Below are 108,756 nucleotides of genomic sequence, written 5' to 3' on the forward strand. Positions count from 1 at the left end.
GAGATGCAGGAGGCCGAACCGCGCATCACCGACGCGGTCTACGCCGTGCTCGGGGTCGCGAACTCGGTGGCGAGCCGGACCAGCTACGGCGGCACCGCACCCGACAACGTGCGCGCGCAGGCGCAGGGCTGGATCGCGCGGCTGGGCTGACCGGTCCGCGGCGGTTCCGTGCGGACCGGTCCGGGCGGTCGCCAGACGGTCGCTCCGGATCGGGCCGCCGCCGACTTACCCACAGGCGTCCACCGGAATTGTGCGTTGCAACCATCGTCCGGCCCGCGCGTTCAGGGTCTGGCTAAGTCCGCCCAGCTACAAGCTTCGCCGTTTGGATCGGAGTTCGCAGGATGCTTGTCGAGAGTTGGCTGAATCCGGACGCGGTGCCCGATTTCGCGGCGCACGCCACGGCGATGATCGATGCGGCTTTGACCGGGTCGGGCCTGACGCGCGAGTCCTACTGGGCCGCCGTCCGCAAGGGCTACAACACGCCCTACAACGATCCGCCGCGCAAGGAGGCCGCCCCCACGCGCCACGCTCCGGCCCAGCCGAACGCGATCACGTCGCCCGCCGGCCCCCCGGGCGGGCCCATCGCGGTGCCCGCAGGGGTCATCGCGTCCCTGGCCGCCGAAGCCCGGGCGCTCTGACAGAGCCCGTCCACCCCGTATAGGGGCGTAACGCCCGCCGCCATCTTGCCGACGTTTTACGCAAGCTTCACTATTCCTGAAATCCGGTGCGGTGCCTGAGGGTGTCGCCCGTCGTCAGGAAGTGAAGATGGTCTGCGTCACCCGCCTGCTCCCGGTCGGAGCCCTTGCCCTGCTCGCATCCGGGCTCGCGACAGGTCTCGTCGGGGGGCTCGGCGGCGCCGTCCTGTCCGTGACGGTTGCGTCGGCCCAGGAGGCTGCTCCGGCCGCCGAAGACGCCGGTCCGGTCCGCCGCGGGCGCCGGCACGGCCGCGAGCGGGCGAAGCCGGCCGCACGGAAGGCGGCGACGCCGCCGGGGATGCAGCAGGCCACGCCGGTGGCGATCTTCGGCGACTGGAACGTGTTCGTGAACGGCGATGGCCGGAACAAGCTCTGCTACGCCATCGCGCAGCCGCAGGCCCGCTCGCCCAAGACCCTCAAGCGCGACACCGCCTACCTGTTCGTAAGCGTGCGCAAGAGCGAGAACGTGCAGAACGAGGTTGCGGTGATGCTGGGCTTCCCGTCGAAGCCCGCGGCGTCCCAGCTCAAGCCGGGCTCGGCCGCCGCGCCCACCGACCCGAGCCTCAACCTCGGCGCCAGCCGCTACGGCCTCGTGGTCAAGGACGGGAATGCCTGGCTGCAGAACCCCGCCGAGGAAGCACGGGTCGTCTCGGAAATGAGCGGGCGCAACCCCAAGCTCGTCATCAAGACCACCTCGCTGCGCGGGAACCCGACGAGCGACGAATACGCGCTCGGCGGGTTCGCGGAGGCGATGAAGCGCACCCGCGACGAGTGCGGCAAGTAGCGCGCCGGTCAGGCGCGGGCCCGGGCCCGGGCGTTCACCCGCTGCCGGGCCGCGCGGGCCGCCTCCTCGGCGGTGCGGAACACGACCCCGTCGAGGTCGTCGAAATCGCGCGCCGATGAGAAGAACCGCACGCCGCGCCCCTCGGGCACGGTGATCCCGGCGGTGATCTCGCCGATCTCGATGACGCGCGCCGGTTCGGTGCGCACCGTCGACACGGCGCCGGCGGAGGCCGGCTCGACCGCGTCGAGACGGCGTTCGGGCGTGAACTCTGCGTAGAGGCTGTGCATGGGGCTCGGAACTCCCTCGGCAGGCGAGAAGCCATGCCGGATCACGATGACTGCTGCGTGATGGTCGGCGGGCTGGAGCCGTGTCCGGTCGCGTGGCGATCCCGAACGGCCCTCAGCCACCGTCTTGACGCGCGCTCCCTCGCCGAAGCGGTGCTCCCGTCGGCGGCGGGCGCTCTAGCGTCGACAGCGCCAGCGATGGGCGGGGGACCGGGGAGCGGTCAGCGGCCGGTGTTCACGAGAGTGCATTCGGCTCGACATCGGATGTCCTCCAGACCGAAGGACCGCGCGGCACGGGGCCGTCGCAGTGCTTTAGCGTTTGATGACGCGGCGCAAGCTACGCTTCTCAAATCACCGCGGCCGGGACGGGCACGAACAGGCGTTCGTCCGCTCCGGCGTCCCTGAAGATGGAGGCGCATCCGCGGGCCGTCAACGGAACGGATTTCCGATTTTCAGGCCGCCCTTGGCAGGACGCCCCTCCCATCCGAGGCCCGGAGAGGCGGGACCGCTCAGGCCCCGGCGAGCACGGCCGCGAGGTCGGAGAAGTCCGAGAAGATCCGGGCCGCGCCGGCCCGCAGGAGGTCGGCGCCGGCGGGATCGTGGCCCCAATGCCCGCCGCCGGTGAAGCCCGCGACCCGCATGCCGGCGCTCCGCGCCGCCGTGACGCCCGGCACGCTGTCCTCGATCACCAGGCATCGGGCGGGCGCGACGGCCATGCGGTCGGCGGCGAACAGGAACAGGTCGGGAAAGGGCTTGCCCCGCGCCACCTGCGCCGAGGAGAAGACGTGGTCGCCGAACAGGGGCAGCAGCCCGGTCAGGGTCAGGGAATGGCGCAGCCGCACCGGATCGCTGCTCGACGCCACGCAGACCGGCAGGCTCACCGCCGCCACCGCCTCGGCGACACCGCGCATCGCCCGCAGTTCCGCATCGAACAGCGCCAGGGTCTCGGCCTTGACCGCCTCCACGAAGCCCGGCGGGGCCGTGACGCCGTAATCGCGGGCGATATGCGCCATGATCGACGCCATGGAGGTGCCGGTGAAGCGCGCCCGCACGGTGGCGAGGTCGATCGCGACGCCGATGCGTTTCAGGCCGGCGGTGAGGCAGGCAAGGCTCAAGGGTTCGCTGTCGACCAGCACGCCGTCGCAATCGAAGATCACGAGGCCGAGTTCCGTCACGCGCGCGTCCAAGATCGACCGTTCCCGCACGGCCCGCCGCCGCCGGGCGACCCTGTGGCACGGGCTCATCGCACCGGCAATCGCGCGTTGCGGCGCAGGCTGCCGGTGCTTGCACCGGGCGGCCCGGGCCCATACTCCCTGTCGGGCGCCGATCGGCGCGCAGGCGACGCCCCCACGGCAAGGCTCAGAAGATCCCGCGATGTTCCGCTTTCTGGCCCGTGTCCTGGGATTCCTGCTGACGGCCGCCGGCTTCGTCGCACTGGTCTATGACGGCGCCCGCTCGATCGCCAACAACGGCCTGCGGGTGACGCCGCTCTCCGACGTGATCGCCACCCTGTTCAAGGACAAGGCCGGGGCCCTGCAGGGCAGCGTGGAGGGGGCGGCGCCCTGGCTCTGGCACATCCTGGGGCTGCCGCTCACCCTGGCGCCGGCCTCTCTGATCGGACTCGGCCTCGGCGCGGTGCTGCTCTGGCTCGGCCAGCCCGGGCGGGAGCCGATCGGCTTCCTGACGAAGCCCTGATCCGGGGCGGACCGCCCTCCGATCCTGCGCGGACGGCGAGCGCGGCCCGCGGTTCGACGCGCGCTTCGGGGGAGGGCGCTCTAGCGGTCGCCCTCCTCGGCCCGGGCTCCGGCGAGTTCGCGCTTCAGCCGCGTGATCTCGGCGGACATCGCGTAGTGCTCGCTGACGTCGAGCTGCGAGGCGAAGAAGTAGATGACCCGGCCGGCCGCGTCCCGCACCGGCCCGACATACAGGGCGTTGTAGAAGGTCGAGCCGTCCTTGCGGTAATTGAGGAGATCCACTCTGACGTCGACCTCCTGCCGGATCGCCTCCCGAAGCCGGTCGATGGCCTCCGGATCGGTGTCAGGCCCCTGGAGGAAGCGGCAGTTGCGCCCCGTCACCTCCATCCGCGTGTAGCCGGTGAGCTTCAGGAAGGAGTCGTTGGCGAAGACGATCGGGTTGTCGAAATGACGCGGGTCGGTGATGATCATCGGCATCCGCGTCGCCCGCACAGCGGCGGCGAACGGATCGCCCGGATAGGAATCCGCCTTCAGGTTGTCGAGCACGTGGCTCGTGGCGCTCCAGCCCCTCTCCATGCCGTGTCGGCTCCTCCCCGGGGACGCATCGGTCGCCATCGCTCCGGTATTACAAGCCGGAAATTGTGTGCAAGGTCCAGTCCCCACCTATAGGTTTCATCTCCGCCGCGGCGCTTTGGAGCGGCCGTTCGGGCCTGCGGCTTTCTCGGGGGCGGCGGGATCCCCATATTGCGGAGACGCTGAGAGACCGGAAGGCAAGCCGATGTTCCTGTTCCGCAAGCGCCCCGAGATGCCGAGCCCCGCCGATGCCCTGCCGGGCCGTCCGACGCCGCTTCCCACGGCCGAGACGCACTTCGTCAACGGCAATCCGCTCAAGGGGCCGTATCCGCCTGGCACCGAGACGATCGTCCTCGGACTGGGATGCTTCTGGGGCGCGGAGCGCCGCTTCTGGCAGTTGCCCGAGGGCGTGTTCGTGACCGCGGTGGGCTATGCCGGCGGCCACACGCCGAACCCGACCTACGAGGAGGTCTGCACCGGCCAGACAGGCCACAACGAGGTGGTGCTGGTCGCCTTCGACCCGGCGGTGCTGCCGCTAGAGTCGGTGCTGCGGACCTTCTTCGAGAGCCATGACCCGACGCAGGGCATGCGCCAGGGCAACGACGTCGGCACGCAGTACCGCTCGGGGATCTACACCAACGGTCCGGCGCAGGAGGCGACCGCTCAGGCGGTGCGGACGGCCTATGCCGGGGCACTGCGGGAGCGCGGCCTCCCGGACGTGACCACCGAGATCAAGCCGCTGGAGCACTTCTACTTCGCAGAGAACTACCACCAGCAGTACCTCGCCAAGAACCCGAGCGGCTATTGCGGCCTGGGCGGCACCGGCGTCAGCTGCCCGGTGGGAACCGGCGTCGCCGCCTGATCCTCACGGCCTGCCGCCGGGCTGCGGCGGCGGGCCTTCGGCGGCGGGCGTAAGAGCGCCGCCCCGGAGCGGCGGCGTGCTGTTCGGGCTGCGCAGCACGATCAGCACGCTGCCCAGCACCGAGAGGGCGACGGCGGCGGCGAGGATGAGGAAGAGCCAGCGGGGCATCCCGGGGCGTTAGCACATCGGGGCGGCGGGTCGAACAGCCCGCGCCGACGGGCCGCGGGCCAGCGGCGGGGCGACGGCGCCCGGGAGACCGGGATCCGCCCGGCGGCTTCGGCAGGGGGCCAGGAACGATCCCGCGCCCAATGCGATGCCGTAGTGCGCACGTCGCGCCACGGAGCCCCCGCATGTTCATGAAACTCGATCGTCTGCAGGCCGAACTGCCGCAGCCGAAGAAGCCCAACCCCAACGCGGCAGCGGCACTCCAGGAACTGCTCGGCGGCAAATACGGCGAGATGTCGACGTTGGGCAACTACATGTTCCAGAGCTTCAATTTCCGCAACAAGTCGAAGCTCAGGCCGTTCTACAGCCTGGTCTCCAGCATCTTCGCCGAGGAACTCGGGCACATCGAGCTCGTCTCGACGGGCGTCGCCATGCTCAACAACGGGCCGGGCGACGACACCGAAGAGGTCGACGTCTCGAAGGCCCCGTTCCACGACATGCAGGATATCCGGCTCGCCGGCAGCTTCCTCAGCAACGGCGGCGGCGCGACGCCGATCAACTCCAATGCCCAGTCGTGGAACGTCGACATGGTGACGACGACGGGCAACATCATCGTCGACCTGCTGCACAACTTCCACCTGGAATGCGGCGCGCGCCTGCACAAGTTGCGCGTCTACGAGACCCTGCGGGATCCGACCGGCCGGGAGGTCTGCGGATACCTGCTGGTGCGCGGCTCGGTCCATGCGCACGCCTATGCGCTTGCGCTCAAGAAGCTCACCGGCGTCGAGATCGAGAAGATGCTGCCGACCCCCAACATCGTTCTCGACAAGATCCCGGAATGCCAGAAGTATCTGCAGGAGGGCTCGCACCGGCGCCTCTACAGCTTCAGCCCCGACGACTACAAGGAGGCGGCGGGCGTCTGGTCGAACGACGAGGTGGCGCTGCCCGGCGATCCGCCCGGTAACCTGGAGGTCGTCGATGGACTGCCCGAGGGTGGCAAGATCCCGGAGCTCGACGGCAATTACGGGGCCTTCGCACCGGACTACGCGCCGCAGGAGATCTTCGAGATCGCCAGCAAGCTCTACAAGAAGGGGCGCTGAACCCAGAAGCGGATGAGGCCGGCGTCCGACACGGTACGCCCGGCCGAACGTAAAGAGGTCCCGCGGGGCGCCGATGCGGCGCCCCGGTCCCGGCCGGACCCGACCTACGGCGCCTTCAGCACCGCACGGCAGGCGGACGGCAGGGCCGCCATGGTCATGGCGGGCTTGGGCTTCGGCGGCACCTTCGGGGGCCTCGGATGGAGCACCGCGTCCGAGAACCAGTAGCCGAGGTCGTCGCAGCCGTCGCCCGGCGGCGGCGGGGCCTGGGCCTGGCAATCGTCCTGGCCGGCCGGGCAGGCGAGCCGGATATGGTAGTGATAGTTGTGCCCGTACATCGGGCGCACCTTGGTCATCCAGCGGCTGCCCGCGGCGTCGCGGCAGAGCGCCTTCTTGATCGCCGCGTTGACGAAGATGCGCTCCACCTCCGGCTGCTCGGCCGTGAGCTTGATCAACTGCAGATGCGTCGGCGTCCAGACCTGCGGGTCGATGTCGAGACGGTCGGGGCGGACCATGTCGGTGGCCGAGGTCTCCTCGCGCTCGGCCCGGCTCAAGCGGTGGTCGGGCATCGGCGTCAGCCAGACGTCGGCGTCGATGCCGATCTGGTGCGAGGCGTGGCCGGTGATCATCGGGCCGCCCCGGGGCTGGGCCATGTCGCCCACGAGCAGCCCCGGCCAGCCGACCCGCTCGGCCTTCCGCGACAGGCGCTCGATGAAGTCGACGAGGTGGGGCGTGCCCCACATCCGGTTGCGCGACGGGCGCATGACCTGCCAGTTCGGCCCGTCGAGCGGCAGCGCCTCGCCGCCGGCGTAGCAGCCCTTCGCGTAGAACCCGTAGATGTGGGCCGGGCCCGTGGAGGCCCGGGTGACGCGCCCGAACAGGGCCTTGGCGGGTGTCGCGGGCGCGTCGGGGTGTTCCAGCGGCGGCAGCGGCTTCGGGTTGACGCTGCCGCGGTCCTGGGCCTGCGCGGCGGCGGGCAGGAGCAGGGCGGCGAGCGCGAGGCTCGGGGCAAGGCGCGGAATCGGCATGCGGGGGCTGTTCGTCCGTCTGGAAGGGGGCGGGCCGGAACGTGCTCCGCGGCCGGGGCGTTTTTCGGGCATCGGCTGAGGATGTCGGACCGGACGGCGCCGGTCCGACGCGGCAACCTGCCGAACGACGTGACGGCGTGGTCGGGCGGCTCACCCGTCCGAGGGACCGCACCAGCCGGGGAGGTAGGCGGCCTCCTTGGACTTGGCCAGCGCCATGGCCTTCTCCATCGCGGCCGAGAAGTCCTGCTCGACGCGCTTCTCCTTGACGTTGCGCCGGAGGAAGTCCGCCCACAGGAACTCGCTGAACGGCGTCGTGTCCTTGGCGAAGCCGCCGGCCCGGCGCAATTCGCCCGCGAGGCTGCGGAAGGGATCGTCCGCCAGGTCGGCGATCGCCTTCGGAAGGTCCTTGAAATCGCGGCGCACCCCCTCGGCGTCGTAGGGATAGACCCACGACTTGTGGTCGCACACCGTCCAGAAGGCATCCTTCTCCAGATGGTGCAGGTCGGCGATCACCGTCACCAGCACATCCTTGACGCCCTCCTCCTGCAGGGCGCGGGAGAGATGGTGATGGTCGACGACGTAGTGGCGCTTCTTGGGGCCGAGCACCGTCGGGATCTGGTGCGCACCGAGGAATTCCCGCTTCTTGTCGCCGTCATAGGCGCGCCAGCGGCGGCGCTTCTCCGCCACCTCCCGGTAGCCCACGGTCATCTGAGTCGGCCGCAACTCGGCGATCGGGACGGGCTTGAGCAGCGGTTCGCGCGTCGTCATGGATCGGCCTTCCTGCGTGGTTCTGTCACGGAGATGTCACACGACGCCGCGGCCGGAAAGGGCGCGCCGGCGAGCGGCCGCTCACGTTTGCTGGATCGGCGCCCCGCGCACGGCCTCCAGCACGAACACCCGGATCGCCGAGGACAGGTTCTGGCCGCCGCGTCCGGCATCGATCGCTCCGACGAGCGCCTGGACCGACTGTCCCCGCGCCTCCGCGACCTCCCGCAGCGCCGCCCAGAACGCATCCTCCAGGGACACGCTGGTGCGGTGTCCGGCGATCATCACGGAGCGCTTGGTGACGCCGGCGTTCATGCCGATGGCCGTGCGGGCTCCGCGCCCCGTCATCGCGTCGCTCCGCTCTCATTCCGCGGGATCGGACTCGTCCCGTTCGAGGCGATGGCCCTCGTGGCGCTCGATCTCCAGGGACTTGCGCCGCTGCTGGAGGGTCTTGGCCTTCTTCGGCTGGCCGAAGGCGATCCGGTTCGCCTCGGCCTTCGCGTCATCGGCCGCGCGGGCCTTCGCCTTGCGGACCTGACGCAGGTTGATGATCTCGGCCATGGATCGCCTCCCGGCAGTGGCGGCCGGCCCCGGTGTCCCGCGCCGGCCGGATGGCGAACGAATCAGTCGGCGCTCGGCGCCAGCATGGTCTCCGGCCGGACCACGCGCTCGAACTCCGCCTCGGTCACGTAGCCGAGGCGCAGCGCCTCCTGCTTGAGGGTGGTGCCGTTCTTGTGCGCGGTCTTGGCGATCTCGGCGGCCTTGTCGTAGCCGATCGAGGGGGCGAGCGCGGTCACCAGCATGAGCGAGCGGCTCATCAGGTCGGCGATCTTGTCCTCGTTGGCCTTGATGCCGACCACGCAATTGTCGGTGAAGCTCACCGCCGCGTCGGCGAGCAGGCGCACCGATTGCAGCACCGCGTTGGCGATCACCGGCTTGAACACGTTGAGCTCGAAATTGCCCTGGCTGCCGGCGAAGCTCACCGTCGTGCCGTTGCCGATCACCTGGGCGCAGACCATGGTCAGGGCCTCGCACTGGGTCGGGTTGACCTTGCCGGGCATGATCGAGGAGCCGGGCTCGTTCTCGGGGAGCGACAGCTCGCCGAGGCCGGAGCGCGGGCCCGAGCCGAGGAAGCGGATGTCCTGGGCGATCTTGAACAGGCCGGCGGCGAGGGCGGCGAGCGCGCCCTGCGTGAACACGAGGGCGTCGTGGGTGGCGAGCGCCTCGAACTTGTTCTCGGCCGAGGTGAAGGGCAGCCCGGTCAGCTCGGCGACCTTGGCGGCGAAGCGCGCCGCGAATTCCGGATGGGCGTTGAGGCCGGTGCCGACCGCGGTGCCGCCCTGGGCGAGCGCCAGGACCCCCGGCAGGGTCGCGGCGACGCGCGAGCCGCCCAGCGCCACCTGCGCGGCGTAGCCGGAGAATTCCTGGCCGAGGGAGACCGGCGTCGCGTCCTGCAGGTGGGTCCGGCCGATCTTGACGATCGATTCGAACGCCTGGGCCTTGGCGTCCAGGGCCGTGTGGAGGTGGCGGAGCGCCGGCATCAGCCGGCCGCTGATCTCGCGGGCCACCGCGATGTGCATGGCGGTGGGGAAGGTGTCGTTGGAGGACTGGCCGCGGTTGCAATGGTCGTTGGGATGCACCGGAGACTTGCCGCCGCGCTGGCCGCCGAGGCGCTCGTTGGCCAGGCTGGCGATCACCTCGTTGGCGTTCATGTTGGACTGCGTGCCCGACCCGGTCTGCCAGACCACCAGGGGGAACTCGTCGTCGTAGCGGCCCTCCACCACCTCGGCGGCCGAGGCCGCGATGGCGTCGGCGAGCCTGGGCTCCAGGGCGCCGAGATCCTTGTTCACCAGCGCCGCGGCCTGCTTCACGAGGCCGAGCGCGTGCACCAGCGGCGCCGGCATGTGCTCGGTGCCGATCTTGAAGTTCTGGATCGAGCGCTGGGTCTGCGCCCCCCAGTAGCGATGGGCCGGGACCTCGATCGGCCCGAACGTGTCGGACTCGGTGCGGGTGGCGGTCTCGGTGGGCGACATCGTGGCCTCTACGTCTGGTGCAGTGCGGTGCCTACTTAAATGAGGCGCGGGGGAATCGCGATGTCGGTTTTCCCCGGCGCACCGACAAGGGCGGGGCTCTGTTCCCGCCGGACAAGGAGCCGATGAGCGCGACGATCGATCTCTCCGAGCCCGCCCCGCGGTTCCGCCCTGCCGTGCCGCCGCCGCTGCGCGAGCCGCTGGGCCTGTTCGAGTTCCTGCGGGCGGCGCGGAAGAATCCGATCACCACCTGGATGGACGCGCATTTCAAGCTGCCCGTCGTGGCGGCCGAGGGCGCGATGGGCCGGATCACCGTGGTCAGCGACCCGGCGCTGATCCGCTACCTGCTGATCGAGAACGTCGACGGCTATCGCAAGGACGACCTGCAGCGGCGCGTGCTCGCCCCCGGGCTCGGCAACGGTCTCCTCAGCGCCGAGGGCGACGAGTGGCGGCTCCAGCGCCGGACCCTGGCGCCGATCTTCAACGCCCGCACCGTCCAGGGCTTCTCCGACGCGATGAACGCGGCCGGCGCGAAGCTCGGGCGCCGTCTCGCCCGCCGGGCCGGCAAGCAGGTCGACGTGGCCCTGGAGATGACCCGCGTCACGCTGGACGTGCTGGAGCGGACGATCTTCACGCACGGGCTGCCGAGCGATCCGGACGCCCTCGGCCGCGCCATCACGCGCTTCCTGGAGGCGGTGGGGCCGATCGACCCCCTCGACGTGTTCGGCGTTCCGGACTTCGTGCCCCGGATCGGCCGGCTGCGCGCGCGCCCGGCCGGGCGCTTCTTCGCCGAGGTGGTCGACGCGCTGATCGCCCGGCGCAAGGCGCTGATGGCCGGCGGGGACGCCCCCCGGGATCTCCTCACCCTCCTGCTGGCCGCGCACGATCCCGAGACCGGCAACGGACTCTCGGACCTCGCCGTGAAGGCGAACATCGTCACGTTCATCGCGGCCGGCCACGAGACCACGGCCAATTCCCTGACCTGGACGCTCTACTGCCTGTCGCAGGATCCCGCCGCCCAGGCGCGGATCGAGGCCGAGGTCGACGCGGCGGGGCCGGGGGATTTCGCCGCGGAGCGCCTGCCGTTCACCCGGGCGGCGATCGAGGAGGCGATGCGCCTGTTCCCGCCGGTTCCGTTCCTGAGCCGCCAGGCGGTCCGCGACGACCGGCTCGGCCGGATCAAGGTGCCGCGCGGCTCGCTGGTCCTGGTGGCGCCCTGGGTGCTCCACCGCCACCACCTGCTGTGGCGCGACCCGGACGCCTTCATGCCGGAACGGTTCCTGCCCGAGAACCGGGATGCGATCCCGCGCTTCGCCTACCTGCCCTTCGGCGCCGGTCCGCGGGTCTGCATCGGCCAGAGCTTCTCGATCCAGGAGGCGGTGATCGTGCTGGCCCACGTGGTCCGGGCGGTGCGGTTCCGGCTGCCGGAGGATCACCCGCCGGTCACGCCGCTCCACCGGGTGACGCTTCGGCCGGAGCACGGGCTGCGCATGGAGGCGGAGGCGCGGGACTGACAGCCTCGCCGGGGGCTCGGCGGCCGGATCTCCCGAGCCGCGATCCTATCGGCGAAGGTGCCCTATTCGCCGTGATGGCCGTCGAGTCGGCGCGTCGTGCGATCGTAGATGCGGCTCGCGATCCAGACGCCGACGAAGATCGCGGCCGACAGCGCGAGGGCGATGCCGAGGATCTGATTGGCGTAAGCCTGGGTCATCCGATCACTCCTCCGGACGCAGGAATCTGATCACGATCTGACCCATCGCATGTAGGATGAAAGCCGCGACCAGCAAAGTCCAACCGCCGTCGGCGAGGAGATCGAGGCGCCGCTGCGCGAGGGGGTTGATGACCGCGATGCCGATCGTGGCGATGGCCAACGAGTTCAGCAGGGTCGCGGCCAGCTTGAGACCTTCGTTGAAGCGCCTCGCGCGGTGCTTGCGCTCCGCTGCCGACGGGATCGGCTGCGCGATGGTCTCGCCCATCTGACAATCCCCGGGCCGTCGATTCGGCCCGCGAAATTCAGCTCTTCTTGCGGAACGCGTCCAGGCTCACGACCTCGGCGCTGCCCTCCTCGCCGTCCTTCTTGGCGGCGGGGCGGGGGGCCTTCTCGTCCGGCTTGCCGTCGGGCTTCTCGCCCTGGACGGCCGGGGCCGGAAGACCCTTCGGCGCGCCCGCCCCGATCGTGGCGAGCCCGGCCCCCTTGGGGCGGACCTCGCCGGGCTCGGAACCCGCGCCCCGCGGGCCGGCCTTGGCCGGCGCGGCATTCGCCTCCTCGGGCGTCTCGCCGGCCTCGCTGAGATCGAACTTCAGGCCGAACTGCACGGAGGGGTCGAAGAAGCCCGAAAGGGCATCGAACGGCACCAGCAGGCGCTCCGGCACCCCAGAGAAGGAGAGGCCGACCTCGAAGGTGTGCTCGGTGACGTTGAGATCCCAGAACTGGTGCTGCAGGACGATGGTCATGTCCTGCGGATACTTCTCGCGCAGGGCCTGCGACATCCGTACGCCGGGCGCCTCCGTCCGGAACGAGACGTAGAAATGGTGCTCGCCCATCAGTCCCTCGCGGGCTGCGTCGGTCAGCACCTTGCGCACCACGCCGCGCAGGGCGTCCTGCACCAGAAGGTCGTAGCGGATCAGGTCGTCTGCCATCTGCGGTCGCGCTTTCGCCCGGTCTGCCCGGCGCCCCGCCGCGGATGGCCGGACCGAGAAATTGAACTGGAGGCTTCTGTTGCCAGGTGCCTCCGAACCTCGCCCGTGCAGTGCGGCCCGCTCGGACGTCGGGTCGGTCTTGAGGACCGCTTACGCGGCCATCGCCACCGAAGCCTGGGCTCCGGCCACGTGCCTTGCGGCAGCATGTCCTGGGCTCAGGGGGAAGCGCCGGGTACCGCCCCCGGGTCCGATAGGTTTATTGCGAAGATCGTTTGTCGCCATAGCCGGCCTCGCGACCGGCTCCCGAGATATAGAGGGGATCGGTCCGGTTTTGAAGCCCGATCGTGTCGCGCCGCCGCCGCATGTGGAGTCGCCGGACGAGGCTGTTGCCGGAAGCGCGCAGTCGCGCCCCCCGGGGCCGGAGGACCGGGTCCGTCTCGGTGTCTGGTCGACGGCGGGGCGCCTCGGCGTCCTGGTCGGTCTCGTCGTCCTCTACCTCGGCGCCGCGAGCCTGCTCTCCCTCGTCAGCGTGCGGGTCGGCTTCGACCTCTGGAGCGGCATCGATCCGTTCCTGCCGCCGGAGCGGCGGCCGTTCCTCGGCGCGGTGGAGCTCGCCCACCGGGCCTTCGCCATCGACGCCCTGCGGCAGGTGTTCCTCGCCGCCCTGGTGATCGGGGGGGCGTGGTGGCAGGACCGGTCCGGGTGGCGCCGCCGCCTCGCCCTCGACCGGGAACGCCCCAACGGCATGCGGCCCGTGGCGCTGCTGGCGATCCTGCTCGTCTGGCCGGTGCTGCACATCACCTGGGTCACCGGCACGGCCGAGCTGTTCGGGGCGAGCTTCGGCCAGCACGTGCGGCTATCGCCGTTCATGAGCCAGGCTGCCATCGCCGCGTGGCTCGCCTACCTGGCGATCCTCGCCCCCGTGGCCGAGGAGCTGCTCCTGCGCGGCGAGGCCTACGCCCGCGCCGAGGCCGCCATCGGGCCCGGGGCGGCGATCCTGGTCACCGCCCTCATCTTCGCGGCGGCCCATGTCTCGTCCTGGGGGCTGGCCCGCCCGGTCTCGCTCCTGCCCCTGGCGCTGGCGCTCGGCTGGCTGCGCAGGCGCACCGGACGGCTCTGGCCCGGCATCGCCCTGCACGGCTGGTCGAACCTCGCCTTGGTGACCTACCTGCTCTGGCCGTCCTGACGGCTTCTTGGCCTGCGAGGCGTCCCCGGCGGCCGGAGGCAGCGGATCTCCGGCTCCCGACCGGTCCCGGGGCTGCCGTCGGGCCCCTCGGCGGCCCCTCGACGGCCCCCTCGGCATGAGGGCGCGGCTCGCACGGCGGGCGTCCGACAGGCTCCCGGTTCGACGGCGGTGCAAATGTCGCCGGCGCGCTTGCCGCGCGGCGCGCCGGCGCGCAGGAATGGCCGATGGACGCTTACCAGGACCTGCTCCGGCGCATCCTCGAGCAGGGGACCGCCAAGGATGACCGCACCGGCACCGGGACGCTCTCGGTGTTCGGCCACCAGATGCGCTTCGACCTGTCGGCCGGGTTCCCGCTGGTCACCACGAAGCGGCTGCACCTGCGCTCGATCATCCACGAGCTGCTCTGGTTCCTCGCGGGCGACACCAACGTGGCCGCCCTCCGGGCGAACGGGGTGACGATCTGGGACGAGTGGGCCGACGCGGATGGCGACCTCGGCCCGGTCTACGGCCGGCAGTGGCGCTCCTGGCAGAAGCCCGGCGGCGGCACCGTCGACCAGATCGCCTGGGTGCTCGACGAGATCCGGCGCAACCCGGATTCCCGCCGCCTGATCGTCTCCGCCTGGAACCCGGCGGACCTCGACCGGATGGCGCTCGCCCCCTGCCACTGCCTGTTCCAATTCTACGTGAGCGAGGGGCGGCTCTCCTGCCAGCTCTACCAGCGCTCGGCGGACGCCTTCCTGGGCGTGCCGTTCAACATCGCGAGCTACGCGCTCCTGACCCACATGATCGCCCAGGTGACCGGGCTCGGGGTCGGCGATTTCGTCCACACCTTCGGCGACGCGCATCTCTACCGGAACCACCTGGAGCAGACCCGCACCCTGCTCGCCCGGGAGCCACGCCCCCTGCCGCGGCTGCGGCTCAACCCGGCGGTGCGCGATCTGTTCGCCTTCCGGTACGAGGACTTCGCCGTCGAGGGCTACGATCCCCATCCCGCCATCGCGGCGCCGGTGGCGGTATGAGTCCGATCGTCTCGCTGGTGGCGGCCGTCGCCCGCAACGGCGTGATCGGCCGCGACAACGGGCTCGCCTGGCACCTGTCCAGCGACCTGAGGCGGTTCAAGGCCCTGACCATGGGCAAGCCGATGCTGATGGGTCGCAGGACCTGGGACTCGATCGGCCGGCCGCTGCCGGGGCGGCGCACGCTGGTGCTCACCCGGGACCGCGGCTTCCGGGCCGAAGGCGCCGAGGCCGTCCACGACTGGGAGACCGCGCTGGCCGCCGCCGCCGGGGCGGAGCTGATGGTGGTGGGGGGCGCCGAGATCTACGCGCTCGCGCTTGCGCGGGCCGATCGCCTCCACCTCACCGAGGTCGACGCCGAGCCGGCGGGCGACGTGCGATTTCCGGACTTCGACCGGGCGCAGTTCCGGGAGACGTTCCGCGAACCGCATCCCGCCGGCCCGCGCGACGAGCACGCCTTCGCGTTCGTCGACTGGGAGCGCGTCCGCTGAGGCGCGCCGCCGCGGTTGCCTTCCACGCCCCGCGTGCCCACCTGCCAGCCTTGACAGCATGGGGCGTGCGCCCGCAGGTGCCTGTCGGGTGTGCGCCCGGACCGGGCGCGGGTCGGGCGGGAAGCTGCGCGGACGCAGGCGCTTAGGCCTTCGACCCGACGGGTTCGCGCAGCGGCCGGCCCGGCGCGTCGGGGCTCGGCGGGCGGGCGTGGCCGTTGGGGCAGGGGGCGCGGGTCGGTGTAGGGCCGGGCGCGGACAGGCGGGAGACGACGGCTAGGATGCCTTGGAGCAATCAGAGCGGCGGCGGAGGTCCCTGGGGCCGGCCCGGCGGCAACGGCGGCGGTGGCGGCCCGTGGGGCGGCGGCGGCAAGACCCCGCCGAACCTCGAAGACCTGCTCCGGCGCGGGCAGGACCGGCTGCGCAACCTGATTCCGGGCGGCGGCGGCACCGGCGGCTACGGCGGCGGCTCGACGGGCTTCGGCGGCGGCCGCAGCGCGGCGGTGGTCGCGGCGCTCGCCGTCGCGGTCTGGCTCGCCACGGGCTTCTACACCGTCTACCCGCGGCAGGTCGGCATCGAGACGATCTTCGGCCGCTACGTCGGCACCAAGGGCGAGGGCCTGCGCTACAACTTTCCCTACCCGATCGGCGGCGTCGTCAAGCCGGATGTCGGCTCGCAGAACTCCATCCAGATCGGGTTCCGCTCCGGTCCGGGCGGCCAGGGCCGGAACAGCGACCGGCCGGACGAGAGCCTGATGCTCACCGGCGACGAGAACATCGTCGACCTCGACTTCGAGGTGCAGTGGCGCGTCAATCCGCTCAAGGCCTCCGACTTCGTGTTCAACCTCCAGAACCCGGAGGGCACCATCAAGGCGATCTCCGAGAGCGCGATGCGCGAGGTGATCGGCCGCCGCAACATCCAGGCGATCCTGACCAACGAGCAGTCGAGCATCGCCCAGGAGGTCAAGGAGATGGTCCAGAAGGCGCTGGACGAGTACGGCGCCGGCGTGCGCATCGAGGTGGTGCAGCTCGTCTCGGTCAACCCGCCGCCGGAGGTGCGCCCCGCCTTCATCGACGTCAACGCCGCCCAGCAGGACGCCGATACGGCGCAGAACGAGGCCAAGACCTACGCCAGCCGCGAGGTGCCGCAGGCCCGGGGCAAGGCGTCGCAGATCGTCCAGCAGGCCGAGGCCTACCGGACCAAGGCGACGGCCGACGCCACCGGCCAGGCCGCGCGCTTCAGCGAGGTCTACGCCTCCTACAAGGCCGCCCCGGCGATCAGCCGCGAGCGGATCTTCCTGGAGACGATGGAGAAGGTCCTGGGCTCCGTGAACAAGGTGATCATCGACCAGAACGGGACGCAGCCCGGGGCGGCGACCGCCGCCGGTGTGCTGCCGGTACTGCCGCTCTCGGAGTTCGGCGCCCGGGCCCCGACCCAGACGGGAGCCGCCCGATGAAACAGGCCCTCCGCACCGGCCTGATCGCGGTCGCCGCGATCGTCGCGATCGGGCTCTACGCCTCGATCTTCACCGTCGGCCAGATGCAGCAGGCGCTGGTCCTGCAGTTCGGCCGGGTCCGGGCCGTCCTCAACCCCACCGGCGAGGAGAAGCCCGGGCTCTACTTCAAGATTCCGTTCGTCGAGAACGTGGTGATCTTCGACAAGCGGGTGCTCGACCTCGACCTGCCGGTCCAGACGGTGCTCACCGCCGACCGGCAGAACCTGGAGGTGGACGCCTTCGCGCGCTACCGCATCCTCGATCCCCTGCGCTTTTATCAGGCGGTGGGCAATGTCGGGCTCGCCAACCAGCGGCTCGCCAGCTTCACCAATTCGAGCCTGCGCAACGTGCTCGCCCGCTCGACCCGCGACGCCATCGTCAAGACCGAGCGCGGCCAGCTGATGCACAACATCCAGGAGGACGTGAACCGGCAGGCGAAGGCGCTGGGCGTCGAGATCGTCGACCTGCGTATGACCCGCGTCGACCTGCCGGCGCAGAACTCGGCCGCCGTCTACAAGCGGATGAAGACCGAGCGCGAGCGCGAGGCCGCCGACATCCGCGCCAACGGCGACCAGATCGCCGCCACGATCCGCGCCAAGGCCGACCGCGAGGTCACGGTGATCCTGGCTGACGCGACCCAGACCTCCGAGCAGCTGCGCGGCCAGGGCGACGCCGACAAGAACCGGATCCTCGCGGACGCGTTCGGGAAGGATCCGGATTTCTTCAGCTTCTACCGCTCGATGCAGGCCTACGAGACCGGGCTGAAGGGCTCCGACACGCGGCTGGTGATCAGCCCGAACTCGGATTTCTTCCGCTACTTCAGCGACCCGCAGGGTCGGGCGGCGGCTTCTGCGGCCCCCCGGGGCCCGCGCGGACCCGCCGATCCGAGCGCCACCACGGGATCGACGACCGGGGCGGCGCGCTGATCGACCGCGTGTTGGCGCCATGGCGCCCGGGGACTACTTTGCGAGACACTCAGGCGGGCCCCGATCTCGGATCGCGGGCCCGCACAGCCGGAAACGCGTTCTTGAAGAGGTCGATGATGCACCCCGTCGCGAGCGCCCCCGAGGCGCCCTTCGGCCGCGCGAAGGCGCAGCCCCGTTCCCGCGCCCGCGCGCTGATGGCCGCGATCCTGGTCGGCGCCTCCGTGGGGGTCTCCCTGGCGGGCGCCGCCCTTCCGATCCCGGCCTTCGCCAAGGGGCCGGCCTCCCTGGCCGACCTCGCCGATCAGGTCACCGACGCGGTGGTGAACATCTCCGCCTCCACCACCGTGGAGGCCCGGGGCGGCCGCGCCATGCCGCAGGTGCCCCCGGGCACGCCCTTCGAAGACCTGTTCGAGGAATTCTTCAACCGCCGCGGCGGCAAGGGCGGCGAGCGCGGGGACAACGACGCGCCGCGCCAGCAGCGCAAGTCCAACTCCCTGGGCTCGGGCTTCATCATCGACGCCTCCGGCATCGTGGTGACCAACAACCACGTCATCGGCGACGCCAACGACATCCAGGTCATCCTGCACGACGGCACCAAGCTGAAGGCAGAGATCGTCGGCAAGGATTCGAAGATCGACCTCGCGGTGCTGCGGGTGAAGCCCACCGCCGACCGCCCGCTGAAGGCGGTGCCGTTCGGCGATTCCGACAAGATGCGGCCGGGTGACTGGGTCATCGCCATCGGCAACCCGTTCGGGCTGGGCGGCTCGGTCTCGGCCGGCATCGTCTCGGCCCGGGGCCGGAACATCGAGTCCGGACCCTACGACAACTACATCCAGACCGACGCGGCCATCAACAAGGGCAATTCGGGCGGTCCGCTGTTCAACATGGACGGCGAGGTGATCGGCATCAACACGGCGATCCTGTCGCCCACCGGAGGCTCGGTGGGCATCGGCTTCGCGGTGCCCTCCGACACGGCCAAGCCGGTGATCGACCAGCTGCGCGACTTCGGCGAGGTCCGGCGTGGCTGGCTCGGCGTGCGCATCCAGAACGTCGACGACGCCACCGCGGAGGCCCTCAACCTCAAGGGCGGGGCGCGGGGTGCCCTGGTGGCCGGCGTCGACGAGAAGGGCCCGGCCAAGATCGCCGGCATCGAGGTCGGCGACGTGATCCTGAAGTTCAACGGCGCCCCGGTGAAGGCCTCGGGCGACCTGCCGCGCATCGTCGCCTCGACGCCCGTCGGCCAGAAGGTCGACGTGGTGGTCATGCGCAAGGGCGAGGAGGTGACGAAGCCCGTCACCCTCGGCCGGCTCGAGGACACCGACAAGCCGCAGCTCGCCAACCTGCGCCAGCCCGAGCCCGAGAGCGCGACCCGTCAGGCGCTCGGCCTCAACCTCTCCGGCATGACCGACGATCTGCGTAAGAAGTACTCTATCAAGGACACCGTGAAGGGCGTCGTCGTCACCCGCGTCGATCCGAACTCGACCGCGGCCGACAAGCGGATCCAGCCGGGCGAGGTGATCGTCGAGGTCGGCCAGGAAGCGGTGAACACCCCCGCCGACGTGACCAAGCGGGTCGACGCCCTGAAGAAGGACGGGCGCAAGTCGGTGCTGCTGCTGGTGGCGAGCGCCACGGGCGACGTGCGCTTCGTGGCGGTCGGCCTGGACTGAGCGGCATCCCGCCATCCCGAGGTCGAAGGCTGTCGCCTTTCCGAGGCGGCAGCCTTCGCGCGTTCGGGAGGCTGCCTTGACGCGATGGCTCGCTGACGCACACTGCCGCGGCGAGTCGGTACGGCTCGACCGAGCTCGAACCCCATGACGGCCGTTGCCTTCGACACCCTGAAGTTCGCCCGCGCCCTGCGCGAGAAGGCAAACCTGACGCCGGAGCAGGCCGAGGGCCTCGCCGATGCGCTGGTCGACGTCTTCGACGGGAACCTCGCCACGAAGGCCGACATCCGCGACGTTCAAGCCGATATCCAGATCGTTCGAACCGACATCGAAACGCTGCGTCTCACGACTCGAGCGGATATCGCGTCTGCGAAGGTCGAGACCGTGCGCTGGCTGGTCGGCGCGGTCGGCTTTCAGACGCTGGCCGTGCTGGGCGCCGTCGGCGCCCTGACCCGGACCATCCACTGAACGCTCACCCCACGAACTCCGCCGCCGCGTAGCCCTGCAGGTAGAGCAGCGCGGTGAGGTCCCCGTGCTCGACGCGGACATGGGCCGCGGCGGCGACCGCGGGCTTGGCCCGAAACGCCACGCCGAGACCGGCCTCGGCCAGCATGTCGAGGTCGTTGGCGCCATCGCCGACCGCGAGCGTCTCCGTCGGGCCGAGGCCGAGCGTCTCGCGCAGTTCGATCAGCGTGGCGCGCTTCTCGGCCTTGCCGACGATCGGATCCTTCACGGTGCCGGTGAGCCGCCCGTCCGCCACGCCCAGCAGGTTGGACCGGTGCTCGTGGAACCCGATCGTCGCCGCGATGGGCCCGGTGAACAGGGTGAAGCCCCCCGAGACCAGGCAGGTCCGGGCGCCGTGGGCCCGCATCGTCTGCACCAGGGTGCGGCCGCCGGGCGTGAGGCTCAGGCGCTCGGCGATCAGACCGTCGACCGCCGCCACCGGGATGTCCTTCAGGAGCGCCACGCGCTCGCGCAGCGCCGGCTCGAACGCGATCTCGCCGCGCATCGCCCGCTCGGTGATCGCCGCGACGTGGTCCTTGAGGCCCAGCGTCCCGGCGAGCTCGTCGATGCATTCCTGCTCGATCATGGTCGAATCCATGTCGGCCAGGAACAGGCGCTTGCGCCGATGCGCGTCGGCGGGCAGCACGGCGAGGTCGATCGGCTCCCCGCCGAGCGCCGTGCGCAGCCTCTCCGTGAGCGAAGCCGCCGACGCGGGCGCGCCGGGGACCAGGATCTCGGCGGCGACCGACCCGTGCAGGATCCGGGGCTGGTGCTCCGTCCGCAGCACGGCGCGGGTCTCGGCCAGGACCGCGTCGGTGATGGACGGCCGATCCGGGTTTGCTATCAGGACCGCGACCAGCATCGTGGAGGCTCGCCTTGCCAGACCGGGAGGAGGCCGGGGGCCGCCCGGCGGCGATCCTCATCGCAGGGCCCACCGCGTCGGGCAAGTCGGCGCTCGCCGTCCGGCTGGCGCAACGCCACGGCGGCGTGGTGATCAACACCGATTCCATGCAGGTCTACGCGGATCTGCGCCGCCTGACCGCCCGGCCCGATCCCGACGAGGAAGCCCGGGTCCCGCACCGGCTCTACGGCCATGTCGATGGCGCCGTGAATTATTCCGTGGGGCATTTCTCACGGGATGCGGCGGCGCTGCTCCGGAGCCTCGACGGGCGGTTGCCGGTCTTCGTCGGCGGGACAGGCCTGTATTTCCGGGCGCTGGAGCAGGGGTTTTCGGAGCTGCCGCCGGTGCCCAAGGCGGTGCGGGCGCAGGTGCGGGACGAGGCCGCGGGACGCCCCACCCAGGCGCTGCATGCCGATCTCGCCCGGCACGACCCCGCGGGCGCCGCCCGCCTGCGCCCGAGCGACCGGATGCGGGTGATGCGCGCCCTGGAGATCTTTCTCGCCACAGGCCGGCCGATCGCGAGTTTCTACGGCGATCCGGTGCCCGGCCCGCTGGCCGGCTGGGATCTCCAAAAGATCTTCCTGGCCCCCGACCGCGACGTGCTGCGCGCCCGGATCGACGCCCGGTTCCGCACCATGATCGCCGGGGGCGCACTGGACGAAGTCGCCCGCCTGCGGTTGCGGAAGCTCGATCCGATGCTGCCGGTGATGCGCGCCCACGGGGTGCCGGGGCTGATCGCCCATCTCGACGGGACGATCGACCTGGAGGCGGCGATCGTGCGGGGCCAGGCGGATACGCGCGCCTACGCCAAGCGCCAGTTCACGTGGTTTCGCCACCAGATGGGGACGGACTGGCGCTGGATGGATCCGGAGGTGGCCGTGGCTGAGCTGTGAGGCCGCCGCGGGATCCCTCCCCCCTTGCCGGGGAGGGTGGCCCCTGCGTCAGCAGGGATCGGGGAGGGAAGCGCGGCTTCAGGAAAAGGAGAGGCCGTCATGAAGGCTGGAGCCCCATCCTGCACCGGCGCTCCCCTCTCCCGACCCCCTTCGGGCGCCACCCTCTCCCGCAGAGGGGAGAGGGAGAGCACCTGGGGCCGTTTCCGCCTGATTCTGACCGCGAGCAGAAACCGCCGACCCTCAGCGCTCCAGCCGCGCCACCAGGCTCGACGTGTCCCAGCGGTTGCCGCCCATGGCCTGCACCTCGGCGTAGAACTGGTCGACCAGGGCCGAGACCGGCAGCTTGGCGCCGTTGCGGCGGGCCTCGTCGAGCAGGATGCCCAGGTCCTTGCGCATCCAGTCGACCGCGAAGCCGAAGTCGAACTTGCCCTGGTTCATGGTCTTGCCGCGGTTCTCCATCTGCCAGGAGCCGGCGGCCCCCTTGGAGATCACGTCGAGCACCGCCTCGACGTCGAGGCCGGCGCGCTTGGCGAAGTGGACGCCCTCCGACAGGCCCTGGACCAGCCCGGCGATGCAGATCTGGTTGACCATCTTGGTGAGCTGGCCGGCGCCCACGGGGCCCATCAGCCGGCAGGCCCGGGCGAAGGATCCGATCGCCCCCTCGACCTTGGCGTAGGTCGCGGGCTCGCCGCCGCACATCACGGTGAGCACGCCGTTCTCGGCGCCGGCCTGGCCGCCGGAGACCGGGGCGTCGATGAAGCCCACCCCCTTGGCCTCAGCGGCAGTGGCGAGTTCCCGGGCGACCTCGGCCGACGCGGTGGTATGATCGACGAAGATCGCGCCGGGCTTCATGCCGGCCAGCGCCCCATCCTCGCCCAGCACGACGCTGCGCAGGTCGTCGTCGTTGCCCACGCAGGCGAACACGATCTCGGCCCCCTCGACGGCCTGCCGGGGCGTGGCCGCGGAGGCGCCGCCGTAGGTCTTCACCCAGGCCTCCGCCTTGGGGGTGGTGCGGTTGTAGACGGTGACGTCGTGGCCTCCCTTCTTGGCGAGGTGGCCCGCCATCGGGCCGCCCATCACGCCGAGACCCAGGAATGCGACCTTCGCCATTATGCTCTCCTCATGAGCGCCGGGGCGCCCCGGCGCGGTCTCAAACAGTGGTTCAGCGGCCCGCCGCGACGGCCGGGTTCCGGCGGCCGAGGGACAGCGCGGCGTTCACGACCACCGCCACGACGATGTTCACGGCGAGCGCCAGGAGCCCGGTATAGAGGGTGAGCTTCGCGTCGCCGAAGGTCAGGGTGTGCAGGGGCTTCAACCCGTCCGACCACGCGATCAGGCTCCCGGCGACGAAGCCCACGGCCCAGCCGGCGAGCAGGGCCGGCGCCCGGAACCACGACATGTAGAGGCCGAAGACCAGGGCCGGCAGGGTCTGGAGGATCCACAGGCCGCCGAGCAGCTGCAGATCCAGGGCGAACTGCGTCGGCAGGACCAGGATCGCCACCAGCGCGCCGACCTTGACCAGCATCGAGGTGATCTTGGCCACCTGCGCCTCGCCGGCCGAGGTGACGTTCGGGTTGACGTAGGCCTTCCAGACGTTGCGCGAGAACAGGTTGGCGGCGCCGATCGACATCACCGCCGCCGGCACCAGGGCGCCGATGGCGATCGCCGCGAAGGCGAAGCCCGCGAACCAGCTCGGGAACAGCGTCTTGAACAGCGCCGGGACGACGTCGTTGTTGCTCGTCACCTTCAGGCCCGCCGCGTGGCCCATGTAGCCGAGCATCGCCAGCAGCCCGAGGAGCAGCGTGTAGGCCGGCAGCAGCACCGCGTTCTTGCGGATCGTGTTGCCGCCCGACGAGGCGAAGATGCCGGTGAGCGTGTGCGGGTACATGAAGGCCGCCAGCGCCGAGCCCAGCGCCAGGGACGCGTAGGGCAGGATCTGCGCAGGGCTCAGCAGCGTGCCGCCGGAGCCCTTCGCCTTGAACGCCGCGTCGGCGGCGTCGAACACCGCGCCGTAGCCGCCGAGCTTCGACGGCACGATCGCCACCGCCACCAGCACCACGACGTAGATCATGATGTCCTTGACGAAGGCGATCAGCGCCGGCGCCCGCAGGCCCGACGAGTACGTGTAGAAGGCCAGCACCAGGAAGGCGACGATCAGCGGGATCTCGCCGTGCAGCCCCAGCGCCTTGATCGCCACCTCCATGCCGATGAGCTGGAGCGCGATGTAGGGCATGGTGGCGATCACGCCCGTGACGGCGACCGCGAGTTCGAGCGCCCGCGAGCCGTAGGTGCCGTACACGACGTCGCCCGCCGTGACGTAGCCCTTGTCCTTGGCGGCCTGCCACAGGACCGGCATCACCGCGAACACGAACGGGTAGACGATGATCGTGTAGGGCAGGGCGAAGAACCCGTAGGCGCCCACCGCGTAGACCAGCGCCGGCACGGCGATGACCGTATAGGCGGTGTAGAAGTCGCCGCCGATCAGGAACCACGTGATCCAGGTGCCGAACTTGCGCCCGCCGAGGCCCCATTCGTCGAGGTGGGCCAGCGTCTCGGGCCGGCGCCAGCGGGCGGCGACGAAGCCCATCACGGTCACGAGCAGGAAGAAGAAGACGAAGACCGACAGCGCCGGGATATCGAGATCAGCGGTCATCGCGCACGGCCCGGTAGACGACGTAGAGGATGAGGGAAGTGAGCGGCACCCAGGCCAGCTGATACCAGTAGAAGAACGGGAAGCCGAACAGGATCGGGTCGCGCTGATTGTAGAACGGCACCCACAGCAGCCCCAGGAAGGGCAGCAGGAGAAGCCACATCAGCGGCGAACGGCGTCGGGATTCCATGGTCCGGCCCGGATTCGTGAAGACAGGTCCGCGCCGAAGGTCTGGTGTGACACAGCGCTGAAGAGGCAGTCCGATGCGCTGCATCACAGCTCGGATCGCTTGCGTCAACGGCAGGTCGATAGGATAACCTCGCGCTGTCGCACGAGATCCACGAATCTCGGCCGGAGGCTCTCGCGGGCCGCCCGAGCCAGAGGCGGCGTCCGGGAGGGACCAGATGGGCACGGCGCTCGGCAGGCATGGGCCATGGGCCCTGGTGGGGGCGCTCGGCGCCGCGGCTCTGGCGATCGTGGCGACCCAGAGGGGCGAGACGATCAACGCCCTCTGGATCGTGGTCGCGGCGGTCTGCGTCTACCTGATCGCCTACCGCTACTATTCCCAGTTCATCGCCGACAAGGTGATGCGCCTCGACCCGAAGCGCGTGACGCCGGCGGTGCGCCACAATGACGGGCTCGACTATGTGCCCACCAACCGCGGCGTCCTGTTCGGCCACCACTTCGCGGCGATCGCGGGGGCGGGCCCGCTGGTCGGCCCGGTGCTGGCCGCCCAGATGGGCTACCTGCCGGGCATGCTGTGGATCCTGGCCGGCGTCGTGCTGGCCGGCGCGGTGCAGGACTTCATGGTCCTGTTCGTGTCGATGCGCCGCGACGGGCGGTCGCTCGGCGAGCTGATCCGGGCCGAGCTCGGCACCGTGCCGGGCATCATCGCGCTGTTCGGCACCTTCCTGATCATGGTGATCCTGCTCGCCGTGCTGGCGCTGATCGTCGTCAAGGCGCTGGCCGAGAGTCCCTGGGGCACCTTCACGGTGATGTCGACGATCCCGATCGCCATGCTGATGGGCGTCTATTCCCGCTATATCCGGCCGGGCAAGATCGGCGAGGTCTCGATCCTCGGCTTCGTCCTCCTGATGCTGGCGATCCTCGCCGGCGGCTCGGTGGCGGCGAGCCCGGTCTGGGGACCGGCCTTCACCTTCACGGGCCCGCAGCTCTGCTGGATGCTGATCGGCTACGGCTTCGTGGCGTCGATCCTGCCGGTCTGGCTGCTGCTCGCCCCGCGCGACTACCTGTCGACCTTCCTCAAGATCGGCACCATCGTGGGTCTGGCGCTCGGCATCGCCGTCGTGGCGCCGCACGTGCAGATGCCGGCGGTGACCAAGTTCGTGGACGGCACCGGCCCGGTCTGGGCGGGCAGCCTGTTCCCGTTCCTGTTCATCACCATCGCGTGCGGCTCGGTCTCGGGCTTCCACGCCCTGATCTCGTCGGGCACCACGCCGAAGCTGATCGCCAGCGAGGCCGACGCCCGCTTCATCGGCTACGGCGGCATGCTGATGGAATCCTTCGTGGCGATCATGGCCCTGGTCTCGGCCTGCGTGATCGACCCGGGCGTCTACTTCACCATGAACGCGCCCGCCGCTCTGGTCGGCACCAGCCCCGAGACCGCCGCCGCGGCCGTGACCAAGCTCGGCTTCGCCACGACGCCGGAGGTGATCACCCAGACCGCCGCGGACGTCGGCGAGCGCACGATCATCTCCCGCGCCGGCGGCGCGCCGACGCTGGCGGTGGGCATGGCCCACATCATCTCCTCGGCCATCGGCGGCAAGGCGATGATGGCCTTCTGGTACCACTTCGCGATCCTGTTCGAGGCCCTGTTCATCCTCACCGCGGTGGATGCCGGCACCCGGGCCTGCCGGTTCATGGTGCAGGATCTGGTGGCGCTGGCGGTGCCGTCGTTCAAGAACACCACCTCGTGGGGGCCGAGCATCGCGGCCACGGCCATCTCGGTGGGCGCCTGGGGCTACTTCCTGTACCAGGGCGTCACCGACCCGCTCGGGGGCATCAACACCCTGTGGCCGCTGTTCGGCATCTCCAACCAGATGCTGGCCGCGGTGGCGCTGACGCTGTGCACGGTGGTGATCTTCAAGATGAAGCGCGAGCGCTACGCGTTCGTGACCATCCTGCCGACCGCGTGGCTGTGCCTCTGCACCCTCACGGCGGGCTGGCAGAAGATCATGTCCGCCGACCCGAAGATCGGGTTCCTGGCCCACGCCGATCGCTACGCGGCCGCCGCCGCGGAGGGCAAGATCCTGGCGCCGGCCAAGACTGCCGACCAGATGAGCCAGATCATCCTCAACGACCGGATCGACGCGGTGCTGGCGGCGCTGTTCATCGGCCTCGTCGTCGCCATCGCGGGCTTCGGCATCGCCGCCTGCCTGAAGGCGTGGCGGGCGGATCGCTGGACCGCGCTGGAGACCGAGCCGGGCCTGGTCGCGGCGGAGTAGGGCGCGCCATGCTGCAGCCCCCGAACCTGCGGGACCGGCTCCGGACGCTGTCCAAATGCGTCTGCGACGGCGCCCGGCTGATGGTGGGCCAGGGGGACTACGCGGCCTATGCCGCGCATGTCCGCCGCACCCATCCCGACCGGGCGCCGATGACCGAGGTGGAGTTTTTTCGCAATCGCGAGAACGCCCGGTTCGGGGTCGGCAACACCTCGGGCTTCCGCTGCTGCTGAGGGGCGGCAGGCGGCGATCGTCCGATGCGCAATCGCAAATCGTATCTACAATCTGATTGACCGATTGCGGTCCGGATTGTAGGCACAGACCTGCGCGTGGTCTGGGATGAGCCGAAGCGGGCGCTCAACCGAGCCAAGCACGGCCTCAATTTCGCGGATGCCCGCGACCGCTTCCTGTTCGAGGACTCTGTGGTCGTGCCATCCGATCCCGGACCGGACGGCCGGGCGCGCTTCCCGGCGATCGGCGTGCTCGACGGGCTCCTCGTCACGGCGGTGATCACCCCGCTGGGATCGGAGGCGCCGTCGCTCGTCAGCCTGCGTCCGGCGAGCCGCGCGGAACGGAGGATCTACGAGAATGCCTAAGCTCGACCTGCCGCCGATCACCGATGCGGACGAGGCCTGGATCCAAGCCGGCATCGCGGCCGACCCGGACAACCCCGAGGTCACCGCCGAACAGGCGCGTGACGTGCGGCCCTTCGCCGAGGCGTTCCCCGAACTGGACGCCACGCTGCGCCGGTCCCGCGGGCCGCAGAAGGCGCCGACCAAGCAGCTCGTGAGCCTGCGGCTCGATGTCGAGATCGTCGAGGCCTTCAAGGCCACGGGACCCGGCTGGCAGACCCGGATGAACGATGCATTGCGGGCAGCCGCGCGGACGCTGACACCGGCATGATCGACGGCGCCCCGGCCGCAACCCGAATCTTCGAAACGCGCGTCTGCCGCTGCCCGGACCCGATCCGGCCCGCCCGGCGTTCCCCACGCCGGAGGGCCGTCCGGCCCTCGCCAGACGCGGAGGGCCGATGACCGACGAGCGCACGCAGGATCCCATCGAGCCCCGGGCCGTGAACGTCGCCCATGCCTGGGAGCGGGCCTATTGGGCGCGCCGGTTCATGGTGCCGGTGGAGCAGGTCGAGGCCGCGGTGGCGGCGGTGGGCGACGCGCCGGCCCGCGTGGCGGCGCATCTCGGGCGGGACTGGCCCGGCCACGAACCCGCCACCTGAGGGCGGCATCCCGGGCTTAAGCTCGGCCGGACCTTGACTCGGCCGCCACAATGTCCGCCATCTCCGACCTGACAGGAGGTGGGCATGAGCATTTTCCAGGACGCCATCCTTCGTTTCGGCCGCACGATCATGTCGTATGCGGGCGACGCGGTCTTCCTGCAGGCGGCGGTCTCATCGGCGGCCAACGTCATCGTGGCGGACGGGGACGTGGCCGAGGAGGAGATCGAGTCGGCGATCAGCGGCATCCGCGCCAACCCGATCCTCGAGAAATCCTACGACACCCTGCGGGTCGAGCAGGAGCTCTACGAGGCCATCGCCCGGGCCAAGACCCGGGCCGGGCGGCTGGAGAACCTGCGCCTCGTCGGCGCCATCGCGGAGCGGCCGATCGACCAGCGCCAGGACGTGTTCCTGATCGGCGCCGACGTGGCCGATATCGACGGCATCAGCGAAGTCGAGCACAAGGCGCTGGACGAGATCGCCGGCGCCCTGCTGGTCGACAAGTCCGCGCTGCTGCGCTGATCCGGCGGCATCCTGCTCCGGCGGGCGCAGCGCCCCCGTGCTGAGATCCGTAGCACCCGCGCCGTCATCCTGAGCTGTCCGCGCCAGCGGGCCTCCGAGCAGCCCTGCGGCGTCGCGGCCCGTCCCTTGCCTGCCCGGACGTGATAGCGAAACATTCCGGGTGTCCGGTGGGCCGGTACACAACGCGGAGTTGCCGGCCCGGCGCCGGCCGGCGGAGACCGCATGGGCCTCGTCCTCTACGCCCTCAAGTTCCGGATCACGACCTACGTGCTCGCGGTGCTGATGATGCTCGGCGGCGTCGGCGCAATCCTCGTCACGCCCAAGGACGTGCTGCCGGTCGTCGACATCCCGGTCGTCGTGGTGGTCTGGACCTATACCGGCCTGTCCGCGCCGGAGATGGAACAGCGCATCACCACCTATGCCGAATACGGCATCTCCAACAACGTCAACAACATCCGCCGCATGGAGTCGACGACGCTCCAGGGCACCGCGGTGCAGCGGATCTACTTCGACCCGACGGTCAGCATCGATCTCGCCATCGCGCAGGTGGTCTCCTCGACCAACTCGATCCGCGCGGTGATGCCCACCGGCACGCAGCCGCCGGTGATCGTGCGCTACTCCGCCTCGTCGGTGCCGGTGATCCAGCTCGCCCTGACCTCGGCCAAGCAGAGCCTCAACGAGGTCTACGATTACGCCCAGTACCGGATCCGCCAGACCCTGGCGCAGGTCCCGGGCTCGACCCTGCCGTCGCCGTTCGGCGGCGCGCCCCGGCAGATCATGGTCGATCTGGACCTCAACGCCCTCCAGGCGCTCGGCCTGACGCCGCTCGACGTCACCAACGCCATGACGGCCCAGAACCTCACGGTGCCGTCCGGGCTCGCGAAGATCGGCGAGCAGCAATACCCGGTCCAGCTCAACGCCACCCCGCCCTCGATCGAGACCCTCAACCTCGCGCCGATCAAGGTGGTGGCCGGCCAGCCCGTGCTGATGCGCGACGTCGCCTATGTCCGCGACGGCGGGCCGCCGCAGATCAACGTCGTCAGCGCGGACGGCAACCAGGCCGTGCTGATGCAGATCATCAAGAACGGCAACGCCTCGACGCTCAACGTCGTCAACAACGTCAAGGCGGCGATGCCGACCATCCGCGCCGCCGCGCCGGAGGGGCTCTCGATCAAGCAGCTGTTCGACCAGTCGGTCTTCGTCTCGAACGCCATCGAGGGCGTGCTCCACGAGGCCCTGACGGCGGCGGCGCTCACGGGTCTGGCGATCCTGCTGTTCCTCGGCTCGTGGCGCTCGACGATCATCGTGCTGATCTCGATCCCGCTCTGCGTGATGACCTCGCTGGCCGTGCTGGCGGCCCTCGGCGAGACCGTCAACGTCATGACGCTGGGCGGCCTCGCCCTGGCGGTGGGCATCCTGGTGGACGACGCCACGGTGGCGATCGAGAACACCTACCGGCTGTTCGAGGAGGGCGAGGAGTTCCGCGAGAGCGTGGTCCACGGCGCCGCCGGCATCGCCAAGCCGGCGCTGATCTCGACGCTGGCGATCTGCGCGGCCTTCACGGCGGTGTTCGCGCTGACCGACACGCCGAAATACCTGTTCACCCCGCAGGCGCTCGCGGTCGTGTTCGCGATGCTGACCTCCTACCTGCTGTCGCGCACCCTGGTGCCGCTGCTGATCGACGTGATCGTGGCGCCGGAATACCGCCGGAAGCACGCCAAGAACCGGGACGAGCACCGGGACGAGCACCGGGACGAGGACCGGGCTGCCGGCGCCCCCCGCCGGGGCCGCATCGCCCGGGCCGTCGGCCTCGTCGGCGGACCGCTCCTGCGGCTGGCCGGGCGCCTCCATGGCGGCTTCGAGCGCGGCTTCACCCGGTTCCACCGGGGCTATGTGGGCCTCCTGCACGCGGTGCTCCGCCACCGGATCGTCACCCTGGGCGTGGTCGGGGGCGTGCTCGGCATGACCGGCGCGCTGTTCGTCTTCGTCGGCCAGGATTACTTCCCGCAGATCGAGGCGAGCCAGATGACCATGCATCTGCGCACGCGCACCGGCATGCGGATCGAGACCACCCGGCAGGTCTTCGCGCAGGTCGAGGATACGGTGCGCGAGGTGATCCCGCGTGACGAGATCGATCAGATCCTCCAGAACATCGGCCTGCCGTCAAACAACTACAACTTCGCGTTCTCGGACGGATCGTTCGTCTCCTACAACGACGGCCAGATGCTGATCAGCCTCAAGGAGGGGCACGGCTCTGTGGCGGGCTACATGAAGCGGCTGCGCGCGGTGCTGATGAAGCGCTTCCCCGACATGACCGTCTATTTCCAGCCCGCCGACATGATCACCCAGATCCTGAACTTCGGCGTCATCACGCCGATCGACGTGCAGGTCTCCGGCCGGCACAAGGAGAAGGATCTGGAGGTCGCCCAGCGCATCGTCCAGCGGCTGAAGCACACCAAGGGCCTCGTCGACGTCCACCTGCAGCAGATCGTCAACGAGCCGCAATTCTACGTCGACGTCGACCGGCGCCTCGCCTCGGAGCTCGGGCTCACCGAGCAGCAGGTGGCGCAGAACATGAACATCTCGCTGTCGGGCAGCTATCAGGTGACGCCGAACTTCTGGCCCGATCCGAAGACCGGCATCCCCTATCAGCTCTGGGTGCAGACGCCCGAATACCGCAACAGCTCGCTCACCGACCTGCGCAACACGCCGATGTTCGTGCGCGCCGCCGCGACCTCGGGCTCCGGCCCCGGCGTGCTGACCCTGCTCTCCAGCCTCGCGGATCTCCGCCGGACGCCGACGCAGACCATGATCAGCCACGTCAACATCCAGCCGACCTTCGACATCTACGCCGCGGTGCAGGACCGGGATCTCGGCGCGGTGGCGCGCGACATCGACGCGATCGTCCAGGACGAGCAGAAGAACCTGGAGGCGCCCGACAAGATCGTGGTGCGCGGCCAGATCGAGAACATGCGCTCGGCCTTCTTCCGCCTGGAGATCGGCCTCGGCATCGCGCTGATCGCCGTCTACCTGCTGATGGCGGTGAACTATCAGACCTGGGGCGACCCGTTCGTGGTGATCGCCGCCCTGCCGATGGCGTTCTGCGGCATCACCTTCGCGCTGTTCGTGACCGGCACCACCTTCTCGATCCCGTCGATCTTCGGGGCGATCATGTCGGTGGGCATCGCGTCGGCGAACTCGATCCTGCTGGTCACCTTCGCCAAGGAGCACCGGGAGGCCACGGGCTGCGGCGCCCTGGAGGCGGCGATCACCGCGGGCGAGACCCGGCTGCGGCCGGTGCTGATGACCGCCTCGGCGATGTTTTTGGGCCTCATCCCAATGGCCCTCGGCACCGGCGAGGGCGGCGAGCAGAACGCCGCGCTGGCCCGCGCCGTGATGGGCGGCATCGCCTTCGCGACGCCGGCGACGCTGCTGCTGGTGCCGTTCCTCTACGTGCTGATGCGCAATGGCCCGGCCCAGCCGGTGGCGGATTACTTGGATACGGAGGGCCAGCCGGCTGCGGCCTAGGGCGCTGCGGCATCCGCCGCGTCTCCCTCCCCCGCGGAGGGGAGGGAAGCGTCTTCGGCGGCTCACCCCTCCTTGAACCCGTACTCCGGCGTGGCGTCGTCGTTGCCGTAGTACTTGTACGGCAGGAACTTGCCCGACATCGTCAGCTTCACCCGGTCGCCCTTGTTGTTGGCCTCGCGGGCCATGTCCATGTTGAAGTCGATCGCCGACATGATGCCGTCGCCGAACTCCTCCTGGATCAGTTCCTTGAAGGTCGTGCCGTAGACCATGACCAGCTCGTAGAACCGGTAGATCAGCGGGTCGCTGGGCGGCATCGTGGGGATCGAGCCCCGGTAGGGCGCCTCGTTGAGCATCCGCTCCTCGGCGGCGGCGAGGCCGAACAGCTCCGCCGCGCGCTTCGCCTGCGCCTTCGGCAGCTTCATCTGGCCCAGGCAGGCGGCCGTGATCAGGAAGGGCGAGAGCCCGCCGATCTCCGCGTGGATGTGCTTCCACGTCCAGCCCTTCTCGCGCTTGATGTCGAGCAACTTCTCGGTGAGGTCTTCGCGCTTCATCCTTCACTCCCTGTCGATCGTTGTGCCGGTTCCGGTCGGGCCGGCGCCCGGGCGGCCCGGGCGGCCCGGGCGGCCGCGCCCGCTCGGCAAGCGGTGTGCCAAGCGCCCCGCCGGGACGGCGGTCGGCGACGGATGCCCGGGAGCGTGGTTTCGATGCACCGGGCAGGCGGGAAGCGCACGGCCATGGGCGGAAACGCTTGCATCCGTGGCGTGTTTCCCGACCATGCGCCCTCTGGTCTCGGAGGCGGGTTTTGGACGGAGACGATCGGGACGGGCGGAATGCCGGCGGGGAGGGGGGCGCATCCGCGCCGCCCGCGCCCTGGGAATTCGTGCTGCCGGAGGAGACCGCCACCGAGGATCTCGGCCTGTTCCTCTCCGAGTTCCTGCTCCCGGGCGACATCGTGGCGCTCTCCGGAGGCCTGGGCGGCGGCAAGACGACGCTCGCCCGCGCGGTGATCCGGGAACTCACCGGCGACCCGCGGCTGGAGGTGCCGAGCCCGACCTTCACGCTGATCCAGCCCTACGCGGGCCGGGACGGCCGCGCCATCGTCCACGCCGACCTCTACCGGCTGCGCGACCCCGACGAACTGGTCGAGCTCGGCTTCGACGAGATGGCCGAGGACGCCGTCACCCTGGTCGAGTGGCCCGACCGGATGCCGCCCCGCGCCGGCCCGGTGCTCACCGTGGACCTGTCCCTGCGGGCGGAATTCGGCCCCGGGGCGCGACTGGCGCGGATCGACGGCACCGGCGGCATGCGCGCCCGCCTCGACCGGGCCCGGGCGGTGCGGCGGCTCCTCGACCGCAGCGGCTGGGACATCGCCGAGCGCGCGCTGATGCAGGGCGACGCCTCGTCCCGGGCCTACGAGCGCCTGACCAAGCCCGACGGCGGCAGCGCGGTGCTGATGATCGCCCCGCCCCGCCCCGACGGGCCGCCGGTCCGCGACGGCAAGCCCTACAGCGCGATCGTGCATCTCGCCGAGAGCGTCCACGCCTTCGTGGCCCTGGACCGGGGGCTGCGCGCGCTCGGCTTCTCGGCCCCGAAGATCTACGGCGAGGACCTCGCCGAGGGCCTGCTGATCCTGGAGGATCTCGGCAGCGAGCCGATGATCGAGGCCGGCGCCCCGCGGCCCGAGCGCTACGCCGAGGCGGTGCGCCTGCTCGCCAAGCTCCACGCCACGCCGCTGCCCGCGGTCCTGCCGGTGGCGGACGGGATCGACCACGTGCTGCCCGCCTACGACACGGAGGCGCTGCTGTTCGAGGCGGAGCTGATGCCCGACTGGTACGCGCCCGCGATCCGGGACGTCACCCTGCCGGCGGCGGCGCGGGCGGCGTTCGTGGACCTGTGGCGCGAGGCCCTGGCGGGCGCGATCCCGGACCGGCCGACCTGGACGCTGCGCGACTACCACTCCCCCAACCTGATCTGGCTGCCCGAGCGCGAAGGGCTGGAGCGGGTCGGGGTGATCGACTTCCAGGATGCCGTGATGGGCCATCCGGCCTACGACGTGGCCTCGCTGCTTCAGGATGCCCGGGTCGACGCCAGCGCGGAGTTCGAGTTGCGGCTGCTGGGCCTCTATGCCCGCGAGCGCCGGGGCCGGGACGCGGCCTTCGACGTCGGCGCGTTCGCCACCGCCTACGCGCTGCTGGCCGCGCAGCGCGCCACCAAGATCCTCGGCATCTTCGCCCGGCTCGACCGGCGCGACGGCAAGCCCGGCTACCTCGCGCACCTGCCGCGGATCGAGGGCTACCTCGTCCGCAACCTCGCGCACCCGGCGCTGGCGCCGCTGCGGGCCTGGCACGCGGAACACCTGCCGGGCCTCGTCGCTCCTGCTCCCGAACCCTGACCACCGGATCCGTGACCGCATGAGCGAGCCCAGCCCCGCCGTCAGCCGCGCCTTCGTCCTGGCCGCGGGCCTGGGCAAGCGCATGCGGCCGGTGACCGCCACGGTGCCGAAGCCCCTGGTGGAGGTGGCCGGCAAGACGCTCCTGGACCATGCCCTGGACCGGATCGCCGAGGCCGGGATCGGGACCGCGGTCGTCAACGTCCACTACCTCGCCGACCTGATCGAGGGGCACCTCGCCCGCCGGACCGGCGCGCCGGACACGCGCGTGTCCGACGAGCGCGCGGCGCTTCTGGAGACGGGCGGCGGCATCCGCAAGGCGCTGCCGGTCCTCGGCGCCGCGCCCTTCGTGGTGCTGAATTCGGACTCGTTCTGGCTCGAGGGGCCGACCTCCAACCTGCGCCGGCTGGTCGACGCCTGGGACGGGGCGCGCATGGACGGCCTCCTGCTGGTGGCGCCCACCGCCACGAGCCTCGGCTACGAGGGGGCCGGGGATTTCGTGATGGACCCGGACGGCCGCCTGGAGCGGCGCGGCGAGCGCGAGGTGGCACCCTTCATCTACGCGGGCGTGGCGATCCTGGATCCGGCCCTGTTCACCGGCACGCCGGAGGGGGCGTTCTCGCTCAACCTGCTGTTCGACCGGGCGATCGCGACGGGCCGGCTGTTCGGGATGCGCCTCGACGGCCAGTGGCTGCATGTCGGCACCCCGGAGGCGATCCGGGCCGCGGAGGAGCGGGTGAAGGCGAGCGCCCGGACGCCGTAGCGCCGGCGCCCGGCACCGGCGCGGCGATGGCGGTTTCGCGGGAGGCCGACTTCCCGCCAAGTGTCTTGCCAAGCCCGATCCGAGCCTCTAGAAGCCCCCTCACACCGGCGGTCCGAGGGGCCGCCGCCGTGTCAGGCGCCCGTAGCTCAGCTGGATAGAGCACCAGACTACGAATCTGGGGGTCAGAGGTTCGAATCCTTTCGGGCGCGCCATCTCCTACATTTCACTCCCCGACATGGCCGGCGTGACGCTGCGGATCGCGGCGGGACTGCGTCTGTCGCGCCCTCCGGATCCGCGCGAGGCGAACCGATTAACCTGTCGACAGCTTCGGCGCGCCGGAACCGCTCAGCCGCGCGGGCGTCCTCTTGATGGCGTTGACCGACGGGGAGGCCATCATGATGTCGCTGGGCGTGTACTGCGGCGTGGCGGGCATCGGCATGGCGGCCGGATCGCTCTGGTATCCACGCTATCGCGCCATCCTCGAGGTGATGGGCGGCAGTCTGTTTCTGGCGGGTCTCGGCTTCGCGGGCGCGAACTTCGCGCTGGCGTCCTGATCGCCTTCGGCAACCGATTGCCACGCTCAGCCAAACCGTCCTGCTTCCACGGCTTCTGACTGCAAGGTCCCCGACGGCCTGGGTCCTTGGCCGATCGCCGCCGCGTCCGCGCGGCATGGGTGGCGACGGAACTCGCCCCCCACGAGCCGCCGCGCCGAGGGACGCTTCGGTCAGGCCTTTGGTCATGCCCCTCGGGATCGATCCGGCCCGGTCGGGCCATCCCGGCGGAACACCGCCAATGGGGTGCCGACCGGTGCGGGTGCGCGGTTCCTGCGCGGCCGTGGCGGGGGCGTTCGTGTCCGGCCCCGCACGTAGCCCCGTTCCGCCCGCTCGGATCGTCGGACGTGTCTGCTGGGGAGCTGAATACGGGATTGCCATAATTACTCCATGGATGCGTCGTCTCCTCGACTGTATTCCCTCCGGGAGGAGCGGCCATGCCCAGTCTGCCGAACCACATTCGTCGACAACGGGACATCAAGACGGCCAGAGAGAAGGCGCATATCGACGGCGCGGACCGGCTTTGGGCGCGGGTGGAAGCCGAACGCCGCGCCCTCAACCAGTCCGCCATGCTGGTGCAGGTGCTGCTCCTGGCGCACGACAAGTCGATCTGCTGACGGCGTGCCCCAGGACCCCGCGCGACACCACGGAGCGTGAGGGAAGCCGACCATGCCTGTCACGACCCTGATCCTGTTCGGCCTTGCCCTGGTCGCCGCGCTCCTCATGGCGATCGGCTGGTGGGTCGATCCGTCGGCACCGTCGCCTTGGGACTGGTTTGTCGCCAAGATCACCGAAGGCGGCCTCTGGACGGGTCTGGCCCTGTCGCTGGTGGCGGTCGTCTATTTCGGCTGGCGGGGCCGCCGGGCGGGCGGCAAGGCCGATGGTCCGCCCGACTGACGGGCCGCACCAGCCGCGTCGCCGACCACGACAGAGGCCCGGGATGCGGCCGAGGAGCCCCCGAGAGCGCGGCGATCCGGATCAGGGAGGGTTGCCGCCGGATGGCGCAAGGCGCAGGACGGAGACATGAGACGGCTTCCCTCAATCCCCGCCCGCATGGTCCTTCTCGCGCTGGCGATCGCGCTCGCAGCCGGTCTGGCGGATTGGGCGCTGTTTCTGCCGGACAGCCCCTTCGATGCAGGGATCGATACGGTCATCGCGGGCGGCTCGGCGACCGCGTTCATCCTGCCCCTGCTGTTCTCGACCTGAGTCGGGACCGAGCCGATCTGCTGCGCCGTGGTGGAGGTGCTGAAGCCCGATCGACCGTGATGCCTCCCGAAGACCACCGGATTGTGCGCGGGAGCGCCGACCCGGCATCGCTCATCGCGGCCACTCCGACCGCGACCGCCCGACCCGCCCGGGGGTATGGAAAGGCCCAGATAGGCCGGCTCCGATCGAACGCGAGGCCTCCGCAAGACCGGGTGACGGAGGGTCGACGGCGTCCGTGGGAACGCCCGCACCGGCCCACGGGGCGGGCCGCCTCAGTGCAGCCGGGGGCGCCGGGCATCGGCCCGCACCTCGATCTGTGCGGCCACCAGGGCACCGATGCGCCGCGCCGCCTCCGGGCTGGAGAACATGGGCTCGGACCGCTCGAGGGCGAGCCCCGCGTTGACGCCGTAGATCGCCCAGGCCCACGGTCGTGGACCGCTCCCGCACAGCTGCGCCTCGACCCGCAGGCTGCGACCGAGGCCTCCGATCATGATCGTGGGTGCATGTCTCATCCGGCAGTCCGATCTTCCGCGTGCGTGGGGCGGCCGCAGGCTCCGGCACGGGACGGCGCGTTCCTGATCGAAGGCCCCGTCCACCCGCGCCTGGCTGCCGTCGGCCGCCATCGCGGGGGATCGGCGGTCGGCCTATCGCCGTGCGCAGGCGGCGAAACGACACCGGAGCTTAAGCTTACCGGCTCACCCTGCCGGCATCGTGGTGCGTCCCGGTGTCGTCGATGTCCCTCCCGCTGCTCCTGGCCCTCGCCGCCGGTGCCCTGTGCCTCGGGCCGCTGCTCGCCTTCGTGCCGAAGCGCCGGTGGTGCGGACGCGCTGGATTGGAAGCCCTGGACGAAGACGATTTCTTCGAGGCCTACCGCCCCAGCGCCTGCCCGTGACGGGCCGGCCGCGCGAGGGCGCGGCGACGGCCGCCTGACCGCGGCGCGCCGAACCCGGATTGCCCAAGGGGGGATCCGGTCACGCGCAGTCCGAAAGCCAGCCGTGCCTGCGCAGGGCTGGCTTCGCGGTTCCGCGGGGGCGGCCGTCAGTACCCGTAATCGCGATAGCCGTAGGGACGGCCGTAGCCGCGACCGTAGGCGCTCGGGCGGTAGCCCTCGCCGTAGCCGCGCCGATAGCCGCGACCGTAACCGTAGCCGTGATGGCGATAGGCCTGGCTCGCCAGGGCGCCGGCCGCGAGACCGCCGACCACGCCGGCGGCGATCGCGCCTTCGCCGCGCGCCTGAGCCGGCGCACCGCCGACGGCTGCGACGCCGATGAGGGCCGCCGCCGACAGGGCGGCGATCTTGGTGATGACGCGCATTGCTCAACTCCGATTGAATGATCGTGGGCCACAAACGGACCGGGCCGGCAAATGGTTGCCTCTATTCCGAGCCATCCGACCCGCATTCGCTGCCGATTTCCAGAAGCGTTAATCGACCCGCTGGCATTAATCGGCGCGCTGACCCGGAACTGTTCGATGACCGATCCCGTTGGAGCTTCGATCAGGGAGGACATCAGTCATGAAGTACCTAACCATTGCGGCCTCGGTCCTGGCTTTTGGCCTGCTTGCAGGGTCCTCGGCTGAAGCCAAGGGCTGCCTGAAGGGTGCGGTCGTCGGCGGCGTAGCCGGACATATGGCGGGTCACGGCAAGATGGGTGCCGCCGCGGGCTGCGCGGTCGGCCATCACCGGGCCAACAAGAAGAGCTGACGCGGATGGCGGCGCTCCAGCGTGATGATCGCTGAAGCGCTGCGCCCGCGGAGACGATTTTCTGGACAGTCGAGCCCTCAAGGAGACGTGACATGCTGACAGGTAGCCTCTTGTGGCTCATCGGGATCCCGATCCCTGTCATCATCCTGCTGTGGTTCTTCTTCCTGCGCGGCCGCTGACGCCGTCGCGTTAAACCGGTCCGGGCATCCCGGCCGGGGGCCGCCCGTGCCGTCGGCCTCCGCCGCCGCACGGTACCCGCGACCGGGTTGCCGGACGCGGGGGCTCGGCTATCCTTCCGGAATGCGCACAGCCCTCGCCGCCCTCGCTCTCATGACGGCAACCGGTGGGGCCCGCGCCGCTGAACCGAACCCCAAACAGCTCATCAAGGCATACGCCGTCGCCGATGAGTCCTGTCGCGGAGCACAGGGCGATGTCGGCGCGGCCGAGTGCGAGCGTCGGGCGCGGCTGGCTGCCCGGCTCAATCAGATCGGATGGTGCTACGGTAAGAAGAGCCAGGAACGCTCCGAATACAGATGGCACCACTGCACGCCGCATTCGCTCAACACGACCGATCTGGAACCGCGGTGACCCTCCGCCCGCCGGCCGGCGCGCTCGCGCCGCCGCGCAAGCATTGCAGGGTCGCGAAATGGGCGTATGAGTATTGGCTGTAGCTCAATGAGGGCCTAGCCATGCTGAGGTCATTCGAAGACCGTGAGCGCGCAGCTGAGCTTATCTATATCCACGGCGAAGAGATGCGGTTTGCGAGCCAGATCGCCGGCATTCGCGCGGTTGCCACCTTTGCTGTTCGACTGCTGGGACTGGATGGCAAGACGGCGGAGGACTATGCTCAGGCACTGATCGCGTCCAGGATCGAGGGATTGAAACTCGACGCCGTGCTGGAGCGGGTCCGGGCGGATCTTGCTGCCAACGGTATCGAGGTCTCCGTCGCGGAACTGCAGGCCGAGATGGTCCCGTCGCCCGCGTAGCGCGGCGTCCCGGACGGGCCCGCGGTCGAAGCCGCGCGCGCCCGGACAGAGCGGCCGCCCGTCGGGCGTTTGGCGCGGGGCCCATCGGCCTCGGCCGGCAATGCCCTCTGGTCGCAGCGCAATGCGGCGGAATGCGGCTGCCGGGCGCGCTTCGCGAGCAAGCTCCCGCTGATGCGCGGATCTATTCGGGCCGAGCCCGGGCCCTGCAGGCGCGACACGTGCGGCTCGCGATCGCCGCTGCCGAACGGCACGCACGCCGGAGTGCAGGATGATCATGGGACGCACGATGGTCAGATGGCTCGCCGCGGCGCTCGCCGGTCTCGTCAGCGTTCCCGCCGAGGCCCAGCGCGGTCGGACCTACAGGTCGGCCCCCCGCGGCCGGATCGAGGCACCGCGCTTCGGGGATCCGCGGCTGCCGAACGCGGCGGTGCGTCCCGTCGAGGACGGCATCATTCACTGGAACACGCCGAACAAGGACGGCAACCTCGGCGGTCCCGGTACGGGAGGCGGCGGTGGAGGAGGAGGCTGAGCCGATCCGCCTTCGAGGGCTGCGGCCGGGGGCTCTGCGCGATCGCGCGCGACAGGTTGCCGGCGTCGTCAATCTTGGGCGCCTCAATAGTGGAGGGCGTAAGAAGGAATAGTGCTCCAGAGCACGGCGCGGAGCGACGGCCCGTGGTTAACCGGTTCCTGCACCGTCACCGCCGACGCGACTCTTGGAGGCGTAGGTGCTGGAGGGTCTCCACCATGATGTCTCTCACCGCCATCAAAGTCGCCGCGCCGCTCGTCTTCGCCGCCGCGTGGGCAATGCCGTCCCTGGCTCAGCCCGCCGCCAACGGCGGACCGAAGCTTCTCATCCACGGCAATTACTGCGGTCCGGGTAACAATGCCCCACTGCCCCCGATCGATGCCCTCGACGCCGCCTGTGCCCGCCATGACGCCTGCACGCCCGATGTCGGCCTGCCCTCGAAGGCCTGCAATCTCCGGCTGGAACGGGAGGCCGCGGCGGTCGCCCGGGATCCGCGCCAGCCGGATAATGTCCGCTCGCTGGCCGGCTTCGTCGCATCCTTTGCCGCGTCCAATCCGTCGAGTGCGGCCGCGTCGGTCCGTCCGGCGGGATTGGCTCGCTGAGAGCGCGCGCTTCATCTCCCTCCGCCCGCGCCCGTCCTCGACCCGGCGTACGGGCGTCGGAGGGTCGTGCCGGAACGCGCGCCGGTCGCAGCACAGGGTGCGGGCGGCGGGTAGGCCCGCGCGGCGTCGATGTCGGGTCACCGCATGGGCGGCAGATCGGCCGTCTCTTGCCAAGGAAGCCCGACCGTGGTCTCCCCATGCAAGCGGCTGCGTTCCTGTGTCGGCCGACCGGTGGTGAAGGTGCGGGCGACGGGCGGTCCGGCAATCGGGTCCCGCCGCAGGCTTCGCATCGAGACGAACGCGGGCGTCATCAAGTCGATCGGCCGCGGCGACGAATGACCGGCGGCCCGATCATCCTTCGCTGTCTTGATGGGGTTTGGGTCGCGTCTCGGGATCGATGACAGTTCGAATGAATGATTTCGTTTTATCAGTCGCATCAAGCCGGCCATGTTCCTGAGCGTCTTCGACGTTTTCAAGATCGGCCTGGGTCCGTCATCATCGCACACGATGGGGCCGATGACGGCCGCGGCCGATTTCCTGGATCTCCTGCGTGCGTCGGATCAGGCAAGCGCGGCCGCCGCCCTTCGGGTGACGCTGCATGGCTCTCTGGCCCTCACCGGCCGGGGGCACGCCACCGACCGCGCCGTGGCGCTCGGCCTCCTGGGGTTCCGGCCAGCCAAGATCGCGATGGATGACGCGGAGAGCCGGCTGGAAGCCCTGCGCGCCTGCAAGCGTCTCGCCCCCGCGGGTCTGCCGATCCTCGCCTTCGATCCAGAGACCGCGATCGTGTTCGATTACGGGCCGGCCCTGCCCGGGCACCCGAACGGCCTGGTGATCACCGCGCTGGACGCGACCGCCGCCCCGATCCTGTCCGAGACCTACTACTCCATCGGGGGCGGCTTCGTCGTCACCGCGGCGCAGCGCGAAGCCGGCCTGCCGCCCGTCACCGAAGCCGCGGATCTGCGCCTGTGGCCGTACCCGTTCGAGACCGCGGCGGCGATGCTGCGCATGGCCCGGGCGAGCGGCCTGTCGGTGGCCGCGATGAAATACGCCAACGAGGCCGTCGGCCGCCCGGACGCCGAGATCGACCTGGGGCTAGCGCGCATCTGGCAGACCATGAACGACTGCGTCGAGCGCGGGCTGTCCCGGGAGGGCGAGTTGCCCGGCGGGCTCCGGGTCCGGCGCCGGGCCAGGAACATCCGGGCCCAGCTCGACCGCGAGCGCAGCGCGAACCTCGCTCAGCCGCACGTCATGGCGGACTGGTTGTGCGTGTACGCCATGGCGGTCAACGAGGAGAACGCGGCCGGCGGCCAGGTCGTGACGGCGCCCACCAACGGCGCCGCCGGCGTCGTCCCGGCGGTGATCCGGTACTACACCGATCATTGCATCGGGGCCGACCCGGGCCGGATCCCGGAATTCCTGCTGACGGCTGCGGCCATCGGCGGCCTGATCAAGCACAACGCCTCGATCTCCGGGGCGGAGGCCGGTTGCCAGGGCGAAGTCGGCTCGGCCAGCGCGATGGCGGCGGCCGGGCTGTGCGCGGTCCTCGGCGGCACGCCGGCGCAGGTGGAGAACGCCGCCGAGATCGCCCTGGAGCACCATCTCGGCATGACCTGCGATCCGGTGGCCGGTCTGGTGCAGGTGCCCTGCATCGAGCGCAACGGGATCGGCGCCACCAAGGCGGTGGCGGCCGCCTCTCTGGCGCTGCGCGGCGACGGCTCGCATTTCATGCCGCTCGACAACTGCATCGCGGCGATGCGGCAGACGGGTGAGGAGATGAGCGCCAAGTACTAAGGAGACCAGCCTCGGCGGCCTGGCGGTGAACCTGCCGGAATGTTAGGCGCGCTCGGGAACGGGGCGTGGAGCCCCGAAATTTCGCGCCCTTCCTCCGTTCAACGGAGGCGTCCGCCCGGCATCCGGGTCTAGCCTTCCCGCAGGCGCACCGTCCGCGCCGTCCGGGAGGCTCGCGATGGCCACTGACCTGCTCCCCGCGCTTCGGCGCAACCTCGTGCTGTGGGCGCTCGCCTTCGCGGCCGCCTCCCTGGCCTTCGGCGCGGTCATGCTGGCCGCGCCGCCGACCAGCGAGGCTGCGGTGACCGAGACCGCAACGAGCCCGCCGGTCACCAATTGCGAGTTCCTGCCGGCCGGCGACGCCTCCCGCTGCACGGTCTACCGATAGGCCAGGCTGGGCCGCCGGCGATCCCGCGGGACGGTTCAGGCGCGCCCGGACCGGCACCGGGGCGCCCCCGCGGGCCCGACCCGACTGCAGGGTATCGCCGCAACGCGATCAGCAATCGCGCTCGTTCGCGCGGATCCGGACGGCGGCCACGTCGGACCCGACCTCATCGAGGACGCCGCGCACGCGATCGAGGGCGATCGAATACAGCTCAGCCGTGTCGGAATCGACCGCCTTCGCCTCACCGTGACAGAAGTTGTCGAGCAGGTACGGCATCATCTTGCCGTGGAGCGCCATGTAGGCGCCGGGGCTCGACAGTTCGTAGACGACCGCGAGGGCGTGGTAAGCTCGGACCAGGACTTCGAGCGCGACATCCGCACTGCGCGTGACCTGGTGACAATCATCGCTGCCCATCGTCCCGCTTGTATTTTATTGCTACCCCGATTCCGGGTAACATGCGAAACCAAGACTGTCGATATAATTAACCGTTGTCTGAATAGAGGTTGGCGGAGTTCGGTCAGTTATCGGCGGCCCATGGCGGGACTGCAACACTCGCCGAGACCCGCGGGTCGGTTCAAGCAGCGGTGCCGCCACGCAGATGTTGGGACGGCCTGATCATCGTGGCGACCTTATGTTCGGTCTCGCTCAGGATGCTGTTCACAAGATGTGAGGCGCCTTCGACCGTTCCCGACGTAAGACTCCCGTTCCGGTTCGCTTCCAGGATGATGCGGAAATTGTCCTCGACGTAGGCCCTGATCTTCTGTTGGACGTCGCCGAACTCGCCCGGATGGGTCGTCTCGTAGAGGAGCGCCAGGGCCAGGTAGGCGCGGCCGATCATGTCGAGCGCCAGGGTCGCGCTCAGCTCGGTGTTCGCGGCTTCAGTCGACGACACGACGGCTGCATTCCCCGGTCAACGGCGCATTACAGAATTAGCACGACCTTTATCGCTCGTCACTCAGTCAAATTGCCTTTAATTCAGTTTATCCATCGTTCTCGGTACTCCGGCCCGCATCCGCTTCCATCCGGTTGCTCGAGGCCGCCGATCGCGGCCGTGCAAGCCCGCGGGGCTTGGCCCGCGCCCGGCCCCGGCCCCGGCCGCCGGGCGGAGGGCCGCGGACCGGGGCGCGCCCCTGGCCGGCGCAATGCGCCGGGCGGCTTTGCCGGGCATGTCAGAATGCGGATGCTCTCGCAGCCGGCGCCACTTTTCGTCTCCGCGGCTGTAGTCTCGCGCGGCCAAGCCGATTATCGACACCCGCACGGGTCCGGCCTCGCGGTGCGCGCGAGTCCCGGCCGCGCCGTGCGGGAGTCCAGGAGAGTTGTGACCGTGTCCGACAGCACCCCGCGCCCCGTCATGCTGGTGATCCTCGACGGCTGGGGACTCCGGGACGAGGTTGCCGACAACGCCGTCCAGCAGGCCCGGACGCCGGTCTTCGACGGGCTGATGCGCGACCGCCCCCGGGCGCAGCTACGGACCTTCGGCGCCGATGTCGGCCTGCCCGACGGGCAGATGGGCAATTCCGAAGTCGGACATCTCAATATCGGTGCCGGCCGCGTAGTCCTGCAGGACCTGCCGCGCATCGACGCCGCCATCGCGGACGGCTCGCTGGCGACGAACCCCGCCCTCGTCCGCTACATCGAGGCCCTGCGCGCGTCCGGCGGCACCTGCCACCTGGTCGGCCTCCTGTCCCCGGGCGGCGTCCACGCGCACCAGGACCACGCGGTGGCGCTGGCCCGCATGGTCGTGGCGGCCGGCGTGCCGGTCCGGCTCCACGGGTTCACGGACGGGCGCGACATGCCGCCCCGGTCCGCCGCCGCCTGCGTGGCCACCGTGGAGGCCGCGCTTCCCGGCGGCGCGCGGATCGCGACCCTGTGCGGCCGCTACTACGGCATGGACCGCGACACCCGCTGGGAGCGCCTTCAGATCGCCTACGACGCCCTCACGGCGGCACGCGGGGCGCGCTTCGCCAGGGCCGGGCAGGCGGTGGCCGCCGCGTACGCCGAGGATGTCTCCGACGAGTTCATGCGGCCCGCGATCATCGGCGACTATGCCGGCATGCGGGACGGCGACGGCGTGCTGTGCTTCAACTTCCGGGCGGACCGGACCCGGCAGGTTCTGGAGGCGCTCCTCGATCCGGCCTTCGCGGGCTTTCCCCGTGCCCGGACGATCCGGTTCGCGGCGGTCCTGGGCATCGTCCAGTACAGCGTCGAGATCGACGCCTTCGCCGAGACCCTGTTCGGGCCCCTCGACCTGCCGAACGGCCTCGGCGAGACCGTGGCGCGGGCCGGCCGCAGCCAATTGCGCATGGCCGAGACCGAGAAGTATCCGCACGTCACCTACTTCATGAACGGCGGGCGCGAGGCGCCCTTCGAGGGCCAGGACGCGATCCTCGTGCCCTCGCCGAAGGTGGCGACCTACGACCTGCAGCCGGAGATGTCGGCGCCGGAACTCACCGACCGCGCCGTGGAGGCGATCGGCTCGGGGCGCTACGACCTGATCATCCTGAACTTCGCCAATCCCGACATGGTCGGCCATACCGGAAGCCTCGCCGCCGCCGTGACGGCGGTGGAGACGGTCGATGCCTGCCTCGGCCGCGTGGTCGAGGCGGTGACGGCGACGAGGGGGGCGCTGCTGGTGACCGCCGACCACGGCAATTGCGAGGTGATGCGCGATCCGGAGACCGGCGATGCGCACACGGCGCACACGCTCAACCCGGTCCCGGTGGCGCTCGTCGGCGTCGACGGGGTCTCGCTCTCCGACGGCCGGCTGGCGGACGTGGCCCCGACCCTCCTCGACCTGATGGGCCTCGATCAGCCGGCGGAGATGACCGGCACCTCCCTGATCCGGAAGGCGGCCGGGCGCTGAGGGGCCGGTCGAGCGGCACGTCGTCTGCACGGACCGGTCCGCCATGCCCGAGACCCCAGCGATCCGTCCCGCCGCGGAACCCTTGCGTCCCCGCCGGGGACGACGGCGCCCCGCATCGGGCCGGATCTAGGACATGATCGCCCGGCACAGCCTGATCTATGTCGGCTCGCGCGGCTTCGCCGCCGGGCTGAACATGGCCTCGGTGGCGGTGTTCACGCGGCTCGCCCCGGTGGAGATCTACGGCAGCTACCTCTACGTCGTCTCCTGGGCGCTGGTGCTCTACGGGGCGACCTGCCAGTGGCCGAAATTCGCGTTCTTCGCCCTCTACGACGAGGCCCGCGCCCCGGCGCAGGTCGGCACCGTGGTGCGCATCCTCGGCGGCACGCTGTTGCTCGCCGGGTTCGGCAGCGCGCTGGCCGTCGCGCTCGGGCTGGTGTCGGCCGGGACGGCCGCGGCGATCCTGGCGCTGGCCTTCGGCACCACCCTGTTCGAGGGCGCTACCGAGATCGCGCGCACGCGCCTGCAGGCCGGCGCGGTGGCGGCGTCGGTGATGAGCCGGGCCGTGCTGATCCTCGGCCTCGGCAGCCTCGCGCTGCATCTGTCGGCGGATCCGCTGCATCTCGCCTTCGCGGTGGCCGCCGCCAACGCGCTGGCGGCGCTCCCGGCCGCCGCCACCATCGCGCCGATGATGCCCGGCCGCGGCAGCCGCGCCGAGGCCCTGCGCCTGTTCGCCTATGGCTGGCCGCTGGTGCTCTCCTTCGGGACCGCGGCGCTGGCCCAGAGCCTCGACCGGCTGATCATCGCCAAGACCGTGGGGCCGGCGGGGCTGGGCGCCTACGGGGCGCTCGCCGACTTCCTGCGGCAGAGCTTCATCGTGTTCGGCGAGGCGATCGCCCTGTCGCTGATCTCGATCGCCAAGCGCGAGGCCCGCGCCGGCGAGATGGAGGCGGCCCTGCGGGTCCTGAGCGACGCCGGCCGGGCCATGACGCTGATCGCGGCCTTCGGGGCGGTGTTCTTCCTCGGCTTCGACGACGTCGTCGTCACGATCCTGCTCGGGCCGGATTACCGCGCGGAGGCGCGCCAGCTCGCGCCGGTGCTGATCCTGGCGAGCATCCTGATGATGTTCCGCGCCTATTATTTCGGGCAGGTGATCTACTTCACCCGCTCCAGCCACCTCGAGGCGGCCGCCGCCTTCGCCACGCTGGTCGCCGTGGCGGCGCTCTCGCTCCTGCTGATCCCGAGGCTCGGCGCCACCGGGGCGGCCCTCGCCTTCGCGGGGGGGCAGAGCGCGGCCTGCCTCGTGCTGGTGCTCGGCGCCCGCCGGGCCGGGACCACGATGCCGCTGCCGCTGGCCGACATGGCCGGGATCGCCGGGATCGCCCTCGCCTGTGCCGCGGTGAATGCCGGGATCGGCCTGCTTCCGGGCGGGCTGATGGTCCCGGGACAGGTCCTGCGCCTGGTCCTGCTCGCCGGGGCGGCGGGCGCCGCCGCGTGGCGCTACGACGTGCTCGGCTTCGCCGGCGCGATCCGCCACCGGCTCGCAGGCTGAGGAGCGTCCATGCGCGACACCGCCCCGCTTGCCCAGGGCCTCGTGGCGGCGATCCGGCCCCTCGATCCGGGGCTGCCCTGGATCCCGGCATGGCGGGCGCTCGGGGCCTCGGCCCGCATCCGCAACCCGTTCTACGAGGCCGGCTACGCGCTCGCCGCCCGCGCGGCCTTCGGGTCCGGCGTGCGACTGCTGATCGTCGCCGACCGGCCGCCCGAGGCGCCGGGGGCCCGGCTCCGCGCCGTCTGGCCGTTCCGGGTGTCGTGGCGGCGCTGGGGCCTGCCGCTGCCGCTGCTGATGGGCTGGACCCACGGCTACTGCCCCTTCGGCGCGCCGCTCCTCGACGGCGCCGATCCGGAGGGGGCGCTGGCGGCCCTGCTCGCCGCCCCCCGGGCGCTCGGCCTGCCGCCGCGGCTGCTCCTGCCGAACGCCCCCGCGGACGGGCCGCTGGCGGATCTCCTGGCGGCACGGGGTGCGCGCCGCGCCGCCTACTGGCCGCACGCGCGCGGGCTGCTCGACCTGACCGGGCGACCGCCGGACATCCGGGCCGCCTATCTCGATCCGCTCTCCGGCCAGCGGCGGCGCAAGCTGCGCCGCGCCCGCGCGCTCCTGGAGGCGGACGGCGCGGTCGACTTCGAGATCCTTTCCGCGCCGGCCGCCCTCGATGGCGCGCTGGACGCGTACGTCGCCCTCGAAGCGGCCGGCTGGAAGGGGCGGGTCGGCACCGGCCTCGGCCAGCGTCCGGAGGAGATCGCGTTCCTGCGCGTCGCCCTGGCCGATCTCGGTGCGGCGGGCGGCGTCCGCGTCGCCCGGCTGCGCCGGGACGGACGGACGCTCGCCGCCGCGATCCTGCCGGTCACGGGGTCCGAGGCCTGGGTGCTGAAGATCGCCCACGACGAGACCCGGCCGGAGGCCGCGCCGGGCGTCCAGCTCGTGCACCGCCTGACCGAGGCGGTGGCCGCCGGGGACTGGGCGATCGATCGGATCGATTCCTGCGCGCCGCCGGACTTCGCCCTCGGCTCCACCTTCTGGATGGAGCGGCGGAACATCGCCCACCTGCTGGTCGAGGCGGGCCGCGATCCCCTGTTCCCGGCCGCCCGGGCGCTGGAGCGCGCGCGGGAGCAGGTGGCCCGGACGCGCGCGGCGTGGAAACGGCGGGGCCTCGACGGCCTCACCAGCCGAAGCGGGCGATCTGCTCCAGCCGCACCTGCGTCGGCGCCGCCTCGCGGCCCATGACGGCGATCCGCCCGGACAGGGCGTAGCAGGTCGCGCAGAACGGGAGCTGCAGAAGCGTGACCCCGTCGTCGCGCGCCCGGGCGACCGAGGCGATCAGGCAGGGCAGGACCGGCTGATCCGCGGGCGCCGGGAGGCAATCGGCCCGGGGGCTGCCGAAGGCCGGGCGGTTCGGCCAGGTCAGCAGGAGCGTGGTGCCGCCGCGGCGGTCGGGGGCCGGGGGCAGGGTGTAGCTGCGCAGGAACAGCGCGCAGGCCGCGAGGGCGAGCGCCGGCAGGATCAGGGTCATGCGCATCCGCGACCTCCCGGGCCTCAATCGCCCGCGTCGAAGCGCGAGCGATAGAACACCTCGCGACCGGCGCCGTCGATCACCCGGACGGCCTGGGCCGGGTCGCCCGAACGCTGCGGAACCCGGGCGCGGGCGAACAGGCGGAGCGCCCGCTCCTGCGCGCTCTCCAGGCTGCCGACGCGCACCGAGATCCGCGTCTGGATCTCGTCGGGCTCCGGTCCGAGGACTTCGATGTGGAAGGTCTCGCGCAAGGGGATCCGCCTGATCGAGGGGCTTCGGGGCCGGAGGGTGCGGGCCGGCCGCGGCGCGGCATAGCACGATCCGGTCCGGTGTCGGCTCCGGTCGTTGGCCGGCACGGCCGATCGGGTCCCGGTGCGCTTGGCACCGGGTTTCGAACGCGGATCGGCGGAGCGGGATCCCGCCTCCGCTGGCAGCCGCCCCGTCGTCCCGGGGCCGCACGGCGGATCCGGTTCCGGGCCCTGCTCCGACGGCCCGGGCCGACGGCGCGGAGGGACGCGGCGCCCGGCCGAGCCCGCCGACGCCTGCGCCTTCGCCGCGCATCACCCTGACCTCGGCACCAAGTCCAATTGCCACCGCGTCGGCCCCGGCCCTATGAGGGTCGTCCCGACCGCGGAGACATCATCGGAGGATCCGCTTGGACCCGCTCAAGGCTGCCGCCGCGACGCTGCTCTGCCTCGCCCTGTTCTGGCTGGCCTTCCGGCTGACCAAGCGCTTGGTCGATCTCGCCATCGCGGGGGGCTACGCCGAGGAGACCCGTCGGCTGGCCGAGGAGGCCGCTCAGGAGGCGGCCGGCGCCGTGCCGCAGGCCTCGGCCATCCGGGCAACGGCGGCGAGCTTGGCGTCGAACAGGGACCAGTCGTCCGCCGCGGCGATCGGCGCCCACAGCCCCTCGACTTCCTCGATCAGCAGGGTGCAGGGCGCCTCCGCGAAGTAGCGGTGGTCGAGCCGCGCCCCCCGGGCGGGCGCGAGCGGCGCCAGCGCGGCCCGCACCGGCGCGAAGGCCGCCGACCGGTAATGCGCGGCGGCCGGGCCCGCCTCCGCCCGCCCGGCGCTCGCCGAGCCGCCGTACCAGTCGAAGAAGAACCGCTCGAACGGCGCCCGGGTCCCGGCCAGGAATTGCCAGATGGCCGCGACCAGCCGGTCGGTCTCCGGCCGCGCCGCCGCGGCGAGGCCGAGCCGGCGGAACAGGGCCTGGGCGAAGCCCTCCTGCAGGGCCGGACCGAAGCCCGAGAGGGCGGATTCCAGGCGCGTCTGGGGCGCCAGGGTCAGCAGGCAGTCGGCCAGCCGGCAAAGGTTCCAGAACAAGGCCTCCGGCTGCCGGCCGAAGCTGTAGAGGCCGGTCTCGTCGAAATAGGCCGCGGTGAAGTCCGGGTCGTAATGCGGCAGGAACCGCCAGGGACCGTAATCGAAGCTCTCGCCGGTGACGTTGATGTTGTCGCTGTTGAGCACCCCGTGGACGAACCCGGCGGCCGCCCACTGGGCCCCCATCCGGGCGACCCGGGCGACGACATCCTCCAGGAAGGCGACACCCCTGTCCTCCAGGCCGTCGCGCCAGAGCTCGGGCCGGTGGGTCTCGATCGTGTGGTCCAGGAGCCGGGCGATGTTGTCCGGCTCGCCGAGGGCCAGGAAGCGCTGGAAGCTGCCGATCCGGATATGCCCGTGGGAGAGCCGCACCAGGACCGCGGAGCGGGCCGGGGATGGCTCGTCGCCGCGCACGAGATCCTCGCCGGTCTCGATCAGGCTGAAGCTCTTCGAGGTCTCGACGCCCTGGGCCTCCAGCAGCGCGGTCGCCAGCACCTCCCGCACGCCGCCCTTGAGGGTGAGCCGTCCGTCGGCGCCCCGGGACCACGGCGTCGTGCCGCTGCCCTTGGTGCCGAGGTCGAGCAGCCGCCCGTCCCTGAGGTCGTGCACCTGCGCGAACAGGAAGCCGCGGCCGTCGCCGAGTTCGGGGTTGTACGATCGGAACTGGTGGCCGTGGTAGCGCAGCGCCAGCGGCGTCTCGAAGCTGCCGGGCAGGGGCTCGAACCGGCCGAAATGGGCGATCCAGTCCGCATCCGTCAGGCCGCCGAGGCCGACCCGCCCGGCCCAGTCCCGGTTGCGGTAGCGCAGGATCGTCGCGGGGAACCGGGCCGGGGTGACGGGATCGTAGAAGGCCGGGCCGAGATCGGCGTGGCGCCGCGAGGGCCTGAAGGCGGTGTCGTCCATGCGGCGCGTCTCCCGGGCCGGCGGCTTGGGTGCCGGTGCGGACCCGCCCCTAACAAGCCGATGTGCCGCAATCCGGTTCGAACCTCGCCGTCTGCCGCAGGGCCTCCCCGGCGATCATCGCGGCCGCGACCGCGACGTTGAGGGAGCGCAGCCCCGGCCGGATCGGGACAACGACCCGGGCATCGGCCGCCGCGTGCACCGCCTCCGGCACGCCGGCCGATTCGCGCCCGACCATCACGCAATCGTCCGGGCCGAACGCGAAGTCCGTGTAGGGCAGGGCGCCCGACGTGGTGGCGAGCACGAGCCGCAGGCCGGCCCCGGCCCGCCACGCCTCGAAGGCCGCGAACGAGCGGTGCCGGGTGAGGGCCACGTGGTCGAGATAGTCGAGGCCCGAGCGGCGCAGGTGCCGGTCCGACACGTCGAAGCCCGCGGGCTCGACGATCTCCACCGCGAGCCCGAGGCAGGCGGCCATCCGCAGCATCGTGCCGGTGTTCTGGGGGATGTCGGGCTGGTAGAGGACGAGGCGCAGCATGGCGCGGGCCTTGTGGCGGGTGGACGCCGCACCGTCAAAGCCCCGGGGTGCCGGCGCGCAGCCGGCAAACCGCCGCGCCGTCCCCGAGGCGCCGTGAGAAGGCGCGGAACTTAAGGGCCGCCGGAACCTTATGGCCGCGCCACCCTGTTCGCGGCCCGACCTCCGAAGGACCTGCTCCGATGCGCACTCCGCTCCTCGCCTCGGCCCTCGTGCTGGCCGGCCTCACCACCGCCCTGGCGCAGAATGCCGGCGCGAACACGGAGAGCGGCGGCGCCGCGACCCCGGTGCCCGGACAGCCGGCCACGATGGCCGACAACCTGCGGCCGACCTTCGTGGCCCAGAGCCCCGACGACATGGTCGCCAGCAAGCTGATCGGCTCCAGCGTCGTCAACGGTGCCAAGGAGACGATCGGGCAGATCGCCGATTTCGTCCTCGACCAGAAGGGCGCGGTGAAGTCTTGGATCATCGGGGTCGGCGGCTTCCTGGGGATCGGCTCGAAATACGTCGCCGTCGACCCCTCCGTGCTCAAGCTCGACCGGGCCGACGACAAGACCCTTCAGGCCCGGATCGACACCACCAAGGATCAGCTCCGGGCCGCGCCGGAATACGTCTATCTCGGCAAGGAGCCGCCGAAGGGCGCCGCCCCCGCCAGCCCCGCCGGGGAGCCGGCGCGGAAGCCCTGACGGCTCGGATGAGCCGGGCCTGAGCCGGGCCGGCGGCGCTGCGCCGGCTTGCCTCGGGCCGCCGTTCCGTGCTGTGCCGGCCACGTCCGGAGGTCGGAACCCGTCCCATGCGCCGCGCCCTCGTCCCGCTCCTCGCCTTCTGCCTCGGCCTCGTCGGCCTCACCGGGGCGGCGGTGTTCGCGTTCCTGCCCGACAGGGCGCCGGTGGGCGTGCCCGGCGTCGGCGGGCCGTTCACGCTGGTCGATCAGGACGGGCGCAATGTGACCGAGCGCGACTTCGCGGGCGCGACGCACCTGCTGTTCTTCGGATTCACCCACTGCCCGGACGTGTGCCCCACCACCCTGCAGCAGATCTCGGACGTGCTGGCAGCCCTCGGCCCGAAGGGCGAGCGGATGCGGGTCGCCTTCGTCACCGTCGATCCCGAGCGCGACGACCCGGCGAGTCTGAAGACCTACCTGTCGAGCTTCGACCCGCGCATCACCGGGCTGACGGGCAGCCCCGAGCAGGTCACCGCCACCGAGAAGGCCTACCGGGCCTATGCCCGCAAGGTCCCCGGGAAGGACGGGGACTACACGATGGAGCACACCGCGCTCGTCTACGTGATGGACGCGCAGAACCGTTTCCTCGGCGCCCTGGACCTCTCGCGGCCCGTGGACGACACCGCGGCGCAGCTCGCCAAGAAGATCTGACCGGGCGCGGTCGCAGCCGGACTGCCCGGGGTCGTCGGCAGGGCGGACCGCTCGCGGATCCCGCTCCGAACCTTGAACGTCCTGACGCCCTACAGCGTCATCCCGGAGTGGAAACGGTCGGGCGAGAGCGGCAGCAGGAACTGCACGCCGAAGCCGCCCTCGAAGTAGCGGACCAGCCGCCCGGGCGTGCTGCCGACCATGACGGCCGCCCCCAAGGGCAGCGTCGCCGCACTGGAGATCGCGACGCCGGACATCGAGATGTCGATGAGCCGGGCCGGGATTTCACGGCCGCCCTCGATCTTCAGGATCACCCCCGTCTGGGTCGGCACGAGACGCTCGTGGGAGCGTCCCTCCGGCAGCCCCAGGATCTCCCGGTTGGCGAGCCATGTCAGCTGGGAGGCGAGCTTGTCGCGCTTGCGCGGCGTGGCGTTGAGCTGGACCGCGAAGCCGTCCGCGCATTGGCGGGCGATGATGCCCTCGATCCGGCCGATATGCTCCAGGTAGAGCACCACCCGCTCGCCGACCTCGCCCTGCACCGCGCAGGTCAGGCGCACCCCGCCCGGCGACATGTCCACGGTGCGACACGGAAATTCCCGCCGGTCCGCCAGCATGTAGCGGCCGAGCACGGCGACCCGCACGCGCTGGTGCCGCCGGGCATCGGCGGCGCCGCGGGCCGGGACCGGCGCGGCGCGGAGCATCGTTCTGGCGGTGGCATCGACCGCGATCATCCCGAGATTGGTCCTGCGCCGCGATAATCGAAGCCGCAGAGTAGAATCGGACTGTTACGAAACCCTTTTTCCCGGCCTGATCCTGCACCGGCCTCAGGGCTGTTCCGGTCGTCAATCATGGGCCTGCACAATCGGGCGACGGTGCGGCCGCCGTTGTTTGGCTCGTCATGCGAGACCGGCCGATCGGGGATTCGGTCCGGCCGCGGCGTGGGGCGCGTCAGACCCGGCCGCCGGCATGCACGAGGAGGTGACCCCGGCGCACCGGCCCCGGATAGCCCGCGCTCGTCCGGACCGCCGCCCGCGCCGGAGGTCCGGCCTCCGGTCTCCGGCTCGGCAGGATGCGCAGGGAGGCGGTATCCGCCTGCACCAGCGGCCGCAGGCCGATCCAGTGCGGCGCGCCTTCGAGGCTCAGGGTGCCGAGCGCCCGGACCTGCGTGCGGCCGCGGTGGCGCAGCGGCAGGAGCAGGAGCTCGAGGTCCGCCTCTTCGCCGGCACTGTTGGTGGCATGCAGGCCCGCCACCACGCCGAGGGTGTCGCTGGCGACGATCTCGACCATCCGCCAGGGATCCGGGGCCTGCGAGCCCCAGAGCCGGGCAAACGGCGCGCCCTTCAGCTCCTGGCCGTACAGGGCGCAGACCCGCGTCCCCGCCAGCCGGATGGTGGCCGCGCGGGCGGCCATGTCGAGTTCGAGGATGAGGCTGTCGGCCAGGAGATGGCGGATCTCCCCCGGCTCGATCTCGGCGCGTTCCGGCGCGGCGCGCTCTCCGCGCAGGCGCTCCCAGTAAGCATGGAGCATGCGGCTGGTGGGATGCTTCATCGGTGTCCCGACTCTAAACGCCTGTTGTTCAGCCCTGGATCGATCTGGCACATCCGCGAGGCTGTGGCCGGCCGAAGAGGGCGCTCGCAGCGTCGCGGCGCACGCGCCGTGCCGCCCGGTCCGGGATTCCGGCACGCCGCGCCGCCGCCTCGGACGCGGCACGTTCCGGCCGATCGTCTTCGGCTCCGCGGTATCCGGACCCGCCCTGACGCGCGGACGGCGCGGCAGGCCGCCGGATCGCGGCCAGATCGCGCGCCGTGGTGCCGGCGGGGTCATGCCCGGCAGCGTCTGTCATCGTCGTCTCCCGGTCCGTACCATGTCCCGAAGGGAATCGTCGGTCACGTCCTCCCAGGCGCGGAACCGATAGGACTCCCCGACGTGACGGCGACCGCCCGTCCCTCGCGCAGTGTCGTCGGCGACACCCGGAGGCGCCGCGGAAGCGGCGGGGCGCCACCAGCGGGTAGCCCGACGGGACGGGAACGGCCACCCGCCCCTCGACGATATCCGGGGCGGTCCACGGCCGCGAACGCCCTACCTTGTCCTCGGTTGCGGCGTTCGGACCTTCGCCACCGGTGGGCGAACCGGTCCGGCGGCGTCGACCGAAGGCGATCGGGCCGACGGCAGGTCCGCGTCCGTTTGCTTCACTGGAGCGCCGGGACTTGCCCAGCGACCCCGAGCCCCGACATGGTGCCGCGATGGATGCCTCCCCCGAATTTCCGCGGCAGAGCCGCGTGCCCGTGTTCAACATGCCGGGGGCTGTGACGCTCTCGATCGGGCTGCTGCTGGCGATCCAGGCGGTGCGCGAGTTCCTGCTGCCGGATACGCTGGACATCCGCGTCGTCCTCGACCTCGCGCTCATACCGGCCCGCTGGACGGTGTGGCTCGATCCCGGCAAGGCGTCCGAGGTGATCCGCGCCGCCGCCGACACCGGCGATCCCAGCCTGGAGGCCGCGCGCGAGGCCTTCGCCCGCTACATCGTGGGCGAGAACGCGCTCCAGCCCTGGACGCTGGTCACCTACGCGTTGCTGCACGGCTCGTGGATGCACGTGATCTTCAACAGCGTCTGGCTGGCCGCCTTCGGCTCGCCGGTGGCTCGCCGCTGCGGCGCCCTGCGCTACGGGGTGCTCGCCCTGGCCGGCACGGCGGCCGGCGGCCTGCTGCACGTGATGGTCGATCCCTTGAGCGCGGGGCCGCTGGTCGGCGCCTCGGCGGGGATCTCGGCCCTGATGGCCGCCGCCGCCCGTTTCGTGTTCCAGCCGCCGGTCTCGGGCTATGGCGGCCCGGCGTGGCAGCTGCCGCCGAACCGGCCCGTCGAGACGATCCCCGAACTCCTGCGCAACCGGACCGCGGTCTCGTTCCTGGCGATCTGGCTGCTGACCAACCTGCTCTTCGGCCTCGTCAGCGTGCCCCTGGTCGGCGAGAACGCCGCCATCGCCTGGGACGCGCATCTCGGTGGGTTCATCGCGGGCTTCCTGCTCTTCCCGCTGCTCGATCCGCGGGAGGCGCACCCGCACTGAGCACCTTGCCAACGCGCCGGATCGGTCACACACTCGCCATAATGTGAAGAAGCCGGGGCTCGCCCGGACCGCAGCGTATCGCAGGCCCCGTGGGCTGACGGCGCACCGGCCGCGTCACAAGGGAGAGAGCCATGAACGTCGCACGCATCCTCGCCGAGAAGGGCAGCTCCGTCGTCACCGTGAGCCCCGACAGGAGCCTCGACGAGGTGATCCAGATCCTCGCCGACAAGCGGATCGGCGCCCTCGTGGTGGCCGATGCCGACGGGGCGGTGGCGGGCATCATCTCCGAGCGCGACATCATGCGGGCCCTGGCCCGGCACGGGGGCTCGGCGTTCGACGCACCGGTCTCTGCGCACATGACGGCGAACGTCACCAGCTGCGGGAAGAGCGCCACCATCGAGGAGGTCATGACGCTGATGACCCAGGGCCGCTTCCGCCACGTCCCGGTCTGCGAGGACGGCCGGCTGATCGGGCTGGTCTCGATCGGCGACGTGGTGGCGCGCAAGATCGCCACCGTCGAGGCCGAGCACCAGGCTTTGCGCGACTACATCACGATGGCGTAGGGCGGGTCGGAACCGCGCGTTTCCCTCCCCCGCAGAAGGGGAGGGTGTGCGGCGGGGCACTCCGTTCCTCTACTCGCCTGGGTGCGCCGTCACGCCTTCGCGGGATCCAGCGTGACGTGCCAGAGGTCGGTGTCGGCCGCGTCCTTGAGGGTCACGGTCATCTGCCCGGTGGCGCCGTCGACCGCCACGTGGCCGAAGAACTGGTAGCCGGAGGCCGGCGACAGGTTGACCTGCCCCTTGTCGGGCGCCTTCACGAAGCGCAGCTGCGGCCCGAACGTGTTGTCGAGCGCGTTCGGCCCGAAGGTGCCCGCGTGCAGCGGGCCGGAGACGAACTCCCAGAACGGGTCGAAATCCTGGAACTGCGCCTTGTTGGGGTCGTAGTAGTGGGCGGCCGTGTAGTGCACGTCGGCCGTGAGCCAGACCGCGTTGCGGATGCCGGCGCTCTTGATGAAGCGCAGCAGGTCGGCGATCTCCAGTTCGCGCCCGAGGGGCGGCCCGTCGCCCTGCGCCACCGCCTCCGAGCCGAAGTTGCGGTCGACGTCGTAGGTCACCACGAGCCCGAGCGGCATGTCGGCGGCGATCACCTTCCAGGTGGCGCGCGAGTCGAGCAGCGCCCGCTTCAGCCAGGCGAGCTGCTGCGGCCCGAGGAAGTACGCGTCCGGACCGTACGCCGTCTGCCGGTTCTCGCCGTTGGGGCCCCGGTAGGAGCGCATGTCGAGCATGAACACGTCGACCAGCGGGCCGTAGCCGATCTTGCGGTAGACGCGGCCGGGCTCCGCCGGCTCGAAGCGCATCGGCATGTATTCGTGGAAGGCCTTGGCGGCCCGAAGCTGCAGGGCCAGCACGTTCGGGTCGGCGTATTTCTTCTTCAGGTGCTCGGCCCGGGTGAGGGGCTCGCCCGGCCACCAGTTGTTGGTGACCTCGTGGTCGTCCCACTGCGCCAGGATCGGCACGGCGGCGTTCATCGCCAGGACGTTCCGGTCGGTGAGGTTGTACTTGTGGCGGCCCCGGAACTCCGCGAGCGTCTCGGCGGGCTTCGACACCTCCTCGGTGACGCGGTTGCGCCAGAGGCTGCCGTCGGGGAGCTTCACCTCGGACTGGATCGGCCCGTCGGCGTAGATCGTGTCGCCGGAATGGATGAAGAAGTCCGGCCGGTTCTTGAGGATCGCCGAATAGATCGTCATGCCGCCGCGGGCCTCGTCGATGCCCCAGCCCTGGCCGACCGTGTCGCCCGACCAGCAGAACGAGACCGCGCGCCGGTCCGCCGGCGCGGTGCGGAACCGCCCGACCTGGGCCGGTCCGACGATCGTGGGCGCGGCGACGTCCTGCAGGCGCACCCGGTAGAACACGTCCTGTCCCGGCGGCAACCCGGTCAGCGCCACCTTCACGGTGCCGTCGGTCTCGGGGAGCGCGTCGGCGAAGACGCCGCCGCGGATCTCCGAGAAGCTCTCGGTGGTCGCCCATTCGACGATCGCCCGGGCGGGCCGGTCGGAGCGGGCCCAGACCACCGCCGAGTCGGTGCCGACGTCACCCGACTGGAGGCCGTGGCTGAGGAGCGGCCGGTCGGCGGCCCGGCTCAGGCCGGGGCGGGCGAGGCCGGAGGCCAGCCCGACGAGGCCGGCGCCTCCGGAGAGCAGGATCTGACGGCGACTCGTATACATTGGAAGCCCTCCAGCGTGCCCGGGGCCATCGCAGGCGGCCAAGACAGCGGGATGACACCCTAGGCCCGCGCCGCCGCCCCCTCGACCACCGCGCGGATCTGGGGCAGGGCGGCCCGGGCGGCCCTGTAGCCGATGTCGATCCCCTCGGCGGCCTTGTGGAAGTCGAACAGACCGAAGGCGGCGACATCGGGCCCGATGGCGACGTCCGGCGGGTCGCGCTCCAGCCGCGCCCGGGAGATCCGGTCCTGCGTGATGTTGAAGGCGCCGAGCACGACCCGGGCGATGCCCGGGACGGGGATCTCGGGTTCGGCGCCGTCGAAGCCCGGCAGGCGCCCGCGCACCACCTGCAGGAAGCTGCGGCGCGGGATCGGCGGCGCCGGCACCTCGTGCGCCACCGGGCCGCCGGACTCGCCGTTGAGGTTCACGCAGATCACCAGATCCGCCCCGAGGGAGCGGGCGAGCGCCACCGGCACCGGGTTGACCAGGGTCCCGTCCATCAGGACGCGCCCGGCATGGGTCACCGGCGGGAACAGGCCGGGAATCGCGTAGGAGGCGCGCACCGCCTCCACGGCCGAACCCTCGGTCAGGCTGACCTCCTGGCCGGTGCCGTACTCCGTGGCGACGCAGCCGAAGCGGATCGGCAGATCCTCGATCCGGCGCGTGCCGAGATCGGCGAACAGCCGCCCGCGCAGGCGGTTGCCGGCGATCAGGCCGGAGCCGGGCAGGCGCGGATCGATCAGCCCGACCACCCGGCGCCGGGTCAGCGACCGGGCGAAGGCCTCCAGCCGGTCCAGGCGCCCCGCGGCGTAGCAGGCGCCGACCACGGCCCCGATCGAGCAGCCCGCCACCACGGTGGGATGGATGCCGGCCTCCTCCAGGGCGCGCAGCACGCCGATATGGGCCCAGCCCCGGGCCGAGCCGCCGCCCAGCGCGAGCCCGACCCGCGGGCCGGCCCGCGGCGGGGGGCGGACCGGTTCGACGGTGCCGGGCAGGAAACGGGAGACGGCGGGACACGCTTGCCACGGCATGGCAAGGGACGCGCTCATGGCCCGATGGCCTCCAGGCCGGGCCGGCCGTCGGACCCCGGGACGACGCGGCGGTAGAAGCAGTCCCGCCGGCCGGTGTGGCAGCAGCCGCCGTCGCCGCCGACCTCCACGCGGATCAGCAGGGCGTCCTGGTCGCAATCGACCCGCATCTCGACGACGCGCTGGATCTGGCCGCTGGTGGCGCCCTTGTGCCAGAGCTCGGCCCGCGAGCGCGACCAGTACCACGCCTCGCCGGTCTCGATCGTGCGCGCCAGCGATTCGGCGTTCATATGGGCGAGCATCAGCACGCGCCCGTCCCGGGCGTCGACCGCGATGCAGGCGACCAGGCCGTCCCGGTCGAATCGAGGCGTGAGGGCCATGCCCTCCTCGACCTCAGCGCGGGGGCCGGGTGCAGCGAAGGCGAAGTCGCGCGCGGTCATGGCGTGGAGGAAAAGTCCCCTATCCCGGGCGGTCGTGTAGACTATTTGGCGCCGCCGCGCACCAGGGTCAGGAAGCGGACCTGCTCGTTGGCGTCGCCCCTGAACACGCCGCGGAACTGGCTGGTGATGGTCGAGACGCCGGCCTTCTGGACGCCGCGCATCGCCATGCAGAGGTGCTCGGCCTCCACCATCACGGCGACGCCGCGGGGCTTGAGGATGCTCTCGATCACGTCGGCGATCTGCGCGGTCATCGTCTCCTGCGTCTGCAGGCGGCGGGCGAACGCGTCGACCACCCGGGCGAGCTTCGACAGGCCGACCACGCCCCGCGTCGGGTAATAGGCGATGTGGGCGAGCCCCATGAACGGCACCATGTGGTGCTCGCAATGGGAGTGGAACGGGATGTCGCGCACCAGCACGATGTCCGAGTAGCCCTCGACCTCCTCGAAGACGCGCTCGAGCAGCTTCTCGGGATCGACCGCGTAGCCGCCGAACAGCTGCTCATAGGCCTTGGCGACCCGGGCGGGCGTGTCGCGCAGGCCCTCGCGGGCGGGATCGTCGCCGGCCCAGCGCAGCAGCGTGCGCACGGCGGCCTCGGCCTCGCCGCGGCTCGGACGCCCGGTCTCGATACCCTCCGGGACGCGGGTGGCGGAGGCCGGCTCCGGGGCGACCTCGACGGGACCGCCGCCATCCACCGGCCGGTTGTCGTTGCGCATGCCTGTCAGCCCTTGCCCCTCGATCCCGGTCCGGTCGAAACCCTGGCCGTCGCCCTGATAGGACAGGGATTTGAGCGCGGCATCCATGGCATCTCCGGCCCGCGCGATGCGGGACTTCATCGGGGTGCTGTCGGGTTTGGCGTACATCGTCGGATCGCGTCGGGCTTTCGAAGGAAGATCCCGGGCCTGAAAAAGTTTCAAGCCGGCGCCCCGGGGTGGCGTGTACCGTGGGAACCACCTTGGCCGTGGGCGCGACCCTGGTCGACGACCCGCCTCCTCGCGAAGCGGCCGCGTGGCGCCTATATCATCGTTCGCGGGGCAACACGCAATGCGCGAACCGCGCGGCAGTATCCCGATGGGATAGCCGCACCCGGCCGAGGACCCGATGCTCGACGACATCTACAACCGCCGCATCCTCGAACTCGCCGCCGACATTCCGCGGCTCGGCCGGCTGGCCCATCCGGATGCCAGCGCCACCGCCCATTCCCGCCTGTGCGGCTCGACCGTGACGGTCGACCTCGTGGTCGGGGAGGATGGCCGGGTGACCGACTTCGCCCAGGAGGTTCGGGCCTGCGCTCTGGGGCAGGCCTCCTCGTCGCTGATGGGGCGCCACGTGGTCGGTGCCACCGACGAGGAATTGCGCGGCGTCCGCGAGGCGATGCGGGCGATGCTCAAGGAGAACGGCCCGGCGCCCGGCGGGGCCTGGGCGGACCTCGCGGTGCTGGAGCCGGTGCGGGCGTTCAAGGCGCGTCACGCCTCGACGCTCCTGACCTTCGACGCGGTGGTGGATGCCCTCGACCAGATCGCCGCCAAGCGGCAGGCCGCCTGAGCGGATGCTCCGGCGCACCGCCCACTGGGCGATCCGCTTCTACCAGCTCACCCTGTCGGGCCTGATCGGCCGCCAGTGCCGCCACTGGCCGAGCTGCTCCGAGTACACCGACACGGCCATCGCCCGGCACGGGCTGTGGCCCGGCGGCTGGATGGGCTTCGCCCGGATCTGCCGCTGCGGCCCGTTCGGCACCCACGGGATCGACCTCGTGCCGGAGCGGCCGCCCGCGGGGGCGGCGTGGTACCGCCCCTGGGCCTACGGCCGCTGGCGCGGCGTGGAGGCGCCGCCTTCGCCGTTCGCCTGCGCGGCGGTGGATGCGCCGGATGGTTCGGCAGGAACGGCGGAGCGGACGTAACGAGGCCGCCCCTTCCGCGCGGCGCGGGCCCCCTCTCCCGTGCGGGCGGGGGAGCCGCGCCGCCGCATCCTCACGCGGCCTGCCGGTTGGCCGCCAGCCGCTCCGCGAACTCGATGGCCTCGATCAGGCTGCGCTCGTTGGCGATGCCCTTTCCGGCGATGTCGAAGGCGGTGCCGTGATCGACCGACGTGCGGATGATCGGCAGCCCGAGGGTGATGTTCACCCCCGAGAGGTCCAGCCACTTGCCGGTGGCGGGGTCGATCTCGAAGCCCAGCAGCTTGACCGGGATGTGCCCCTGGTCGTGGTACATGGCCACCACCGCGTCGTACTGGCCGGCGCGCAGCTTCACGAACACCGTGTCGCCCGGCACCGGGCCGTGGATGTCGAGCCCGTCGGCGTTGGCCCTCTCGATCACCGGGGTGCTGACGTCGATGTCCTGGCGCCCGAACAGGCCGCCCTCGCCGGCATGGGGGTTGAGCGCGGCGACCGCGATCTTCGGCCGCGGCAGCCCCAGGCCCTTCAGCGCCTTGTCGGTGAGGTCGATGACGAGGCGCAGCCGCTCCGGGGTCAGGCGCTTGGGTACATCCTCCAAGGCGACGTGGGTGGTGACGTGGGAGACCCGCATGTTGCCGTGGGCGAGCATCATCACCGAGCTGCGCACGCCGGTCAGTTCGGCCAGCATCTCGGTGTGCCCGGCATAATGGTAGCCGGCCTTGTTCAGCGCTTCCTTGTTGAGCGGCGCCGTGACGATGCCGCCGATCCGGCCGGACATCGCCAGCCGGACCCCGGCCTCGATCGCCTTGTAGGCGAAGCGGCCGCCATCGGCCGAGAGCCGGCCCGGCTCGATCGGCGCGCCCTCCGCATCGGCCTGGAGGCAGCAGAGGGGGGGCCACGCGCCGTCCTCGGCGACCTCGGGGATCCGGTCCGGGAGGAGGCCCAGCGCCTCCTCGGCCCGGCGCAGGGCCGGGCCGCTGCCGATGACCATCAGGCGCAGGGCCCCGGCGGCGATCCGGTCCCTCAGCCGGGCGGCGGCCTTGACGATGATCTCCGGGCCGATCCCGGCCGGATCGCCCATGGTGATGGCCAGATGTGGGGTCACGCGTCGCTCCTGTCGGGCGTCAGTCCGTTGCTGTGAAGTAGATCGCGCCAGACGCCGTCCGTTCCGAAGGCGCCGGATTTCGACACCACCGCGAGACCGTCCCAGCGCCCGCCCCGCAGGGTCGATCGCGGCAGGCCCGGGGTGATCTGCCCGGTGACGTCGAGGCGCTCGGCCCCGAGCGCGAGACACAGGGCCTTGAGGGTCTCGCCGCCGGCGACCAGCAGCGTGCCGGGCTTCGGGACGCGCGCGACCACGCCCGCGAAGACCTCGGCGATCCGCGCCGCCGCGGCCGCCCGGGGGGTGCCCTCCGGCAGCGCCACGCTCGCCAGTGCGACCCGGTCTCGGTCGAGGCGCGCAATTATCGACGGGGCGGGGTCCGAGTCGTGCGCCGACAGGACGCGGTGATGGCCGCCGCAGGCGGCGAGCTGCGCCGCGGTCTCCGGCCGGTCCGAGCCGAACAGGCCGAGCACCGGCCCGGCGAGGCTGGGGTCGCTCGGGGCCGCCACGCCCTGCGCCAGGGCCGCCGCGAGGCCGCCGCTGCCGCACCACAGGACCGGGCCGCCGCCGCCGAGTCCCGCGATGCGCGCCAGATCGCCGTCGCTGGCGGCGTCGTAGACCGCCACGCCCGCCACGGGGCCGTCCGCCGGATCGGCCCGGCGCGCCGGCAGACCCGCCGCCCGCAGGGCCTCGGCGATGTCGCCGGAGACCGGCTCCCAGCCGCCGCTGCGCCTTGCGTGCTGGCGTCCGCCCTCGGTGCGGCGGCCCTGGTAGGGGAAGGCCGGCGCCACGACGCAGCGTTCCCAGGCGCCGAGGCGCATCACGGCCGCGAGTTCCGCCGCCCATGGGCCGCGCAGGAGGCTGTCGACCTTCTTGAAGGCGATGTCGGCGTCGCGGAGCCGCGGGGCCAGACCGCCGACGATCCGGGCGGCGGCCTCCGGGGACAGCTCCCGGGTGCCGGAATCGATCGCCAGGCAGCCGGTGGCGCCCGCCGACGGCGCCTCCGGCCACGCCACCGGGATCGCCCCGCAGAGGCCCGTGAAGCCGGCCGCCGTGTCGAGGGTGCCGGTCAGGTCGTCGGCGATGAGGCGCAGGCGGGGCATGGTCGGGCGGTCGTGGCTGGACGATCGTCGGGATGGGGAGCCGGTTCCTCGACGCCCGGATCCGCCGGTTCGGGCCGGCGGGACCACAATACACGACAATCCATTCGCGGCAGGGTGGCGCTGTCGTCCCACCCCTGCGCCCGACGCGCGATGCCCGCGTCGGCGGGTTCCGCCACAAGGTCCTCGCCCCGACCCGATCGCGGGCCGGCGCGGGCGGACCGAGAAATTGCTCCTCCGCGCAGAAAGGTTGTAGCAGGCACGCCGGGGGGACGGCGGGTGTCAGGCCCGGGACGGGGGCGACACCGGAGGACGACCCATGCAGATTCCGATCAAGCGCTCCCTCGAGCGCGTTCCCGGCGGCCTGATGGTGGTGCCGCTGTTCCTCGGCGCGATCGTCCACACGCTGTTCCCGAACACCGCGACCTTCTTCGGCTCCTTCACCGGGGCGCTGTTCAACGGCGCGCTCCCGATCCTGGCGGTCTTCTTCGTCTGCATGGGGGCGGGCATCGACTTCCGCGCCGCCCCGGCGATCGCCCGCAAGGGCGGCGTCCTGCTGGCCGCCAAGGTCGGCATCGCGGCGATCATGGGCGTGGCGTTCGGGCAGGTCCTCGGCGAGTCGCCGGTGACGAGCGGCGCCTTCGCGGGGATCTCGACGCTGGCGATCGTCGCCGCCATGAACGACACCAATGGCGGGCTCTACCTCGCCCTGATGGGTCAGTTCGGCCGCCCGAAGGATGCGGGCGCCTACGCGATCATGAGCCTCGAATCCGGTCCGTTCCTCACCATGGTGACCCTCGGCCTAGCGGGCCTCTCCGCCTTCCCCTGGCCGACGCTGGTGGGCAGCATCCTGCCCCTGCTCATCGGCATGATCCTGGGCAATCTCGACCGGGACATGCGCGCCTTCCTGTCGGGGGCCGCGCCGGTGATGATCCCGTTCTTCGCCTTCGCGCTCGGCTTCGGGCTCGACCTCGCCAAGATCTGGCAGGCGGGCCTGCTCGGCATCGGCCTGGGGGCGGCGGTGGTGGCGGTCACCGGCGCGGTCCTGTTCGTCGCCGACCGCCTCACCGGGGGCAACGGCGTGGCCGGGGTGGCGGCCGCCTCCACGGCCGGCAACGCCGCCGCCGTGCCGGCGATCATCGCGGCCGCCAATCCGGCCTACGCGGAGGCCGCCGGCCCCGCCACGGTGCTGGTGGCGGCGAGCGTCGTGGTGACCGCGCTGCTCGTCCCGCTGCTGACCGCCTTCGTGGCCGCCCGGGTGCGCCAGGAGGCCGTCGAGCCCGAGCCGCTCCGGGATCCGGTCCCACGGCCCGCAACGACGGCGCACTGATCGATCCACACCTGTCGCGCAACCGCGCGACGGGGCCGGCAACCGAAGGCGGCGACGTTCTGTTGTCTCGATATGAAGCCCGGCACGGCCGGGGCTCACCGACCCTCAGAGCGGGCCCAGCATGTCCACCTTATCTCGCGGCAAGACACATATCGACATCTACGACCGCGCCACGCGCGAGGTCTGGGCACAGCGCTTCGGCGTCAGCGAGGAGCGCCTGCGCAAGGCCGTCACGATGGTGGGCAGCCGGATCACCAGCGTGGCCGCCTATCTCGACAAGCCGGCCTCGTGATCCGGCGGGCGGTCCCGTGACGCCCGACGCGCATCGTTCTCCGGAGCACCCGGCTCCGGAGGACCCATCTCACGAGTCCGGCTCGTCGCCCGGCCCGGACGACAGGATCGTGCCGGCGCCGGACGCCATCCCGTTCGAGCAGATCCGGGAGCGGGCCTACGAGTTGTGGGAACGCAATCATCGGCCGGAGGGCTTCGAGATCGAGTTCTGGCTCCTGGCCGAGCGGGAGCTGCGCAAGGAGCGGGCGCGCCGGAACGCCGACGAACCGGCGGGCTCCGGGGTGGAGCCGCCGTCGCGCTGAGTCGCCGCGCCGGGGCGGTGACCGTGTTCAGGCCGCTGCCGCCGCCGTCCGGGCTTCCGCCACCGCGGCCTCGAAGGCGACGAAGGCCTGCGTGGCCTCGTCCCAGGCCTGGGCCCGCACGTGACGCGCCAGAGCGGTCGCCTGTTCGCGCGCCCGCGCCAGGGGCGCTTCCACGGCGGGCGGCCGCGCCGGATCGGCGGCGATGCCGGGCGGCGGGGTATCCACGGAGCGCATCCCGACCAGGGTTGCGGCGATCGCCCGGCGCCAAGCCGCGCAATCGGCCGGAATCCGGGCAACGCGCAGCGCCATGCTCTCGCCGGCCTGCTGGTCGAGCAGGGTGCGGCTCAGATCCTCGATCTGCTCGAGCTGGCCCAGCGCATCGCCGATCTCCCGGCGCGCCTTGTCGGTGCCCTGAGCGATCTGGCCGACGTTGCGCGCGATATCGCTCGTCGCCTGGATCTGCTGGGTCATGATCTCGGAGGCTTCGCGCATCTGCGCCGCGACGGTCGCCACGGCGCTGCTCTCGGCCTCGACCCGGGCATTGGCCCGCCCCATGGCGGCGGCGCCGGTCTCGACCGCGCCGCGGCTGCGCGTCACCGCCGCCTGCATCGCCGCCATCTCCTCGCGCAGGCCGTTCACGCGGGCGCGGATCTCGTCGGTCGCCTTGGCGGTCTGGGCCGACAGGGTCTTCACCTCGGCGGCCACGACCGCGAAGCCGCGGCCGGCCTCGCCCGCCCGGGCCGCCTCGATGGTGGCGTTCAGCGCCAGCAGGTTGGTCTGCGCCGAGATCGCCGCGATGGTGCCGGCCATCTCCTCGATGCGCAGGGCGGCCGTCGAGAAGCTGTCGAGCCGGCTGCCGATCTCCTCGGTGCCTTCCTCGATCCCGCGCATGCCGTCGGTGGCGCGCTGGAGGTCGCCCACGCAGGTGACGATGCCGGCGCGGGCCGTCTCGGCGGTTTCAGCCGCCGAGGCGGAGCGGGCGGCGATCTCGCTCGTGGTCGCGGCGAGTTCCTCGCTGGCGGCCGCGATCAGCCGCGCCTGCTCGGCGGTGCCGGAGGCATCGTTGGTCATCCAGCCGATCGAGACGCCCGCATCCGAAGCCGAAGCCGACAGGCGCGCCAGCAGGGGCAGCCACGTGCGATCGAAGGCCGGACCGGTCGCGGGCGCCGGATTGGCGTCCGCCGACGCGACGATGGCCGCCTGGACAGGAGCGGCTGCCGCGCCAATCGGTTCGGCTCCGTCCCGCGCGTGGCGCCTGCGGTACAAACCGAACATGCGAGTCTTCTCCGAGGAATGATTCGAAGGCCAGTCTCGCACGGAATTTTCAATCAAAGATGAAGGACAGTCTTATCTTTCTCTAATCGGTCTGAATGCCGGGGTTTTCGGCGCACGCTGAGCGATCCCGCGCTACGTCAGGTCCCCCGGGGGCTCGCCCCGGGGGTCGGCCGGTTCTAGTCCCCGGTCAGCGCGGCCTTCGTGCGGGACCACCAGCCGGCACGCTTGGGGCGGTCCGGGTCGGCGGGCGGAGTCAGCACGACCGCCACCGGCTCGGGCGCCGTTTCGCCGATGCCGCTCGCCGTCTCGGGCGTGGCGGCCTCCGGCTCCGACGCCACCGGGAGATCCACCACGGTCTCGCTGCGGCTTGGCGGCGGTGCGGCCTCCACCGCCTCGGCCACGGCCTGCGCGCTCACCGGCTCCTCCGCCGATACGGCGATCGCATCGCCCGCCGCCTCCGGCGCGTCCTCCAGCTCGGCCCCGTCGCGGGTCCGGCCTTCGCCGCGTCCGCGTCCGCCCCGGCGCCCGCGGCGACGGCGGCGTCCGCCCTCGTCCTCGGAGTGGCCGGACTCGTCCGGTCCGGCCACCGTCTCGTCGGGTTCCCGGGCCTCGGCCGCGACGGGATCGGCCGCCTCGGCCGGCTCATCGGACGCGGTCGCTTCCTCGCCGTCCCACTCCTCGTCCCGGCCGTCCTCATCCGTGCGCTCGCCGGCCTGACGATCCTCCTCGGAGCGCCCGTCCGGGCGGCCGCCGCGCCGTCTCCGGCGCCGGCGCCGGCGGCGGCCGTCACCCCCCTCGTCGCGCGCACCGTCCTCGCGGGCCTCGGGCCGGCCTCCTTCGGCGCGGCCCTCTTCGGCCTCGCCCTCGGAATCCGCCTCGGCCGCGCCGTCGGCCTCATCGGCCTCCTCGTCCTCGTCCTCGAACTCGGTGGTGGGCGAGATCGCCTGGGCGCGCACGCCCGTCACCGGGCCCTCCGCCCGCTGGGCCGGCTCGCCGCGGTCGAGCTGGAAGGCCGCGGTGACGGCCAGCCGCTCGTCGGCCGCGATCGTGATGGTCACGCCGAAGCGCAGCTCCAGCTCGCGCAGGTGCCCGCGCTTCTGGTTGAGGATGTAGAGCGCCACCTCGGTGCGGGTGCGCAGGACGAGGTTGTGGCTCGCCGACTTGAGCAGCGCCTCCTCGATGGACCGGAGGATGTGGAGCGCCACCGACGCGGTGGCCCGCACGAAGCCCGAGCCGCCGCAATGCACGCAGGGGATCGAGGACGATTCGAGCACGCCGGTGCGGATGCGCTGGCGGCTCATCTCCATGAGGCCGAAGGGCGAGATCCGGCCGACCTGGATGCGGGCGCGGTCGTTCTTCAGGCACTCGTTGAGCTTCTTCTCGACGGCGCGGTTGTTGCGCTTCTCCTCCATGTCGATGAAGTCGATCACGATCAGGCCCGCGAGGTCGCGCAGCCGGAGCTGCCGGGCGACCTCCTCGGCGGCCTCAAGGTTGGTCTTGAGGGCCGTGTCCTCGATGTCGTGCTCGCGGGTGGCGCGGCCCGAGTTCACGTCGATCGAGACCAGAGCCTCGGTCGGGTTGATCACCAAGTAGCCGCCGGACTTCAGCGACACGTGGCTCGAGAACATCGCGTCGAGCTGCTGCTCGACGCCGTAGCGGGCGAAGATCGGGGTCGGGTCGCGGTAGGGCTTCACGACCTTGGACTGACCGGGCATCAGCATCCGCATGAAGTCGTTGGCCTCGCGGTAGGCCTCCTCGCCGGCGACCAGAACCTCGTCGAGATCCTTGTTGTACAGGTCGCGGATCGCCCGCTTGATCAGCGAACCCTCCTCGTAGACCAGGGCCGGCGCCATCGAGGTCAGGGTCAGCTCCCGGACCGATTCCCAGAGGCGCATCAGGTACTCGAAGTCCCGGGCGATCTCGGGCTTGGAGCGCGACGCGCCGGCGGTGCGCAGGATCACCCCCATGCCGTCCGGCACCTCCAGGTCCTGCACGACCTCCTTGAGGCGCTTGCGGTCGGCGGCCGAGGTGATCTTGCGGGAGATCCCGCCGCCGCGGCCGGTATTGGGCATCAGCACCGAGTAGCGGCCGGCCAGCGACAGGTAGGTGGTAAGCGCCGCGCCCTTGGTGCCGCGCTCTTCCTTGACCACCTGCACCAGGATGATCTGGCGGCGCTTGATCACCTCCTGGATCTTGTACTGGCGGCGGTAATGGCGCGGGCGCTCGGGGATCTCGGCGAGCGCATCGCCGTTGCCGCCGACCTGGGCGATCCGCGGCTCGGCGTCGGGGTCGTCGGACTCCTCGTCCGAATCCTCGTCGTCCTCGGGCTCGTCGTCTTCGGACCCGTCGTCCTCGTCCTCATCGTCTTCGGACTCGTCGTCCTCGGGCTCGTCCTCGTCGGACAGCTCGTCGGCCTCGCCGGTGGCCGGAAAGCTCCGGCCCGACGCCTCGGCGGCATCCTCCGCGACGGTCTCGGCCGGCGCGTCCGCCACGGTCAGCGCCTCCGCTACGGCGATCCGGGTCCCGGACTCGTCGGTGTCGTCGGACGCGGCGGCGTGCGCGTCTTCATGGGCGGCGGCATGGCCCGCGTCCTGGGCCGGCTCGGCGTGCGGCTCCGGGATGGCTCCGGCCTCGGTCTCGGACGCGAGGGCCTCCTCGAGGGCCTCGGGGTTCTCGGCGCGCGTATCGGGCAGGCCGGCGGGGGCGATCCCCGCCTCCGCGGGGATCCCGGCCTGATCGTCGGACAGACCCTCGGCGGGACGCGCCTCGGACGGATCCTCGGTGCTCACCGTCTCGTCGGTGCTGCGGACGCGGGCCTCCGCGCGGCGGCCGCGGGAGCGGCGCGGCGAGCGGCGGCGGCGCTCCTCGCGCTCGCGATGCTCCTCGGCGTCGCGGGCCTCCTCCTCCAGCAGCGCCTGCCGGTCCGCCAGGGGGATCTGGTAGTAGTCGGGATGGATCTCGTTGAAGGCCAGGAAGCCGTGGCGGTTGCCGCCGTACTCGACGAAGGCCGCCTGGAGCGACGGCTCCACCCGGGTGACCTTGGCGAGATAGATGTTGCCGCGCAGCTGGCGCCGGTTGGCGGCTTCGAAGTCGAACTCCTCGACCCTAGACCCGTGGACCGTGACGACCCGGGTCTCCTCCGGGTGCATCGCGTCGATCAGCATTTTGTTGGCCATGTCGAACTCTCGGCATGGCGGCCGACGTCGTTCTCCGTGCCCGTGGTCCCGGCGGCGCCTCGCGTGACCCGAAAGCGGTCGCGCATGGAGCCGGCCTCGTCGCCGAGGCGGCTGGGTTCGAGGGGAAATTGCCGTCAACCGCCGTTCGGCGCCGTGGGCGCCTGGGGTTGAACCTGGCCGGGTCGACCGACGGACCGGTACGACGCACGTCTTGCGCCTCCGGGGCACGCGCAGCGCTCTGCTGGGCCGTGCGTCCGTCCATCGTGGTCCCGACCTCGCGAAACAATCTCGGCCGGAGGGAACCGGCCGTGAATTCCTGGGTGCGACGGAGGATCTCCGCCGCGTCGTGCGACACCTGCCCGATCGGGGAAGACACCCGTCGCCGCCAGACAGGCCGACAGGGCCCGCCGCGACACCGCGTCCGTCTTCGCAAGGAATTCGGCCGCGTCCGCGGGCCGTTGCGGCGGCCGGCGGGACCGGAAAGGGGTCGTCATCATTACAGACGGCCGCGCGGATTTGGCAAGGGTCAAGCGTGAATAGATGTCACGGGGCTGTCACCCGCAGCGCCCGCGCTGCCATGCTTGGGGAGTGGTCCGTCGCTGTTCGAAACGCGCGGCTGAAATGGGCCGGATCCGCGTAACCCAACCGGGCCGCAACCTCGCCGATCGGCACATGGCCCGCGCGGAGCCATGCCTCCGCCCGGGCGACCAGCACCCGCGCGCGGATCTCCGCGAACGCGGTGCCCTCTGCTTCCAGGCGCCGTTGCAGCGTCCGGCGCGTCATCCCCAGCCTGTGGCAGAGGCCGTCGAGTTTCGGCTGGCCCCCGGCCTCACCCAGGTGGATCAACGCGCCGAGGCAGGCGGCCCAGTCTCCGGGGGCGGATCTCGCGTTGGGGATCGAGCCGGCGGCCCGGTACCGCACACGGCGCGTGACGGCCGAGAAAGTGCACACCGCCTGTCCTGGAGAGGCGTTGGAGCGGTTACGCCGCCACGGCGAGGCGCACGCCGAGAGCCCGCAGCACCCGCAGCAGCGTGTCGAGCGTCGGATTGCCGTTGTCGCTGAACGCCTTGTAGAGCGCCTCGCGGCTGATCCCCGTCTCGCGCGCGAGGGCCGACATGCCTTTCGACCGGGCGACGGTGTTGAGCGCCCGGAGGACCTCCTCCTGCGTCCCGTCCTCCAGATAGGTGTCGAGATAGGCCGCGATGTCCGCCGGGGTGTTCAGCACCTCGGCCGCGTCCCAGGGCTGTGTCTCGATGGCCATCCCTCAAACCTCCCGCGCCATGGCTTTCGCGCGCTCGATGTCTTGGGCTTGCGAGCCCTTGTCACCACCGCACGGCAGGATCACGACGAGGTCGCCGCGCCGCTTGTGGTCGATCCGGTATCCTGGACCGAAATCGAGGCGCAGTTCGCTCACCCCGTCGCCGACCGACCTGGCATCGCCGGAATTGCCTCCGGCCAGACGATCGATCCGCTCGGTGATCCGCGCGCGTCCCTGGATGTCTCGCAAGGCCGTCAGCCAAGCGATGAATTCCGGGGTCCGACGGACGTCGATCGTAACGGCTATAGATCGCGGACTGCTGCCAGATGTCAACTCTGGTTCACAGATCTCCCGTCCGGGCGTGGGCCGGTGCGCCGCAGGTCGATTTGCGCCGGCCCGGCGTCGGGACCGTGCGGGAACCCGTCATGGTTGCCCGGAACGGCGGGGCATCCTCATTCCGCCGCCGCAAGCTGCGGCGCCACGCCCGCGAGCGCCGCCGGTTTCGGGCCGCCGGTCGCCCAGTCGAGCAATTCCACCGTGTGGACGATCGGGATGCCGGTGCCCTTCCCGATCTGCGTGGCGCAGCCGATGTTGCCGGTGGCGATCACGTCGGGGCGGATGCGCTCGATGTTGGCGACCTTGCGGGCGCGCAGCTTGGCGGCGAGCTCCGGCTGCAGGATGTTGTAGGTCCCGGCCGAGCCGCAGCAGATGTGGCCCTCCGGCACGTCCTTGACGGTGTAGCCGGCCCGCTTGAGCAGCGCTTTCGGCTCGGTGCGGATCCCCTGACCGTGCTGCATCGAGCAGGCCGAGTGGTAGGCCACCACGAGGTCGCTCTCGGCGGTCGCCGCCAGGTCGAGCTGCGCCACGTACTCGGTGATGTCCTTGGCCAGCCCCGAGACCCGCCGCGCCTTCTCGGCGTAGGCCGGGTCGTCGCGGAACATGAAGCCGTAATCCTTGATCGTCGTGCCGCAGCCGGACGCCGTGACCAGGATCGCGTCGAGGCCCTTGGCGATCTCGGCGTCCCAGACGTCGATCGTGTGCTTGGCGTGGGCATGGGCCGAGGCCTCCTTGCCCATGTGATGGGTCAGCGCCCCGCAGCAGCCCTCCGCGGCGTGGATCACCTCGATCCCGTGCCGGTTGAGCAGGCGGATCGCCGCCGCGTTGAAGTCCGGCCGCAGCACGCTCTGGGCGCAGCCGCGCAGCAGGGCGACGCGTTTGGTCGCCGGCCCGGTCCCCGGCGGGAACCGGCCGGGCCGGTTGGTCGGCTCCCGGGGCGGCATCCCCGAAGGCGCGAGGTCGAGCATGGCGGCGAGGCGGTTGCCCACCCGCGGCAGCCGCGCCACCAGGCCCCGGACCGGTGCGCCGAGCTTGGCGGCGAGCAGCGCCAGCCGGAACCGGTTCGGATAGGGCAGGACCTGCGCCAGCAGGGCGCGCAGGAACCGGTCGTCCGCCGGGCGGGCGTAGGTCGTCTCGATATGGGCGCGGGCGTGGTCGACGAGGTGCATGTAATGCACCCCCGACGGGCAGGTGCTCATGCAGGACAGGCAGGAGAGGCAGCGGTCGACGTGCTTGACCACCTCCTGGGAGGCGGGCTTCCCGCCCTCCAGCATGTCCTTGATCAGGTAGATCCGGCCGCGCGGGGAATCGAGCTCGTCGCCGAGCAGGAGGTAGGTCGGGCAGGTCGCCGTGCAGAAGCCGCAATGCACGCAGGTCCGCAGGATCTTCTCGGACGCCGCCATGGCGGGGTCGGCGAGCTGGGCGGGGGCGAAGTTGGTCTGCACGATCTCTTCCTGCCTGCTCTCCGCCCCCTCGTGGGGCGGAGTTGGAGGTGGGGTCGGTGCGGGAGGCACCGCGGCGCTCCATCCCGCACCGACCCGACCCCTGACCCCTCCCCACAGAGGGGGGAGGGGATGAACCTCAAACGCCCGCGTACATCCGGCCCGGGTTGAGAACCCCGGCGGGATCGTGCGCCGCCTTGATCCCCGCGCTGATCCGCATCAGCGGTTCGGCCAGGGGCTGGAACACCGGCACGGCGGCGCGCACGGCATCGGGGGCACGGACCAGCGTGGCGTGGCCGCCCTGGGCCTGCACCGCCCGGCGCACCGTCCCGGCGCCGGCATCGCCGTCCGCGCCGGTGGCGAGCCAGACCAGGCCCCCGCCCCAGTCGAAGAACCAACGGGCGTCCCGCTCGGCCGCGATGGCCGCCGCCAGGGCCGGCCCGTGCGTCGGGGCGGTGGAGATCCGCCACAGCGCGGCATCCCGGGGCTCGACGAGCGGTGCGGCGTCGCGCACCGACAGCCACAGGGCGGCGCCGGTCTCGCCATCGACGATCCCGGGCTGCCCGTAGCGCTTCAGCAGGCGGCCCAGCGCCCCCGTCCGGTAGTCGATGGAGTCCGAAAACCCCTCGAGGCGCATCAGCGTCCGCGCCTCGGGGGCGCCGATCCCGGCCGGCAGGTGGGCCGCGCCGGTCAGCTCGAAGGGCGAGCCCAGCGCCTCGGACAGGGCCGCGATCGCCCGGGCATCGTCCAGGCCGGAGAAGACCAGGGTCGCCACGCGCTCGCTGGCCGGCAGGACCTTGAAGGTGACTTCGGTGAGGAAGCCCAGCGTGCCGTGGGCGCCCGCCATCAGCTTCACGAGATCGAGCCCGGTGACGTTCTTCATCACCCGCCCGCCCGACTTGATCGCCTCGCCGCGCCCGTTGATGAAGCGGACGCCGATCAGGCTGTCGCGGGCCGCGCCGGCGTTGATCCGGCGGGGGCCGGCATTGTTGATCGCCGCCACCGCCCCGAGCGTCGGCGCGCCGGTGCTGCCGTAGAGGCCGCGCAGGTCCATCGGCTCGAAGGGGAGCATCTGCCCCCGGGACGCCAGCAGCGCCTCGATCTCGGCGAGCGGGGTCCCGGCCCGGGCGCCCACCACCATCTCGGCGGGCTCGTAGAGCGTGACCCCGGTGAGCGCCCGGGCCGAGAGCGTCGCGCTGTCCTGCGCGGGGCGGCCGAGCCCGGCCGCGGTGCCGCCGCCGGAAAGCCGCAGGCGCTCGCCGCGCCCGGCGGCTTCCCGCACGATCTCCCCGGCCTGCGCCTCGGTGCCGGGCTCGTAGACGCCCATCGCTTCCGTCCCGGTGTAACTTGGATCTATTCCAGCAGGGGTGTCGCCGGAACCGGCGCGGGATTCAAGCGGAGGTGGAGTCGCGGGGTTTCAGCGGCGGGGTTTCCTCTGCGGCTCCGCTGTTCGACACCCCGTGCCGCGCGGTCGTCCTGACCTATTCCGCCGCCGCCGCGCGCGCCGGGCGCAGCCGCGCGAGGACCTCGCGGCGCAGCCCGGCGATGTCGAAGATCCAGACGAGGGCCCCGTAGAGCGCCATGCCGGCCGGGACCAGGACCGCCAGGGCGGTGACGGGCGGCAGGTGGCGGAAGGGGGCGAGCGCCAGACCCATCGCCGCGCAGGCGAGCGCCGCGACGCCGATCTCGTTCCAGGGCAGCACGATCCGCTCGGCGCCCGTCAGCGCGCGCCAGCCGAGCCAGAGCGCGGCGACCCCGAGGCCGAGGGTCTGTGCCAGCGCCACCCCGATCCCGCCCGTGAGGCCGGGCAGGACGAGGAGGCCGGCGCCGTTGACCGCGAGCCCGGCCAGGGCGGCGGCGATCACCGGGCGGGTGCGGCGGCGGATCTGGAAGATCGGGTTGAGGGCGTAGAACATCATGGCGAGGCAGAACAGGCCCGGCATCAGCGCGACGCTGTAGGTCTCGAACGGTCCCCGGTAGGCCTCGGGCACCACCAGGCCCTGGAGCGCCGGCAGCACGGCCCAGAACCCGACCGCGCAGGGCGCCAGCAGCGCGAACAGCGTGCCGGCATTGGCCGCGACCTGCGCCTCGGCCGCCGCGCGGCCGTGCTGCTCCTCGGCCTGCACGGCGAGCTGGAACAGCAGGAGGTCGAGGGCCGTGCCGAGCGTCATGAACGAGCGCGCGGTCACGTCGGCGGCGAGCGCGAAGTAGCCGGCCTCCGCGAAGCCGGCATGGCCGGCGACGGCGCCCCGGTTCACGAAGGCGAGGCACTGGTAGGCGGTGTTGGCGGCGATGAGCGGCAGGCCGTAGCGGGCGAAGTCCCGCCAGGTGGCCGAAAGGCGCGGCCGTTCGAACGGCGTCCGCGGGTCGCGCAACGGGTGGCGCAGCAGGACCACGGCGAAGAGCTGGCTGAGGCCCGCCGCCGCCAGCACCCAGGCGGGCTGGGGCAGCCACCACGCGGCCGCCGCCATCAGGACGAAGGACAGGGCGTTCTTCACCGCCACGAGACCGAGATAGAGGCGGCCGTCGAACCGCGCCCGGGCGAGCGCCGCGTGGTAGTCGAACACCCCGATCCCGAGGGCCGCCAGCCCCGTGCCGCACAGGACCGCCTCGCGCCCGTCGGCGCCGCCCGCGAAGCCGAAGGCCCCGCACAGGGCGGCGGCGGCCAGCAGCAGCAGGCCGATGCGCAGGTAGGCCCGGTCGAGCCCGTGGCGGATCCACGGCTCGTCGACGCGTACGCGGCCCGAATAGAACCGCGTCGCCGAGAGCCGCAGCCACTCGAACAGCACCGTGTTGAGCACGACGGCGCCGGTGGTCGCCAGCGCGAACCGGCCGAAATCGGCCGGCCCCAGCAGCTTGGCGATCAGCAGGCCGAGGACGAAGTTCAACCCCGCATTGAGGACGAAGGCGGCAATCACGGCCATGGACGGCGTCTCATGTGCGGCGGGGTCTCCTGGGTCGTGCACGCTTTGTAGCGTGGTAGCCGTAAAACTCCTCTAACCCGGCGGGAACGGGGCGGGCGAGGGTTGCGGGCTGATCGCGCCAAGACGCGCCGTCGCTGACGATCCGCAGATTCGATCGTACTCTTGCTCTGGGGTCAATGATATTGAAGTGTCGTCTCATAAAAGGTTCAAACAATCCCCTGCTTTGCGCGAGCTTATTGCCCTAGAATTCATTTTAAGAAATTCTTTCCGGTCATGTACCAAATTTCTTGCAATGTAAGGCGGTACATTGAAGTCGAGCCATTTCATTTGCGGCATCAACTTGGCTGTTATATACACCGATCGAATCTATGAGGATGCACCTAGTATGATACCGAGATCTTGGTCCGTATCATTAGAATCTGTATTCAAAGAATCTCTATCCACGCGTATCGTCGCCTTAACGAGTGTCCTTCTGATGTTCTCGCTCATCAGCGTTGTCGGACTCCTCTCGGTCGAGATCGGCAGTGAGTTGCGTCATCGCGCGGAGCGGGCTCTCGATGACAACCTGCGCCTTCTCCAGCAGAACCTCGCCGACGAGGGCGGCCCCGGCGCGACCTTCGCTGTGCAGGACGGGCAGTTCCGGATCGGCCGGCATGTGATCACGGCTGCCGATCCGGCGGTGGATCGCGTCCGTGACATCCTCGGCGGCACGGCGACCATCTTCCTCGGCGACACGCGCATCGCCACCAACGTGATGACGGCGACGGGGGCCCGGGCCACCGGAACGAAGCTGGCTCCGGGCCCGGCCTACGATGCCGTACTGCGAGCCGGCGCGGGATTTCGTGGTGAGGCCGACATCCTCGGCACGGCATATCTGACCCGCTACGAGCCCATACAGGATGCCGACGGCCGAACCGTCGGCATCCTGTATGTCGGCGTGAAGAAGGCGGAGTTCCTCGCGTCATTGGACGCCCTGCTGTGGCACGTCCTCCTCATCGGTGCGCTCGTCACCCTGTTGAGCGTGGCCCTGCTCTGGGCAGCCCTGCGGCACGCGACGGTGCCGCTCAGGACGTTGACCGGCGTCTTGATCGACCTCGGTCGGGGCCGGCTTGATCGCGACGTCCCGGCCCTCGAGCGGCGCGACGAGATCGGCGCCATGGCGCGAGCGGTTCTGACGCTCCGGGACGACGCGCTGGCGCGCCAGCGCCTGGAGCGAGAGGCCCAGGTGGCCGCCGCCGAGAAGGCCCGGAACCTGGACCAACTCGAGACCGCACTCGCCAACTTCCAGGACGCGATGCGGGACGTCGTGGCGACCGTGGAGCGCAACACCACCGAGATGGGCGAGATGGCCGAAGCGCTGACCGCCGTCTCGACCCGAACGGCCGGTGAGGCCAACGCCGCCTCGACGGCGTCCACCGAGACATCCGCACATGTGAGCGCGGTGGCCATGGCCACCACCGAATTGTCGGGATCAATCCAAGATATCTCCCAACAGATCGACGGGATGTCGCTGACCGTGCGGCAGGGCAGCACGGCGGCCCTGGAGACGGCCTCTCAGGTTCGCGAACTGGCTGTGACAGGCGAACGGATCGGAGTCGTGGTGACCGCCGTGCAGGCCATTGCCGAGCAGACCAACCTGCTGGCCCTCAACGCCACGATCGAGGCTGCGCGGGCCGGTGCGGCGGGCCGGGGCTTCGCGGTGGTCGCCGCCGAGGTGAAGGCCCTAGCCGAGCAGACGGCCAGGGCCACCCGGGACATCATCGCGCGAGTCGCGGAGATCCAGGAGGGCACACGGCGCGCGGTGGTCGCCAATGAGCGGGTGGCCAATCTCATGGACGCGATCCTTGCTTCGGCGACGACCGTGGCGGCGGCGGTCGAGCAACAGGATGCGGCGGCGCGCGAAATCGCCCGCAGCGTGCTGATGGCCGCCGGTGGGACGGACCGCTTGGCGGGCAGCGTGATCGGCGTCCGCTTGGTTGCCGGCCAGACGGAGAGCACGGCCAACAGCGTGCTGGCCGTGGCGCACGCGATGCGCTCGCAATCGGCGGAAATCGACACGCAAGTCGGTGCCTTCGTGCTCGCGTTGCGGCAGGGGCCGATGGATCGGCGCGGAGATAGGGATCCGGAATACCGCGGCCGGGAAAGACGGGTCGCGCGGGCGTTCGCGGCCTGACGCGACTGCGGACGGCTACAAGATGCGCTCGTAGCGCCAAGCCTCCATCCCGTCCTCGTAATAGTCGGGCCGGACCGCGAAGCGGGTGTAGCCCCGGCGCTCGTAGAGGCGGATGCCGGCGCCGTTGTCGGCCCGCACCTCCAGCCGAAGGCACGTGCAGCCATGGTCGCGGGCATGCGCCTCCGCGGCGTCGAGGAGCTTGCCGCCGAGGCCCAGGCCGCCGCGGTTGGGCGCCACCGCGATCGAGGCCAGCCGGGCGATCCGCGTGTTGCGCCGCCGCTCCAGCACCGCCGCACCGACCAGCATCGGGGACGGATCGCCGTCGGGCGGGTCGATCAGCGCCGCCAGCACGTCCATCGTCGGCGACAGGATCGCGTGGCGGATCGCCCGGCGCTCGGCCCGGTCGGTGGCGAAGGCCGCGTGCTCCAGGGCCACCAGGGCGTCGAGATCGGCGAGCGTGGCGATGCGGATCGTCGGCTCGGGGAGCCCGGCGCCGACCGGCTTGCGCAGGGGGGCGCTCACGCCCGCGCCGTCGCGGTGGATCTGATCGGCCCGGCCATCGCTCGCTCGCCCGCGTCCTCTGCGGTCAGATGCCCGCTTCCGCCGCGCTTGGGAAGCCCGCACGGCCCCGTCGCGCCCGTCGGAATGCGGCGTTTATGCAACGGGCGGCGCAGGGTGTGAATTCCGGGCGGAAAAGCGTGGCTTCCAGGTTGTATTGCCCTTGTCGGCCGACGCTAAGCTCCGTATATGCGCCGTGCCCAATTTCGCACGTGCCTGTGGCCGCGTGCCGGTTGGTGGGCATCCGGTCAACTGCCGGACAGCCGCCAGGGGTCTTAAAGGATCGATGGTCGCAAGGGTGGATCCCTACGGCCGGCATCCAGGTGGCGACACCGGACCCCGACAACAACCGGCAGCCGGAGGCGAAACCGGCGAACCCCGCTCTCCACGGGGGACGCAGCTTAAAGCAACGACGAACGGGCTTTTTTGGTCTCGTCGGCCCTCCAAAGGCCGGCACCGAAGAGGCTTGTTTCTCTTTGCCCGGCGTGCGGTGGGGTTCTCCCTTCCAATCCACGGCAGCTTCCGGGGGCCCCGCGCCCGCGCCGACTCGACGCGTCTCCACAGCGCGTGAGCCGGAGCGACGCTTCGCCCCCTGACGCCGGCGGCCAGTCTCGGCCGCCATCTTCGACAGCGCGCCCCGCGAAGGGCGCACGCGAACCCGTGCCGGGAGACGACCATGACCGATCGCATCCGTGACTACCTGCGCGTGCGCCGCGACCTCGGTCAGGACGAGGGCCCCGTGATGGTCCTCGACCTCGATGTCGTGCGCGACAACTACACCGCCTTCGCCCGCGCCCTGCCGGATACAAGGGTGTTCTATGCCGTGAAGGCGAACCCGGCCCCCGAGGTGCTGCGCCTGCTGGCCGAGATGGGCTCGTGCTTCGACACCGCGTCGGTCGCCGAGATGGAGATGGTGCTCTCTGCCGGCGCCACCGCCGACCGGATCTCCTTCGGCAACACCATCAAGAAGGAGCGCTGCATCGGCCGCGCCCTGAAGCTTGGCATCCGCCTGTTCGCGGTCGACTGCCAGGCCGAGGTCGAGAAGATCGCCCGGGCCGCCGCGGCCATGGACGTCGCAGCCTCCGAGGTGCGCGTGTTCTGCCGGATCCTGTGCGACGGCGCGGGCGCCGACTGGCCGCTCTCGCGCAAGTTCGGCTGCGTGCCCGAGATGGCCGCGGACGTGCTGGAGCACGCCCACCGGGAGGGGCTCGAGGCCTACGGCATCTCGTTCCATGTCGGCTCGCAGCAGGGCAACACCGAGGCCTGGGACGGGGCGCTCGGCTCCGCCGCGGCGGTCTTCCGCGAGTGCGCGGAGCGCGGCATCGGCCTGTCGATGGTCAATCTCGGCGGCGGCTTCCCGACCCAGTACCTCAAGGCGGTGCCGGGGGTGGAGAGCTACGGCGAGGCGATCTTCCGGGGCCTGACCAAGCATTTCGGCAACCGGATCCCCGAGACGATCATCGAGCCGGGCCGCGGCATGGTCGGCAATGCCGGCCTGATCGAGGCTGAAGTCGTTCTCGTGTCGCGCAAGTCCGCGGAAGCCGACGAGGTCCGATGGGTCTACCTCGACATCGGCAAGTTCGGCGGGCTGGCCGAGACCATGGACGAGGCGATCCGCTACCCGATCCGCACGGCACGGGACGGCGAGCAGACCGAGCCCTGCGTCATCGCCGGGCCGACCTGCGATTCGGTGGACGTGCTCTACGAGCGGCAGCTCTACCCGCTGCCGATCTCGCTCTCGATCGGCGACAAGGTGCTGATCGAGGGCGCGGGCGCCTACACCACGACCTACGCGGCGGTGGCCTTCAACGGCTTCCCGCCCCTTCAGCAGATCGTGATCTGATCGCGCCGGCCGCCCGGGATGCTCCGGGCGGCCCCCATCCGAGACCGTTTCTGGTGGGTGACCCGCGGCCTGATGGGGACGCACGGACTCCGTTCGTGCGGAACCATCCGGCGGTCACGCGGCGTTAAGGGCCGCTGTCGCTTCTCAGGGAAGCGCCGGCCGGCCCCGATCGCCCGCCGAGACGATCCATCGCTTCTCCCGCATGCCGGCCCCGGGGAGGGCCCTGTCATGATCGAGATCCGCGCGGAGCATTGTCACGACATCCCGGCGCGCGAGCGCCTGCTCGACGCGTGCTTCCCCGGCAACCGACGCGCCAAAACCTCCGAGCGCCTGCGCGAGGGGCGCCTGCCGGCCCGCGGGCTGGCCTTCGCGGCGACGCGCGCCGGCCGTCTCGTCGGCACCCTGCGGCTGTGGCATGTCGAGGCCGGTGCCGCGCGCCCGGCGCTGCTGCTCGGGCCGCTCGCGGTCGATCCGGCGATCCAGGGCCACGGGCTCGGCTCGGTGATGATGCAGGCCGCCCTCGGCCGGGCCGAATCGCTCGGCCACGGCGCCGTGCTGCTGGTCGGCGATGCCCCTTATTACGCCCGCTTCGGCTTCGATCGGGCCCTGGCGGCGGGGCTGACCCTGCCGGGCCCGTTCGAGCGCGCGCGCTTCCTCGGGCTGGAGCTGCGCGCCGGCGCGCTGGCCGGGGCCGAGGGGATGGTCCGGCCGACGGGCCTGCCCGCGCCGGACGAACGGGTGGCGGACGCGGCGGTGGCCGCACGACGACGCGCCGCCTGATGGGCCGTAGCGCGTCGTCCCGGGAACCGGAGCCGGGACGATGCGCTCAACGTTCGATCGCCATCGTCCCTACAGCCGGCGAGCCCCTTTCGGGACGATCTGCTAATTGAATTCCGGATCTTTCTTCATCTTGGCGATGCACTGTCCGATCTCGGCCGACTTCGTCTGGAAGGCACCGTGCTCCATCGCGTCCAGCGCCTTCTCCTTGTCGCCCGCACTTGAGATCCTCATCGCGTTGTAGGCCTCCTGGTGGAATTGGGCGTGCACCGTCTTGAAGTGCGCGAACAGCGCATTGTTGCGATGCTTCCTGCCCCCCCCTCACCGTAGATCCACTGGCCGACCGCGCAGATGTCGTCGCGACGCAAGCTCGATGCATCAAGACTATCTAGTCCGAGGATCGATTTTCTCAACTTGTCCTTGACAATCGCGTGTGAACTGAGAGCTTTATCGAGAAAATCGCTTATGACTCGACCTCGAAATGTGTAAGTGAAAAAATACGATCTGCCGTTTGTGTGTCGAGAAGATAAAATTTCCCACATTTTTCGGGAAGAAAGCAATAAATGAAATTAAGACCGATTTTATAGCGTCGAATTTATGCGGGCAAGAGGCTTCAATTGGATTTTATCCTGCCCATCATTCTCTGATCGGCAGTTCGAAATTTCGGGCATTTCGGGTCGCCGGCATGAGGCTCGGCGTGCCTTCTGCGATGACGCGGGTCGACCCGTCGCGGGAGCTTGGCGCAGAGACGGGGAATGCGCCGGCCGCAGGCGACGTCCGTGCGCCTGGCCGCCACCATGCATTGCATCGGGCGCCCGCGATCCCGCATAGACGGGCCGCCGGTTCCCCCAGAAGGTTTCCCGACCGATGCAGATCGCCACGCCCTATCTGATGTTCCTGGGCGACGTGCCCGACACGCTGGCGGCCAAGACCGCCTACGGCATCAAGGACTGGCGCCCCGAGTGGTGCGTCGGCCAGATGCGGCTCCCCGGCTGCGCGGCCGATCTCGGCATCCCCGACATGACCCTGCCGGAGGCCCTGGCCAAGGGCTGCCGGACCCTGGTGATCGGCGTCGTCAACGCCGGCGGCGTGCTGCCGGACCACTGGGTCAGGGAGATCGTGGCGGCGATCGAGGCCGGGCTCGACGTGGCGAGCGGCCTGCACGTCAAGCTCGGTGCGGTCCCCGCCATCGCGGAGGCCGCGGCGCGGCGCGGCCGCCAGCTCCACGACGTGCGCCACACCGACGAGCGCTTCCCGACCGGCAAGGGCACCAAGCGGGCGGGCCGGCGCCTGCTGACCGTGGGCACCGACTGCTCGGTCGGCAAGAAGTACACCGTGCTGGCCCTGGAGCGGGGCATGCGAGAGCGCGGCCTCGACGCCGATTTCTGCGCCACCGGCCAGACCGGCGTGTTCATCTCGGGCCGCGGCGTCGCCATCGACGCCGTGGTGGCCGACTTCATCTCGGGAGCGGTCGAGACGATCTCCCCCGACGCGGCCGCGCATCACTGGGACCTGATCGAGGGCCAGGGCTCGCTGTTTCACCCGTCCTTCGCGGGTGTGAGCCTCGGCCTGCTGCACGGCGCCCAGGCCGACGCCTTCGTGGTCTGCCACGAGCCGACCCGCACCACGATGCGCGGCGTGAAACACCCGTTGCCGACGATCCGGCAGGTCATCGACCTCACCGTGCAACTCGGCAGCCTGACCAATCCGGAGATCAAGCCCGTGGGCATCGCGGTCAACACCCAGGCGCTCGCCGAGGGCGAGGCCCGGGCGCTGCTGGACACGCTCGCCTCCGAGTACGGGCTGCCCGCCACCGATCCGGTGCGCTTCGGGGTCGACGGGCTGGTCGACCGGATCGTCGCCGACTTCCCGGAGATCTGACATGGGCCGTCGCCTGACCCTCGCCGTCGAGCGCTTCCCGATTGCCGGCACGTTCACGATCTCCCGCGGCAGCCGCACCGAGATCGCCGTCGTGGTGGCGACGATCACCGACGCGAACGGCATCGGGCGGGCGGAATGCGTGCCCTATCCGCGCTACGGCGAGAGCATCGAGAGCGTCAGCGCGCTGATCGAGGCCGAGGCGGAGGCGATCGCCGCCGGGATCGGGCGGGACGAATTGATGGGACGCATGACGGCGGGCGCGGCGCGCAACGCCCTCGATTGCGCCCTGTTCGACCTGGAGGCGAAGCTCCAGGGCCGACCCGCCTGGGCGATCGCCGGGCTCCCCGAACCCCGGCCGGCCATCACCGCCTACACGCTGAGCCTCGGCACCCCGGAGAGCATGGGCGAGGCCGCCCGCACGGCGGCCCATCGGCCGCTGCTCAAGGTCAAGCTCGGCGGCGAAGGGGACCCGGAGCGCATCGCCGCCGTCCGGGCCGGTGCGCCGGACTCCCGGCTGATCGTCGACGCCAACGAGGCGTGGCGGCCGGAGACCGTCGAAGCCAACCTCGAGGCCTGCCTGAAGGCCGGCGTCGCCCTGATCGAGCAGCCGCTGCCGGCCGACGCCGATTCGCTGCTCGCCGAGATCCCGCATCCCGTGCCGGTCTGCGCCGACGAGAGCCTGCACGACCGCGCCGGCCTCGACGCCCTGGCCGGGCGCTACGACGCGGTCAACATCAAGCTCGACAAGACCGGCGGCCTGACCGAGGCGGTGCTGCTCGCCCGGGAGGCGAAGGCGCGGGGGCTCTCGATCATGGTCGGCTGCATGCTGGGCACGTCGCTCGGCATGGCGCCGGCGGCTCTGCTCGCCGGGGGCGCCGACTTCGTCGATCTCGACGGGCCGCTGCTGCTCGCCCGCGACCGCGAGCCGCCGCTGCGCTACGCGGGCAGCCTCATGTATCCGCCCGCGCCGGAGCTGTGGGGGTAGGGGGGCGCAGGTCGGACGTCTCAGCGCCCGCGGTGGTGAGGCGCGTCACCCGATCCGTCGCGTTGTCTGTCCGGAGCACGACAGGCGAGCCCGGACCTCGGAGCCGCCGACGGCGCAATGTCGCGGTGCTTCGGTGGAGCAGGAGCCCGGATTCCCCTGCGCGGTATCGGGAATAACAGGTCGCGCCGTCGATCCTTGTCACAGGGGGCGACGATCCCATCCTGTGGCCGTCCCGGGCGGTGAGGATAGGGATCGCCCCGCCTGTCACCGGAGGGGCGTCACAAGCGGATTGGGATTAGGTATACCAGAAGGCTTGCGTTCCTTTCGGCCGGCTGCCATCCATCGTCGGTGCGATGGGGGCGGAGGCGTGGACCCGCTGTCCCCAGCAGCCAGACAACACACAGCAGTCTTCAATGCTGGGGAGGACCGACGTGGCCAAGAACATCCTGATCCTGGGAGCCTCCTACGGCTCGCTCCTGGGGACCAAGCTCCTGATGGCCGGTCACAACGTGACCCTGGTCTGCCGCAGGAAGACCGCCGACCTGATCAACCGCGAGGGCACCGAGGTCCGGATCAAGCTCCGCGACGAGAAGGAGCACCGGTCGATCCTGTCGCGTGACCTGCCCGGCAAGGTGGACGCCATGCCGCCGGAGGAGGTCGACGTGTCGCGCTACGACCTCGTCGGCCTCGCCATGCAGGAGCCGCAGTACAACAACCACACGATCCGCGTCCTGATGATCAAGATCGCGGCGGCGAAGCTGCCGTGCCTGTCGATCATGAACATGCCGCCGCTGCCCTATCTCAAGCGGATCCCGGGTCTCGCCGCCATGGACCTGGAGGACGCCTACACCAATGCCGGCGTCTGGGACCGGTTCGAGCCCGGTCTGGTGTCGCTGTGCTCGCCCGATCCGCAGGCCTTCCGGCCGCCCGAGGAGGAGGCGAACGTCCTCCATGTCGGGTTGCCGACGAACTTCAAGGCCGCGATCTTCGCGGACGAGACGCACAACCGACTGCTCCGGGAGCTGGAGGCCGACATCGACGCGGTCCGCCTCGACGGCCAGGACGTGCCGGTGAAGCTCAAGGTATTCGATTCGCTGTTCGTGCCGCTGGCGAAGTGGTCGATGCTGCTCACCGGCAACTACCGCTGCATCACCCCGGGCGAGCCGCAATCGATCCACGACGCCGTCCACGGCGACCTGGCCCGCTCGCGGGCGATCTACGAGCACGTCGACGCCATCGCCCGGAAGCTCGGCGCCGACCCGGCCGATCAGGTGCCGTTCGAGAAATACGCCAAGGCCGCCGAGAGCCTGCTGAAGCCGTCCTCGGCCGCCCGCGCGGTGGCGAACGGTGCCCCCTACATCGAGCGGGTCGACCTGCTGGTGAAGCTGATCTCCCACCAGCTCGGCGAGCCCAGTGCCGAGATCGACCGCACGGTCGAGACCGTCGACCGGAAGCTCGACGAGCGCATCATCGAGGGCTGACACCCGCGTCGTCGCGGGCGGCGCGGAGCGCCCGGCAGCCGGTCACTCCGCCAGGTCCAGGGAATGCCGTCCCTGGCGGTCGTCGATCTCGATGATCCAGAGATCGGAATCGAACCGGATCTCCCGGGTCAGGCGCTCCTCCACGTCGGGCGGGCTGCCGCCGGTGACGACGGCCACGAAGCGGCGCGCGCCGCTCTCCTCGGCCTCGAACAGGGCCTGCGGCGCCGGCCCGTAGAGGTCGGCGCTGCCGTCGAGGCGGTCGACCTTCACGAAGATCGCGCCCGCCTCCGCGGCCCCGCGCCGCCGCAGCACCGCCGGGACGCCCTCGACGTCGAGGCGCCGCAGGTGGGCCGAGACCCAGAAATCGGAGCGCAGGCGCATGCGTCTGTGGCCTCGTGACAACCCGCCCGCCATGCGCGAAAGGGTCGGCCGTGGCAACCGCCGGCGCGCTCGACCGGACGCATTGGCGGCGAATCCGGACGACGCTCTAACCGTGTCCCGCCCGGCTGACGAGCTCGCGCAGGGTCCGGCCCGTCGCCTCTCCGGTCACCGGCAGCTTGGCGCTCCGCTCGAACTTCTCGATCGCCGCGCGGGTGCCCGGGCCCATCGCGCCGTCGGGCTTGATCGCGTAGCCGAGCTTCGACAGGGCCTTCTGCGCCCGCCGGACCGGATCCGCGTCCGTCTCCGGTTTGGCCGCCTTCGCGGTGTCCTTCACGGCCGGCTTGGCGGCCGGCTTGGCGACCGGGCGGGCCGGGGACGCCTTCGGTGTCACCGAGGCGGTGGTCTCGTCCGAGCGGATCAGCTCGCCGATCGCGTCCCGGGGCGCCGGCTTGGCCGGAGCGGCGGCCTGGTCAGGCTCGGGGCGCGCCGTCTCCCTGGCGATGTCCCGGACCGGCTCCCTGGCGGCCGGTGCCGCCTCGCGCGGCGCGGGGGCCTTCCGGGCGAGCTTGGGCAGAATCGGAGCCGGGTGGCGTCCGGCCTGGTAGCCGAGGGCGTTGACGCAGATGAAGCCGGCCGCACCCAGGGCCACGAGGCTGCCGAGGACGGTGCCCGGGCTGTTGCGGCAGGTGGTCACCGTCGCCCTCAGGGCACCCACGAGCACGGCCCGCCAATCGCCCGCGACGGCGGCCCGGCGCGGCGCGGGCCGGCGTGCGCGGCCGGCCTCGCCCGGTACGGTGATCTCGCGGTAGCCTGACATCATGTCTCCTTCCGGGGGATCTGGGGCTCAGCCGGTCCGGCGCAGGACCGTTCCGGCGACGGTCGAGGCGGGGCTCGGCTCCGCGTCGAACAGGCCGAGCGGCAGGCGCACCACGCGGTGCGGCGCCGGGGCGCCCCGCACCGCCGTGCGGATCGGGGCGGGGCCGGGCACGGAGGCCTCGGCCCGGCAGGCGAGGGGCAGGGTCACGGTCACGACGGTGCCTCCCTGCGGCGCGCTCTCGATCAGGAGAGCGCCGCCGTGCAGGCCGACCAGGCCCTGCACCACCGAGAGGCCGAGGCCGGTCCCCTCGTGCGGGCGCTTGTAGCCGCCGCTGCCGGCCTGGAAGAACGGGGTGCCGAGCTTGGGCAGGTCCTCCGCGCCGATGCCGACGCCGGTATCGGCGACGACGATGTCCAGGCTGTCCGCGCGGCGGCGCAGGGACAGGTCGACCCGGCCCCCCCGCGGCGTGAACTTCACCGCGTTGGAGATCAGGTTGATCAGCACCTGCCGGCAGGCGGCGGGATCGGCCGTGATCTCGATCGGCCCCGACGGGGCGGCGGCGAGGACGACGCCGGCGGCATCGGCCTTCAGGCGCATCAGGTCGCAGCAGGCCTGGACGAGGCCGGCGATGTCGAAGGTCTCCGGCGCGCAGTCGAAGTTGCCGCTCTGGATCCGGCTCATGTCGAGCAGCGTGTTGACGACCCCGAGCAGGTGGTGGCCGGAGGCGCCGATGATCCCGGCATATTCCCGGGCCTGGTCCGGGCCGAGGCCGACGGCGCCTTCGCCCGCCAGCACCTCGGAGAAGCCGATGATCGCGTTGAGCGGCGTGCGCAGCTCGTGGGTGACGTTGGCCAGGAACCGGCCCTTGATCGCGTCGGCGCGCTCGGCCTCGGCGCGGGCGCGCTCCAGCTCCTCGGCGTGGCGGTGGTGCTCGGTCATGTCGCGGGTCACCGCCACCACGGCGGTGGCGGCGTCGTGCGGGCCATGGGCGATCCGGTGGGCGCGCATCTCCGCGTGGATCAGGTTCGCGCCGTCGGCCCGGCCGGCCTCCGGCTCGACGTGGAGCCGCAGCGGCAGGGTGGCGGGCCGCCCGGTCTCGGCGACGTCGCTCACGGCCTTGAGGTAGGCCGGCCGGTCGGCCACGTGGACGCGCTCCAGGAGCCCGTGGCCGCGCAGCCGCGCCGGGTCGCTGCCGACGAGCCGGACCGCCGAGACCGAGGCCTCCAGCACCCGGCCGTTGCGGTCGTGCCAGGTCACGAGATCGTCGATGGCCGAGAGCAGGAGCCGGTCGCGGACCGCGTTGTCGCGCAGCCGCTCGCGCCACGCGCCCTCGTTGCGGACGTGCTCCAGGGCCTGCGCGGCGACGTGGCCGATCGCCGTGATCGCGAAGGCCGGCAGCGCGAGCCCGGCCGAGATGTCCATGACCGGCAGGGCGCCGGCCCAGGCGCCGAGGCCCACCACCGCCAGCACGCCGAGCACCGCCATGACGGAGGCGGCGATCGTGGCCCGGAGCGAGCCGGAGACCAGCGCCTCCAGGGGAACCGCCACCAGCCAGACCGCGGCGGCCGAGCTGGCGCCGCCGGTGACGCTCGCCAGCGCCACGACGATGCCGGTCAGGCCCGCCGAGGACACCGCATGGGCGAGCCAGAGGGCGCCCGAGCGGGCGAGGAGCACGGCGGCGAGCACCGGGAGGAGAAGGCTCGCGATGGCCAGCACCTCGATGCCGGACGGCACGCCGCGCCAGAGCAGGTAGGGCGGCAGCCCGACCATCATCACCGCGCCGGTGGCGAGGCGCGAGACCAGGAAGCGCTGGTGGCGCGCCCGGGCCGCCGCATCGTCGGCCACGGACTCGTGGACGAGCCCCGTGAGCCGGTCGTCGATGAAAGAAGTCAGGACATTTTTAATGGGCAAGGCTGGCACGCGCCGCGATGTATGCGTTTCCGCATCCCTCGCGCCTCCGGTTCCACTTCCAACGACTTCCGGACGGTCGCAGAGCCGGCTTAAACGAGTGTTGCGGGACTTGTCCGAACGGTCAGGATGCTTTCCACGAGGTAACCAGCCGCCCCGAGGCCAGGCTTCGTTCACCATGGCGCGCGAAAACCCGGACCGGTTGAGGGCCGGTTCACGAAACCTGTCGAATTCTCGCGTCCGACACCGCGCGGAGAAACCGTCCGATGACCGTCCTGCTGCGCGCCGCCCTGGTGATCGGCGTGCTGTCCTACCTCGCGCTGATGCGCACCGGCGCCGATCCCTCCGCCGAAGCCCGCAGGTTAACGGGGTCGCTGCCGGGCCCTCAGGCGGCCCTCGACGCGGTCCCCCCCGAGGCCCGCGAGCGCGCGATGCGCGCCGTGCTGGCCCGGGGGCTGATGGCGGAGCTGAGCCGCCGCGCCGCCGAGCCGGTCTCGAACGACACGCTGGAGGAGGCCGACCGGTCGCCCGCGTGGCGGGGCGTCGAGGGCCGCTGATCCGTCAGGCCGTCTCCGTCCGGGCCCGCAGCGGCAGGGGCGGGCGCTGCAAGGCCGCGCGCTCCCCACCCTGGCGCAGCTTGGCCTCAGGGCCGTGCAGCGGCTGGTGCGGCTCGGTCCGGCCGCGCTCCTGGAGCGGCCGGTCGAGGATCGCCGCGATGAGGTCCCGGGCGGCCGGCCGGCTCACGGTGCGGAACAGGCGCACGAGATCGGCCACGCGCTCGGCCGAGCGGGCGACACCCTGGTTGAGGGTGAGGAAGATGTAGACCGCCTCCTCCTCGTGCAGGCCGGCCGCGCGCAGGCCGAGCGTCAGGAGGTCGTAGCGGGCGCCCGCGTCGGCGACCACGGCAAGGAAATTGCGGGGCACGCCGAGCCCGTCCGCCAGGGCCGCCACGAAGGCGGCCACGTCGCGGGCGGCGGACAGGCCGGTCAGGGTTTCGCCGAGGCCCCGGGGCGGGGGCGGGGCGGGGCGCAGGGCGGCGGTCGCCTCGACGGTCCGGCCGATCACCGACCGGCGCATCGGATCGGCGTGCAGGTACAGGGGAGCGAGGTCGGCGGCGGAGACGTCGGGGCGGATCAGGAGAGCCCGGGCGAGGTCGGCCGCGCCCCGGCCGCGGCCGACCAGCCGGGCCAGCGCGGCCCCGCGCAGGGTGATGCCGAGATTGGCGGCGAGCGCCAGATCGATTTCCGGGCGGCCCTCGCGGACGAGTTCGTCCACCGCCTCGCGGCTCAGGCCGGCCCGGGCTGCGATCCGGGCCGCGATGTCGGACCCGTCGGCCAGCGCCGCCTCGATCAGCGGGCGGCTCAGGACCGGGGCCAGTTCCACCACGGCGTCGCGGGCGCCGCCGCCCCGCAGGGCGAGCGCTTCCAGGATCGCGGGGGGCGTCTCGGGGAAGGGGGCGAGCTTGCCCGCGACCACGCGGGCGGTCTCCTCGTCCACGGTGGGGATCAGCCCGCAGGCCAGGGACTCGAAGATCTCGATGGCGGTGCGGTCCCGGCCCGGAGCCCGGACGAACAGGTCGGTCTGCACCCGCAGGATCACCGGCTTCAGATCGAGATTCTCGATGCGTGCCAGTGCGAGGAGCCCGGACAGGTCCGGCGGAGCATCGACGGATGGGGGCATGGACGGTCGGGTTACGCAGGACTGCAGTAAGGCTACGCTAACCGCATCGGCGTGAATCGACCTTTAACCCGCCGCCCGCGGGGGCTTGCGCGGCTGCATCATTGCGGGACGGACAAGCGCCTCCACGAAGGCCGTCGCGTCGTCCCGGGATCCGGCGCGGGCGCGCCCGCGGCGTCCCGGGTTAACGGCGCGCGACGGCAGCGCCGATCGCCCGCGCGGCCTCACCGGGTCAGCCACAGCGCGAGGCCCAGCCCCACGGCCGCCAGCACGATGAAGCCGGCATAGACCGGCAGGACCCAGGGCTGCCGCTGATGCACGTAGCCCGCCTTCGCCCTCTCCGAGGGCGCCCGCTCGTTCTGCCGCGCGAGGCGGATCTCCCGCGACGTCGGCGGCGCGCCGCCGGCCTCCTCGCAGGTGCCGAGCGGCGCGGCCCCGACATCCACGTGGGGGGTCTTGTCGCCCGTACGCCCGCTGTCGATGTCGCCCTTGAGCTGCGCCGAGGTCGGCGCCTCGGAGTCGGGCGGCGGGTCCGCGCCCAGGTTTCCGGGCGGCGGCGGGGTCTCGGATCGTAACGTCATCGGCGGAACTCCAGTCTCCCCCGATCAACGCCCGGAACGGGCGTCGGCTGCGGTCAGGTTGTCGCGGGCCTCAAGCGTCCCCGGAGCCGCGCTTCAGCAGCGACCGCGCCTGCATCCGGCCCGCCTCCGTGAAGCCCGTGGCGGCGCAGAAGGCGCGCAGCGCCTCCTGGCCCGGCTCGACGCTCATCAGCAGCCGGTCGCAGGCCGCCTGCCGGGCCGCCCGCCCGGCCGCCTTCAGCAGCACCCGCCCGATCCCCCGGCGCCGGGAGTCGGCCGCGACCACCAGGGTCGTGATCAGCCCGAAGGGCCGCGCGGCCTCGAGGGTGAAGACGGGCGCGAGCGCCACGAGGCCGCTCGGCGGCCCCCACTCCACGGCGACGAGGGCGGTGCCGCCGTGGCGCTGCAGCGCCTCGAGCCGGGCCGCGAGATCCGCCGCGCCGATCCCGGCGCCCGCCTCGCCGAGGAGAACCGCGAGACCGGCCGCGTCGGGGGCCGCCGCCGCGCGGATCTCCAGCCCGTAGCGATTTCCCAACGCCCGCTCCCGCCTCCCGCGCCCGAGCCGCGAACGACCCCGGCGTTCAACCCCGGCCGGCGCGACCGGGCGCCGTCAGACCCGGCGCCAGCCCGGCTGCCCCGGATCGACCAGCCTGTAGTTCACCGGCGCGATCCCGCAGATCGCGATCACGGCCGGCTCGGTGCCGTCGCGGACCACGCCGTCGTAATGCGGCGTGCCGGCGACCCGGCGCACGAAGCTGCCCGCCTTCACCGGCACGCAGGCGGCGGGATCGAAATCCGCCCCGCTGTTGCACCACCACGTGCCGGACAGGATCATGCAGAGCCGGTCGGTCGTGTAGGTGTGGGGGGCGCTCATGTAGCCCGGCCACCAGCGGATCAGCATGTAGTAGAGCCCGGAGCCGTTGATGTCGCCGGCGAGCGTGCAGCGGTCGACGCTGCGCTCAGGGTAGTCCTTCGAGGCGACCCACGGCAGGTCGTCGGGCGGCCGGATGATCGTCTGCTCCGGATTGAGCGGACTGGCCTGAGCTTCGTTGCCCAGGAGGACCGGGAGCGCCCCGAACAGCGAGGCCGCGAGCAGATCGCGCCGGCTCGCGGCCGCGCTCGATAGCATGTCCGACATCGTGGAGGTCCGTCCCTACCGCCGGCGGCGATCCGGTCGCCGCTCTCGTCGCGTCAGCGTCGCATGGATCGCCCCAGGATTGAAGTCTCGGGAGACGTGCGGCGGTCCGCGAGACGCGGTCGGAAGCCGGGGCCGCCGTCCGGGCGGAACGCGCCGGGCGCTCCGCGCTTTGGCCCCGCAGCCGCGAGGTCGGCCGGGAGGGCGCAGCATGGCGGGCAGGGTGTCGGACGAAGCCGCGGAGGGGCGGACTGGTGGCGGGATGCCCGAGCCGACGGGGCGAGCGGGCGATCGGCCCGAGGACCCGGATCGCGGGGCCCGGCGCGACGGGTCTCCCCCCGGCGGGGCCGACAGCGGGACGGCGGAGAGCGAGAAGGCCGCGCGGGAGATCGCCGCCGGGGATGTGGCCGACGATCTCGCCGATTTTGCGTGAGCGGGGCGGGCGGCGTAGCCGGGGTGCCGCCCCGGATCGGTCCGTGCGGCGGACCTGCGCCGACGCGCCGACGCCTCGCCCGCCGAGACCTCCGATCGGTCGCAGGTGGCCACCGCAGAACCGGCGGCCGCCTGCGCGCAGGCGCGATCGGGTCGCGCCCGGTCAGGCCGTCTCTTTGGCCTTGCGCGGACGGCTCGCCTTCTTGGGCTTCTCGGCAACCTCTTCCTCGGCCGGCGCGGGGGCCGCCGGGGCCGCGGACTTGCGGCGCTGCTGGCCGAGACCGAGGCTGCGGGCGAGTTCGGACCGCTGGGCGGAGTAGTTCGCGGCCGTCGAGGGATAGTCGCGCGGCAACCCGAAGCGCTCGCGATACTGCTCGATCGTCAGGCCGTTGCGCGAGAGGTGGCGCTTGAGCGTCTTGTACGGCTTGCCGTCGATGAAGGAGACCAGCGCGTCCGGGGTCACCGACTTGCGGACCTGCGCGGGTGTGGGCTTGTCGGCCGCCTCCGTGACCGTCGCGGCCGGCGCGGACAGCTTGGCCAGGGCCGCGTGGACGCCGGCGAGCAGTCCGGGCAGCTCGCTGATCGGGACCGAATTGTTCGAGACATACGCCGAGACGATGTCCGATGCCTGCTCGATAAAGGTCTGCTGCTGTTCAGGGGTGTTGTCGTCCATCGATGATTCCCTCTATCCGGCGGTGGTGACACGGTTCTATCGTCTGTGCAGCAAAATCAAGTCGTCGTCTAGGATTTCCCGACACAATGCCTCGGTCGTGAACACGCATATTATTCAAGCGGCCGGTGGAGCTGAAATCGTTGGCTGAGAAACGCCGTAGCGGCAACGCGCACTTGCACAGGCTTGCGTTTCCCGGCGCCCCACCCGTACGCCGGCCGTCCTCGCCGAGCCGGTCCTCTCCTCTGAAAAGATCCCTTCCCGGTCTGACAAAACCCGCGATATCTCGTGCGGGTGCCCGCCGGGCCGAATTTTCTGCATGACGGACGCGTGCCAAGACGTGCCGGAGGGCGCCAACCGGCCCCGACGGCGATAGGGTGTTGGGACGATGCGGCGATCCGGGCCATAACCCGCGCGGCGGGGCGAGATCCGGGGCGACCAGCGTGGACCAGCAGAGCGAGCCGGGCACCATCTTCGGGGCCCATATCCCCTTCGTGACGTTCTGCGGGATCGAGGCGCTCGACGTCAGCGACGGCCGGACGCGCCTGCGCCTCGCCCTCCGGCCGGAGCACGCCAACAACCTCGGCATCGCCCATGGCGGGATCCTCTGCACCCTGCTCGACGTCGCCCTCGGGACGGCCGCCCGCCTCCGGGCCGGACGGCCCGTGGTGACCCTCGACATGCAGACCCGGTTCCTCGCCCCCGGGCGCGGCGTCCTGTCGGCGGAGGGCCGCGTCACCCGGGCCGGGCGCTCCGTGATCTTCTGCGAGGCCGAGATCCGCGACGCGGACGGGGCGCTGGTGGCGAGCGCGACCGGCCTGCTCAAGCCGGTGGGCGAGCGGCCGGCGGCCCCCTGAGCCGGTGCGCGCCCGCGTCCGGTCGGGGCCGAATTGACGCCGGTCCGATCCGGTGGGAAAGCCTCTGTCATGACGATGCCGGACGATGCGCGCGCAGCCCTGGCTGCGCCTCCCTCAGAGGCCGATGTGGCGGCCCTGAAATCCGAGGCCGCGACGTGGTTTGAGACCCTGCGCGATCGCATCCTGGCGAGTCTCGAGGCCCTCGAGGCCGAGGCCGCGGGTCCGTTCCACCCGGACGCCCCCGCGGCTCCCGGACTCTTCGAGAAGACTCCGTGGACCCGCACCGACCATACCGGCCGTCCGGGCGGCGGCGGCGTCATGGCGATGCTGAAGGGCCGGGTGTTCGAGAAGGCCGGCGTCCACATCTCGACCGTGCACGGTGAGTTCGCCCCGGAATTCCGCGCCCAGATGCCCGGGGCGTCCGAGGATCCCCGCTTCTTCGCCACCGGGATCTCGCTGATCGCCCATCCCTGGAACCCGCACGCGCCGACCGTGCACATGAACACGCGGTTCGTCGTGACGACCCGGGCCTGGTTCGGCGGCGGGGCCGACCTCACCCCGGTCCTGGCGCGCCGCCGCAACCAGGACGATCCGGACAGCCGCCACTTCCACGCCTGCCTGCGGCGCGCCTGCGCGGCGCACGGCATCGACCACGACCGCTACAAGGCCTGGTGCGACGAGTACTTCCACCTCAAGCACCGGGACGAACCCCGCGGCATCGGCGGCATCTTCTACGACTATCTCTGGAGCGGCGACCCGCGGGCCGATCTCGCCTTCACCCGCGAGGTCGGGCAGGCCTTCCTGGAGGCCTATCCGAAGATCGTCCGCGACAATGTCGGGACCGCCTGGACCGAGGCCGACCGCTTCGAGCAGCAGGTGCGGCGCGGGCGCTACGTCGAGTTCAACCTGCTCTACGACCGGGGCACGATCTTCGGGTTGAAGACCGGCGGCAACGTCGCGTCGATCCTGTCGTCCCTGCCGCCGACCGTGCGCTGGCCGTGAGCGCGGGACTGCCGGCCGCCTACGCCCCCCAGCAGGACGCGGCGCTGAAGGCGATCGCCGCCTGGCGGCGGGCGGGCGGGTCCCAGGTGTTCCGGCTGTTCGGCTATGCCGGCACCGGCAAGACCACGCTCGCCCGCCGGATCGCCGAGGATGTCGACGGCACGGTGGTGTACGGGGCCTTCACCGGCAAGGCGGCCTCGGTGATGCGCCAGAAGGGCTGCCACGACGCCGCGACGATCCACTCGCTGATCTACCGCACCAAGGAGGCCGACGAGGGCGGCCCGACCTTCACGCTGAACCGGTCCGGCCCGGCCGCCAAGGCGGACCTGATCATCATCGACGAATGCTCGATGGTGGATTCGGACCTCGGCAACGATCTCCTGTCCTTCGAGCGGCCGGTCCTGGTGCTGGGGGACCCGGCGCAGTTGCCGCCGGTGCGCGGCGGCGGCTTCTTCACCGAGGCGGAGCCCGACGTGATGCTCACGGAGGTGCACCGGCAGGCCAAGGACGACCCGATCGTCCGCATGGCGATGACCATCCGCGAGGGCGGCCGGCTGGACCTCGGCATCCACGGCCAGAGCCGGGTCGTGTCGCGCCGCGCCCTCGACCCGGCCGAGGTGCTCGAATGCGACCAGGTCCTGGTCGGGCTCAACAAGACCCGCCGCCTCTACAACGGCCGGCTGCGGGAGCTCGCCGGCCACACCGACCCGATGCCGGCGGTGGGGGAGAAGCTGGTCTGCCTCCGGAACGACCGGGTGAAGGGCCTGCTCAACGGCTCGACCTGGACGGTCCAGGCGCTGCGGGCGCCGCCGCGGCCGGACCTGGTCCGCCTCGACGTGGTGCCGGAGGACGACCCGGCGCTGCGCCGCCGGCCCACGGACATCAAGGTTCTGCGCGCCCTGATCACCGGCACCGACGAGGAGATCCCCCTGGCCCTGCGCCGCGAGACCGACGAGTTCACCTACGGCTACGCGCTCACGGTGCACAAGGCGCAGGGCTCGCAATGGGACCGGGTGACGCTCTTCGACGAATCCTACGCGTTCCGCGAGCACCGCGCCCGCTGGCTCTACACGGGCCTCACCCGCGCCGCGCAGGCGATCACCGTGGTGGTCTGACCGGGCGGCTGCCGCACCGCGACGTCGCTTGTGAAGCCTCACCGCGCGTGCTAGGCACCGCCGGTCTCTTCGAGACGCCTCGCGGAGAGGTGGCAGAGCGGTTGAATGCACCGCACTCGAAATGCGGCATGCCTGCAAGGGCATCGGGGGTTCGAATCCCCCCCTCTCCGCCAAGCGCCCCTTTAAGTGCTTGATTTTCCAGAAGTCGTTGACCGGTAAGGCTTTTTGAACCGCCTGGTGGTACACACAGGTGGTACACAGTGCCGTTGCCGATGCCCCGACCCGTGAAGCACAAGACCGGCGTCTATTACCTCCGCAGGCGCGTGCCTGCGGACCTGGTGAAGCTCGTCGGCAAGACCGAGGAGAAGGTGTCGCTTCGGACGAAGGACCCGGCCGAGGCCAAGGCCCGTCACTTCGCCGAGATCTACAAGCTGGAAGAGCGCTGGGCGACCATGCGCAAGGGGCAGCAGGCCCTCTCGGGCAAGCAGGTCCAGGCCCTGGTCGGGGACATCTACCGCGCCAAGGTCGCGGAGCATGCGGACGACCCCGGTTCCCCGGAGACCTGGCGGCGTCTCGCCGACGACGAACGACGCCGGCAGGACGTTCGGCGTCGAACGGCGGGCAAGCCCTCCGCCCTGCGGCTCGCCACCGGCTGGTCGGAGGCGGAGGCCGTCATCCGGGCGCGTCACGGCGAGGCCGTCGACGAGTTCCTCGCGGACAAGGGGGTGGTCGTCTCGGAGGCGGACCACCGCCGGATCCTCATCGCCGCGGCTGAGGCGACCCGACTGGCGCACGAGAGCATCCTCCGGAACGCCCACGGCGATTACTCGCCCGACGGCAACGCCGAGCGCTTTCCCCCGTCGACTTCGGCCGCGGGGCCGCTCAAGTTCGCGCCGGTCTGGGCGGACTACCAGCGCCAGAGCAAGCTCAGGCCGGCCACCGTGAAGCGCTGGAGCCCGATCCTCAGGAAGTTCATCGCCTTCGTCGGCGTCGACGACCTGCGCCGCATCACGCCGGCCGACGTGATTCGGTGGCGGGACAAGATGCTGAGCGAGGGCTCGGGCCTGGACCCGATCACCGTCCGGGACGTCTACCTTGCCGCGCCGAAGGCGCTGCTGGGCTTTGCGTCCGACCACTCGAAGATCGGCGTCAACCCGGCCGCCAACGTCACGGTGAAGGTCAAGAGCAAGGGGACCGCCCGCGACAAGGACTTCAGGGACGAGGAGGCCGAGAAGATCCTGTCGGCCGCCCTGGCGCCACAGAACGACCTCTCCTCTCCGGAGCTCAAGGACGCTCGGCGCTGGATACCGTGGCTGTGCGCCTATACAGGGGCGCGGGTCAACGAGATGACGCAGCTCCGGCAGGAGGACGTCATGCTGATCGACAGGATCTGGGTGGTTCACATCACGCCCGAGGCGGGCGGGACGAAGACTGGGTTCGCGCGGGCGGTCCCGATCCATGACCACCTCATAGAGCAGGGGTTTCTCGCGTTTGCCCAGGGCAAGGCGAAGGGCCCGCTCTTCTACGATTCAAGGCGCGGCAGGGGCGGTTCGGCAGGCAACCCGCATCACGTTCGGATGGGGCAAAAGATCGGCGAGTGGGTCCGGGCCATCGGCGTGAAAGACCCCAACGTCCAGCCGAACCACGGCTGGCGGCATCGCTTCAAGACCGTGGGCCGTACCGTTGGCATGGACTCCCAGAAGCTGGACTTCATCCAGGGGCATGCGGCCGATACCGAGGGCCGGAAGTACGGCCGTTTCCCGCCTCGGGCGCTGAAGCCGGAGATCGACAAGATCCCGCGCTATGAGGTCGTGCCTGCCGCCGCGCTCGACCGCCGGAGGAAGGCCAGTCGCTTGAAGTCTCCTGTCGAGCCGGAGTCGAGCGTCGACGCGGAGCCCGCCGAATAGGGTTCCGTCAGGCTGCCACCACGTTCTCTGCGGCTTCGGGGGGTGCCACCGTCGGCATGGCCAGCAACGGCACGGCTGAAACCGGCCCCGGACTGCCCTTGAGGTCCGGCGTGGGTTCCTCGACCGCGATGATGGTGCGCCTGACCTTCCGCTTGGCCGGCCAGACGAAGGGATCCCGCTGCATCCCCGCGAGCGACTCGATGCCGAGCAGCGCGCGGCGGCCGTCGACGTCCGCTGCCTTGCGCTCGTCGGAGTAGGTGCCGAGGTAGTCCCGGATCAGTCGCTCCACGGCGGCGTCGAGCGCGGCGAAGGTCGCCTCGTCGTTGCAGAAGCGGTAGTGCCGACCCCAGCCCTGGATGGCTCCGTCGGCCCGACGCAGCGTGCCCAGCAAGGATTGAGCCTTCGGGAGCGGCATGCCCCTACGGAACGCCCGGAACGCGGCCGCGCCGTTGCCGAGCGTCTCGCCCAGGGACGTGATGAACTTTTGCTGGGACTTGGCGGACGGGCGGATGAGGCCGTTCCTTAGGTCGATGCCGAGGAACTCGAAGCCGTCGGCGACGCCCCGGGGCTCCGCGTGGGTCTTCTCCGGCGACAGGCTCATCCCCAGGTCGGCGAGAAGACGCGTCGCCAGCCGCATGCGGGCCGCAGCCGCCCTTCGGGTGGGCGCGAGGACGATGAAGTCGTCGATGTAACGGATGCAGCGGCAGTCGCCCTCGTTCATGATCCGGTCGAAGTCGCTGAGGATCACGTTTCCGAGCAGAGGCGAGAGCGAGTTCCCCTGCGCGACGCCGATGTCGTGGATCGGGAATTTCTCCGCCCGCTCGCGTAGCTCGGCCATGTTGCTGAGCTCGACCCTTACGGCGTCCGTCAGCAGGGCCATGAACGCGTCGTCCCGCACGACACTCGCGATAATGCCGGTCACCGTCGATTTCGAGATCCTCGTGAAGAACCCGCTGATGTCCGCGCAGGAGACGTAGGCCGCGCCGTCGCCTATGGCCGACAGCACCGCCCGGATGGCGGCGGGCACGGCCGCGAGATCCTGCCCTTCCGCCTTTCTGATGCCCCCGAAGCTGTTCGGGTTGCGAAAGTAGGGCTTCAGATCCTCGATGTCGGTAAGCACACCGAGGATCGACCTCTGGACGACGCGGGCTTCGACGGTGGCGAGCACGATGGGGCGGAAGCTCGCCCTGTCCTTCTTGTCGCCCTTCGGGATGGGCACCGCCCTGGCTGGCGGAAATCGGAAGGTGTCGCGGCGCAGCCGGTCACACAGGGACCGCAGCTTCGAGGACACGTTCTCGCGGAATGCCTCGATCTCGGAGCGGACGGTCTCGGACTTGGAGAAGCGGCCATTGTCCTCGATTACCCGCCACGCGCGTTCGAGGCTGGCGCCCTTTCGGACCTCCCTGAGGAGCGCAGACCCGGCCATCCACCTAACCTCTAGTCTCAGGGCCCTGTTGTTTCACCCATACCCGTCCGACCAGGCTCTGCCCTCACCGGAGGTACCTTTCGGCCCGATCCGGACGGAGGCGGTTGCGGCTTTCGCCACGACCGTTCCGCCACTCCGCCACTGCGGGCTACCGGGCGAGCCGGCCCCCGTCGCGACCAGAGCGAAAGAGATCCCCGCGAGGAATGCCGTCAGGCCGCCTCGGCGTGACCGCGCCGCCTTTCGGCTGGCACGTTTTTGCTTGTCGCGCTCCGCATCATCTCCGACCTCCCCGCACCGTACCGTTTTTGGCCAGCGCGCAAGGGGCCGATGCCCACGCGACGCCGCCCCGCCCGCGAAATAAATTCGTCCAGCCGCCCAACAGGTCCCTTCCAGAGATAAGGTTGCGGCTGGTCTATGATCGGACGAGACGGGTCTGCCCTCCCCGGAGGTACCTTTCGGCCCGATCCGGACGGACGCGGTTGCGGCTCCCGCCACGACCGTTCCGCCGCTCCGCCACTGCGGGCCACCGGACAAGCCGGCCCCCGTCGCGACGAGACGAAATTGCAGGATTCCTATCAGAGCTTAGCAGCAGGCTGAAGGCAAGGCCTCAACCTCAGATGCCCACAGCTGGCCGCCCCTCTTATTCCCCGAGGGTGGCGGCCCGGTTTCGGTGCTCGTGGCCTACAGGGAGTTCAACGACGCCAATCGCATGAAAACGAAGCCGCTCTAAGACCGCGTCGGGGATATCTGCGAGGAGCAGTTGAAGCTCAATCAGGTATGCCGGATGATAGGTTAGAGGGCAGGGACGACTTGCGAGCTAAGCCTAGCATTAGCCCTCCGCCACCCTAGATTAGCTGATCTCCATAGAGGGAGGACACGCTAAATGGTCCGAGGAAAACCGGTTATTCTGCCCTCCAGAAATTTCGCGAACCAGACACTTGCGGCTCAACACTTCGCGGCAATGCTGAAGCGCTACAAGCCCGGAGACCGGGTGTCTGATGAGGACGCGGTCGATCTGGCCGGTCTCGTTCAAAGGCATCCCGAATTCACTGAGAAAGAAGGCGTCGGCATCGATCACTTCGAAGTGCAGAGCGCCGATTACGGCACTCAGTGCTTCAGGATCGTCCGTAAGGATGGCACCTGGGATCGGTTCTCCTACAAGACCTGTGTCGCGCCCGACCAAGTGCGTGACTGATAGCGTCCCGTCCCGCGGCCATTGTTAGGCTGCCCCGGCGTTCGTTAGCGCCCGGTCCACGTCCGCTCGCATCAGTCCGGAGCCCAAGACCGCGTCTAGGTCCTGGGACTGGAGCCATGCGAGCGCTCGCGCCTCATCCATGTCCTTGTCGGCGGCGCGTTCGGTGAGGACGCGAGCCACGACCCTCGACAACCCCAGACCGACAAAGCTGACCATCGTCGGGTCAGACGCACCGACCTCCAGATAGCTCGGCAGCGCCGGCAGGGTCCGGACGTACTTCTCGTTCCCTGTCGCCGCCAGAACATGGCCGAGGACGGCCAGGTAGCAGATCGCCAGGCGGAAATACCGGAACCTGATATCCTCCTCGATGTCCTTGAGCGTGTTCCGGATGACGCTGGCGATGGGCTGATCGGGGGAGCGTCTGACGTTCTCGTCGATGATGGCCGGCAACGGCTCGCCGCACATCCACTTCACGGCGATGGCCGCCATACGCAGGTGGATGCGCGAGGGCGGCAGCGACATGAGTTGTTCGTGGCAGACCCTGAACACCTCGCACAGGTTCCGGTACGCCAACGGGTCGCGCGGGTGGCGGGGGAGGAGCTCCTCAAGCCTTCTCCGGCCGCCGCCCTTCAACTCCGCCTCCAGATAGTCCGCGAGCCGTTGCTGCCTGACCGGCGAGACCGTCGGCGACTTGCCCAGGACCGCTGCCGGGAGGGCGATCCGGCCCCTGGCCACTTCGAGGGCCGCAAGGATCCGTTCCCGGTCGGACTGGGCGACGCCGCACCGGTCGAGTGTCGTGCCGAGCCGTCCCGAGCCGAGGTCGTTCAGCAGCCGGCTGAGGGCGGCCTCGATGTCGACCGCGGCGTCGGTCTCGCGTTGGGGGTTGGCCTCCAGCGCACAGTCAACGACGGCGGACATGTTGCCCGACAAGGTATTGGCCAGGGCGCTCTGGACGTCGATCTCATTGCCCTGATCGGCGGGGCGGCTGTCCCATTCGTCATAGTCGATCAGGAACACGTTGCCCTGGAATTCGCGCCCGAGCCGGCCGGCCCGACCAGCGAGGTTCCAGAACTCCGAGGGCGCCAACGGTGCGGTTTGCCCTCTTTTGGGATTGCAAACGAAGAGGTTCGCCGCGGGGAAATTCACGCCCTGGATGAGCGTACTTGTGGTCACCAGGAACTTGATGTCGCCGTCAGCGAAGGCGGCCTCAACGCCGCGACGGACCAGGGCAGGTATGCGGCCGTAGTGGAACCCCACCCGTTGCGTCAGGCACTTGGCGAGGTCGTAACGCTCGTGGACCGAGAGCTTGACCAACTCTACCAGCTCCGAGATCCGCGGATCCTCGCTCGCGTCATCCGGCGAGACCTCGGCAAGCCCGAGTGCGACCAGTTCCGCGTCAGAGGGGCGGTTGGCATACACGATCGAGGGTTTGGACCGCCCGAAGCGTTCCGCCACCCGGATCAGGCGCTCCTTAACGCTCGGAAGACTTCGGCCGACCTCGACCTCCCCGAGCGCTTGCCTCCCATCCGGCGCGACGCGCTCCACCACCAGCTTCCTGAGGGGCGAGCGGGTGTTGACCACGATGAGGTTCTGGAGAACGGCGGGCGAGCGGGTCCTGACGTGCCGGAGGTCGTCCAAGCCGAAGACCGTCGCGAACACGCCTGGATCCCTAATGTTCGGGCCGGCGAACACGACCTGCGCCTTGGGGCGCTTGACGATGAGGCGGTCGATCACGTCCTGGAGCAGGACGCCGCGCACTCCGTCCGCGAGACCCTGGGCCTCGTCGGCAATGATGACGTCCGCGGCGAATTCCGGATGGGCTCCCAGCGTCGCCTGCAGGCGTTCCTGGGTCATCACGTAGATGGCCCGCTCGGGCAGCGGCGTCTCTGCCGCGAGTGGGACGTTCACGATCTGGAAGTCGCGCAGGCCGTCGCCGAGGCGCCACTTGGCGATGGCGTCCGTGACCTGGGCGATGAGTGCGCGGCTCGGCACCAGGTAGCAGGCGGCCGAGAGCTTCCCGGTTCGCGCCAAGCCTCGAAGGTAGGCCTGGAGCACGAAGGACTTGCCGGCCGAGGTCGGGGCCGAAATCGACACGTTGGAGCCGGAGGTCAGTTCACGCCAAAGGTCACGCTGGAAGTCCGTGAGCTCGACCTGCACGCCCGCGAGATCGACCCGATTCCCGTCGCGCCGCTCCTCCTCCGCCACGGCGGCCAGGGTAGGCAGGCGCCGGAACGCATCAACGCCGGATGCAGACGCGAGTGCGGGAAAGTTGCCTAGCCGGGTCAGAACCACGCGAAGGACGCCGGCCAAGCCGGGAAGGTCAGTTAGCCCGAGGTCGGCTGCGGAGGCCGCGATGCCGAACGCGGCACCCTGACGTTCGGGGACCTCGCAACAGGCAAGCACCGTGGCCGCCTGTACGCAGCGGACGAGATCGGCCTCGGACACGCTCAGCGTCGCGGGCAGGTTCAGCTCTCGCTGGAGCCAGGCTCCACCGAGGTCAGACCGGCGCGCGTGAAATTCCGGGTGACCCCAGATACGGTCTGCCAGTTCCTCGATCACGCCGCCCAACCGATCCTGTCCTGGAACCGCGTGCGAAGGTCGTCGACCGACGGGACTGGAAGGAAGAAGACGTCGAGGGAATGGCGCTCGATCCCGACCCGCCTCAGGTGCCCGTCGAGCCTGGTGGCGCAGGCTTCGAGCTCGGCGCGCAGGGCCTCCTGGAACGTTGCTTCCACTTCGGCCGCCTTGATCCCCTGCAACGCCGCGAATCGGTTGAAGTCGAACGCGATCAGGATAACCGAGGCGTCGACGCGCCGGTTGTAGTTCTCGTTCCAGGGGTCGAGGAACGACAGCACTGCTTCCCGCGCCGCGTCCGAGAGGACCGACAGGTCGCCGTGCTCCTTCACCAGGAACAGCTCCTGGCCCATCTTGCCGTCCTGCAGGTTCTCCGCCACGGAGCTCACCGCCTCGCCCAGGGCCGCCGAGACGGAACCGTAACATTTGGACTCGCCCCAAAGCAGGGTCAGTCCCCCGGTGGCTGCGTCGTAGCTGAAGTGGATGCCGTCCGAGCCGTGCACGGGCATCTGCGGGCTCGTCTTCAAGCTCATCTTCGAAACCAATTGGGGGGCGTTCAGCACGTGTTCGATCAGAAGGTACGTGATAACTTCGCCAAATTCGCCGTTGCGGCTCGTCTTTCGATGCGCGCGCTTGAAGAGATCGTAGGCTCGGTTCCTGAGTTCGATGGCCCGCTCGATCTGCTTCGGCGGCGGCAGGCCCTGCCAGCTCGCGTACGCGTCGTCGATCTGTCGTCGCGACATGCAGAACGACACAAGCTTCTGCGAGAGAAGATCGACGAACTCGGCCACGGTCGGCAATCCTTCGCGGAATGCGAAGTAATGGCCGTGAAGACGCACCCTATCGTTCTGGCTCTTGACCGCGTGGGTTAACGTTCGCAGGCGCGCGCTGAGTTCGTCATGGCCGCTCGCGAGGGACGCTAGCAGGCTTTGTAGCGCCTCAGGATCGAAAGGCTCCGCGTTCAACCGTTCCGGCCTCCGAAGCTCGCGACCGATGGCACCCCGGGCAGGACATCCTGGGGGCCGGGCGCAGGCTGTCTGCCTTCGGCCGGATCCCGCCTAAACGCCTGGGCTATCGGTCAAGCTTGAATTTATAAGCGGACAAGTACCTTGGGTAGGCTGCCGTTCCAAAGAAGGCACCCCGCCAAGCCTCGGTAATCCCCAAACTTCTGCCTTGGGGCGCTCGTCGGCTTGCCTCGCCGAAAACCTCGCGGAACGGTGCGGACGGGCGCTGCGTCGAACCCGTCCGTGATCCGACGGCCAGCCCTGTGCACGACGGGCCTTTCCGCCTTGCCCGACGAGGGCGCCCAGGCGATCAATGCCTTCTCGCAAGGAGATCCTTCACCATGAAACGCGCGGCCCTGCATCCGTCCGACTGATTCCGGAGTGCCAAGCCGCGTGCCGAGCCTCCGCGCTTGCGTGAGGTTTACATGCCCCGATTTTTCTTCACCGCAGACAGCCACGTTGGCCACGCCAACCTAATTCGAGAAGGGCTGCGTACGCGCCGGCCGTTCTCCTCCTTCGAGGAGCATGACGAGGCCATGATCGCCGCGTGGAACGCCGAGGTGGGTCCCGAGGACACCGTCTGGCATCTCGGCGACTTCGCGTACCGCTGCAGCGAGGCGTATGCCCTGTCGGTGTTCAGGCGCCTTCACGGCCGCCGACGGTACCTCGTGCGCGGCAACCACGACCGCATCTCCGCGCGCCTGCCCTGGGACGGCATCTTCGACATCGCACAGGTATCCGTGCCAGATCCCGATACTGGCGCGCCCGTCGGGCTGTTCCTCTTTCACTATGCCTGCCGGGTATGGCCCCGCATGCACCGCGGTGACATCCATCTCTACGGCCATTCCCACGGCACGCTGCCCGGGACGGCCGCGAGCACCGACGTCGGCGTGGACTGCTTCGACTTCCGGCCCGTGACCCTCGACGAGATCCGGGTGCGCCTCGCCGAGAACGCCCGCCGGGAAGGAGAGGCGCCATGACCGTTTCGGTGCCGATCCGCTACTGGGTCGCGAGCGACCTCCATCAGGAGCACGAGGAGAACCGGTGGGACATTGCCGCCCATGCGCCAGCCGGAGGCTTCGACGTGGCCGTGGTCGCCGGCGACGTGCACATGCCCCTGACCCGGTCCCTGGACTGGCTCGCCGAGCGCCTGCCCGGGGTGCCGGTCGTCTACGTCCCGGGCAACCACGATTTTTGGTGGGACCGCGGCGAGGAGCGCTACACCATTTCCGATCAGCTTGAACGTGGTCGCGACCTGGCGGCCACGCTCGGCATTCACCTGCTGCTCGACGACGTGCTGGTCATCGGGGGAACGCGTTTCCTCGGCGGTACGCTTTGGACGGATTTCCGGTTGGGGAGCTTCGGCCTCACGCACGCCTTCCGGTCGGCCCAGGGCCGCTTCGGCATGGTGGACTACCGGCGCATCAGGACGGGGCCTAGGTCCCGGGACAGGATCGAGCCAGGCGAGGTGCTGGCCATGCACCGGGCGACGCGGGCGTACCTAGAGGCAACCCTGGCCGAGCCTCATAGTGGGCCAACCGTGGTCGTGACCCATCATGCCCCGCATGCGGCCAGCCTACCGAACCAACATGCCGACCTGGCGTGGTGCTACGCCTCGGACCTGTCGGAGCTAATCCTCGACCGGGGACCGGACCTCTGGGTCCACGGGCACGTGCATCGGACCGCCGACTACCGGGTGGGACGCACGAGGGTCATCTGCAACGCCCGAGGTCACGCCGACGAGAGGTCGGGGTTCGTGCCCGACTGCTTGATCCGCGTCTAGCGAGGCGGAGGAGGCGCCCAACCAGTGGGTGCCAACTCACCATACCAAGCGGGATTGGCGGTCACATCAACTGGCGTCGCTACTGCTCGCGTCAGGAAGCCGGCATCCACGGCGGCGATAGCCAGGATGCCAAGGATCGCTCCCACCACCACAACGGTGGTCCACCACTGCGTCCGCCGGTACGCCTCGATGGCCTCATCCAAGGGCTGCTTTGCCAGGGCGTTGTAGTCAACATCGTCGAGGAACGCGTAGAGCTTGGTCCTCCAGGTGTCGCGAGACGCCTCGACGAGTTCGAGGAACTTCCAGTTCGTCCGCACCGTCATGAGGTAGGAGAACCCGAGGTAAGCCGCCACCGCCACGTAGACCAAGGCAAGCTTCGAGCTGTCTATCCCGGTCTTGGTCAAGTCGGTCGTGACGCGAACGGCCTGGAGGCCGATGACGATGGCGACGTCGCGCCAGACCCCAGCGGAGAGGTCACGGGCCTGCTGCATCAGCTTCTGGACCTCGTCCGCCAGGGTCTTCCTGAGGTCGGCCAGAGCCTTCAGGGTGTCCTTGCTGCCGCTGCGCAGGTGCGCCTTGTAGACTAGCGAAGCGGAGTCCAGGGCCGGCCCAAGGCGCTCTTCAAGGCCGTCGCCGAAAGTCCTTTCCGGTTTCCACTCCCGGGCGAGCTCTGCCGTCAGGAAGGTGTGCCGGACCTCGATGTCGGTGCCTTCCAGGTAGATCCAGCGCGCGGCCCTCTGGAGGACGGCAAAGGCCGGGTCCGCGGTCGGGGCATCCCCAAGGTCGATGCGGCGCGGAGGCTGCCCAGCTAGGGCCACGCGGGCTGCGTAACCGTCCCGGTAGAGTTCGGTCGGTAGCGAGCGGACGACCATCGCCGCCGCCACCTCCCGCCAGCACGTGAACGCCGTCGAACCCTCCATACCCTCACCAAGAAGGACCCATGGATGGATCGCGCGCGGCGCCATCAGGTCGGAGGACTGGCAGCGCACCTGGCGCCGAGGTCCAGTGTCTGACCTCTCCGGCGGGCGCTCGCCCGCCTGCGGCTCCTCGATCCACGCTCCGACCCGAAAGGCCTCCGTCGAGAACGCCGCGTCGTCGAACGCGAGCCAGACGACGCTGACCTGGTATGGAGCGACCTTGCCGTGCAGGAAGGTGCGCCACCCCTCGACGGTGAAGACGTAAGCGGCGTGCTCGGGCGGCTCGAACCGGACGGTGATCCGGGCCCGGTCGCCGTCGCCGGCCTCTTTGGGGGCCACCTCGTCATCGGACGCGTCCACGCAGGTCAGGCGCAACCAGCCGCCAGCGTCCCCAACCGCCTGCCAAGCAGCAAGCGCGTCGCGGGTCATGCAGCCGGACACCCGCAGGTGACCCGCGTCCTCGCTGATCGAGCAGTCGGGCGCCGCCCGGCTAAGCTCAACCGCGTCGTGGACCTGTCTCGATATCAGCATCGTCCCTCTTAAGGCCGGCCGTCACGATCACGATCTCCTGCCTGCCGTCGTCGCGCTCGCGGATCGCGGGCCTGTTGTCCTCGTCGTAAGTCACCTGCACGCCCTCGACGGTCTCCATCCGGTGCCGTCGCGGCTTCTGGATCCGCTCGGGGCTGACGTCGAAGGTCTCCTCGGACACCCCACGGTTTCGCAGGTTGCGGTCGAGGTCGCGACGCACCTTCGAGTTCTCGGGCTGGACCCCGAAGCAGGCTGTCACCAGCGGCTCGCAGTCGCCGGGGTCGAACAGCGGTCCCTGGCGGAGCACCTCGTAGATCCGGTTCACGCCGCTCCTCTGGATCTCCTCCGGAAGGCTGTCCCGATTGGCCTTGAGGGTGTCCTTCAGGGCTGCTGCCAGCTTCTCGCTCATGTCGGCCGCATCGTTCACCCGCCTCGCCTGCAGGAAGCCCTCGAAGTAATCCGAGATGTGCGCCGTGTTGCTGCGGTCGCGGACCATGATCCGGCCACCGGCTCCGTCGTCCAGGCGGACCAGCGCGATCTTCTGCATTGCCTCCGGCTTCCTCACGAAAGACTCCTGGAAACGCTCCAGCCTCGGCACGGAGGAGCCGCCTTCCTCCAACACGTATCGGACGACGTCCTCGTTATCGTATTTGATCAGCGCGTAGATCGTGACGCCGTCGCCAGCCGCGAGCTCGAAGATGAAGAACACCCCCACGCTCATCGTCTTCTTGTGACGGGACTGGAAATCCAGGGCCAGAGCCTGGGTGCACTCCGTGAAGTTCCTCTCCCCCGACGCGATCTCGCGAAGGAGCGCCTCGGTCGCGGACCGCTCGCGGAAGGCGAACAGGTTGCCGCGCAAGCTGGACTTCACCCGTTCGAGGAAGAAGTCCTGATGTTGCGGCGGCGAAATCTCGTCCAGCAGGATCGGTTC

Annotated in this window: 119 protein-coding genes, 2 tRNA genes and 1 pseudogene (2 of these 122 cut by a window edge); 65 read left to right on the top strand and 57 right to left on the bottom strand. The window is 70.9% G+C overall.

Annotated features, from left to right (window positions below; all coding sequences use genetic code 11):
* The 3 genes from argH to MKL01_RS10675 form a co-directional block, all read left to right on the top strand.
* On the top strand, positions 1–150 hold the end of the coding sequence (gene argH, locus MKL01_RS10665; RefSeq protein WP_243905192.1) for an argininosuccinate lyase. The gene continues 1,230 nt to the left of window position 1, outside the view; the window shows 150 of its 1,380 coding nt (coding positions 1,231–1,380); its start codon lies beyond the left edge, outside the window; its stop codon occupies positions 148–150.
* Between the two features lie 191 nt (positions 151–341).
* Positions 342–638 carry a hypothetical protein gene (locus tag MKL01_RS10670; RefSeq protein WP_243905193.1) on the top strand — a complete coding sequence of 99 codons (297 nt, stop codon included), beginning with the start codon at positions 342–344 and terminating at the stop codon, positions 636–638.
* Positions 639–765: 127 nt separating this feature from the next.
* Positions 766–1,479 (top strand): invasion associated locus b family protein, encoded by a 714-nt coding sequence (locus MKL01_RS10675; RefSeq protein ID WP_243905194.1) that lies wholly within the window; start codon positions 766–768, stop codon positions 1,477–1,479.
* 8 nt (positions 1,480–1,487) lie between these two features.
* Here MKL01_RS10675 and MKL01_RS10680 read toward each other — a convergent pair whose 3' ends face one another.
* Together MKL01_RS10680 and MKL01_RS10685 are read right to left on the bottom strand one after the other, a co-directional pair.
* The gene (locus tag MKL01_RS10680; protein WP_243905195.1) at positions 1,488–1,766 is read right to left on the bottom strand and encodes a hypothetical protein; all 279 of its coding nucleotides are present in this window, start codon (positions 1,764–1,766) and stop codon (positions 1,488–1,490) included.
* A gap of 506 nt (positions 1,767–2,272) precedes the next feature.
* Complete coding sequence (locus tag MKL01_RS10685) at positions 2,273–2,950, bottom strand: HAD family hydrolase (RefSeq protein WP_243905196.1); 678 nt, start codon at positions 2,948–2,950, stop codon at positions 2,273–2,275.
* Between the two features lie 187 nt (positions 2,951–3,137).
* Here MKL01_RS10685 and MKL01_RS10690 point away from each other — a divergent pair, with 187 nt between their 5' ends.
* Positions 3,138–3,458: a PetM family of cytochrome b6f complex subunit 7 gene (locus tag MKL01_RS10690; RefSeq protein ID WP_243905197.1), complete on the top strand. Its 321-nt coding sequence runs from the start codon at positions 3,138–3,140 to the stop codon at positions 3,456–3,458.
* Positions 3,459–3,538: 80 nt separating this feature from the next.
* Here the strand turns inward: MKL01_RS10690 and MKL01_RS10695 are convergent, their stop codons facing one another.
* Positions 3,539–4,033: a PAS domain-containing protein gene (locus MKL01_RS10695; RefSeq protein ID WP_279604534.1), complete on the bottom strand. Its 495-nt coding sequence runs from the start codon at positions 4,031–4,033 to the stop codon at positions 3,539–3,541.
* Between the two features lie 202 nt (positions 4,034–4,235).
* On the opposite strand from MKL01_RS10695, the gene msrA reads away from it, so the two are divergent.
* The gene (msrA, locus tag MKL01_RS10700; RefSeq protein ID WP_243905198.1) at positions 4,236–4,892 is read left to right on the top strand and encodes a peptide-methionine (S)-S-oxide reductase MsrA; all 657 of its coding nucleotides are present in this window, start codon (positions 4,236–4,238) and stop codon (positions 4,890–4,892) included.
* Between the two features lie 3 nt (positions 4,893–4,895).
* Here msrA and MKL01_RS10705 read toward each other — a convergent pair whose 3' ends face one another.
* Complete coding sequence (locus MKL01_RS10705) at positions 4,896–5,060, bottom strand: hypothetical protein (protein ID WP_243905199.1); 165 nt, start codon at positions 5,058–5,060, stop codon at positions 4,896–4,898.
* A 182-nt stretch (positions 5,061–5,242) separates the two neighbouring features.
* Between MKL01_RS10705 and MKL01_RS10710 the strand changes: the two genes are divergently transcribed.
* A complete protein-coding gene (locus tag MKL01_RS10710; protein ID WP_243905200.1) occupies positions 5,243–6,157 on the top strand; it encodes a manganese catalase family protein in 915 nt (304 codons plus the stop codon).
* 104 nt (positions 6,158–6,261) lie between these two features.
* Here the strand turns inward: MKL01_RS10710 and mepA are convergent, their stop codons facing one another.
* The 5 genes from mepA to fumC form a co-directional block, all read right to left on the bottom strand.
* Positions 6,262–7,182, bottom strand: a complete 921-nt coding sequence (mepA, locus tag MKL01_RS10715) for a penicillin-insensitive murein endopeptidase (RefSeq protein WP_243905201.1) — start codon at positions 7,180–7,182, stop codon at positions 6,262–6,264.
* Positions 7,183–7,332: 150 nt separating this feature from the next.
* Positions 7,333–7,950, bottom strand: coding sequence for a ParB-like protein (locus MKL01_RS10720; protein ID WP_243905202.1), 618 nt, complete (start codon positions 7,948–7,950; stop codon positions 7,333–7,335).
* Between the two features lie 81 nt (positions 7,951–8,031).
* Positions 8,032–8,262 carry a ribbon-helix-helix domain-containing protein gene (locus MKL01_RS10725; protein ID WP_243905476.1) on the bottom strand — a complete coding sequence of 77 codons (231 nt, stop codon included), beginning with the start codon at positions 8,260–8,262 and terminating at the stop codon, positions 8,032–8,034.
* A gap of 48 nt (positions 8,263–8,310) precedes the next feature.
* Complete coding sequence (locus MKL01_RS10730; RefSeq protein ID WP_243905203.1) at positions 8,311–8,508, bottom strand: DUF4169 family protein; 198 nt, start codon at positions 8,506–8,508, stop codon at positions 8,311–8,313.
* Positions 8,509–8,570: 62 nt separating this feature from the next.
* The gene (gene fumC, locus MKL01_RS10735) at positions 8,571–9,980 is read right to left on the bottom strand and encodes a class II fumarate hydratase (protein WP_243905204.1); all 1,410 of its coding nucleotides are present in this window, start codon (positions 9,978–9,980) and stop codon (positions 8,571–8,573) included.
* A 122-nt stretch (positions 9,981–10,102) separates the two neighbouring features.
* Here fumC and MKL01_RS10740 point away from each other — a divergent pair, with 122 nt between their 5' ends.
* A complete protein-coding gene (locus MKL01_RS10740; RefSeq protein WP_243905205.1) occupies positions 10,103–11,491 on the top strand; it encodes a cytochrome P450 in 1,389 nt (462 codons plus the stop codon).
* 62 nt (positions 11,492–11,553) lie between these two features.
* Here the strand turns inward: MKL01_RS10740 and MKL01_RS35700 are convergent, their stop codons facing one another.
* From MKL01_RS35700 to MKL01_RS10750, 3 genes are read right to left on the bottom strand one after another with little or no spacing between them, the layout of a single operon-like run.
* Positions 11,554–11,688, bottom strand: coding sequence for a hypothetical protein (locus MKL01_RS35700; protein ID WP_279604535.1), 135 nt, complete (start codon positions 11,686–11,688; stop codon positions 11,554–11,556).
* Positions 11,689–11,692: 4 nt separating this feature from the next.
* On the bottom strand, positions 11,693–11,953 hold the full coding sequence (locus MKL01_RS10745; RefSeq protein WP_243905206.1) for a hypothetical protein: 261 nt from the start codon (positions 11,951–11,953) through the stop codon (positions 11,693–11,695).
* A gap of 37 nt (positions 11,954–11,990) precedes the next feature.
* Positions 11,991–12,617 (bottom strand): SspB family protein, encoded by a 627-nt coding sequence (locus tag MKL01_RS10750; RefSeq protein ID WP_243905207.1) that lies wholly within the window; start codon positions 12,615–12,617, stop codon positions 11,991–11,993.
* Positions 12,618–12,948: 331 nt separating this feature from the next.
* Here MKL01_RS10750 and MKL01_RS10755 point away from each other — a divergent pair, with 331 nt between their 5' ends.
* From MKL01_RS10755 to MKL01_RS10785, 7 genes are all read left to right on the top strand, one after another.
* Positions 12,949–13,803 (top strand): CPBP family intramembrane glutamic endopeptidase, encoded by an 855-nt coding sequence (locus MKL01_RS10755; RefSeq protein ID WP_243905208.1) that lies wholly within the window; start codon positions 12,949–12,951, stop codon positions 13,801–13,803.
* A gap of 224 nt (positions 13,804–14,027) precedes the next feature.
* Positions 14,028–14,822: a thymidylate synthase gene (locus tag MKL01_RS10760; RefSeq protein ID WP_243905209.1), complete on the top strand. Its 795-nt coding sequence runs from the start codon at positions 14,028–14,030 to the stop codon at positions 14,820–14,822.
* A complete protein-coding gene (locus MKL01_RS10765; RefSeq protein WP_243905210.1) occupies positions 14,819–15,310 on the top strand; it encodes a dihydrofolate reductase in 492 nt (163 codons plus the stop codon). The genes MKL01_RS10760 and MKL01_RS10765 overlap by 4 nt, the downstream gene beginning before the upstream one ends.
* Before the next feature lie 278 nt (positions 15,311–15,588).
* The gene (hflK, locus tag MKL01_RS10770; RefSeq protein ID WP_243905211.1) at positions 15,589–16,764 is read left to right on the top strand and encodes an FtsH protease activity modulator HflK; all 1,176 of its coding nucleotides are present in this window, start codon (positions 15,589–15,591) and stop codon (positions 16,762–16,764) included.
* Positions 16,761–17,729, top strand: a complete 969-nt coding sequence (gene hflC / locus MKL01_RS10775) for a protease modulator HflC (protein WP_243905212.1) — start codon at positions 16,761–16,763, stop codon at positions 17,727–17,729. The genes hflK and hflC overlap by 4 nt, the downstream gene beginning before the upstream one ends.
* Before the next feature lie 116 nt (positions 17,730–17,845).
* The gene (locus tag MKL01_RS10780) at positions 17,846–19,396 is read left to right on the top strand and encodes a DegQ family serine endoprotease (protein ID WP_243905477.1); all 1,551 of its coding nucleotides are present in this window, start codon (positions 17,846–17,848) and stop codon (positions 19,394–19,396) included.
* A 144-nt stretch (positions 19,397–19,540) separates the two neighbouring features.
* Positions 19,541–19,861 carry a CCDC90 family protein gene (locus MKL01_RS10785; protein WP_243905213.1) on the top strand — a complete coding sequence of 107 codons (321 nt, stop codon included), beginning with the start codon at positions 19,541–19,543 and terminating at the stop codon, positions 19,859–19,861.
* A 4-nt stretch (positions 19,862–19,865) separates the two neighbouring features.
* Here MKL01_RS10785 and serB read toward each other — a convergent pair whose 3' ends face one another.
* The gene (gene serB, locus MKL01_RS10790) at positions 19,866–20,759 is read right to left on the bottom strand and encodes a phosphoserine phosphatase SerB (protein ID WP_243905214.1); all 894 of its coding nucleotides are present in this window, start codon (positions 20,757–20,759) and stop codon (positions 19,866–19,868) included.
* Positions 20,760–20,773: 14 nt separating this feature from the next.
* Between serB and miaA the strand changes: the two genes are divergently transcribed.
* A complete protein-coding gene (gene miaA, locus MKL01_RS10795; protein ID WP_243905215.1) occupies positions 20,774–21,691 on the top strand; it encodes a tRNA (adenosine(37)-N6)-dimethylallyltransferase MiaA in 918 nt (305 codons plus the stop codon).
* Positions 21,692–21,931: 240 nt separating this feature from the next.
* Here miaA and MKL01_RS10800 read toward each other — a convergent pair whose 3' ends face one another.
* The 3 genes from MKL01_RS10800 to MKL01_RS10810 are packed head-to-tail and all read right to left on the bottom strand — an operon-like array spanning position 21,932 to position 24,531.
* Positions 21,932–22,801 carry an NAD(P)-dependent oxidoreductase gene (locus MKL01_RS10800; RefSeq protein ID WP_243905216.1) on the bottom strand — a complete coding sequence of 290 codons (870 nt, stop codon included), beginning with the start codon at positions 22,799–22,801 and terminating at the stop codon, positions 21,932–21,934.
* Between the two features lie 52 nt (positions 22,802–22,853).
* Entirely contained in the window at positions 22,854–24,344 is a 1,491-nt protein-coding gene (gene mctP / locus MKL01_RS10805) for a monocarboxylate uptake permease MctP (protein ID WP_243905217.1), read from the bottom strand.
* Positions 24,334–24,531, bottom strand: coding sequence for a DUF3311 domain-containing protein (locus MKL01_RS10810; protein ID WP_243905218.1), 198 nt, complete (start codon positions 24,529–24,531; stop codon positions 24,334–24,336). The genes mctP and MKL01_RS10810 overlap by 11 nt, the downstream gene beginning before the upstream one ends.
* Positions 24,532–24,745: 214 nt before the next feature.
* On the opposite strand from MKL01_RS10810, the gene MKL01_RS10815 reads away from it, so the two are divergent.
* From MKL01_RS10815 to MKL01_RS10845, 7 genes are all read left to right on the top strand, one after another.
* On the top strand, positions 24,746–26,806 hold the full coding sequence (locus MKL01_RS10815; RefSeq protein WP_243905219.1) for a carbon starvation CstA family protein: 2,061 nt from the start codon (positions 24,746–24,748) through the stop codon (positions 26,804–26,806).
* Positions 26,807–26,814: 8 nt separating this feature from the next.
* Positions 26,815–27,036, top strand: coding sequence for a YbdD/YjiX family protein (locus MKL01_RS10820; protein WP_243905220.1), 222 nt, complete (start codon positions 26,815–26,817; stop codon positions 27,034–27,036).
* Positions 27,037–27,132: 96 nt separating this feature from the next.
* On the top strand, positions 27,133–27,399 hold the full coding sequence (locus MKL01_RS10825) for a BrnT family toxin (RefSeq protein WP_313901456.1): 267 nt from the start codon (positions 27,133–27,135) through the stop codon (positions 27,397–27,399).
* Positions 27,392–27,706 carry a BrnA antitoxin family protein gene (locus tag MKL01_RS10830; protein WP_243905221.1) on the top strand — a complete coding sequence of 105 codons (315 nt, stop codon included), beginning with the start codon at positions 27,392–27,394 and terminating at the stop codon, positions 27,704–27,706. Before MKL01_RS10825 ends, MKL01_RS10830 begins: the two co-directional genes overlap by 8 nt.
* Positions 27,707–27,833: 127 nt before the next feature.
* The gene (locus MKL01_RS10835; RefSeq protein ID WP_243905222.1) at positions 27,834–28,034 is read left to right on the top strand and encodes a DUF3606 domain-containing protein; all 201 of its coding nucleotides are present in this window, start codon (positions 27,834–27,836) and stop codon (positions 28,032–28,034) included.
* Positions 28,035–28,118: 84 nt separating this feature from the next.
* Positions 28,119–28,553, top strand: coding sequence for a tellurite resistance TerB family protein (locus MKL01_RS10840; protein WP_243905223.1), 435 nt, complete (start codon positions 28,119–28,121; stop codon positions 28,551–28,553).
* A 222-nt stretch (positions 28,554–28,775) separates the two neighbouring features.
* Positions 28,776–32,081, top strand: a complete 3,306-nt coding sequence (locus MKL01_RS10845) for an efflux RND transporter permease subunit (RefSeq protein WP_243905224.1) — start codon at positions 28,776–28,778, stop codon at positions 32,079–32,081.
* Positions 32,082–32,143: 62 nt separating this feature from the next.
* Here the strand turns inward: MKL01_RS10845 and cynS are convergent, their stop codons facing one another.
* Positions 32,144–32,632, bottom strand: coding sequence for a cyanase (cynS, locus tag MKL01_RS10850; protein ID WP_243905225.1), 489 nt, complete (start codon positions 32,630–32,632; stop codon positions 32,144–32,146).
* A 251-nt stretch (positions 32,633–32,883) separates the two neighbouring features.
* Between cynS and tsaE the strand changes: the two genes are divergently transcribed.
* The 7 genes from tsaE to MKL01_RS10885 all read left to right on the top strand — a co-directional run bounded on the left by tsaE (position 32,884) and on the right by MKL01_RS10885 (position 36,990).
* Positions 32,884–34,473, top strand: coding sequence for a tRNA (adenosine(37)-N6)-threonylcarbamoyltransferase complex ATPase subunit type 1 TsaE (tsaE, locus tag MKL01_RS10855; protein WP_243905226.1), 1,590 nt, complete (start codon positions 32,884–32,886; stop codon positions 34,471–34,473).
* 19 nt (positions 34,474–34,492) lie between these two features.
* A complete protein-coding gene (locus MKL01_RS10860; RefSeq protein ID WP_243905227.1) occupies positions 34,493–35,233 on the top strand; it encodes a nucleotidyltransferase family protein in 741 nt (246 codons plus the stop codon).
* Between the two features lie 135 nt (positions 35,234–35,368).
* A tRNA-Arg gene (locus MKL01_RS10865) sits at positions 35,369–35,445 on the top strand.
* Positions 35,446–35,601: 156 nt separating this feature from the next.
* Positions 35,602–35,787 (top strand): hypothetical protein, encoded by a 186-nt coding sequence (locus MKL01_RS10870; RefSeq protein ID WP_243905228.1) that lies wholly within the window; start codon positions 35,602–35,604, stop codon positions 35,785–35,787.
* Between the two features lie 434 nt (positions 35,788–36,221).
* Complete coding sequence (locus MKL01_RS10875) at positions 36,222–36,401, top strand: hypothetical protein (RefSeq protein ID WP_243905229.1); 180 nt, start codon at positions 36,222–36,224, stop codon at positions 36,399–36,401.
* 52 nt (positions 36,402–36,453) lie between these two features.
* On the top strand, positions 36,454–36,681 hold the full coding sequence (locus tag MKL01_RS10880; RefSeq protein ID WP_243905230.1) for a hypothetical protein: 228 nt from the start codon (positions 36,454–36,456) through the stop codon (positions 36,679–36,681).
* Positions 36,682–36,807: 126 nt separating this feature from the next.
* Positions 36,808–36,990: a hypothetical protein gene (locus tag MKL01_RS10885; RefSeq protein WP_243905231.1), complete on the top strand. Its 183-nt coding sequence runs from the start codon at positions 36,808–36,810 to the stop codon at positions 36,988–36,990.
* Positions 36,991–37,262: 272 nt separating this feature from the next.
* Here the strand turns inward: MKL01_RS10885 and MKL01_RS10890 are convergent, their stop codons facing one another.
* The gene (locus MKL01_RS10890; protein WP_243905232.1) at positions 37,263–37,502 is read right to left on the bottom strand and encodes a hypothetical protein; all 240 of its coding nucleotides are present in this window, start codon (positions 37,500–37,502) and stop codon (positions 37,263–37,265) included.
* 221 nt (positions 37,503–37,723) lie between these two features.
* On the opposite strand from MKL01_RS10890, the gene MKL01_RS10895 reads away from it, so the two are divergent.
* The gene (locus tag MKL01_RS10895) at positions 37,724–37,882 is read left to right on the top strand and encodes a hypothetical protein (protein ID WP_243905233.1); all 159 of its coding nucleotides are present in this window, start codon (positions 37,724–37,726) and stop codon (positions 37,880–37,882) included.
* A 146-nt stretch (positions 37,883–38,028) separates the two neighbouring features.
* Here the strand turns inward: MKL01_RS10895 and MKL01_RS10900 are convergent, their stop codons facing one another.
* Entirely contained in the window at positions 38,029–38,304 is a 276-nt protein-coding gene (locus MKL01_RS10900) for a hypothetical protein (RefSeq protein WP_279604536.1), read from the bottom strand.
* Between the two features lie 199 nt (positions 38,305–38,503).
* Between MKL01_RS10900 and MKL01_RS10905 the strand changes: the two genes are divergently transcribed.
* The 5 genes from MKL01_RS10905 (at position 38,504) to MKL01_RS10925 (ending at position 40,806) form a co-directional block, all read left to right on the top strand.
* Entirely contained in the window at positions 38,504–38,692 is a 189-nt protein-coding gene (locus tag MKL01_RS10905) for a hypothetical protein (RefSeq protein WP_243905234.1), read from the top strand.
* A gap of 300 nt (positions 38,693–38,992) precedes the next feature.
* Positions 38,993–39,280 (top strand): hypothetical protein, encoded by a 288-nt coding sequence (locus MKL01_RS10910; RefSeq protein ID WP_243905235.1) that lies wholly within the window; start codon positions 38,993–38,995, stop codon positions 39,278–39,280.
* A 101-nt stretch (positions 39,281–39,381) separates the two neighbouring features.
* The gene (locus tag MKL01_RS10915; RefSeq protein WP_243905236.1) at positions 39,382–39,678 is read left to right on the top strand and encodes an ATPase inhibitor subunit zeta; all 297 of its coding nucleotides are present in this window, start codon (positions 39,382–39,384) and stop codon (positions 39,676–39,678) included.
* Between the two features lie 268 nt (positions 39,679–39,946).
* Entirely contained in the window at positions 39,947–40,207 is a 261-nt protein-coding gene (locus MKL01_RS10920; RefSeq protein ID WP_243905237.1) for a hypothetical protein, read from the top strand.
* Positions 40,208–40,425: 218 nt separating this feature from the next.
* On the top strand, positions 40,426–40,806 hold the full coding sequence (locus MKL01_RS10925) for a hypothetical protein (protein WP_409566244.1): 381 nt from the start codon (positions 40,426–40,428) through the stop codon (positions 40,804–40,806).
* A 137-nt stretch (positions 40,807–40,943) separates the two neighbouring features.
* Here MKL01_RS10925 and MKL01_RS10930 read toward each other — a convergent pair whose 3' ends face one another.
* Positions 40,944–41,255, bottom strand: coding sequence for a hypothetical protein (locus MKL01_RS10930; protein WP_243905238.1), 312 nt, complete (start codon positions 41,253–41,255; stop codon positions 40,944–40,946).
* On the opposite strand from MKL01_RS10930, the pseudogene MKL01_RS10935 reads away from it, so the two are divergent.
* Together MKL01_RS10935 and MKL01_RS10940 are read left to right on the top strand one after the other, a co-directional pair.
* Positions 41,254–42,646: pseudogene (locus MKL01_RS10935) on the top strand (L-serine ammonia-lyase). The gene MKL01_RS10930 and the pseudogene MKL01_RS10935 overlap by 2 nt on opposite strands.
* 129 nt (positions 42,647–42,775) lie before the next feature.
* Positions 42,776–42,985, top strand: coding sequence for a hypothetical protein (locus tag MKL01_RS10940; RefSeq protein ID WP_243905239.1), 210 nt, complete (start codon positions 42,776–42,778; stop codon positions 42,983–42,985).
* A 108-nt stretch (positions 42,986–43,093) separates the two neighbouring features.
* Here MKL01_RS10940 and MKL01_RS10945 read toward each other — a convergent pair whose 3' ends face one another.
* Both MKL01_RS10945 and MKL01_RS10950 read right to left on the bottom strand, forming a co-directional pair.
* Complete coding sequence (locus MKL01_RS10945; protein ID WP_243905240.1) at positions 43,094–43,396, bottom strand: hypothetical protein; 303 nt, start codon at positions 43,394–43,396, stop codon at positions 43,094–43,096.
* Between the two features lie 160 nt (positions 43,397–43,556).
* Positions 43,557–43,874, bottom strand: coding sequence for a hypothetical protein (locus tag MKL01_RS10950; RefSeq protein WP_243905241.1), 318 nt, complete (start codon positions 43,872–43,874; stop codon positions 43,557–43,559).
* A gap of 459 nt (positions 43,875–44,333) precedes the next feature.
* On the opposite strand from MKL01_RS10950, the gene gpmI reads away from it, so the two are divergent.
* From gpmI to MKL01_RS10965, 3 genes are all read left to right on the top strand, one after another.
* Positions 44,334–45,845 carry a 2,3-bisphosphoglycerate-independent phosphoglycerate mutase gene (gene gpmI / locus MKL01_RS10955; protein WP_243905480.1) on the top strand — a complete coding sequence of 504 codons (1,512 nt, stop codon included), beginning with the start codon at positions 44,334–44,336 and terminating at the stop codon, positions 45,843–45,845.
* A gap of 133 nt (positions 45,846–45,978) precedes the next feature.
* On the top strand, positions 45,979–47,394 hold the full coding sequence (locus tag MKL01_RS10960) for a lipopolysaccharide biosynthesis protein (protein ID WP_243905242.1): 1,416 nt from the start codon (positions 45,979–45,981) through the stop codon (positions 47,392–47,394).
* A 9-nt stretch (positions 47,395–47,403) separates the two neighbouring features.
* The gene (locus tag MKL01_RS10965) at positions 47,404–48,627 is read left to right on the top strand and encodes a GNAT family N-acetyltransferase (protein ID WP_243905243.1); all 1,224 of its coding nucleotides are present in this window, start codon (positions 47,404–47,406) and stop codon (positions 48,625–48,627) included.
* On the opposite strand, the gene MKL01_RS10970 is transcribed toward MKL01_RS10965, so the two are convergent.
* From MKL01_RS10970 to MKL01_RS10985, 4 genes are all read right to left on the bottom strand, one after another.
* On the bottom strand, positions 48,563–48,919 hold the full coding sequence (locus MKL01_RS10970) for a hypothetical protein (RefSeq protein ID WP_243905244.1): 357 nt from the start codon (positions 48,917–48,919) through the stop codon (positions 48,563–48,565). The genes MKL01_RS10965 and MKL01_RS10970 overlap by 65 nt on opposite strands.
* 17 nt (positions 48,920–48,936) lie before the next feature.
* Positions 48,937–49,164: a hypothetical protein gene (locus MKL01_RS10975; RefSeq protein WP_243905245.1), complete on the bottom strand. Its 228-nt coding sequence runs from the start codon at positions 49,162–49,164 to the stop codon at positions 48,937–48,939.
* Between the two features lie 547 nt (positions 49,165–49,711).
* A complete protein-coding gene (locus MKL01_RS10980; protein ID WP_243905246.1) occupies positions 49,712–51,139 on the bottom strand; it encodes a protein adenylyltransferase SelO in 1,428 nt (475 codons plus the stop codon).
* Positions 51,140–51,188: 49 nt separating this feature from the next.
* A complete protein-coding gene (locus tag MKL01_RS10985) occupies positions 51,189–51,671 on the bottom strand; it encodes a tRNA (cytidine(34)-2'-O)-methyltransferase (RefSeq protein WP_243905247.1) in 483 nt (160 codons plus the stop codon).
* Between the two features lie 179 nt (positions 51,672–51,850).
* Here MKL01_RS10985 and MKL01_RS10990 point away from each other — a divergent pair, with 179 nt between their 5' ends.
* Positions 51,851–52,354: a PRC-barrel domain-containing protein gene (locus tag MKL01_RS10990; RefSeq protein ID WP_243905248.1), complete on the top strand. Its 504-nt coding sequence runs from the start codon at positions 51,851–51,853 to the stop codon at positions 52,352–52,354.
* Between the two features lie 107 nt (positions 52,355–52,461).
* On the top strand, positions 52,462–53,043 hold the full coding sequence (locus tag MKL01_RS10995) for an SCO family protein (protein ID WP_243905249.1): 582 nt from the start codon (positions 52,462–52,464) through the stop codon (positions 53,041–53,043).
* An 89-nt stretch (positions 53,044–53,132) separates the two neighbouring features.
* Here MKL01_RS10995 and MKL01_RS11000 read toward each other — a convergent pair whose 3' ends face one another.
* A complete protein-coding gene (locus tag MKL01_RS11000; RefSeq protein WP_243905250.1) occupies positions 53,133–53,771 on the bottom strand; it encodes a PilZ domain-containing protein in 639 nt (212 codons plus the stop codon).
* 217 nt (positions 53,772–53,988) lie between these two features.
* Entirely contained in the window at positions 53,989–54,588 is a 600-nt protein-coding gene (locus MKL01_RS11005) for a PAS domain-containing protein (RefSeq protein WP_243905251.1), read from the bottom strand.
* A gap of 695 nt (positions 54,589–55,283) precedes the next feature.
* Between MKL01_RS11005 and MKL01_RS11010 the strand changes: the two genes are divergently transcribed.
* The gene (locus tag MKL01_RS11010) at positions 55,284–56,105 is read left to right on the top strand and encodes a rhomboid family intramembrane serine protease (RefSeq protein WP_243905252.1); all 822 of its coding nucleotides are present in this window, start codon (positions 55,284–55,286) and stop codon (positions 56,103–56,105) included.
* A gap of 131 nt (positions 56,106–56,236) precedes the next feature.
* Positions 56,237–56,668, top strand: a complete 432-nt coding sequence (locus tag MKL01_RS11015; protein ID WP_243905253.1) for a CBS domain-containing protein — start codon at positions 56,237–56,239, stop codon at positions 56,666–56,668.
* A gap of 89 nt (positions 56,669–56,757) precedes the next feature.
* Here the strand turns inward: MKL01_RS11015 and MKL01_RS11020 are convergent, their stop codons facing one another.
* Genes MKL01_RS11020 through folE form a run of 4 tightly spaced genes read right to left on the bottom strand, consistent with a single transcriptional unit; the run spans position 56,758 to position 60,654 of the window.
* Entirely contained in the window at positions 56,758–58,329 is a 1,572-nt protein-coding gene (locus MKL01_RS11020) for an alkaline phosphatase D family protein (RefSeq protein WP_243905254.1), read from the bottom strand.
* Positions 58,330–58,388: 59 nt separating this feature from the next.
* Complete coding sequence (locus MKL01_RS11025) at positions 58,389–59,375, bottom strand: patatin-like phospholipase family protein (RefSeq protein ID WP_243905255.1); 987 nt, start codon at positions 59,373–59,375, stop codon at positions 58,389–58,391.
* Positions 59,372–59,794 (bottom strand): phosphoribosyl-AMP cyclohydrolase, encoded by a 423-nt coding sequence (gene hisI / locus MKL01_RS11030; RefSeq protein ID WP_243905256.1) that lies wholly within the window; start codon positions 59,792–59,794, stop codon positions 59,372–59,374. The genes MKL01_RS11025 and hisI overlap by 4 nt, the downstream gene beginning before the upstream one ends.
* Before the next feature lie 41 nt (positions 59,795–59,835).
* Complete coding sequence (folE, locus tag MKL01_RS11035; RefSeq protein ID WP_243905257.1) at positions 59,836–60,654, bottom strand: GTP cyclohydrolase I FolE; 819 nt, start codon at positions 60,652–60,654, stop codon at positions 59,836–59,838.
* Between the two features lie 238 nt (positions 60,655–60,892).
* Between folE and MKL01_RS11040 the strand changes: the two genes are divergently transcribed.
* Both MKL01_RS11040 and yidD read left to right on the top strand, forming a co-directional pair.
* Positions 60,893–61,336 (top strand): iron-sulfur cluster assembly scaffold protein, encoded by a 444-nt coding sequence (locus MKL01_RS11040; RefSeq protein WP_243905258.1) that lies wholly within the window; start codon positions 60,893–60,895, stop codon positions 61,334–61,336.
* Between the two features lie 4 nt (positions 61,337–61,340).
* Positions 61,341–61,691 (top strand): membrane protein insertion efficiency factor YidD, encoded by a 351-nt coding sequence (gene yidD, locus MKL01_RS11045; RefSeq protein ID WP_243905259.1) that lies wholly within the window; start codon positions 61,341–61,343, stop codon positions 61,689–61,691.
* A gap of 70 nt (positions 61,692–61,761) precedes the next feature.
* On the opposite strand, the gene pdxA is transcribed toward yidD, so the two are convergent.
* Together pdxA and MKL01_RS11055 are read right to left on the bottom strand one after the other, a co-directional pair.
* Positions 61,762–62,790: a 4-hydroxythreonine-4-phosphate dehydrogenase PdxA gene (gene pdxA, locus MKL01_RS11050; protein WP_243905260.1), complete on the bottom strand. Its 1,029-nt coding sequence runs from the start codon at positions 62,788–62,790 to the stop codon at positions 61,762–61,764.
* A complete protein-coding gene (locus tag MKL01_RS11055) occupies positions 62,787–63,890 on the bottom strand; it encodes a four-carbon acid sugar kinase family protein (RefSeq protein WP_243905261.1) in 1,104 nt (367 codons plus the stop codon). The genes pdxA and MKL01_RS11055 overlap by 4 nt, the downstream gene beginning before the upstream one ends.
* Before the next feature lie 316 nt (positions 63,891–64,206).
* On the opposite strand from MKL01_RS11055, the gene MKL01_RS11060 reads away from it, so the two are divergent.
* From MKL01_RS11060 to MKL01_RS11070, 3 genes are all read left to right on the top strand, one after another.
* A complete protein-coding gene (locus MKL01_RS11060) occupies positions 64,207–65,217 on the top strand; it encodes a 2-keto-3-deoxygluconate permease (protein WP_279604537.1) in 1,011 nt (336 codons plus the stop codon).
* 121 nt (positions 65,218–65,338) lie between these two features.
* Positions 65,339–65,509, top strand: a complete 171-nt coding sequence (locus tag MKL01_RS11065; RefSeq protein WP_243905262.1) for a DUF3606 domain-containing protein — start codon at positions 65,339–65,341, stop codon at positions 65,507–65,509.
* A 109-nt stretch (positions 65,510–65,618) separates the two neighbouring features.
* Positions 65,619–65,810, top strand: a complete 192-nt coding sequence (locus MKL01_RS11070; RefSeq protein ID WP_409566238.1) for a DUF2934 domain-containing protein — start codon at positions 65,619–65,621, stop codon at positions 65,808–65,810.
* A gap of 27 nt (positions 65,811–65,837) precedes the next feature.
* Here the strand turns inward: MKL01_RS11070 and MKL01_RS11075 are convergent, their stop codons facing one another.
* The 8 genes from MKL01_RS11075 to MKL01_RS11110 all read right to left on the bottom strand — a co-directional run bounded on the left by MKL01_RS11075 (position 65,838) and on the right by MKL01_RS11110 (position 76,221).
* Positions 65,838–67,085, bottom strand: coding sequence for a methyl-accepting chemotaxis protein (locus MKL01_RS11075; protein ID WP_243905263.1), 1,248 nt, complete (start codon positions 67,083–67,085; stop codon positions 65,838–65,840).
* A gap of 176 nt (positions 67,086–67,261) precedes the next feature.
* The gene (locus MKL01_RS11080) at positions 67,262–70,261 is read right to left on the bottom strand and encodes a ribonuclease E/G (RefSeq protein WP_243905264.1); all 3,000 of its coding nucleotides are present in this window, start codon (positions 70,259–70,261) and stop codon (positions 67,262–67,264) included.
* Positions 70,262–70,804: 543 nt separating this feature from the next.
* A complete protein-coding gene (locus tag MKL01_RS11085; RefSeq protein ID WP_243905265.1) occupies positions 70,805–71,212 on the bottom strand; it encodes a helix-turn-helix transcriptional regulator in 408 nt (135 codons plus the stop codon).
* 28 nt (positions 71,213–71,240) lie between these two features.
* The gene (locus MKL01_RS11090) at positions 71,241–71,522 is read right to left on the bottom strand and encodes an addiction module antidote protein (RefSeq protein WP_243905266.1); all 282 of its coding nucleotides are present in this window, start codon (positions 71,520–71,522) and stop codon (positions 71,241–71,243) included.
* A gap of 3 nt (positions 71,523–71,525) precedes the next feature.
* Positions 71,526–71,852: a type II toxin-antitoxin system RelE/ParE family toxin gene (locus MKL01_RS11095; RefSeq protein WP_279604538.1), complete on the bottom strand. Its 327-nt coding sequence runs from the start codon at positions 71,850–71,852 to the stop codon at positions 71,526–71,528.
* 119 nt (positions 71,853–71,971) lie between these two features.
* The gene (gene glcF, locus MKL01_RS11100; protein ID WP_243905267.1) at positions 71,972–73,300 is read right to left on the bottom strand and encodes a glycolate oxidase subunit GlcF; all 1,329 of its coding nucleotides are present in this window, start codon (positions 73,298–73,300) and stop codon (positions 71,972–71,974) included.
* A gap of 136 nt (positions 73,301–73,436) precedes the next feature.
* Positions 73,437–74,624 (bottom strand): glycolate oxidase subunit GlcE, encoded by a 1,188-nt coding sequence (glcE, locus tag MKL01_RS11105; RefSeq protein ID WP_243905268.1) that lies wholly within the window; start codon positions 74,622–74,624, stop codon positions 73,437–73,439.
* A gap of 154 nt (positions 74,625–74,778) precedes the next feature.
* Positions 74,779–76,221 (bottom strand): lipopolysaccharide biosynthesis protein, encoded by a 1,443-nt coding sequence (locus MKL01_RS11110; RefSeq protein WP_243905269.1) that lies wholly within the window; start codon positions 76,219–76,221, stop codon positions 74,779–74,781.
* Positions 76,222–76,528: 307 nt separating this feature from the next.
* Here MKL01_RS11110 and MKL01_RS11115 point away from each other — a divergent pair, with 307 nt between their 5' ends.
* Positions 76,529–78,394 (top strand): methyl-accepting chemotaxis protein, encoded by a 1,866-nt coding sequence (locus MKL01_RS11115; protein WP_243905270.1) that lies wholly within the window; start codon positions 76,529–76,531, stop codon positions 78,392–78,394.
* 15 nt (positions 78,395–78,409) lie between these two features.
* Here MKL01_RS11115 and MKL01_RS11120 read toward each other — a convergent pair whose 3' ends face one another.
* Positions 78,410–78,916 (bottom strand): GNAT family N-acetyltransferase, encoded by a 507-nt coding sequence (locus MKL01_RS11120; RefSeq protein WP_243905271.1) that lies wholly within the window; start codon positions 78,914–78,916, stop codon positions 78,410–78,412.
* A gap of 712 nt (positions 78,917–79,628) precedes the next feature.
* Between MKL01_RS11120 and MKL01_RS11125 the strand changes: the two genes are divergently transcribed.
* Positions 79,629–80,795, top strand: a complete 1,167-nt coding sequence (locus MKL01_RS11125) for a type III PLP-dependent enzyme (protein ID WP_243905272.1) — start codon at positions 79,629–79,631, stop codon at positions 80,793–80,795.
* A gap of 228 nt (positions 80,796–81,023) precedes the next feature.
* Positions 81,024–81,575, top strand: coding sequence for a GNAT family N-acetyltransferase (locus tag MKL01_RS11130; RefSeq protein ID WP_243905273.1), 552 nt, complete (start codon positions 81,024–81,026; stop codon positions 81,573–81,575).
* Between the two features lie 102 nt (positions 81,576–81,677).
* On the opposite strand, the gene MKL01_RS35705 is transcribed toward MKL01_RS11130, so the two are convergent.
* Entirely contained in the window at positions 81,678–81,806 is a 129-nt protein-coding gene (locus tag MKL01_RS35705; protein WP_279604539.1) for a hypothetical protein, read from the bottom strand.
* A 633-nt stretch (positions 81,807–82,439) separates the two neighbouring features.
* On the opposite strand from MKL01_RS35705, the gene dgcN reads away from it, so the two are divergent.
* The 3 genes from dgcN (at position 82,440) to MKL01_RS11145 (ending at position 85,919) form a co-directional block, all read left to right on the top strand.
* Positions 82,440–83,453, top strand: coding sequence for an N-acetyltransferase DgcN (gene dgcN, locus MKL01_RS11135; RefSeq protein WP_243905274.1), 1,014 nt, complete (start codon positions 82,440–82,442; stop codon positions 83,451–83,453).
* Position 83,454: 1 nt separating this feature from the next.
* A complete protein-coding gene (gene dgcA, locus MKL01_RS11140; protein WP_243905275.1) occupies positions 83,455–84,438 on the top strand; it encodes an N-acetyl-D-Glu racemase DgcA in 984 nt (327 codons plus the stop codon).
* Between the two features lie 431 nt (positions 84,439–84,869).
* Positions 84,870–85,919 (top strand): ketopantoate reductase family protein, encoded by a 1,050-nt coding sequence (locus tag MKL01_RS11145; RefSeq protein ID WP_243905276.1) that lies wholly within the window; start codon positions 84,870–84,872, stop codon positions 85,917–85,919.
* Positions 85,920–85,961: 42 nt separating this feature from the next.
* Here the strand turns inward: MKL01_RS11145 and MKL01_RS11150 are convergent, their stop codons facing one another.
* The 3 genes from MKL01_RS11150 to MKL01_RS11160 all read right to left on the bottom strand — a co-directional run bounded on the left by MKL01_RS11150 (position 85,962) and on the right by MKL01_RS11160 (position 89,037).
* Positions 85,962–86,300, bottom strand: coding sequence for a DUF1491 family protein (locus MKL01_RS11150; RefSeq protein WP_243905277.1), 339 nt, complete (start codon positions 86,298–86,300; stop codon positions 85,962–85,964).
* 106 nt (positions 86,301–86,406) lie between these two features.
* Positions 86,407–87,117, bottom strand: coding sequence for a peptidoglycan-binding domain-containing protein (locus MKL01_RS11155; protein WP_243905484.1), 711 nt, complete (start codon positions 87,115–87,117; stop codon positions 86,407–86,409).
* Positions 87,118–87,144: 27 nt separating this feature from the next.
* The gene (locus tag MKL01_RS11160) at positions 87,145–89,037 is read right to left on the bottom strand and encodes a sensor histidine kinase (protein ID WP_243905278.1); all 1,893 of its coding nucleotides are present in this window, start codon (positions 89,035–89,037) and stop codon (positions 87,145–87,147) included.
* Between the two features lie 254 nt (positions 89,038–89,291).
* On the opposite strand from MKL01_RS11160, the gene MKL01_RS11165 reads away from it, so the two are divergent.
* Positions 89,292–89,582: a hypothetical protein gene (locus MKL01_RS11165; protein ID WP_243905279.1), complete on the top strand. Its 291-nt coding sequence runs from the start codon at positions 89,292–89,294 to the stop codon at positions 89,580–89,582.
* 4 nt (positions 89,583–89,586) lie between these two features.
* Here the strand turns inward: MKL01_RS11165 and MKL01_RS11170 are convergent, their stop codons facing one another.
* The 4 genes from MKL01_RS11170 to MKL01_RS11185 all read right to left on the bottom strand — a co-directional run bounded on the left by MKL01_RS11170 (position 89,587) and on the right by MKL01_RS11185 (position 92,418).
* Positions 89,587–90,705 (bottom strand): DUF2336 domain-containing protein, encoded by a 1,119-nt coding sequence (locus tag MKL01_RS11170; RefSeq protein WP_243905280.1) that lies wholly within the window; start codon positions 90,703–90,705, stop codon positions 89,587–89,589.
* A 221-nt stretch (positions 90,706–90,926) separates the two neighbouring features.
* Complete coding sequence (locus MKL01_RS11175) at positions 90,927–91,283, bottom strand: hypothetical protein (RefSeq protein ID WP_243905281.1); 357 nt, start codon at positions 91,281–91,283, stop codon at positions 90,927–90,929.
* A gap of 70 nt (positions 91,284–91,353) precedes the next feature.
* On the bottom strand, positions 91,354–91,815 hold the full coding sequence (locus MKL01_RS11180; RefSeq protein WP_243905282.1) for a GNAT family N-acetyltransferase: 462 nt from the start codon (positions 91,813–91,815) through the stop codon (positions 91,354–91,356).
* A 75-nt stretch (positions 91,816–91,890) separates the two neighbouring features.
* Positions 91,891–92,418: a hypothetical protein gene (locus MKL01_RS11185; RefSeq protein WP_243905283.1), complete on the bottom strand. Its 528-nt coding sequence runs from the start codon at positions 92,416–92,418 to the stop codon at positions 91,891–91,893.
* Between the two features lie 208 nt (positions 92,419–92,626).
* Between MKL01_RS11185 and MKL01_RS11190 the strand changes: the two genes are divergently transcribed.
* Entirely contained in the window at positions 92,627–92,848 is a 222-nt protein-coding gene (locus tag MKL01_RS11190; protein WP_243905284.1) for a hypothetical protein, read from the top strand.
* A gap of 162 nt (positions 92,849–93,010) precedes the next feature.
* Here the strand turns inward: MKL01_RS11190 and MKL01_RS11195 are convergent, their stop codons facing one another.
* Positions 93,011–93,520, bottom strand: a complete 510-nt coding sequence (locus tag MKL01_RS11195) for a MucR family transcriptional regulator (RefSeq protein WP_243905285.1) — start codon at positions 93,518–93,520, stop codon at positions 93,011–93,013.
* A gap of 440 nt (positions 93,521–93,960) precedes the next feature.
* Here MKL01_RS11195 and MKL01_RS11200 point away from each other — a divergent pair, with 440 nt between their 5' ends.
* The 5 genes from MKL01_RS11200 to MKL01_RS11220 all read left to right on the top strand — a co-directional run bounded on the left by MKL01_RS11200 (position 93,961) and on the right by MKL01_RS11220 (position 98,398).
* Positions 93,961–94,374: a PaaI family thioesterase gene (locus MKL01_RS11200; RefSeq protein WP_243905286.1), complete on the top strand. Its 414-nt coding sequence runs from the start codon at positions 93,961–93,963 to the stop codon at positions 94,372–94,374.
* A gap of 69 nt (positions 94,375–94,443) precedes the next feature.
* Entirely contained in the window at positions 94,444–95,376 is a 933-nt protein-coding gene (hemF, locus tag MKL01_RS11205) for an oxygen-dependent coproporphyrinogen oxidase (protein ID WP_243905287.1), read from the top strand.
* Positions 95,373–96,491, top strand: coding sequence for an ATP-dependent RecD-like DNA helicase (locus MKL01_RS11210; protein ID WP_243905288.1), 1,119 nt, complete (start codon positions 95,373–95,375; stop codon positions 96,489–96,491). The genes hemF and MKL01_RS11210 overlap by 4 nt, the downstream gene beginning before the upstream one ends.
* An 83-nt stretch (positions 96,492–96,574) precedes the next feature.
* A tRNA-Ser gene (locus MKL01_RS11215) sits at positions 96,575–96,664 on the top strand.
* Positions 96,665–96,775: 111 nt separating this feature from the next.
* Positions 96,776–98,398 (top strand): DUF6538 domain-containing protein, encoded by a 1,623-nt coding sequence (locus MKL01_RS11220; protein ID WP_243905289.1) that lies wholly within the window; start codon positions 96,776–96,778, stop codon positions 98,396–98,398.
* A gap of 7 nt (positions 98,399–98,405) precedes the next feature.
* On the opposite strand, the gene MKL01_RS11225 is transcribed toward MKL01_RS11220, so the two are convergent.
* On the bottom strand, positions 98,406–99,824 hold the full coding sequence (locus MKL01_RS11225; RefSeq protein ID WP_243905290.1) for a reverse transcriptase domain-containing protein: 1,419 nt from the start codon (positions 99,822–99,824) through the stop codon (positions 98,406–98,408).
* Positions 99,825–100,707: 883 nt separating this feature from the next.
* On the opposite strand from MKL01_RS11225, the gene MKL01_RS11230 reads away from it, so the two are divergent.
* Positions 100,708–101,019 (top strand): DCL family protein, encoded by a 312-nt coding sequence (locus MKL01_RS11230; RefSeq protein ID WP_243905291.1) that lies wholly within the window; start codon positions 100,708–100,710, stop codon positions 101,017–101,019.
* Positions 101,020–101,043: 24 nt separating this feature from the next.
* Here the strand turns inward: MKL01_RS11230 and MKL01_RS11235 are convergent, their stop codons facing one another.
* Positions 101,044–103,578, bottom strand: a complete 2,535-nt coding sequence (locus MKL01_RS11235) for a DEAD/DEAH box helicase (RefSeq protein WP_243905292.1) — start codon at positions 103,576–103,578, stop codon at positions 101,044–101,046.
* On the bottom strand, positions 103,575–104,384 hold the full coding sequence (locus tag MKL01_RS11240) for a DUF1837 domain-containing protein (protein ID WP_243905293.1): 810 nt from the start codon (positions 104,382–104,384) through the stop codon (positions 103,575–103,577). Before MKL01_RS11240 ends, MKL01_RS11235 begins: the two co-directional genes overlap by 4 nt.
* A 638-nt stretch (positions 104,385–105,022) precedes the next feature.
* Between MKL01_RS11240 and MKL01_RS11245 the strand changes: the two genes are divergently transcribed.
* Both MKL01_RS11245 and MKL01_RS11250 read left to right on the top strand, forming a co-directional pair.
* Positions 105,023–105,577, top strand: a complete 555-nt coding sequence (locus MKL01_RS11245) for a metallophosphoesterase (RefSeq protein ID WP_243905294.1) — start codon at positions 105,023–105,025, stop codon at positions 105,575–105,577.
* A complete protein-coding gene (locus MKL01_RS11250; protein WP_243905295.1) occupies positions 105,574–106,380 on the top strand; it encodes a metallophosphoesterase in 807 nt (268 codons plus the stop codon). The genes MKL01_RS11245 and MKL01_RS11250 overlap by 4 nt, the downstream gene beginning before the upstream one ends.
* Here the strand turns inward: MKL01_RS11250 and MKL01_RS11255 are convergent.
* Positions 106,377–107,828: a hypothetical protein gene (locus MKL01_RS11255; RefSeq protein WP_243905296.1), complete on the bottom strand. Its 1,452-nt coding sequence runs from the start codon at positions 107,826–107,828 to the stop codon at positions 106,377–106,379. The genes MKL01_RS11250 and MKL01_RS11255 overlap by 4 nt on opposite strands.
* Positions 107,794–108,756, bottom strand: partial view of a nucleoid-associated protein gene (locus tag MKL01_RS11260; RefSeq protein WP_243905297.1) — the 3' portion only. Its footprint extends 33 nt past the window's final position; only the last 963 of its 996 coding nucleotides appear in the window; its start codon lies off the right edge, out of view — the gene reads right to left on this strand; it ends in the stop codon at positions 107,794–107,796. Before MKL01_RS11260 ends, MKL01_RS11255 begins: the two co-directional genes overlap by 35 nt.

The organism is Methylobacterium sp. J-070 (genome assembly GCF_022829385.1).
Taxonomy (GTDB): Bacteria; Pseudomonadota; Alphaproteobacteria; order Rhizobiales; family Beijerinckiaceae; genus Methylobacterium.

Bases quoted from the DNA above. Each gene is read 5' to 3' on its own strand.
- MKL01_RS10670 (WP_243905193.1), top strand. From the start codon at position 342: ATGCTTGTCGAGAGTTGGCTGAATCCGGACGCGGTGCCCGATTTCGCG.
- MKL01_RS10675 (WP_243905194.1), top strand. From the start codon at position 766: ATGGTCTGCGTCACCCGCCTGCTCCCGGTCGGAGCCCTTGCCCTGCTC.
- MKL01_RS10680 (WP_243905195.1), bottom strand. From the start codon at position 1,766: ATGCACAGCCTCTACGCAGAGTTCACGCCCGAACGCCGTCTCGACGCG.
- MKL01_RS10690 (WP_243905197.1), top strand. From the start codon at position 3,138: ATGTTCCGCTTTCTGGCCCGTGTCCTGGGATTCCTGCTGACGGCCGCC.
- MKL01_RS10695 (WP_279604534.1), bottom strand. From the start codon at position 4,033: ATGGAGAGGGGCTGGAGCGCCACGAGCCACGTGCTCGACAACCTGAAG.
- msrA (WP_243905198.1), top strand. From the start codon at position 4,236: ATGTTCCTGTTCCGCAAGCGCCCCGAGATGCCGAGCCCCGCCGATGCC.
- MKL01_RS10705 (WP_243905199.1), bottom strand. From the start codon at position 5,060: ATGCCCCGCTGGCTCTTCCTCATCCTCGCCGCCGCCGTCGCCCTCTCG.
- MKL01_RS10710 (WP_243905200.1), top strand. From the start codon at position 5,243: ATGTTCATGAAACTCGATCGTCTGCAGGCCGAACTGCCGCAGCCGAAG.
- mepA (WP_243905201.1), bottom strand. From the start codon at position 7,182: ATGCCGATTCCGCGCCTTGCCCCGAGCCTCGCGCTCGCCGCCCTGCTC.
- MKL01_RS10720 (WP_243905202.1), bottom strand. From the start codon at position 7,950: ATGACGACGCGCGAACCGCTGCTCAAGCCCGTCCCGATCGCCGAGTTG.
- MKL01_RS10725 (WP_243905476.1), bottom strand. From the start codon at position 8,262: ATGAACGCCGGCGTCACCAAGCGCTCCGTGATGATCGCCGGACACCGC.
- MKL01_RS10730 (WP_243905203.1), bottom strand. From the start codon at position 8,508: ATGGCCGAGATCATCAACCTGCGTCAGGTCCGCAAGGCGAAGGCCCGC.
- fumC (WP_243905204.1), bottom strand. From the start codon at position 9,980: ATGTCGCCCACCGAGACCGCCACCCGCACCGAGTCCGACACGTTCGGG.
- MKL01_RS10740 (WP_243905205.1), top strand. From the start codon at position 10,103: ATGAGCGCGACGATCGATCTCTCCGAGCCCGCCCCGCGGTTCCGCCCT.
- MKL01_RS35700 (WP_279604535.1), bottom strand. From the start codon at position 11,688: ATGACCCAGGCTTACGCCAATCAGATCCTCGGCATCGCCCTCGCGCTG.
- MKL01_RS10745 (WP_243905206.1), bottom strand. From the start codon at position 11,953: ATGGGCGAGACCATCGCGCAGCCGATCCCGTCGGCAGCGGAGCGCAAG.
- MKL01_RS10750 (WP_243905207.1), bottom strand. From the start codon at position 12,617: ATGGCAGACGACCTGATCCGCTACGACCTTCTGGTGCAGGACGCCCTG.
- MKL01_RS10760 (WP_243905209.1), top strand. From the start codon at position 14,028: ATGGACGCTTACCAGGACCTGCTCCGGCGCATCCTCGAGCAGGGGACC.
- MKL01_RS10765 (WP_243905210.1), top strand. From the start codon at position 14,819: ATGAGTCCGATCGTCTCGCTGGTGGCGGCCGTCGCCCGCAACGGCGTG.
- hflK (WP_243905211.1), top strand. From the start codon at position 15,589: ATGCCTTGGAGCAATCAGAGCGGCGGCGGAGGTCCCTGGGGCCGGCCC.
- hflC (WP_243905212.1), top strand. From the start codon at position 16,761: ATGAAACAGGCCCTCCGCACCGGCCTGATCGCGGTCGCCGCGATCGTC.
- MKL01_RS10780 (WP_243905477.1), top strand. From the start codon at position 17,846: ATGCACCCCGTCGCGAGCGCCCCCGAGGCGCCCTTCGGCCGCGCGAAG.
- MKL01_RS10785 (WP_243905213.1), top strand. From the start codon at position 19,541: ATGACGGCCGTTGCCTTCGACACCCTGAAGTTCGCCCGCGCCCTGCGC.
- serB (WP_243905214.1), bottom strand. From the start codon at position 20,759: ATGCTGGTCGCGGTCCTGATAGCAAACCCGGATCGGCCGTCCATCACC.
- MKL01_RS10800 (WP_243905216.1), bottom strand. From the start codon at position 22,801: ATGGCGAAGGTCGCATTCCTGGGTCTCGGCGTGATGGGCGGCCCGATG.
- mctP (WP_243905217.1), bottom strand. From the start codon at position 24,344: ATGACCGCTGATCTCGATATCCCGGCGCTGTCGGTCTTCGTCTTCTTC.
- MKL01_RS10810 (WP_243905218.1), bottom strand. From the start codon at position 24,531: ATGGAATCCCGACGCCGTTCGCCGCTGATGTGGCTTCTCCTGCTGCCC.
- MKL01_RS10815 (WP_243905219.1), top strand. From the start codon at position 24,746: ATGGGCACGGCGCTCGGCAGGCATGGGCCATGGGCCCTGGTGGGGGCG.
- MKL01_RS10820 (WP_243905220.1), top strand. From the start codon at position 26,815: ATGCTGCAGCCCCCGAACCTGCGGGACCGGCTCCGGACGCTGTCCAAA.
- MKL01_RS10830 (WP_243905221.1), top strand. From the start codon at position 27,392: ATGCCTAAGCTCGACCTGCCGCCGATCACCGATGCGGACGAGGCCTGG.
- MKL01_RS10835 (WP_243905222.1), top strand. From the start codon at position 27,834: ATGACCGACGAGCGCACGCAGGATCCCATCGAGCCCCGGGCCGTGAAC.
- MKL01_RS10840 (WP_243905223.1), top strand. From the start codon at position 28,119: ATGAGCATTTTCCAGGACGCCATCCTTCGTTTCGGCCGCACGATCATG.
- MKL01_RS10845 (WP_243905224.1), top strand. From the start codon at position 28,776: ATGGGCCTCGTCCTCTACGCCCTCAAGTTCCGGATCACGACCTACGTG.
- cynS (WP_243905225.1), bottom strand. From the start codon at position 32,632: ATGAAGCGCGAAGACCTCACCGAGAAGTTGCTCGACATCAAGCGCGAG.
- MKL01_RS10860 (WP_243905227.1), top strand. From the start codon at position 34,493: ATGAGCGAGCCCAGCCCCGCCGTCAGCCGCGCCTTCGTCCTGGCCGCG.
- MKL01_RS10870 (WP_243905228.1), top strand. From the start codon at position 35,602: ATGGCGTTGACCGACGGGGAGGCCATCATGATGTCGCTGGGCGTGTAC.
- MKL01_RS10875 (WP_243905229.1), top strand. From the start codon at position 36,222: ATGCCCAGTCTGCCGAACCACATTCGTCGACAACGGGACATCAAGACG.
- MKL01_RS10880 (WP_243905230.1), top strand. From the start codon at position 36,454: ATGCCTGTCACGACCCTGATCCTGTTCGGCCTTGCCCTGGTCGCCGCG.
- MKL01_RS10885 (WP_243905231.1), top strand. From the start codon at position 36,808: ATGAGACGGCTTCCCTCAATCCCCGCCCGCATGGTCCTTCTCGCGCTG.
- MKL01_RS10890 (WP_243905232.1), bottom strand. From the start codon at position 37,502: ATGAGACATGCACCCACGATCATGATCGGAGGCCTCGGTCGCAGCCTG.
- MKL01_RS10895 (WP_243905233.1), top strand. From the start codon at position 37,724: ATGTCCCTCCCGCTGCTCCTGGCCCTCGCCGCCGGTGCCCTGTGCCTC.
- MKL01_RS10900 (WP_279604536.1), bottom strand. From the start codon at position 38,304: ATGCGCGTCATCACCAAGATCGCCGCCCTGTCGGCGGCGGCCCTCATC.
- MKL01_RS10905 (WP_243905234.1), top strand. From the start codon at position 38,504: ATGAAGTACCTAACCATTGCGGCCTCGGTCCTGGCTTTTGGCCTGCTT.
- MKL01_RS10910 (WP_243905235.1), top strand. From the start codon at position 38,993: ATGCGCACAGCCCTCGCCGCCCTCGCTCTCATGACGGCAACCGGTGGG.
- MKL01_RS10915 (WP_243905236.1), top strand. From the start codon at position 39,382: ATGCTGAGGTCATTCGAAGACCGTGAGCGCGCAGCTGAGCTTATCTAT.
- MKL01_RS10920 (WP_243905237.1), top strand. From the start codon at position 39,947: ATGATCATGGGACGCACGATGGTCAGATGGCTCGCCGCGGCGCTCGCC.
- MKL01_RS10925 (WP_409566244.1), top strand. From the start codon at position 40,426: ATGTCTCTCACCGCCATCAAAGTCGCCGCGCCGCTCGTCTTCGCCGCC.
- MKL01_RS10930 (WP_243905238.1), bottom strand. From the start codon at position 41,255: ATGGCCGGCTTGATGCGACTGATAAAACGAAATCATTCATTCGAACTG.
- MKL01_RS10940 (WP_243905239.1), top strand. From the start codon at position 42,776: ATGGCCACTGACCTGCTCCCCGCGCTTCGGCGCAACCTCGTGCTGTGG.
- MKL01_RS10945 (WP_243905240.1), bottom strand. From the start codon at position 43,396: ATGGGCAGCGATGATTGTCACCAGGTCACGCGCAGTGCGGATGTCGCG.
- gpmI (WP_243905480.1), top strand. From the start codon at position 44,334: ATGCTGGTGATCCTCGACGGCTGGGGACTCCGGGACGAGGTTGCCGAC.
- MKL01_RS10960 (WP_243905242.1), top strand. From the start codon at position 45,979: ATGATCGCCCGGCACAGCCTGATCTATGTCGGCTCGCGCGGCTTCGCC.
- MKL01_RS10965 (WP_243905243.1), top strand. From the start codon at position 47,404: ATGCGCGACACCGCCCCGCTTGCCCAGGGCCTCGTGGCGGCGATCCGG.
- MKL01_RS10970 (WP_243905244.1), bottom strand. From the start codon at position 48,919: ATGCGCATGACCCTGATCCTGCCGGCGCTCGCCCTCGCGGCCTGCGCG.
- MKL01_RS10980 (WP_243905246.1), bottom strand. From the start codon at position 51,139: ATGGACGACACCGCCTTCAGGCCCTCGCGGCGCCACGCCGATCTCGGC.
- MKL01_RS10985 (WP_243905247.1), bottom strand. From the start codon at position 51,671: ATGCTGCGCCTCGTCCTCTACCAGCCCGACATCCCCCAGAACACCGGC.
- MKL01_RS10990 (WP_243905248.1), top strand. From the start codon at position 51,851: ATGCGCACTCCGCTCCTCGCCTCGGCCCTCGTGCTGGCCGGCCTCACC.
- MKL01_RS10995 (WP_243905249.1), top strand. From the start codon at position 52,462: ATGCGCCGCGCCCTCGTCCCGCTCCTCGCCTTCTGCCTCGGCCTCGTC.
- MKL01_RS11000 (WP_243905250.1), bottom strand. From the start codon at position 53,771: ATGATCGCGGTCGATGCCACCGCCAGAACGATGCTCCGCGCCGCGCCG.
- MKL01_RS11005 (WP_243905251.1), bottom strand. From the start codon at position 54,588: ATGAAGCATCCCACCAGCCGCATGCTCCATGCTTACTGGGAGCGCCTG.
- MKL01_RS11010 (WP_243905252.1), top strand. From the start codon at position 55,284: ATGGATGCCTCCCCCGAATTTCCGCGGCAGAGCCGCGTGCCCGTGTTC.
- MKL01_RS11015 (WP_243905253.1), top strand. From the start codon at position 56,237: ATGAACGTCGCACGCATCCTCGCCGAGAAGGGCAGCTCCGTCGTCACC.
- MKL01_RS11020 (WP_243905254.1), bottom strand. From the start codon at position 58,329: ATGTATACGAGTCGCCGTCAGATCCTGCTCTCCGGAGGCGCCGGCCTC.
- MKL01_RS11025 (WP_243905255.1), bottom strand. From the start codon at position 59,375: ATGAGCGCGTCCCTTGCCATGCCGTGGCAAGCGTGTCCCGCCGTCTCC.
- hisI (WP_243905256.1), bottom strand. From the start codon at position 59,794: ATGACCGCGCGCGACTTCGCCTTCGCTGCACCCGGCCCCCGCGCTGAG.
- folE (WP_243905257.1), bottom strand. From the start codon at position 60,654: ATGTACGCCAAACCCGACAGCACCCCGATGAAGTCCCGCATCGCGCGG.
- MKL01_RS11040 (WP_243905258.1), top strand. From the start codon at position 60,893: ATGCTCGACGACATCTACAACCGCCGCATCCTCGAACTCGCCGCCGAC.
- yidD (WP_243905259.1), top strand. From the start codon at position 61,341: ATGCTCCGGCGCACCGCCCACTGGGCGATCCGCTTCTACCAGCTCACC.
- MKL01_RS11055 (WP_243905261.1), bottom strand. From the start codon at position 63,890: ATGCCCCGCCTGCGCCTCATCGCCGACGACCTGACCGGCACCCTCGAC.
- MKL01_RS11060 (WP_279604537.1), top strand. From the start codon at position 64,207: ATGCAGATTCCGATCAAGCGCTCCCTCGAGCGCGTTCCCGGCGGCCTG.
- MKL01_RS11065 (WP_243905262.1), top strand. From the start codon at position 65,339: ATGTCCACCTTATCTCGCGGCAAGACACATATCGACATCTACGACCGC.
- MKL01_RS11075 (WP_243905263.1), bottom strand. From the start codon at position 67,085: ATGTTCGGTTTGTACCGCAGGCGCCACGCGCGGGACGGAGCCGAACCG.
- MKL01_RS11080 (WP_243905264.1), bottom strand. From the start codon at position 70,261: ATGGCCAACAAAATGCTGATCGACGCGATGCACCCGGAGGAGACCCGG.
- MKL01_RS11090 (WP_243905266.1), bottom strand. From the start codon at position 71,522: ATGGCCATCGAGACACAGCCCTGGGACGCGGCCGAGGTGCTGAACACC.
- glcE (WP_243905268.1), bottom strand. From the start codon at position 74,624: ATGGGCGTCTACGAGCCCGGCACCGAGGCGCAGGCCGGGGAGATCGTG.
- MKL01_RS11110 (WP_243905269.1), bottom strand. From the start codon at position 76,221: ATGGCCGTGATTGCCGCCTTCGTCCTCAATGCGGGGTTGAACTTCGTC.
- MKL01_RS11125 (WP_243905272.1), top strand. From the start codon at position 79,629: ATGACCGATCGCATCCGTGACTACCTGCGCGTGCGCCGCGACCTCGGT.
- MKL01_RS11130 (WP_243905273.1), top strand. From the start codon at position 81,024: ATGATCGAGATCCGCGCGGAGCATTGTCACGACATCCCGGCGCGCGAG.
- MKL01_RS35705 (WP_279604539.1), bottom strand. From the start codon at position 81,806: ATGAGGATCTCAAGTGCGGGCGACAAGGAGAAGGCGCTGGACGCGATG.
- dgcN (WP_243905274.1), top strand. From the start codon at position 82,440: ATGCAGATCGCCACGCCCTATCTGATGTTCCTGGGCGACGTGCCCGAC.
- dgcA (WP_243905275.1), top strand. From the start codon at position 83,455: ATGGGCCGTCGCCTGACCCTCGCCGTCGAGCGCTTCCCGATTGCCGGC.
- MKL01_RS11150 (WP_243905277.1), bottom strand. From the start codon at position 86,300: ATGCGCCTGCGCTCCGATTTCTGGGTCTCGGCCCACCTGCGGCGCCTC.
- MKL01_RS11155 (WP_243905484.1), bottom strand. From the start codon at position 87,117: ATGTCAGGCTACCGCGAGATCACCGTACCGGGCGAGGCCGGCCGCGCA.
- MKL01_RS11165 (WP_243905279.1), top strand. From the start codon at position 89,292: ATGACCGTCCTGCTGCGCGCCGCCCTGGTGATCGGCGTGCTGTCCTAC.
- MKL01_RS11170 (WP_243905280.1), bottom strand. From the start codon at position 90,705: ATGCCCCCATCCGTCGATGCTCCGCCGGACCTGTCCGGGCTCCTCGCA.
- MKL01_RS11175 (WP_243905281.1), bottom strand. From the start codon at position 91,283: ATGACGTTACGATCCGAGACCCCGCCGCCGCCCGGAAACCTGGGCGCG.
- MKL01_RS11185 (WP_243905283.1), bottom strand. From the start codon at position 92,418: ATGTCGGACATGCTATCGAGCGCGGCCGCGAGCCGGCGCGATCTGCTC.
- MKL01_RS11190 (WP_243905284.1), top strand. From the start codon at position 92,627: ATGGCGGGCAGGGTGTCGGACGAAGCCGCGGAGGGGCGGACTGGTGGC.
- MKL01_RS11195 (WP_243905285.1), bottom strand. From the start codon at position 93,520: ATGGACGACAACACCCCTGAACAGCAGCAGACCTTTATCGAGCAGGCA.
- hemF (WP_243905287.1), top strand. From the start codon at position 94,444: ATGACGATGCCGGACGATGCGCGCGCAGCCCTGGCTGCGCCTCCCTCA.
- MKL01_RS11225 (WP_243905290.1), bottom strand. From the start codon at position 99,824: ATGGCCGGGTCTGCGCTCCTCAGGGAGGTCCGAAAGGGCGCCAGCCTC.
- MKL01_RS11230 (WP_243905291.1), top strand. From the start codon at position 100,708: ATGGTCCGAGGAAAACCGGTTATTCTGCCCTCCAGAAATTTCGCGAAC.
- MKL01_RS11245 (WP_243905294.1), top strand. From the start codon at position 105,023: ATGCCCCGATTTTTCTTCACCGCAGACAGCCACGTTGGCCACGCCAAC.
- MKL01_RS11250 (WP_243905295.1), top strand. From the start codon at position 105,574: ATGACCGTTTCGGTGCCGATCCGCTACTGGGTCGCGAGCGACCTCCAT.
- MKL01_RS11255 (WP_243905296.1), bottom strand. From the start codon at position 107,828: ATGCTGATATCGAGACAGGTCCACGACGCGGTTGAGCTTAGCCGGGCG.